The 115,343-nt window shown below is 46.2% G+C and carries 97 protein-coding genes (2 of these 97 running past the window's edge); 78 read left to right on the plus strand and 19 right to left on the minus strand.

Annotated elements, in window-relative coordinates; all coding sequences use genetic code 11:
* From ACDJ59_RS05320 to rpsD, 4 genes are all read right to left on the minus strand, one after another.
* Positions 1 to 2,938, minus strand: partial view of a transglycosylase domain-containing protein gene (locus ACDJ59_RS05320; RefSeq protein ID WP_413407886.1) — the 5' portion only. Its footprint begins 158 nt before the window's first position; only the first 2,938 of its 3,096 coding nucleotides appear in the window; the start codon lies at positions 2,936 to 2,938; the stop codon falls past the left edge of the window.
* 229 nt (positions 2,939 to 3,167) lie between these two features.
* Entirely contained in the window at positions 3,168 to 4,313 is a 1,146-nt protein-coding gene (locus ACDJ59_RS05325) for a methyl-accepting chemotaxis protein (protein ID WP_413407887.1), read from the minus strand.
* 110 nt (positions 4,314 to 4,423) lie between these two features.
* Positions 4,424 to 5,272 (minus strand): cache domain-containing protein, encoded by an 849-nt coding sequence (locus ACDJ59_RS05330; RefSeq protein ID WP_413407888.1) that lies wholly within the window; start codon positions 5,270 to 5,272, stop codon positions 4,424 to 4,426.
* A 188-nt stretch (positions 5,273 to 5,460) separates the two neighbouring features.
* The gene (gene rpsD, locus ACDJ59_RS05335) at positions 5,461 to 6,060 is read right to left on the minus strand and encodes a 30S ribosomal protein S4 (protein ID WP_017687421.1); all 600 of its coding nucleotides are present in this window, start codon (positions 6,058 to 6,060) and stop codon (positions 5,461 to 5,463) included.
* Positions 6,061 to 6,525: 465 nt separating this feature from the next.
* On the opposite strand from rpsD, the gene ACDJ59_RS05340 reads away from it, so the two are divergent.
* From ACDJ59_RS05340 to ACDJ59_RS05360, 5 genes are all read left to right on the plus strand, one after another.
* A complete protein-coding gene (locus ACDJ59_RS05340; protein WP_413407889.1) occupies positions 6,526 to 8,517 on the plus strand; it encodes a diguanylate cyclase in 1,992 nt (663 codons plus the stop codon).
* Between the two features lie 101 nt (positions 8,518 to 8,618).
* Positions 8,619 to 9,509 carry a hypothetical protein gene (locus tag ACDJ59_RS05345; protein WP_076250858.1) on the plus strand — a complete coding sequence of 297 codons (891 nt, stop codon included), beginning with the start codon at positions 8,619 to 8,621 and terminating at the stop codon, positions 9,507 to 9,509.
* 111 nt (positions 9,510 to 9,620) lie between these two features.
* Entirely contained in the window at positions 9,621 to 10,736 is a 1,116-nt protein-coding gene (locus tag ACDJ59_RS05350; RefSeq protein ID WP_076328038.1) for an aminopeptidase, read from the plus strand.
* Between the two features lie 96 nt (positions 10,737 to 10,832).
* Positions 10,833 to 11,078: an HPr family phosphocarrier protein gene (locus ACDJ59_RS05355; protein ID WP_036614658.1), complete on the plus strand. Its 246-nt coding sequence runs from the start codon at positions 10,833 to 10,835 to the stop codon at positions 11,076 to 11,078.
* Positions 11,079 to 11,303: 225 nt separating this feature from the next.
* Positions 11,304 to 11,597, plus strand: a complete 294-nt coding sequence (locus tag ACDJ59_RS05360; protein ID WP_036614657.1) for a YlaN family protein — start codon at positions 11,304 to 11,306, stop codon at positions 11,595 to 11,597.
* 182 nt (positions 11,598 to 11,779) lie between these two features.
* Here the strand turns inward: ACDJ59_RS05360 and cax are convergent, their stop codons facing one another.
* Positions 11,780 to 12,850, minus strand: a complete 1,071-nt coding sequence (gene cax / locus ACDJ59_RS05365; RefSeq protein ID WP_036674882.1) for a calcium/proton exchanger — start codon at positions 12,848 to 12,850, stop codon at positions 11,780 to 11,782.
* 183 nt (positions 12,851 to 13,033) lie between these two features.
* On the opposite strand from cax, the gene ACDJ59_RS05370 reads away from it, so the two are divergent.
* Positions 13,034 to 13,396 (plus strand): Asp23/Gls24 family envelope stress response protein, encoded by a 363-nt coding sequence (locus ACDJ59_RS05370; RefSeq protein WP_017687428.1) that lies wholly within the window; start codon positions 13,034 to 13,036, stop codon positions 13,394 to 13,396.
* 128 nt (positions 13,397 to 13,524) lie between these two features.
* On the opposite strand, the gene ftsW is transcribed toward ACDJ59_RS05370, so the two are convergent.
* Together ftsW and ACDJ59_RS05380 are read right to left on the minus strand one after the other, a co-directional pair.
* Positions 13,525 to 14,805, minus strand: a complete 1,281-nt coding sequence (gene ftsW / locus ACDJ59_RS05375; RefSeq protein WP_413407891.1) for a putative lipid II flippase FtsW — start codon at positions 14,803 to 14,805, stop codon at positions 13,525 to 13,527.
* Positions 14,806 to 14,818: 13 nt separating this feature from the next.
* A complete protein-coding gene (locus tag ACDJ59_RS05380; protein WP_413407892.1) occupies positions 14,819 to 15,166 on the minus strand; it encodes a YugN family protein in 348 nt (115 codons plus the stop codon).
* 210 nt (positions 15,167 to 15,376) lie between these two features.
* Here ACDJ59_RS05380 and ACDJ59_RS05385 point away from each other — a divergent pair, with 210 nt between their 5' ends.
* From ACDJ59_RS05385 to ACDJ59_RS05420, 8 genes are all read left to right on the plus strand, one after another.
* Positions 15,377 to 16,546, plus strand: coding sequence for a M20 family metallopeptidase (locus ACDJ59_RS05385; protein ID WP_076318910.1), 1,170 nt, complete (start codon positions 15,377 to 15,379; stop codon positions 16,544 to 16,546).
* Between the two features lie 189 nt (positions 16,547 to 16,735).
* The gene (locus ACDJ59_RS05390) at positions 16,736 to 18,430 is read left to right on the plus strand and encodes a DNA repair helicase XPB (RefSeq protein WP_413407893.1); all 1,695 of its coding nucleotides are present in this window, start codon (positions 16,736 to 16,738) and stop codon (positions 18,428 to 18,430) included.
* A gap of 36 nt (positions 18,431 to 18,466) precedes the next feature.
* Entirely contained in the window at positions 18,467 to 20,185 is a 1,719-nt protein-coding gene (locus ACDJ59_RS05395; protein ID WP_413407894.1) for a helicase-associated domain-containing protein, read from the plus strand.
* 152 nt (positions 20,186 to 20,337) lie between these two features.
* The gene (locus tag ACDJ59_RS05400) at positions 20,338 to 20,775 is read left to right on the plus strand and encodes a YlbF family regulator (RefSeq protein WP_036614642.1); all 438 of its coding nucleotides are present in this window, start codon (positions 20,338 to 20,340) and stop codon (positions 20,773 to 20,775) included.
* A 30-nt stretch (positions 20,776 to 20,805) separates the two neighbouring features.
* Positions 20,806 to 21,069, plus strand: coding sequence for a YlbG family protein (locus tag ACDJ59_RS05405; RefSeq protein WP_026080981.1), 264 nt, complete (start codon positions 20,806 to 20,808; stop codon positions 21,067 to 21,069).
* Positions 21,070 to 21,234: 165 nt separating this feature from the next.
* A complete protein-coding gene (locus ACDJ59_RS05410; RefSeq protein ID WP_017687436.1) occupies positions 21,235 to 21,672 on the plus strand; it encodes a hypothetical protein in 438 nt (145 codons plus the stop codon).
* 132 nt (positions 21,673 to 21,804) lie between these two features.
* Entirely contained in the window at positions 21,805 to 22,728 is a 924-nt protein-coding gene (locus tag ACDJ59_RS05415; protein ID WP_413407895.1) for a selenium metabolism-associated LysR family transcriptional regulator, read from the plus strand.
* Between the two features lie 67 nt (positions 22,729 to 22,795).
* Positions 22,796 to 23,665, plus strand: coding sequence for a PHP domain-containing protein (locus ACDJ59_RS05420; protein WP_413407896.1), 870 nt, complete (start codon positions 22,796 to 22,798; stop codon positions 23,663 to 23,665).
* Between the two features lie 142 nt (positions 23,666 to 23,807).
* Here ACDJ59_RS05420 and ACDJ59_RS05425 read toward each other — a convergent pair whose 3' ends face one another.
* Together ACDJ59_RS05425 and ACDJ59_RS05430 are read right to left on the minus strand one after the other, a co-directional pair.
* Positions 23,808 to 24,254: an N-acetyltransferase family protein gene (locus tag ACDJ59_RS05425; RefSeq protein WP_413407897.1), complete on the minus strand. Its 447-nt coding sequence runs from the start codon at positions 24,252 to 24,254 to the stop codon at positions 23,808 to 23,810.
* Positions 24,255 to 24,632: 378 nt separating this feature from the next.
* The gene (locus ACDJ59_RS05430) at positions 24,633 to 26,405 is read right to left on the minus strand and encodes an NFACT family protein (RefSeq protein WP_413409727.1); all 1,773 of its coding nucleotides are present in this window, start codon (positions 26,403 to 26,405) and stop codon (positions 24,633 to 24,635) included.
* Positions 26,406 to 26,760: 355 nt separating this feature from the next.
* Between ACDJ59_RS05430 and ACDJ59_RS05435 the strand changes: the two genes are divergently transcribed.
* The 19 genes from ACDJ59_RS05435 to spoVM all read left to right on the plus strand — a co-directional run bounded on the left by ACDJ59_RS05435 (position 26,761) and on the right by spoVM (position 48,324).
* The gene (locus tag ACDJ59_RS05435) at positions 26,761 to 29,619 is read left to right on the plus strand and encodes a calcium-translocating P-type ATPase, SERCA-type (RefSeq protein WP_413407898.1); all 2,859 of its coding nucleotides are present in this window, start codon (positions 26,761 to 26,763) and stop codon (positions 29,617 to 29,619) included.
* Between the two features lie 182 nt (positions 29,620 to 29,801).
* The gene (gene dapF / locus ACDJ59_RS05440; RefSeq protein ID WP_413407899.1) at positions 29,802 to 30,635 is read left to right on the plus strand and encodes a diaminopimelate epimerase; all 834 of its coding nucleotides are present in this window, start codon (positions 29,802 to 29,804) and stop codon (positions 30,633 to 30,635) included.
* 214 nt (positions 30,636 to 30,849) lie between these two features.
* Entirely contained in the window at positions 30,850 to 32,739 is a 1,890-nt protein-coding gene (locus ACDJ59_RS05445; protein WP_413407901.1) for a bifunctional homocysteine S-methyltransferase/methylenetetrahydrofolate reductase, read from the plus strand.
* Positions 32,740 to 32,758: 19 nt separating this feature from the next.
* Positions 32,759 to 33,658 carry a YicC/YloC family endoribonuclease gene (locus ACDJ59_RS05450; protein WP_413407902.1) on the plus strand — a complete coding sequence of 300 codons (900 nt, stop codon included), beginning with the start codon at positions 32,759 to 32,761 and terminating at the stop codon, positions 33,656 to 33,658.
* Between the two features lie 51 nt (positions 33,659 to 33,709).
* Positions 33,710 to 33,970 carry an extracellular matrix/biofilm regulator RemA gene (gene remA, locus ACDJ59_RS05455; protein ID WP_006209218.1) on the plus strand — a complete coding sequence of 87 codons (261 nt, stop codon included), beginning with the start codon at positions 33,710 to 33,712 and terminating at the stop codon, positions 33,968 to 33,970.
* 13 nt (positions 33,971 to 33,983) lie between these two features.
* Entirely contained in the window at positions 33,984 to 34,556 is a 573-nt protein-coding gene (gmk, locus tag ACDJ59_RS05460) for a guanylate kinase (RefSeq protein ID WP_017687445.1), read from the plus strand.
* A 157-nt stretch (positions 34,557 to 34,713) separates the two neighbouring features.
* Positions 34,714 to 34,926, plus strand: a complete 213-nt coding sequence (gene rpoZ, locus ACDJ59_RS05465) for a DNA-directed RNA polymerase subunit omega (RefSeq protein ID WP_091028645.1) — start codon at positions 34,714 to 34,716, stop codon at positions 34,924 to 34,926.
* Between the two features lie 138 nt (positions 34,927 to 35,064).
* Positions 35,065 to 36,300, plus strand: coding sequence for a bifunctional phosphopantothenoylcysteine decarboxylase/phosphopantothenate--cysteine ligase CoaBC (coaBC, locus tag ACDJ59_RS05470; RefSeq protein ID WP_413407903.1), 1,236 nt, complete (start codon positions 35,065 to 35,067; stop codon positions 36,298 to 36,300).
* 3 nt (positions 36,301 to 36,303) lie between these two features.
* Positions 36,304 to 38,853: a primosomal protein N' gene (gene priA / locus ACDJ59_RS05475; RefSeq protein ID WP_105599619.1), complete on the plus strand. Its 2,550-nt coding sequence runs from the start codon at positions 36,304 to 36,306 to the stop codon at positions 38,851 to 38,853.
* Positions 38,854 to 38,969: 116 nt separating this feature from the next.
* Positions 38,970 to 39,458 carry a peptide deformylase gene (def, locus tag ACDJ59_RS05480; RefSeq protein ID WP_413407904.1) on the plus strand — a complete coding sequence of 163 codons (489 nt, stop codon included), beginning with the start codon at positions 38,970 to 38,972 and terminating at the stop codon, positions 39,456 to 39,458.
* A 12-nt stretch (positions 39,459 to 39,470) separates the two neighbouring features.
* On the plus strand, positions 39,471 to 40,424 hold the full coding sequence (gene fmt, locus ACDJ59_RS05485; protein WP_413407905.1) for a methionyl-tRNA formyltransferase: 954 nt from the start codon (positions 39,471 to 39,473) through the stop codon (positions 40,422 to 40,424).
* Positions 40,421 to 41,899 carry a 16S rRNA (cytosine(967)-C(5))-methyltransferase RsmB gene (gene rsmB / locus ACDJ59_RS05490; protein WP_413407906.1) on the plus strand — a complete coding sequence of 493 codons (1,479 nt, stop codon included), beginning with the start codon at positions 40,421 to 40,423 and terminating at the stop codon, positions 41,897 to 41,899. The genes fmt and rsmB overlap by 4 nt, the downstream gene beginning before the upstream one ends.
* Positions 41,900 to 42,152: 253 nt before the next feature.
* On the plus strand, positions 42,153 to 43,193 hold the full coding sequence (rlmN, locus tag ACDJ59_RS05495) for a 23S rRNA (adenine(2503)-C(2))-methyltransferase RlmN (protein ID WP_036614609.1): 1,041 nt from the start codon (positions 42,153 to 42,155) through the stop codon (positions 43,191 to 43,193).
* Between the two features lie 7 nt (positions 43,194 to 43,200).
* Positions 43,201 to 43,977, plus strand: a complete 777-nt coding sequence (locus tag ACDJ59_RS05500) for a Stp1/IreP family PP2C-type Ser/Thr phosphatase (protein ID WP_017687453.1) — start codon at positions 43,201 to 43,203, stop codon at positions 43,975 to 43,977.
* Entirely contained in the window at positions 43,974 to 46,190 is a 2,217-nt protein-coding gene (gene pknB / locus ACDJ59_RS05505; protein ID WP_413407907.1) for a Stk1 family PASTA domain-containing Ser/Thr kinase, read from the plus strand. The genes ACDJ59_RS05500 and pknB overlap by 4 nt, the downstream gene beginning before the upstream one ends.
* A gap of 61 nt (positions 46,191 to 46,251) precedes the next feature.
* The gene (gene rsgA, locus ACDJ59_RS05510) at positions 46,252 to 47,160 is read left to right on the plus strand and encodes a ribosome small subunit-dependent GTPase A (protein WP_076328024.1); all 909 of its coding nucleotides are present in this window, start codon (positions 46,252 to 46,254) and stop codon (positions 47,158 to 47,160) included.
* 1 nt (position 47,161) lies between these two features.
* Positions 47,162 to 47,821, plus strand: coding sequence for a ribulose-phosphate 3-epimerase (gene rpe / locus ACDJ59_RS05515; RefSeq protein WP_017687456.1), 660 nt, complete (start codon positions 47,162 to 47,164; stop codon positions 47,819 to 47,821).
* Positions 47,822 to 47,824: 3 nt separating this feature from the next.
* Complete coding sequence (locus ACDJ59_RS05520) at positions 47,825 to 48,076, plus strand: hypothetical protein (RefSeq protein ID WP_047843680.1); 252 nt, start codon at positions 47,825 to 47,827, stop codon at positions 48,074 to 48,076.
* 167 nt (positions 48,077 to 48,243) lie between these two features.
* Complete coding sequence (gene spoVM, locus ACDJ59_RS05525; protein WP_017687458.1) at positions 48,244 to 48,324, plus strand: stage V sporulation protein SpoVM; 81 nt, start codon at positions 48,244 to 48,246, stop codon at positions 48,322 to 48,324.
* A 194-nt stretch (positions 48,325 to 48,518) separates the two neighbouring features.
* On the opposite strand, the gene rpmB is transcribed toward spoVM, so the two are convergent.
* Positions 48,519 to 48,707 carry a 50S ribosomal protein L28 gene (gene rpmB / locus ACDJ59_RS05530; RefSeq protein WP_017687459.1) on the minus strand — a complete coding sequence of 63 codons (189 nt, stop codon included), beginning with the start codon at positions 48,705 to 48,707 and terminating at the stop codon, positions 48,519 to 48,521.
* 401 nt (positions 48,708 to 49,108) lie between these two features.
* Here rpmB and ACDJ59_RS05535 point away from each other — a divergent pair, with 401 nt between their 5' ends.
* From ACDJ59_RS05535 to ACDJ59_RS05560, 6 genes are all read left to right on the plus strand, one after another.
* On the plus strand, positions 49,109 to 49,282 hold the full coding sequence (locus ACDJ59_RS05535; protein WP_155985128.1) for a hypothetical protein: 174 nt from the start codon (positions 49,109 to 49,111) through the stop codon (positions 49,280 to 49,282).
* Positions 49,283 to 49,344: 62 nt separating this feature from the next.
* Positions 49,345 to 51,156: a DAK2 domain-containing protein gene (locus ACDJ59_RS05540; RefSeq protein WP_413407908.1), complete on the plus strand. Its 1,812-nt coding sequence runs from the start codon at positions 49,345 to 49,347 to the stop codon at positions 51,154 to 51,156.
* A 28-nt stretch (positions 51,157 to 51,184) separates the two neighbouring features.
* Positions 51,185 to 52,048, plus strand: a complete 864-nt coding sequence (locus ACDJ59_RS05545; RefSeq protein ID WP_413407909.1) for a DegV family protein — start codon at positions 51,185 to 51,187, stop codon at positions 52,046 to 52,048.
* A 10-nt stretch (positions 52,049 to 52,058) separates the two neighbouring features.
* Complete coding sequence (recG, locus tag ACDJ59_RS05550) at positions 52,059 to 54,104, plus strand: ATP-dependent DNA helicase RecG (protein ID WP_076250891.1); 2,046 nt, start codon at positions 52,059 to 52,061, stop codon at positions 54,102 to 54,104.
* 115 nt (positions 54,105 to 54,219) lie between these two features.
* Entirely contained in the window at positions 54,220 to 54,507 is a 288-nt protein-coding gene (locus ACDJ59_RS05555) for a stage VI sporulation protein F (protein WP_036614589.1), read from the plus strand.
* A gap of 622 nt (positions 54,508 to 55,129) precedes the next feature.
* Entirely contained in the window at positions 55,130 to 59,587 is a 4,458-nt protein-coding gene (locus tag ACDJ59_RS05560) for a glycoside hydrolase family 3 C-terminal domain-containing protein (protein WP_413407910.1), read from the plus strand.
* A gap of 33 nt (positions 59,588 to 59,620) precedes the next feature.
* Here ACDJ59_RS05560 and ACDJ59_RS05565 read toward each other — a convergent pair whose 3' ends face one another.
* Positions 59,621 to 61,201 carry a response regulator transcription factor gene (locus tag ACDJ59_RS05565; RefSeq protein ID WP_413407911.1) on the minus strand — a complete coding sequence of 527 codons (1,581 nt, stop codon included), beginning with the start codon at positions 61,199 to 61,201 and terminating at the stop codon, positions 59,621 to 59,623.
* A gap of 7 nt (positions 61,202 to 61,208) precedes the next feature.
* The gene (locus ACDJ59_RS05570) at positions 61,209 to 63,017 is read right to left on the minus strand and encodes a sensor histidine kinase (protein ID WP_413407912.1); all 1,809 of its coding nucleotides are present in this window, start codon (positions 63,015 to 63,017) and stop codon (positions 61,209 to 61,211) included.
* 131 nt (positions 63,018 to 63,148) lie between these two features.
* Between ACDJ59_RS05570 and ACDJ59_RS05575 the strand changes: the two genes are divergently transcribed.
* The 9 genes from ACDJ59_RS05575 to glsA all read left to right on the plus strand — a co-directional run bounded on the left by ACDJ59_RS05575 (position 63,149) and on the right by glsA (position 74,292).
* On the plus strand, positions 63,149 to 64,480 hold the full coding sequence (locus ACDJ59_RS05575; RefSeq protein WP_413407913.1) for an ABC transporter substrate-binding protein: 1,332 nt from the start codon (positions 63,149 to 63,151) through the stop codon (positions 64,478 to 64,480).
* 85 nt (positions 64,481 to 64,565) lie between these two features.
* Positions 64,566 to 65,444 (plus strand): carbohydrate ABC transporter permease, encoded by an 879-nt coding sequence (locus ACDJ59_RS05580; RefSeq protein ID WP_413407914.1) that lies wholly within the window; start codon positions 64,566 to 64,568, stop codon positions 65,442 to 65,444.
* Positions 65,441 to 66,277: a carbohydrate ABC transporter permease gene (locus ACDJ59_RS05585; protein WP_413407915.1), complete on the plus strand. Its 837-nt coding sequence runs from the start codon at positions 65,441 to 65,443 to the stop codon at positions 66,275 to 66,277. Before ACDJ59_RS05580 ends, ACDJ59_RS05585 begins: the two co-directional genes overlap by 4 nt.
* A gap of 13 nt (positions 66,278 to 66,290) precedes the next feature.
* Positions 66,291 to 67,844 carry a sugar hydrolase gene (locus ACDJ59_RS05590; protein ID WP_413407916.1) on the plus strand — a complete coding sequence of 518 codons (1,554 nt, stop codon included), beginning with the start codon at positions 66,291 to 66,293 and terminating at the stop codon, positions 67,842 to 67,844.
* Positions 67,845 to 68,591: 747 nt separating this feature from the next.
* Positions 68,592 to 70,244, plus strand: a complete 1,653-nt coding sequence (locus tag ACDJ59_RS05595; protein WP_413409729.1) for a LytS/YhcK type 5TM receptor domain-containing protein — start codon at positions 68,592 to 68,594, stop codon at positions 70,242 to 70,244.
* Between the two features lie 10 nt (positions 70,245 to 70,254).
* Positions 70,255 to 71,055 (plus strand): LytR/AlgR family response regulator transcription factor, encoded by an 801-nt coding sequence (locus ACDJ59_RS05600; protein WP_047843671.1) that lies wholly within the window; start codon positions 70,255 to 70,257, stop codon positions 71,053 to 71,055.
* A 180-nt stretch (positions 71,056 to 71,235) separates the two neighbouring features.
* Entirely contained in the window at positions 71,236 to 72,471 is a 1,236-nt protein-coding gene (locus tag ACDJ59_RS05605) for an OFA family MFS transporter (RefSeq protein ID WP_091018296.1), read from the plus strand.
* Between the two features lie 260 nt (positions 72,472 to 72,731).
* Positions 72,732 to 73,214 carry a GNAT family N-acetyltransferase gene (locus ACDJ59_RS05610; protein ID WP_413407917.1) on the plus strand — a complete coding sequence of 161 codons (483 nt, stop codon included), beginning with the start codon at positions 72,732 to 72,734 and terminating at the stop codon, positions 73,212 to 73,214.
* Positions 73,215 to 73,350: 136 nt separating this feature from the next.
* Positions 73,351 to 74,292 carry a glutaminase A gene (glsA, locus tag ACDJ59_RS05615; RefSeq protein ID WP_413407918.1) on the plus strand — a complete coding sequence of 314 codons (942 nt, stop codon included), beginning with the start codon at positions 73,351 to 73,353 and terminating at the stop codon, positions 74,290 to 74,292.
* Positions 74,293 to 74,506: 214 nt separating this feature from the next.
* On the opposite strand, the gene ACDJ59_RS05620 is transcribed toward glsA, so the two are convergent.
* Together ACDJ59_RS05620 and ACDJ59_RS05625 are read right to left on the minus strand one after the other, a co-directional pair.
* On the minus strand, positions 74,507 to 74,848 hold the full coding sequence (locus ACDJ59_RS05620; protein ID WP_413407919.1) for a YolD-like family protein: 342 nt from the start codon (positions 74,846 to 74,848) through the stop codon (positions 74,507 to 74,509).
* On the minus strand, positions 74,845 to 76,089 hold the full coding sequence (locus tag ACDJ59_RS05625) for a DNA polymerase IV (protein WP_413407920.1): 1,245 nt from the start codon (positions 76,087 to 76,089) through the stop codon (positions 74,845 to 74,847). Before ACDJ59_RS05625 ends, ACDJ59_RS05620 begins: the two co-directional genes overlap by 4 nt.
* Positions 76,090 to 76,946: 857 nt before the next feature.
* Between ACDJ59_RS05625 and ACDJ59_RS05630 the strand changes: the two genes are divergently transcribed.
* The 6 genes from ACDJ59_RS05630 to ACDJ59_RS05655 all read left to right on the plus strand — a co-directional run bounded on the left by ACDJ59_RS05630 (position 76,947) and on the right by ACDJ59_RS05655 (position 85,363).
* Positions 76,947 to 79,172, plus strand: coding sequence for a hypothetical protein (locus ACDJ59_RS05630; protein WP_413407921.1), 2,226 nt, complete (start codon positions 76,947 to 76,949; stop codon positions 79,170 to 79,172).
* A 26-nt stretch (positions 79,173 to 79,198) separates the two neighbouring features.
* The gene (locus ACDJ59_RS05635) at positions 79,199 to 80,407 is read left to right on the plus strand and encodes a HEAT repeat domain-containing protein (protein ID WP_413407922.1); all 1,209 of its coding nucleotides are present in this window, start codon (positions 79,199 to 79,201) and stop codon (positions 80,405 to 80,407) included.
* 22 nt (positions 80,408 to 80,429) lie between these two features.
* Positions 80,430 to 81,830 carry a glycosyltransferase family 2 protein gene (locus ACDJ59_RS05640; protein WP_174806433.1) on the plus strand — a complete coding sequence of 467 codons (1,401 nt, stop codon included), beginning with the start codon at positions 80,430 to 80,432 and terminating at the stop codon, positions 81,828 to 81,830.
* 275 nt (positions 81,831 to 82,105) lie between these two features.
* The gene (locus tag ACDJ59_RS05645; protein ID WP_413407923.1) at positions 82,106 to 82,909 is read left to right on the plus strand and encodes a response regulator transcription factor; all 804 of its coding nucleotides are present in this window, start codon (positions 82,106 to 82,108) and stop codon (positions 82,907 to 82,909) included.
* Positions 82,910 to 83,063: 154 nt separating this feature from the next.
* Positions 83,064 to 84,431, plus strand: a complete 1,368-nt coding sequence (locus ACDJ59_RS05650; RefSeq protein ID WP_036674926.1) for a nucleotide sugar dehydrogenase — start codon at positions 83,064 to 83,066, stop codon at positions 84,429 to 84,431.
* Between the two features lie 8 nt (positions 84,432 to 84,439).
* Complete coding sequence (locus ACDJ59_RS05655; RefSeq protein WP_413407924.1) at positions 84,440 to 85,363, plus strand: hypothetical protein; 924 nt, start codon at positions 84,440 to 84,442, stop codon at positions 85,361 to 85,363.
* Between the two features lie 258 nt (positions 85,364 to 85,621).
* On the opposite strand, the gene ACDJ59_RS05660 is transcribed toward ACDJ59_RS05655, so the two are convergent.
* Complete coding sequence (locus ACDJ59_RS05660) at positions 85,622 to 86,494, minus strand: AraC family transcriptional regulator (RefSeq protein WP_413407925.1); 873 nt, start codon at positions 86,492 to 86,494, stop codon at positions 85,622 to 85,624.
* Between the two features lie 697 nt (positions 86,495 to 87,191).
* Here ACDJ59_RS05660 and ACDJ59_RS05665 point away from each other — a divergent pair.
* The 18 genes from ACDJ59_RS05665 to yaaA all read left to right on the plus strand — a co-directional run bounded on the left by ACDJ59_RS05665 (position 87,192) and on the right by yaaA (position 108,746).
* Positions 87,192 to 88,376: an LLM class flavin-dependent oxidoreductase gene (locus ACDJ59_RS05665; RefSeq protein ID WP_413409730.1), complete on the plus strand. Its 1,185-nt coding sequence runs from the start codon at positions 87,192 to 87,194 to the stop codon at positions 88,374 to 88,376.
* A 214-nt stretch (positions 88,377 to 88,590) separates the two neighbouring features.
* Positions 88,591 to 89,865 carry an ABC transporter substrate-binding protein gene (locus ACDJ59_RS05670; protein ID WP_413407926.1) on the plus strand — a complete coding sequence of 425 codons (1,275 nt, stop codon included), beginning with the start codon at positions 88,591 to 88,593 and terminating at the stop codon, positions 89,863 to 89,865.
* Positions 89,866 to 89,868: 3 nt separating this feature from the next.
* The gene (locus ACDJ59_RS05675) at positions 89,869 to 90,741 is read left to right on the plus strand and encodes a carbohydrate ABC transporter permease (protein ID WP_017687487.1); all 873 of its coding nucleotides are present in this window, start codon (positions 89,869 to 89,871) and stop codon (positions 90,739 to 90,741) included.
* A gap of 49 nt (positions 90,742 to 90,790) precedes the next feature.
* Entirely contained in the window at positions 90,791 to 91,606 is an 816-nt protein-coding gene (locus tag ACDJ59_RS05680; protein WP_036674932.1) for a carbohydrate ABC transporter permease, read from the plus strand.
* A gap of 113 nt (positions 91,607 to 91,719) precedes the next feature.
* Complete coding sequence (locus ACDJ59_RS05685) at positions 91,720 to 92,937, plus strand: MFS transporter (RefSeq protein WP_036614537.1); 1,218 nt, start codon at positions 91,720 to 91,722, stop codon at positions 92,935 to 92,937.
* A 278-nt stretch (positions 92,938 to 93,215) separates the two neighbouring features.
* Complete coding sequence (locus tag ACDJ59_RS05690) at positions 93,216 to 94,103, plus strand: cell wall hydrolase (protein ID WP_413407927.1); 888 nt, start codon at positions 93,216 to 93,218, stop codon at positions 94,101 to 94,103.
* A gap of 593 nt (positions 94,104 to 94,696) precedes the next feature.
* Positions 94,697 to 95,059, plus strand: a complete 363-nt coding sequence (locus ACDJ59_RS05695; RefSeq protein ID WP_413407928.1) for a hypothetical protein — start codon at positions 94,697 to 94,699, stop codon at positions 95,057 to 95,059.
* A 15-nt stretch (positions 95,060 to 95,074) separates the two neighbouring features.
* Positions 95,075 to 95,368, plus strand: coding sequence for a hypothetical protein (locus tag ACDJ59_RS05700; RefSeq protein WP_413407929.1), 294 nt, complete (start codon positions 95,075 to 95,077; stop codon positions 95,366 to 95,368).
* Between the two features lie 120 nt (positions 95,369 to 95,488).
* Complete coding sequence (locus tag ACDJ59_RS05705; protein ID WP_413407931.1) at positions 95,489 to 96,370, plus strand: lipase family protein; 882 nt, start codon at positions 95,489 to 95,491, stop codon at positions 96,368 to 96,370.
* 87 nt (positions 96,371 to 96,457) lie between these two features.
* Positions 96,458 to 97,648 (plus strand): S-layer homology domain-containing protein, encoded by a 1,191-nt coding sequence (locus ACDJ59_RS05710; RefSeq protein ID WP_413407932.1) that lies wholly within the window; start codon positions 96,458 to 96,460, stop codon positions 97,646 to 97,648.
* 523 nt (positions 97,649 to 98,171) lie between these two features.
* Positions 98,172 to 101,072, plus strand: a complete 2,901-nt coding sequence (locus tag ACDJ59_RS05715) for a DUF5704 domain-containing protein (RefSeq protein ID WP_413407933.1) — start codon at positions 98,172 to 98,174, stop codon at positions 101,070 to 101,072.
* Between the two features lie 107 nt (positions 101,073 to 101,179).
* Positions 101,180 to 102,364 (plus strand): WXG100 family type VII secretion target, encoded by a 1,185-nt coding sequence (locus tag ACDJ59_RS05720; protein WP_413407934.1) that lies wholly within the window; start codon positions 101,180 to 101,182, stop codon positions 102,362 to 102,364.
* A gap of 15 nt (positions 102,365 to 102,379) precedes the next feature.
* Positions 102,380 to 102,757 carry a 1,4-dihydroxy-6-naphthoate synthase gene (locus ACDJ59_RS05725; protein ID WP_413407935.1) on the plus strand — a complete coding sequence of 126 codons (378 nt, stop codon included), beginning with the start codon at positions 102,380 to 102,382 and terminating at the stop codon, positions 102,755 to 102,757.
* A gap of 90 nt (positions 102,758 to 102,847) precedes the next feature.
* Positions 102,848 to 103,576 (plus strand): restriction endonuclease, encoded by a 729-nt coding sequence (locus ACDJ59_RS05730; RefSeq protein ID WP_413407936.1) that lies wholly within the window; start codon positions 102,848 to 102,850, stop codon positions 103,574 to 103,576.
* A gap of 503 nt (positions 103,577 to 104,079) precedes the next feature.
* Complete coding sequence (locus ACDJ59_RS05735) at positions 104,080 to 106,062, plus strand: AraC family transcriptional regulator (RefSeq protein WP_413407937.1); 1,983 nt, start codon at positions 104,080 to 104,082, stop codon at positions 106,060 to 106,062.
* A 306-nt stretch (positions 106,063 to 106,368) separates the two neighbouring features.
* A complete protein-coding gene (locus tag ACDJ59_RS05740) occupies positions 106,369 to 106,566 on the plus strand; it encodes a hypothetical protein (RefSeq protein ID WP_413407938.1) in 198 nt (65 codons plus the stop codon).
* 334 nt (positions 106,567 to 106,900) lie between these two features.
* Positions 106,901 to 107,779 carry a prohibitin family protein gene (locus ACDJ59_RS05745; protein WP_081746030.1) on the plus strand — a complete coding sequence of 293 codons (879 nt, stop codon included), beginning with the start codon at positions 106,901 to 106,903 and terminating at the stop codon, positions 107,777 to 107,779.
* A 214-nt stretch (positions 107,780 to 107,993) separates the two neighbouring features.
* Positions 107,994 to 108,746, plus strand: a complete 753-nt coding sequence (gene yaaA, locus ACDJ59_RS05750) for a peroxide stress protein YaaA (RefSeq protein WP_413407939.1) — start codon at positions 107,994 to 107,996, stop codon at positions 108,744 to 108,746.
* A 139-nt stretch (positions 108,747 to 108,885) separates the two neighbouring features.
* On the opposite strand, the gene ACDJ59_RS05755 is transcribed toward yaaA, so the two are convergent.
* The 4 genes from ACDJ59_RS05755 to ACDJ59_RS05770 all read right to left on the minus strand — a co-directional run bounded on the left by ACDJ59_RS05755 (position 108,886) and on the right by ACDJ59_RS05770 (position 112,313).
* Positions 108,886 to 109,410, minus strand: a complete 525-nt coding sequence (locus tag ACDJ59_RS05755) for a hypothetical protein (protein ID WP_413407940.1) — start codon at positions 109,408 to 109,410, stop codon at positions 108,886 to 108,888.
* Positions 109,410 to 110,183: a hypothetical protein gene (locus tag ACDJ59_RS05760; protein WP_413407941.1), complete on the minus strand. Its 774-nt coding sequence runs from the start codon at positions 110,181 to 110,183 to the stop codon at positions 109,410 to 109,412. Before ACDJ59_RS05760 ends, ACDJ59_RS05755 begins: the two co-directional genes overlap by 1 nt.
* Positions 110,183 to 110,848, minus strand: a complete 666-nt coding sequence (locus tag ACDJ59_RS05765) for a hypothetical protein (RefSeq protein ID WP_413407942.1) — start codon at positions 110,846 to 110,848, stop codon at positions 110,183 to 110,185. Before ACDJ59_RS05765 ends, ACDJ59_RS05760 begins: the two co-directional genes overlap by 1 nt.
* Positions 110,849 to 111,749: 901 nt before the next feature.
* Positions 111,750 to 112,313 carry a DUF4879 domain-containing protein gene (locus ACDJ59_RS05770; RefSeq protein ID WP_413407943.1) on the minus strand — a complete coding sequence of 188 codons (564 nt, stop codon included), beginning with the start codon at positions 112,311 to 112,313 and terminating at the stop codon, positions 111,750 to 111,752.
* Positions 112,314 to 112,962: 649 nt separating this feature from the next.
* Between ACDJ59_RS05770 and ACDJ59_RS05775 the strand changes: the two genes are divergently transcribed.
* The 6 genes from ACDJ59_RS05775 to ACDJ59_RS05800 form a co-directional block, all read left to right on the plus strand.
* Positions 112,963 to 113,100: a hypothetical protein gene (locus ACDJ59_RS05775; protein ID WP_413407944.1), complete on the plus strand. Its 138-nt coding sequence runs from the start codon at positions 112,963 to 112,965 to the stop codon at positions 113,098 to 113,100.
* Positions 113,097 to 113,564 carry a hypothetical protein gene (locus tag ACDJ59_RS05780; protein ID WP_413407945.1) on the plus strand — a complete coding sequence of 156 codons (468 nt, stop codon included), beginning with the start codon at positions 113,097 to 113,099 and terminating at the stop codon, positions 113,562 to 113,564. Before ACDJ59_RS05775 ends, ACDJ59_RS05780 begins: the two co-directional genes overlap by 4 nt.
* A 32-nt stretch (positions 113,565 to 113,596) precedes the next feature.
* The gene (locus ACDJ59_RS05785; RefSeq protein WP_413407946.1) at positions 113,597 to 113,983 is read left to right on the plus strand and encodes a hypothetical protein; all 387 of its coding nucleotides are present in this window, start codon (positions 113,597 to 113,599) and stop codon (positions 113,981 to 113,983) included.
* 12 nt (positions 113,984 to 113,995) lie between these two features.
* Positions 113,996 to 114,292: an EndoU domain-containing protein gene (locus ACDJ59_RS05790; RefSeq protein ID WP_413407947.1), complete on the plus strand. Its 297-nt coding sequence runs from the start codon at positions 113,996 to 113,998 to the stop codon at positions 114,290 to 114,292.
* 19 nt (positions 114,293 to 114,311) lie between these two features.
* Complete coding sequence (gene cdiI / locus ACDJ59_RS05795; protein ID WP_413407948.1) at positions 114,312 to 114,689, plus strand: ribonuclease toxin immunity protein CdiI; 378 nt, start codon at positions 114,312 to 114,314, stop codon at positions 114,687 to 114,689.
* 329 nt (positions 114,690 to 115,018) lie between these two features.
* A protein-coding gene (locus ACDJ59_RS05800; protein ID WP_413407949.1) for a hypothetical protein crosses the window boundary here: on the plus strand, positions 115,019 to 115,343 show its 5' portion. The gene runs 164 nt beyond the window's last position; the window shows 325 of its 489 coding nt (coding positions 1–325); its start codon is at positions 115,019 to 115,021; the stop codon falls past the right edge of the window.

The following is a 115,343-nucleotide window of genomic DNA, read 5'->3' on the forward strand; positions in this document are numbered from 1 at the left end:
TGTAATATACAGTATAACTATCTGCGTTTGGACTGGCCGCCCATTGAATACGCAGTCCTTGCGTGAGGGCAGATACGCTGACTTGACCAGGTGTGCCTGGGGCTGTCGTTGTTGTATTATCGGTCTGCGTTTCTCCCGGCGTAACGACTGTACCTGGAACTTCAATCGGTTCATCAATCTCTTCTTCGACAGGGGGAGCTACACCAGCACTATTTACTGTAGCGCTAGGAGCAGATTCTCTGCCTGCAACATCCACTGCCGTTACATAGAAGGCGAAGTTACCGCCTTGCGCTGCATATGCAGAGAATGATCTGGATTCACCAGTCAGGACAACCTGGCCCTGGTTCTGGAATCCTCCACCGTTTACAGAACGGTACAGACGATAACCCACGACATCATTTTCAGGTGTGGCATTAAATGTAATGACAGCTCTCTCACCTGAGGTTGAAATGCGTACGTTGCCTGGTGCATCAGGAGCTTTGCCGTTATCTGTCCTTGGATCAATTTGTGTTGGCATGTCTGCACCAGCATCTTCAGGAAGATAATAAGCAAGTGACTCATGTCGACTCATACGTGAGAATGCATTTTGCAATTCTTTGATGAGATCCGAGATTGGTTTTTTACGCTTGATTACTGTTTTTTCCTTCAACATGTCCGAAGGTGTTCCGTCACGCGGAATATAGTTTACACCATTGTAAGTAATGTATTTGGCTTTGGCTACACCGTCATCGCTATCCTTCGGAACAAACTTGCTGTTGAAAATATCCGTAACAAATTTATCAGTCATGGATGTTGGCAACTTGCCACTATATGCAGACACCGTGCGTGTTTCGATGCCAGACGGTTTTTTGAACGAATCCGTAACGAACAGATCTTTTTGCGTATCGATCACTTCGTTCAGGATTTTCGACCACAGTTGCTGCGCACGTTTTCTCTGTGATTTACTTTCCAGCGTATTCACGGGCTGTTTGTATCCAACCCACACGCCAAGTGTGACATCTGGTGTATAACCTTCAAACCACACATCTGCGTAGTTTTGAGTGGAACCTGTTTTACCTACGATTGGCACACTCTTGGAATACTTGTAATTTTCACGTACTTTATCTGCCGTTCCTTCTGTAATAACCGTCCGCAGCATATCGGTCATCAGGTATGCTGTCTGCTCCGAGAAGGCTTGGACAGGTTCAGTATCATGTTTATAAACGATGTTTCCTTTGGAATCTACAATTTTGCTAATCATGTAAGAATCGTTATATACACCATTATTGGCGATAGCACCATAGGCACTGGTTAATTCTTCAACGGTTACACCGTATTGGAGACCTCCGAGAACACCGGTCTGAGCCTGATAGTCTTCTTTCTGAATGGTAGTAATCCCCAATTTCTTGGCGAAGGTCCAAGCCTTCTCGATCCCTACTTCTTCATTAAACAACTTCAGAGCCGGTATATTAAGAGAATAATTCAGTGCTCTGCGGGCAGTGACCAGTCCCTGATACCGGTTGTTGGCATTCTTGGCAATGTGGTAGCCGCTCGGACCATTCTTGAGAATGATCGGTGAGTCATCAATAATTGAAGCTGGCTGAACAAGACCTTCATCTAGCGCAGGAAGATAAGCGGCTATAGGTTTCATCGTTGAACCTGGCTGGCGTATCATCTGCGTTGCGTAGTTCATCTGTTCATCCTGGAAATCCCGTCCCTCAATCATGCCCAGAATAGCACCGGTTTTGTGATTAATCAGCATCGCAGCAGTTTGTTCTTTTCCTTTGACAGGATCATCTGCTGAGAAATTGCTGTCATCTTCCGCAATGGTACGCATCGTTTTGTAGATACTTTTGTTGATGGTCGTGTATATACGATATCCACCTGTCCGCAGTTGCGTCTGAGCTTCCTCTAATAAAGCACTGCTTTCCTTCTGAGGTGTGTCTGCATCCGTAGCTTTGTCTGTAGATTCAGCTGTGTCGGAATTCAACTGTTTCATCAAAATCTGTGCAGCTTGTCGTTCCGTTTCCATCATAAGATATGGATAAGTGTTGTAAGCCTTGATGGTCTTCGGAGCGAGTGCGCTTTTGATATCAAAAGCAAGAGCTTTGTCATACTCGGACTGATTGATTTTGCCCAGTTCAAGCATACGGCGCAGTACCAGATGCTGACGGTTGATTGCGCGGTCAAAATTCTCCTCTACAAAATCACCTTTACCGTTAAAAGCGGAGTAAGAGGAGGGGAGTTGTGGCAATCCAGCAAGATAGGCCGCTTGAGCGATGTTGATTTTTTCTAGATCGTTAATATTGAACAAACCTTTGGCGGCCGCTTTGATTCCGTAAACGTTGTATCCGCTGGAACCATTACCAAAAGGAACTTTGTTCAGATAGGCTGTCATAATCTCGTCTTTGGTCAGGAAACGTTCGAGTCGGAGTGAGAGCAAAATTTCTTTCACTTTCCGATCTTCCGTGCGATCCAGATTCAAAAACACACGACGCGCCAATTGCTGAGTCAGTGTACTACCGCCGGTTTGTACTGATTCTTTCAGCACTTTCTGTTTCACGGCACGTAGTGTTCCGCTCATGTCTACACCTTTATGTTCGTAAAAATGATTGTCTTCAATCGAAATGACAGCATCAATAACCTTCTGTGGGATTTGGTCCGTAGTGACCGGACGCCTGTCTTCTTCCGTACGTAATTGACCGATCGGACTGCCGTCGGCAAAGTAAGCAAAGCCTGTGATGGAGTTTTCGCTGACTTTTTGTTCAATCAGGGCCCTTGAACGGACAGGCTCGTCTTTCACAATGGAACTGACGTATCCCATCAAAGCACCGCCTACAAATAGTGCCCCCATAAATCCAAGGACAACCATCCATTTGACGAAACTTCCCAGTCTGCGGGCAAAGCTGCGTTTGCGTACAGGCTGTTCATCGGGCTTTTTCTTATTAACATCAACCATTCAGTGTCTTCCTCCTTTTAACAGCACTTATTATAGCATAAAAAGGCGGGTTTGCATGCCTGAGAAATACAAGTAATGGTCGAAATTTGCCATTCTGCCATGCTTTATGCTATATATCATGCGATATTGAAGCACATTTCATGAGTTGTAAGCCAAAATAAGCAGGCCACCTCCATGCTGAGGTGCATAGGGTGACCTGAATGATTAGTCGTATTGGAGGTCTTCTACATTAGGTTTTGAAGCGTTGAATCAGCTCTAATAGTTCCTGGGTAAGATTAGCCAGTGAGGCAGATGCCGCCGTAATCTCTTCCATGGATGCGAGTTGTTCCTCAGAGGCAGAGGCAACACGAGTTGCATGATCTGCTGTCTCATGACCAATGGTTTTGAGTTGCACTAACGTGGCATCAACCTGTTGTGATCCAGCTGACATCTGCTGCGCAATGGCTGAGACATGCTCAATCTGCTCATTAACATCTGAAATCTGTGATGAAATCGAGAGGAATAGTTCACCACTTTCATTAATCACTTCCGCTATATGGCTCACCTCGGCATTCCCATGTTCCATATTTTCAACGAGAGAAAGGACCTCTTGCTGAACGCTATGAATTAACGCTGCAATCTGCGCTGCTGATACTCTGGATTGTTCAGCCAGATTACGAATCTCGGAAGCAACAACACCGAACCCGCGCCCGTTTTCACCTGCTCGCGATGCTTCAATGGAAGCATTAAGTGCAAGTAGGTTGGTTTGACGGCTAACTTCCGTGATCATGCCTGTAATATGGCCAATCTCTTCCGAACGTTGGCGGAAATTCTCCAGTGCGGTCATCGACGTCTGCACAGAAGAAGTGGCACTATCAACCATACGCATGGCGGACTGAATCTTATCGGTTCCAACAGTTGTTCGCTCAGCCACAGCTCGCGATGAATCCGATACATCGGAGGCGGCCTTTGCAATTCTTCCGATCCCTGCAGATATTTCATTCATGGAACGGGAGGACTCTTGCAGCTCCTGCACCTGTTTACCTGCTTTATCTGCAAGTTCGACTCCTGTTAATGCAATCAGTTCGGCTGCTTTACCTGTTTCTTCGGCACCTGCGGTCAACTGTTGAGAGGTGGAGCCGACAGATAAAGCATGTTCGGATATAACCGATATGGTATGACGTAGGGTATCCATCATCTGATTCATATGACCCGCCATGATGCCAAATTCATCTTTGGATCGTACAGGTAACTTTTGTGTCAAATCTCCGCCAGCCAGCTGTCCAGCGACGATATTAACTTGATTCAACTGTCTAACAATGGAGATGATGGTGTAGGTAACCACACTTGCAAGCAGAAGTACTGCCATTGCGGCAATCAGTATGGACCAGTTCAAGCTGTCATAGAAGGGTTGAAGGATATGGCTCTTTGGCAGCGCCGATACAAGGTACCAGTTTGAATCTGTTCCTTGTAACTTGGCAGGCTCGGCAATAAACAGTTCTTCCCCTACTTGAGGGTCTGTAGCGTAAAACTGAGACTCGCCAGACTGTATACGCTGAATGACTGTCTCATTTCAGATGGAATTACGGCACCTTCATTAGCCAGTTCCGGTTTGGAGCCGTGTGCAGCAATCTGTCCTTCACTAGTAATAAGCATGGCATAACCCTGATCCGGATTAAGTGATGCTATATTTTGTTGAAAACGATCAATGGTAAAGTCGGCCCCAACAATGCCTAGAAAATTTTTGTTTTCATCTAATAGAGGGAGGACAATCGAAACGAGCAGTGTTTCTTTTCCGCCAACCGTGTAGGTAACAGGTTCGGACCAATAGATGGATTTGGTTTTCTTTGGCTGCTGATAGTAAGTACTAGTTTCACCGCTTCCCTCATAAGTAGGCATAGGCTCAAAATGCAGGGAGTTGCCATCACGTATAACGTATGGAACGAATCGACCCGTAGCATCATCATATTCTTTTTTGTTGATGTGCTCCGCATCGTTTCCATCAAAGGCATTTGGTTCCCAGCCCGTATAAAAGCCAAAAACTTTCTCGTCCTTCTTCAGATATTGTTCAAGGAGTCTGACGACTTCTTCACGGTTGAGTGATCCGTTCTGAGCGGCATCCAATAACGTGGTACTCATGGTGTCCAACGTGTTTTTCACCTGATTAATGTCAGTCATAAACTCATTTGTAGCCCGGTTTGCTGCCTGTCCAGCAACGGTTTCGCCGTACTGGAGGCTTTTGTCGTAAATGGATTTGGTATTAAATGCAATCAGGGCTCCAATACAACAGAGTAATACGATCCCGAGTAAAAGTCCAAGCTTAACAGCGAGCTTGCGATTGCGAAAAAAATGCATGTTTTAATCCCCCTCGATGTCATTCTTGTGATGTATATATGGATGTGTGCATCTCCTGAAGGGAGTCTATATTTTATATCGTTATTTACGTTCCTATAATGAAGATAATTAAAAAAAAGCATAGAAAAACAGCTGCCGAGAAAATCTCGACAGCTGTCTGGAGTGAAACTTTAATGTGATTGCAACGATTAACGGTTGTAGAACTCGACGATTTGTTTTTCATCGATGTCTTGGGACAATTCAGCACGCTCAGGCAAGCGGATGAATTTACCTTCTACAGCTGCTTCGTTGTATTCAACGTATGCTGGAAGATGCGAACGGCCTTCCAAAGCTTCTTTAATGGAAGAAAGGGCGCGGCTCTTCTCACGCAAGCCGATTACATCGCCAGTGCTTACTTGGTAAGAAGCGATATCGACTTTTTTACCGTTTACAGTTACGTGACCATGTGCTACCAACTGACGCGCTCCAGCGCGGGAGTTAGCAAACCCAAGGCGGTAAACGAGGTTGTCAAGGCGGCACTCAAGCAAGAACATGAAGTTCTCACCGGCAATACCTTGCATTTTTTGAGCTTTAGAGAACAGTGTGCGGAATTGCTTCTCGCCCAAACCGTACATGTGGCGCAATTTTTGTTTTTCTTGCAATTGCATACCGTAGTTGCTGATTTTTCTGCGTTGGTTAGCTCCGTGCTGACCTGGAGGGAAAGGACGTTTCAATTCTTTGCCTGTTCCGCTAAGGGAAATGCCGAGGCGACGGCTCAATTTAAATTTAGGACCAGTGTAACGTGCCATGTTTAAAGTAGCTCCTTTTTAGTTAAAGTTCATATTAGGGCTCTGTTTGCGCTCCAATTTGTTGATGCGGGCTTGGCCACGCATAGAACGATCAGGAAAGTTCAGCCGCTGTCCTGAAAGCAACAAAAAGAATGAGGGTGACACAACCGGTAATGCCCAAATTTAAAGACCCATTAGTAGTCTTCATCAACAATTTATATTACAGTTTAAGAGAAACAAAGTCAAGCGTAGAATAAAAGCAAAAAAACGTCTAAATTTGTCGATAGGTCATTGGGCCTAAAATAATGGGACAATTTTCTGAAATATGGATGCAAAAATGGTTTAAACAGAGTAAAATAGATTGTATCTTAACTTTAAATCATCTTTATGTAACAAGGTTATCGCAACGAATTTGCAGGTTTGCGATAACGTCTGCAGATTAATGCATCCTGGTGGATGCAAAAACGGTGCAAAGGAGCGCCTGACATGTTAGAACATCTAAGAAGTTTACCTGCCAGCTTGAATTCACGAAGTTCGGGCGATTCCGCATCTTTTGCCGCTCCTCATTCTCATGAAGAGCATGTGTTGTGGATGCAAAAAATGGATATCACACCTTTTGATTTTTCATATTTGGGCAGCTTGCTAGAGCAGGCGTACAGTGACTGGAACTCCAGAGTGGGTTCAAGGCTGGCCAGACCATCAACCTTTTACAGCGTGTGGAATACGGAAGGTGATTGCATAGGATACGATAGCGATCATGAAGCTGATCCGGGCGTAAATGCACGCAGGCTGGTATTGGAATGTTTGGATAAGAGACAGGTCCTGTCCCTTAAAGGGACAAGCGAACACGGAGAATATCTTATCATAACACATCCCTTATTCTCCAGAACTAACAAGGATATGTTTGCCGTATTCACTGCTGTGATCTATGAATCCAATGGATATGAAACGTCTGAAGCTGTGGTTCAATCTGAGGCATTGCATTATCGCACCTGCTTTTACCGAAGATTCGAATACATATTTATGACGGACCTGTTACATGCTCATGAACAAACAGCTCGTGAGGAACACCGGAGGTCCATTCTCTTTCAGATTGTTCAGCGAATGCATGACAAAATGGATGTCGATGCCATATTGGATGAGGTATTTGACAGTATGGACTACTTGTACCCGGCGACTTATATCAAATTGTATATGTCTCAGGATCAGAGCAACTCTGATCCACGGATTAAACCGTTGCTTGTCCACGAGCAAGGAGAAGATATTTGTGTGCGTTCATTTATGGAAGGTAAGCTGATCGTTGCTCGCTCACATGATGCAGAGAACCGCATTGTAGATGTAGGGATTCCGCTGAAAGGCAAACAAGGCATATACGGTGTGTTCCATATCGAAATGAATGAAGAGATTATGGAAGAATCGGACTTGCAATTGATTACGATGATGGTAGACACTGCAGGGACGGCCTTTGAGAACGCCAAGTTGCATGAACAATCCAATATGTTAATTCAGGAACTTCGTTTAATTAATGATCTTACACAGCGGTTGAACAAGAGTCTGCATCTTTCGGAGATTTATCAACTATCCGAGCAAGAGTTAAAGGAAATATTCCAGGCTGAAACGTGTTGCATTCTCCAACTCAATGACAGTACCAATGACTTCGAAGTCATGTCATCTAACGTGAAAGATGTTTTTCACCAATCCTTTTCTGTAGATTACGGTATCGCAGGTTTGGTGTATCGAACAGAGGAACCACTTATTATAGCCAATTATGCGCAATTTGATAAAGTGTCCTCCTTTTTCATGGAAGATACGGGATCCATGTCACTGATTGCATCACCGATCCGAGTCAATGGTGAAGTGAAGGGTGCCATTTTGCTGGGACATAGTAGAGAGCACTACTTTTCATATGATAACTATCGGCTCTTGCAGATGTTATCCATTCATATCGGGCTTGCCCTGTCAAATGCCACGCTGCATGCCGAGGTTCGGCGCTTGGCTAATCTGGATATGTTGACAGGCCTGTACGTGAGGCATTATCTGGACAGTGTGATTCACGAGCGACAGGCTCATGAATTCTGTGGCTCCCTCATTGTGGTGGATATTGATCAGTTCAAACAGGTGAATGACACATTCGGACACCAGACGGGGGATCAAGTATTAAAGCAAGTGAGTGAGATCGTCACCAGCTCTGTTCGCTCGGAGGATGTCTGCGCCAGATGGGGTGGAGAAGAACTGGCGATCTATATGCCACAGGTGAGTGTAAGGCAGGCGTTAGATTATGCGGAAGTGATTCGAAAGAGAGTCGCAGAAGAAACCAGACCGCCCGTTACGGTATCCAGTGGCATCGCAGAGTGGAATTGGATGGATGAAAAGGTCAGTGTAGAGTCCTTGTTTTATCGGGCTGATATGGCTTTGTACAGCGCCAAGAATGGTGGTCGGAACAGAATCGTTGTAGAGGAACAGGATGTAACACGTTAAGAGAGAACAATTCCAATTGCGGAGTCGTTCTCTTTTTTTTGTGCATCGCAGATTAAGATGTGTATAGAAGGAAGTATAAGCGTATACGGGCGGGGCAATCTATGGAGAAAGTTCACGGAAGGGTGAAGATAGACATGTTTAACCGCCATTCGGTACGTACATTATGGTTATTTGTGAGCATCGTGATTATTGGTGTTCCGGGTTGTGGATTAATCCAGCGAGATCAAACGCCTGAAGAGGTTTTTTCCTTGGCCTTATCCGGGATAGCGGGAAAAGAAACGTTGAGTTTTGAAGGAGAGGCAGGACTTCGACGGGAGAACAGTGGGCTGTTCGAGAATCAGTTCAAGTTTGAAGGTAAGCTGGAGAATCATGATCGTCTGACCCTTCAGACCCGATTACCTGGAGAAGTAACTGCTGTGGGGACAGGCATTCAAACAACTGCCGTAAAAAATAATGGACAGCCCAGTGGGTTTAGCGCCTCTTTCGAGCGGAAACAAGGGCAATGGATGGCATTGTCAGCGCAGCATGAGCCGCTGCGTGGGTCTCTTTCTCGTTTTAATCCAATTGCCCAATTGGAGAAGATCGATGGGATGCACAAAACCATTCAATCCGAGTATGGTGCTGGTCGTCGAACCAGAACATTACGGATTGAACTTGCACCGGAAGACGCCAAATCATGGGCTGTAACCCAGCTAAACGACGAGATGAACGCCATTCGGGCAGAATATATGCATAAGGCAGCTACGGTGAAAGGGGCGCGTAAGGAGAAGCTTGAGAAGGATCTGGAGAAAGTTTGGAAACAGGGTGAAACCACGATGCAACAGATGATGAAACAAGCGAGCGTGCAGACGGTATATCATCTCACGGTAGATCGGAAGAGCAGTCTGCCTCTTCGCTTATCCTCTGAGAGTCAGATGAGTTACACAGACAACAACCGTAAAAGTAACAAAGAAGCCCTTGTCACCGATGTAAACTTCAAATCATATCAATAAACGAAGTGAGGGACTGCCTGCTGACGGGAGGACTGTTCGCGTGCTACAATAGTATCGTAATTTACCGTTGTTCAATTCAAGTATGGCAGATGACAGGAGGATTTTACCAAGATGAAAGACCCAAGAATTCAAAAGCTTGCAGCAAACCTGGTGGGCTATTCAGTAGATGTACAGCCTGGTGAAAATGTATTGGTTGAGATGATTGGATCGGAACGTGATCTGATTAACGCCATTATTGAAGAGGTGGGCAAAAAAGGTGGTAACGTCTTTGTACAGTTGACCGATAAAACCGTACAGCGTGCGATGCTGAAAAATGCCACAGAAGAAATGATGAAAACATGGGCAGAGATTGATCTGAACCGTATGAAACAGATGGATTGTTATATCGGTATTCGTGCGGGAGAAAATGTGAATGATCTGTCCGATGTGCCGGAAGAAAAAATGAAAATGTACAATTCATTGTACTCCCACCCGGTACATAGTGAACAACGTGTCAAACATACGAAATGGGTTGTACTTCGTTACCCTAACGCAAGTATGGCGCAACTCGCCAATACAAGTACAGAAGCGTTCGAAGATTTCTACTTCGACGTATGTAACCTGGATTACGCCAAAATGGACAAAGCGCAGGACTCGCTTGCTAACCTGATGAAGCGGACGGACAAAGTTCGTATCACCGGACCAGGAACAGAGCTGAGCTTCTCCATTAAAGATATCGGTGCAGAGAAATGTTCTGGCCAAAAAAATATCCCGGATGGCGAAGTGTACAGTGCCCCTGTGCGTAATTCCGTGAACGGAACGATTAGTTATAACTCGCCAACCTTGTACAATGGAGTGACTTTTGAAAATATCAAGTTCACGTTCAAGGATGGCAAAATTGTTGAAGCGACAAGTAACGATACAGAGCGTTTGAATGAAATCTTGAATTCGGATGAGGGTGCTCGTCATATTGGTGAATTCGCGATTGGATTTAACCCGCATATTCTTCATCCGATGAAAGATATCCTGTTCGATGAAAAAATCGCAGGCAGCTTACACTTTACGCCAGGTCAGGCGTATGAAGAAACCGACAATGGCAACCGCTCGTCTATCCACTGGGATCTCGTATTGATCCAGCGTCCGGATTATGGCGGCGGGGAGATTTATTTTGACGATGTGCTGATTCGTAAAGACGGTATCTTTGTCATTCCTGAGCTGGAATGCTTGAATCCGGACCGTTTGAAGTAGGAACAGGATTTTGCTGTTGCTAGGAAAGCGGATTCACGGTATCATGTAGTGGTAATTAATAGATGATACCAATAGTAAAAAGACGGAGGGATTCCTATGTCGAGTAATAACGCGGCTGTAGTAGAAATTGCTCAAACAGCAGGCAAGTTTACTTCTTCAATCGTGCTTCATTCGGAGAACAAGTATATCGATGTGAAAAGTATTCTCGGATTGTTTACAACGCTGATCAGCACGCACAGCTATGAACTACATGTTCATGGTCCAGATGCAGTTGAAGCAAAAGCAGCCATGTCAGAAGTATTTGCCAAGCATGGACTGAATGTAAGCATCGCATCTGAGTAATAGCTCTCAAGAAGCACCTTTGCCTTTTTTGGCAGGGGTGTTTTTTGGCATGGAATGATCTGAATACTCGTTTGGTCGTGGCTGGAACAGGTGGATTAAGCTTCAACAAAAGGCTTAACTTTGCGGGCTTATTTTGGTCAGGTTCTTGTATTAGCTCTTCATTTCGTCTAATATTAGAGGTAGAACGTCTTTACGCGATTTTTGGGACATAGGGGGGAAAAATGCATGACTTCATCTGATCTGCAGGACCAGCTGAGTTTGAAAGCGATCAGTCTTCTTCAAGAAGATGCAGATAAAATACAGAAGCTTATTGAAGTACAGATGGAGAATCTGGCTACCCGCTACTGCCCTCTCTATGAGGAAGTATTGGATACACAGATGTATGGGTTCTCCAAAGAAGTTGATTTTGCTGTTCGTGCAGGGCTCCTTCCAGAAGGTGCAGGTAAGCAGCTGGTTAGCGCGCTTGAGCGGAATTTGGCAATTTTATATGAAGCCTTGAACAAGAAGAATGAGCAATAGCCTGCGAATGTGCGGGTCAGAATAGAAGGCATGCAGGCGTTTATGCATGCTTTTTTTGTGCGTCTGAACGGGATGGGGATACAACCAGCCGGAAGGCGTATACAAACAAAGAGACAGCACCGAATGTAAATTCGGGCTGCCTCTTGTGGCTTGTTTATTTTAATCGCTACGTGAGGGCCTGGTTACACCAGGAAGAAGGAAACACCGAGTATGATATATACCACGAGCAGGAGTAAACCTTCGTACCAATTCGTTGAACCATCTTGGGTAATGGATTTTGCAATAAATACGGATACGCCGATGGCGACCAGTTCAATCGTTGTGAATACGATATCCATGGTTCTGCCTGTGAAGTAGCTGACAAAAATCAGTACAGGAGCAACGAAGAGTGCGATCTGCAAGCTGCTGCCAACCGCAATTTCAACGGCGGCTCCAATTTTATTTTTCATGGCAAGCATGATGGCTGCACTGTGTTCGGCCGCATTACCGATGATGGCCACAAGGAATGCACCGACAAACAGTTCGCTAAGTCCAAATTCTGAAGTGAATACTTCGAGCGTCCCGACCAGCCATTCACTAACGAAGGCAACCATGACTGTTGCGAGCACCAGGTAGAGAATGGATTTTTTCTTGGACCACGCCGGAGCATGCTCATGAGGTAGCTCTTCATCGCGATCCTCAGTGACGTCTGCAAGGTAGTTCTTATGTGTCACCATGGAGAATAGCAACCACGCAATATACGCGAGGATGAGCAATCCGGCCACGATGAGACTAAGTGTATTGGTGTCTTTCTGTGTAATGGAATGTGTATTGAGAAAGACTGCCGGAATAAACAGGGCAATGATGGCAACAATCATCAGGGAACCATTCAGACCTGCAAGTGAAACATTATAATTCTGAATTTTGAACTTGAGTCCTCCGGCAAAAATACTTAACCCGAGCACTAACAACAGATTTCCGATGATAGAACCTGTCAGACTAGCTTTGACCATGTCGAAGAGTCCCTCTTTGACGAGGAAAATGGCGATGATCAATTCCGCAGCATTGCCGAAGGTGGCATTCAAGAATCCACCTAGCCGCTGTCCGGCGTAGTGGGCTACATTTTCGGTGGCTTTGCCTAAAAAACCGGCCACAAAAATAACCGAAATGGCTGATATCACGAACTGTAGAATCGAATCCCATTTCAAGTAGTGGGCGATGGCACTGAGTGCAAAGAACGCAATCAGCAAAATGGATGAAATCCGGTTTCTCACAACAAACACCTCGGTTATAAATTATTTTGTTTTGAATTGCATTGTAAATCGCTTATGAGATTATTTTCATATTTCAATATAACCAAATGGTGGTAGGTTGTAAACGCATCTTTTTGAGTTTAATTTGCTTTTTGGGGTGGAAAGGATTTAAAATACGAGTAACGAAGTGAAGGAGGATGTGGCATGGCAGAACAACTTCAACTGGAGAGCGGAAACATCCGGATTGCCGATGACGTGGTTGCAAAAATTGCCGGAATGGCTGCAATGGAAACACCCGGAATTGCCGCAATGTCTGGAGGATTGTCAGAGGGCTGGGCGAAGCGACTCAGCGGTAAAAACGTACAGAAAGGCGTGAGCGTTGAGGTCGGCCAGCTGGAAGCAGCCATTGACCTGCGCATCATCGTCCTGTACGAAACCCCGATTCATGAAGTTTCCCGTATGCTTCAGCAGAATGTAAGAGAAGCGGTAGAGACCATGACCGGATTACGCGTGGTTGAAGTCAATGTAAAGGTAGAAGGCGTATCTTTCAAAGGCGACGATCTGTAGAAATCGCAATCCGCAATGGAGGACAGAGCGTTATTGACCTGTTCTTCATCTTGATAGACAGAGTTTATTCAGTACACAGAAAAAGGCTGCGCATCCATTGGGTGCACAGCCTTTTTGTGTTGCTTTTTTTATCGAATCCGACGGATGGACTCCCGTGAACGAAGAGCAGGAGAGGTACGAGTCTGTGTCTGTACAGTCACGGACTTCGTTTTCTCTTCCTTGATCACGTCCAGATTGTTAGTACGTGAGATACTGAGCAGAATGCCCATAGCAACCATCATCACAAAGAGTGAGGTACCCCCATAACTGATAAATGGAAGCGTGACCCCCGTCACCGGAATGGTCTGAGTTACACCACCAATGTTGATAAATGCCTGAATCGCGATCAGTCCCATGATACCTATGCCAACCAATGTTCCGAATGGATCGGGACAGCGGAGAGAGACAATAATTCCGCGCCAGATGAAGTACAGGTAAACCAGCAGGAATAATGCACTTCCGATGAATCCGAGTTCTTCCCCAATTACGGAGAAAATAAAGTCATTATACGCGTTTGGCAAATAATGCAGCTTCATCGTACCTTGTCCAATCCCGGAACCTGTCATGCCGCCATCACCAATGGCAACAAGGGAACGGTAAAGGTTAAGACTTCCGCCATTAATATCGGATAATGGATTCAAGAAAGCTTGAATACGTCCGATCTTGTAGTTCTGCTCCGCTGTTGCAGCAGTCGTTGTGTCGGAAGGAGACATGGAAGAAAACAGGGAGTTCGCTCCGAACGCCAGTGCTCCACCGAGTACAACTAAGAGAATCGAACCCAGGATATGTTTCATACTGGCTCCACCGGCATAGATCAAGAGACCACAGGTGGACACCAGAATGAAGGTGGTACCGAAGTCTGGTTGCAGCATAATCAGCCCTGCGATGAATCCAACGATAAACAGGACGGGAACGTACCCTGTCTTGAAAACCCTGAATTTCTCACCTTTTTTGGTAATAAGAGCAGAGAGATAGAGAATGATAGCAATTTTCGCGAACTCTGCAGGCTGAAGACTGAAACCAAAAATGTGAATCCAGCTTCGTGCACCGTTCAATACTGCACCTGAGATCAAAACAATCACCAGCATGACCGTAGTGAGCAGGAAAAAGGGTGCATAGAGCTTTTTGTACTTGTTGAAGCGGATATTCATGGCAAAAAACATGCCAAATAGACCGATAATCGCCCACATAAGTTGTTTTTTCGTGAAGTAAAGGGCATCATTGTTAAATTTATCGCTTGCGATTGCAATGCTGGAACTGGAGCTGAATACCATCACCAGTCCAAAGCCCACCAACAATAAAGTGAGGATTAGCAGTTGAAAATCCGGCGTGCCTCTCTTCGTTTTCGTTTGGGCCGTTTGTTGTTTCATCGTTTGGCCCAGCCTATGCTTCCAGCAGTTCTTTAAGCTGCTGTAATTTTTCGGCTGCCAGCTTCACGACTGGTTGCGGAACGGAAGAGTCATAATCCAGGCCGTGAGGGAAAGTGGCTTTGCCAAGGTATACTGCTTCAACAGCAAGAACGGTATCCGGTTTTTCCAATTTGCCTCCCACAGCGCGGGTATTAATGCGTACAAAGTATTCTGAGTTGGTTTGTTCATCTTCAATTTTGTAGTCATATGTAGCACGGTAATATTCCCATTGCCACCGGACAAATCCGACTTTCTCGGCGCTCTCATCCAGGTATGCCAAGTCGCTCTTCAAGCCATCCAAGCCTGTATTCTCAAAAATCATAAGCGTTTGATCCTCCTCATAAGCTTCCGAGTATAATTTCTCGAGTATTTCTCTAGTTCATGATAGTATGTTTCCCCTTCCCGTGCAAGCTTTCCAAAGGCGTTTCGTATCGGTTTTCTTCCAATTCTGCTACAATATACAGCAATAGGTTTGAAGAGGAAGGTTCGGGCTTGATCCAAGTCCCGTTTAAGATTGAAAGGGTGGAGAGACATGACTAATAATATATGGTGGGAAGATCTGCAGATCCACATGGTGGAATGGCGGCGTCACCTTCATCGCAATCCAGAGGTTTCCTTTCATGAGGAGAAGACATCTTCTTTTGTAGCGGATATGTTGGAGAGTTTTGGCGTTGAAGTGAGGCGTCATGTTGGTGGTCACGGGGTCATCGGTACTATTCGTGGGGACAAGCCGGGTCCTGTCGTCATGCTGCGAGCTGACATGGACGCACTGCCAATTCAGGATGAGAAGAATATCGAGTATGCGTCACAACAAGCAGGAGCGATGCATGCATGCGGCCACGATGGTCATATCTCAATCTTGCTCGGTACGGCGTTGTATTTTAGCCGTCACAAGCAGGAGATCCAAGGCGAGATTCGTTTTTTGTTCCAGCCAGCAGAAGAACTGCTGCCGGGCGGTGCAGTTCAGGTCATTGCGGATGGTGCGCTTGAAGGCGTGGATGTCATATATGGCATTCATCTGTGGACCCCGCTGCCTGTAGGTGTTGTTGCCAGTAAGGCAGGACCGATGATGGCGGCGGCGGACGATTTTTACATTGAGATCAAAGGCAAAGGTGGACATGGCGGGATGCCACAATCGACGATAGATAGTCTTATCGCGGGTTCTGCGCTTGTGATGCAGCTTCAGACCGTTGTCAGTCGTTCGGTTGATCCATTGCAACCCGCGGTGCTGACCATTGGTACAATGCAGGCGGGCTCTGCTCAGAATGTAATTGCAGAGCAATGCAAAATGAGCGGTACGGTAAGAACATTTGATGAAGAGACCCGAAACGGGATGAAAGAGCGCGTGCTTACCATGGTAGCCCAGACAGGGGCAGCCTATGGGGCAGAGACGCAAGTGAAATATATTATGGGATATCCGCCTGTGGTGAATGATGAACAAGAGACAGCACGTTTCTTCAGAGAGGCTACAGAATTATTTGGGGCAGAACGAGTGCAAGCATCCCCGATGCTGATGCCAGCGGAAGATTTCGCGTATTATCTGCAGAAGGTTCCAGGGTGCTTTATGTTTGTTGGAGCAGGCAACCCGGATAAAAATGCGATCTATCCGCATCATCATCCGATGTTTGATTTTGATGAAGACGCGATGCAGACGGCCGTGAGATTATTTATCGCCATGGCCAAGGGTTACACAGCCGAATGACTTTAGATGCAGTGGGGCATCCTGTTCATACAGAGGTATGGGCAGGATGTTTTTTTGTGGATTTTATAGATGTTGTTCAAAAAGTCCACTTTCTGTACTGAAAACCAGACTTTTGAACGTGCACTTAAAGTAGTTCATTTTCGGAAGCTGCCGGAACTGGACTTTTTTGTGATAGGAGGAAGGCTCCACATGGAAGGAACAGAACATATGGTAAGCACAGATGCTTGTATCGTTCAGCGAGATTTTACAGTTTTGCTGGAAGTTGGCCACCCCGGATTCGAAAGAGCAAGAGAGCAGCTTGGGATGTATTCAGAACTGGTTAAGACACCAGCAGCGTTTCATACTTACCGAATCACTCCGTTATCGCTCTGGAATGCGGCTGCGCTGGGATGGAATGCAGATCAGGTCATCGCAAGTCTGGAGCTGGTATCCCGCTGGAACGTGCCTGCTGCACTGATACAGGATGTTCGGAGAATCATGGATCAGTATGGCAAATTAAAGCTGCATTCCGAAGCAGATCACACCAGAATGCGCCTTTACAGTGAGGATGAGCGGTTGCTGGATGAATTAAGTGGATTGAAAACAATAGCTGCCTTTCGCATGGAACGTAAGGATGCTCATGAACTTCTGCTCCCAAGAGAACAGCGAGGGTTATTGAAAAGGGAATTAACACGATTGGGTTACCCCGTACTTGATTACGTGGGATATCGGGAGGGAACCAAGCTTTCATTTGATTGGCGGTCTAACGATCCGGGGGACCACTCTGAGCGATTTGCGCTGCGTTCTTACCAGAGAGAGGCTGTGGATGCATTCGAAGGTAGTGAGGGCATGGGAGGAAGTGGTTTACTGGTACTTCCTTGCGGGGCAGGCAAAACGGTTATTGGCATGGCTGTGCTGGAGCGGCTTCAATGTGAATGCTTGATTTTAACGTCCAATACAACGTCTGTGCGACAGTGGATTCAGGAAATTCAAGACAAAACCACGATTACCAGCGAACAGATTGGTGAGTATTCCGGTCAGAAAAAACAGGTGAAACCTGTGACTGTAGCTACATATCAGATTCTTACACACCGGAAATCAAAGGATGCTGATTTTACCCACATCAAACTGCTCAGTGAGCGGCAATGGGGGCTGATCATATATGATGAAGTACATTTGCTGCCAGCACCAGTGTTTCGTGCAACTGCGGATATTCAAGCTACGCGAAGGCTGGGATTAACGGCCACCTTGGTTCGAGAGGATGGCTGTGAACAGGATGTGTTTTCGTTGATTGGTCCAAAGCTCTATGATATGCCGTGGAAACAACTGGAGCAGCAAGGGTGGATTGCTGATGTACAATGTCAGGAGATACGTATCCCGTTTTCCCCAGAACTAAGATCGAATTATCTGCGAGCCGAGGTTAAGCACCAATTTCGATTGGCTGCCGAGAACCCGGCGAAGGTACGTGTAGTTAAGCGTTTGCTGGAACGGCATCGGGATTTGCCTGCGCTAGTGATTGGACAATATCTGGATCAACTTGAGTTGATTGCCCGGGAAATTGAAGCACCTCTGATCTCGGGTACCATGTCACAGCAAGAGCGAATCAAGTGGTTTGCCGCTTTTCGACGTGGAGAGATTAAAACAATTGTGGTATCCAAGGTTGCCAATTTTGCTGTGGATTTGCCTGATGCTGCTGTTGCGCTTGAGATATCCGGGAGTTTCGGGTCAAGGCAGGAAGAGGCACAGCGTTTGGGGAGAATTCTGAGACCAAAAGCTGGAGAAAACAAAGCCTATTTCTATGCGCTGGTATCAGAGGATAGTAAGGAACAGGAGTTTGCATTAAACCGTCAGATGTTCTTGGTGGAGCAGGGATATGAATATGCCATTGTGCACGAGAACGAATAGTCCATTTATACTCGCGAAAAGAGGAGGGATTGGGATATGTCTTCATTTGAACCAATAGATGAGCCTGTGGTACTGAACCTTGATTCATGGTCAAAGCTTGCTTCGGTGGAACAAAAAGTGCTTGGTGCAATTTTTCACAAATATGCCGGTCAGCCTTTTTCCTCCCTCCTGCCGCGAGAACAGTGGGCCATCGAAGGACTAAGTGTCGCAGAAGCCAATTTTTCATTCGCCAACCTTAGGCAGCAAAGATGGATTGAATCTGTATATAAGAGTTGGGGGGAGCAATTATTCTATATTTCTGCTTCGTTGATGGACACATTGACGATTGCTTACGCACAAAAAGTGGGCATAACCGTTAAACAGATGGCACAGCTTGCTCATGTACTACAGGAGGGAAAGCCGGATATTGCTGCAGAGCTGCTTCATCTGATCGCGTGGATCGAAAGAGAAGGACTTCCTTTGACAGGGAAGGGCACTATACATAAGAAAAGTGTTAAAAAATTAAGTGTGATCACGGTATTATCTTCGACAGACTTTGAAGATCTGGGCATCCGATATGAACATTCGGATTTGTATCCGACCCACGTAGCTATCCTTCTCGATCTACTGCTCAGTCTAAATCTCGTTCAAAAGTCAGATGGCCAAATTCAGATTGTAGATCATCGATTACAAACATGGTTGAAGCTCTCGTGGAGACAGATGCAGCGGGAAATATATCAAGCGTGTATGGAAAGATACGGAGAAGCTGAACCCGCGTTGCAGCATTTCCGTTATCAATTGGCAGTGTTTGCTCCAGAAAGAAACATATGGTGCCATATAGAGAATTCGGAATTGAACCCACGTATCAGGGGCTGGCTCTGCGCACTAGCTGGCTGGGGTTATGGTGAAGTAGGAGGAGATCAGTCGGGAGCGCTGGCATTCCGCTGGCTGATCGAACCGCAGAGCCTGTTATATCAAGAACAAGAGATGGTAAGTGAGACGGAGCCGTGTGGATTTTACATGCAGCCTGATTTCGAAGTGTTGGTACCGCCGGAAGCAGGGCCTGATGTAATCTGGATGCTGGAGCAATACGCAGAACGGGTGACGCGTGATCGAATGTCCATCTACCGTTTGACAAGAGAACGATTCATTTCGGCCATAGCCAGAGGGTATGCATTACATGAAGTGATAGAGTTTCTGGATCAATATGCGCTGACAGGCATACCAGAGAATGTACGGATTGCGTTAGCAGATTGGGGCAAGGAGGCGGATGCTGCACCGTTGACTGTAATTCGGAGTATGAAGGTAATGGAGGCAAGTACAGGCTCCGCAGATGATCCGAAGTTATTAGAAAAGGATATGTTGAGCGGTGTATATTCTTCGTTCTACACTCCCGATAATCTAGGTCTGGTTGATGTTCCTGCTTCTCTGCATGGGTTGGAGCGTGATCATTCTGTCATTGAGAAGAAGTTCTCTCTGTTGGGATTTGAGGAGATACCGGAGACCTGGTATAAGGAGTGGCGTCGATATCATAGTTCAACCGCCCGGCAGATTGCTGCCAAAGCCATTGAGTGGCAGACCAAGCTGGGGATACAACAGGAAAATCGTACGCAATACCTCATTCCACATCAGGTAGAGGGTCATGAACAATGGACTTTAAGCGGTTGGTGCATGTTGGATTCAAGTGAAAATACATCAGAGACGGAATGGCGTACATTCTCCCCGTCAGAGTGGGATACAATGCGTCTTATCCTGCCAGATGATGTCACAACCTGACTATTTCATATGAATATCAGGTTGAAAGGCGAATCTTCGAGTTCCCCCTATTTCTAATTGCAGGAAAAACTCTTCTTAACTATTCATGGATATGCTATGATGAGGTAGTCTACGTTAAGTAGAACTTTATATATAGATAGGATGAATATTTCATGAGCGTAGCGGAAATGAACACGGTCGATATGGCCCAAGTGTTAACGGGCGCATATGAACTGGGCGACATGATTAACCAATCTGCCGAAGTATCGGATTATTTATATTGGAAGCAGCAAGTCGAGACTACCCCTGAGATTCAGATGGGGATTCGGAAGCTGAATGCCAAGAAGGAATTGTTTGAAGAAACACAGCGTTTCGGTCATTTTCACCCGGATTATCATGCAGCAAAAGACCAGGTGAAGGCTCTGGAACAGGAGTTGGAAAATTTCGAGGCGGTAATCCGCTTCAAACAGGCAGAGAAGTCCCTGGATGATATGTTATTCCAGATGTCAGAGACCATTGCATTTGCAGTGTCAACGACCATTAAGGTACCGAGCAATGACCCGAATCCGAAGGGCGGCTGCGGTAGTGGCGGCAAGTGTGGTTGCAGTTAAGTCATCATTATAGAAGGGCGGGGAACGATGATGTTTGCGGAAAGGACAGGATTCATTATTTGGGTCAGTGATTTGAAGGCTGCCCGTAATCTCGAAAAATATGGCACCGTGCATTATATCTCCCGCCGTATGCATTATGTAGTCATGTATGTTAATGCAGAACGGGCAGATGATACGATGAAAAATGTGAAGCGACTTTCCTATGTGCGCAAGATCGAACGCTCGTATCGTAATGAGATCAAAACCGAGTATGCCAGCAAAACGATGGACAAAACGAGCTTTTACGGAATATAGACGAGAAACTGGAGGGACCCTTTGGGGTCGCTCTTTTCTTGAATTATACACAAATTGGCTATTGTGAAAAAAAGTTAAACTTACGCCTTGAGGTTGCGGGACTAATGTTGTAATATATTTGGTAATAAATAGATAGAAAGTCCTATCTGGTGGAGAGTGATTCCCATGCGTGATAAGGTGATGCAACGTTGGAGCACCTACGAGCCGTTTTTCGTGGCTCTTGGAGACAAGAAAGTGGCCGACATCGTCATTACCCATCATGCCAAGATGCGGTATGCAGACCGTATTGAGCCTGCACGTAGTGATGATGACCATATTGCGGCGTGGTTATGGGAGTGTCTGAAGCAGGACCGTATAACACCATACTACCGTAATGAACAGGACGTCTACCTGATTGATGAGGATCTGGTGGTGGTCGCCGAATTTTCCGAACTAGAAGGAGAATATGATATTGCTGGCAACCCGCTGCACAAAATGATTGTAGTTACGTTTCTGGGACGTATGTCGGAGACCATTGAGTTGAGGGACCTGAAGTCATATTATTCATGGTTAAGACATTCAAGAAGAATGACGTTGGTCAAAAATAGCCGTAAGCATAAGTAAGTTGAGTAGATTCAATATGTTGAAATCATAGATTCAAGGATTATCGCATGCAGACAAGCTGCATGCTTTTTTTTGTTGCCAAGCGGGAAATCGGCTACAATGTAGAGAGTGTAATCGAAGAGGGGCGAAGATATGAATTTTCACCAATTGCATATTTTTTATACGGTAGCAGAGAAGGGGAGTTTCTCGGCGGCTGCACAAGCATTACATATGACTCAACCGGCAGTAACGATGCAGATTCAATCATTGGAGGACTATTTTGGCTCCAAGTTATTGCATCGTTCCACCAAAAAAATAGAATTATCCGAGGCTGGCCGAACTTTATTACCTCATGCGAAACGGAGTGTAGAGTTGGTCAGACAGACGGATGAAGCGATGTCGGCGTTTACTCAGATGTTACAGGGCAGACTCCAGCTGGGAGCCAGCTTAACGATCGGGGAATATGTGCTTCCACGCATGCTCGGACCATTTGCACTTCAATATCCGGATATTTCAATTGTCATGAAAGTAATGAATACAACGCAAATTATGGATGATATATTGAAGCACCAGCTTAATTTTGGTCTGATTGAAGCGCCAGTGCACCACCCGGACATGATTGTGGAGCCTGTCATGCAGGATGAGCTGAAACTGATTGTACCTGCCGGGCATGATCTGGCTAAGCGTAGCAAAGTGAATATTGAGGATGTAATGAATTATCCTTTTGTGCTGCGTGAGAAGGGCTCGGGTACTCGTCAGGTGATGGAAGACCAATTGCAAAAGAAAAAAATTGATCCACAGGATATGAATGTTGTGATGGAACTTGGCAGTACAGGAGCGGTAAAATCGGCCGTAGAGGCAGGGGTAGGTATTACGATGTTATCTCCTTCTTCGGTGCAGCATGAACTGGCTCTGGGACTTGTTCATATTGTGGATATCCGCGGACTCGAATTCAAAAGGCAGTTCTATGCCATCCATCTAAAATCGTCCTTGTTGCCCCTGTCAGCAGTCGCTTTCCTGAATTATCTGCGTCAGCAGGAGCAGCCTAAGTCGGTACTTAAGACGGGGAAGGCATAATAGTTGGCGGCATCAATGATAGATAAGATTGAATCATAATCAATTTTACACAAAGGAGCTGTTGATCATGGATCAGCGCCAAGGACGCTGTGATCTTCATACGCATAGTCAGGCTTCCGATGGAATGCAGCCACCTGCTGATAATGTGAAGCTTGCCAAACAAAAAGGGCTATCTGCGGTTGCCCTAACAGACCATGATACAGTAGCTGGTGTAGCGGAAGCACAGCAAGCGGGAAAAGAGTACGATATTAATGTTGTTGCCGGAGTGGAGATCAGCACCCGGGCTGGCGGCAAAGATATTCATGTACTGGGCTATTACGTTAATACGGAGGATGAGATATTCCTGCAACGGTTGGCCGGATTACGAGAAGCGCGAGATGAGCGGAATCATCTGATTATCGCCAAGCTGCAGGAACTCGGGCTTGATATAAGCTGGCAGGAGGTACTGGATGAGCTGGGACGACCGTTAGAGCCGGATGAGAGTATTGGCAGACCTCATATGGCTGATGTGCTGGTGAAAAAAGGCTACGCTGTTGACATGCGGGATGCATTTGATCAGTATCTTGCTGAAGGCAAGCCAGGTTTTGTATCTGTACCCCGCGTTGCACCAGAGGATGCGTGCAAGTGGATCAGAGCCGCAGGTGGAGCCGCTGTGATTGCCCATCCGGGTCTCTATAATGATGATGAATTGGTACGTCGCATCATTGAAGACGCCCTTCCGGATGGCATTGAGGTGTTTCATTCGGACCATGGTCCGGAAGAGGAACGCAGGTATGGTAAGCTGGCCAAGGAATACGACCTCATTGAAACAGGTGGCTCTGATTATCATGGCAAACGGCAAGGTGTTGTTTTCCACGGGGATCTTGGTAGCAAGACCGTAACGGTTGATGTGTTGGAAAGGCTGAAGGCAGCTGCTTCACAGCAAAGGGGAGAGTAAGCGAGACGTTGCAACGCTCTATCTGACTATAATGAATTTTGTATTACTGGATACATTTAAGATCGAAGGAGTAAAGGACATGCAAGCATGATAGGGCTGAACCTTCATGTTTGCATGTCCCTTTTTTTGTTCTCAAAAGAGTCTATGTAATGGAATAGTTTACCCAAGCGCCACGTGTAGCCCCGAGACGTTCGAATAATTGCTGTGCTCGCTCATTGGTCACTGCTGTGATCCAAGACATATATGCACATCCATGGTCACGCGTATATTGCTGACAGTGTGCAAATAATTTGGCTTCTGCTTCGCCTTCTCTGAATGTTTCCGTAACAAATAGGTCATTCATGATGGCGACACGTTCTGCTTTCATCGTGCTGTATGTAAAGAACAGGGTAGAAAATCCGATAAGCTTCCCGTCCTCTTCTGCCACGAATTGAGCACCGATCTGCTGATTAAGCAGGTTGTTTATCAAAAGCTGGATGGATTGATCACCAGGCCAGGGGTTGTTGTAGAATCCCACCACATAGTCATGCATTAATGCCATCAAGGGTTTCAGATCATTAGGTTGAGTTTCTCTGATATCTACGGTCATGGTACACTTCCTTAACAGTAATTTATATTTCTTAGAATTGAATTATTATACATATAAATGAATTAATACTCAATAAAATGATAAATAAGCTGAGCTTCACCTATTACTCAAACATATAATGCAATAACAAAAATCCCCTGAACCGTTAATGGTCAGGGGATTCTGTCTTTGTTACTGTTACATCTATATAATTTGAACTAATCATTTACACGATAACGGAGAGGACAGAAAAAACCTGAAAAAGCGTAGCGTGCGCCTTTATCACCGGATTTTCCCTTGAGAAAAGGGAATCAAAAAATCTGGGGATAACAGCGATTGGAAGGTTGTTCTGTCATCGTAGTGTCAGTGTAAATAATATTTAGTTCAACTTATATAGCCTTATCCATTTTTAATCGTGGATGGCAGACTCTTGATCAATTCATCATTTGGCGTGACAAACAACGTCTTCTGATGATCATAGATCACAAAACCTGGCTTCGCACCACTTGGTTTGCGCACATGACGGATAAACGTGTAATCCACAGGCACACTGCTGGACTCCTTGGCTTGGCTGAAATAGGCAGCAAGCTGTGCTGCTTCTTCCAATGTAGCTTCACCAAAGTCCGTACTGCGAATAACGACATGTGAACCTGGAATGTCTTTGGTATGCAGCCAGGTGTCGTTGGAAGAAGCAAGACGGTTGGTCACGTACTCATTCTGCAGGTTGTTTTTGCCCACAAGAATGTCAATCCCCTCCGAAGAGGTGAACTGGTGTACGGTTGGACGGTCACTTTTCTTCTTCTTTTTACCCTTTTTATTGCGGTCACGAAGGTATCCTTGCTGCACAAGCTCGTCCCGTATTTCCTCAATGTCGTTCATCGATGCAATAGAGAGCTGCTGTAACAGGTTATCGAGATAGTCAATCTCGTCTTTGGTTTTGCCAAGCTGCTCATGAATGACAGCCAGACTGTTCTTGTATTTGTTATACCGCTTGAAATAACGTTGTGCGTTGTCAGATGGTGTAAGCAGCGGATCAAGCTGAATGGTAATGTTGGCTTGGTCTTCATCGTAGAAGTTCACAAGCTCCACGCTCTTGTCCCCTTTGTGGACCTGATGCAGGGAGGCAAACAGCAACTCACCCCATAGTCTGAACTTGTCCGCATCATCCGCTTCCAGAAGGTCCTTGTTCAAGTTGTCCAGCTTTTTGATGTTTTTGCTTCGCTCATTCTGCAGAAAACGGAGTAGATCACTTACTCTTTGTTTTACCGTGTCCCGTTCAGCCTTGTCTCCGTAATAATCTTCCATGCACTTGCTCATCGTGTCATAGGTTTTCTCCACGTCCTGAATGCTCTGAAGATGAACGGCCGAGAAAATCATTTTGCCTTTGGCGTTCATTCCGGTTACAGGCGTGTAGATATGATCTCTGACAGGCCCCATCACGGCTTCAAAAGCGTTCCAGAGTGCACCAGCCTCAACTTGGCTCTCACCCTCCACCACAGCCTGAGTGCTCACTGGGCCTTCAGCAGCAATCCCACGTGCAGCAATCTCTCCCGCAATTAACGGGCTAAGACCGCTAAAGGAGTTCACAAGCCAGCGTGATGCATCTTCCTCAGCGGCATGATAGCTGTCCTCGAATGCTGTACGACTCACTTCGAGCGGATTACTTTTATGTTGCTCGGGTGGGGCAGTATACGCGAATCCAGGCATGATTACCCGGTAACTGCTGATGGACGGAGTCACATGATGAATGCCATCCAGAATCGTTCCTGTAACGGGATCAAGCAAAATAATATTACTGTGACGCCCCATCAATTCAATGATGATCCGTTTAACTGAAACATCCCCCAGTTCGTCGCGCTGGCGCACATTGATGTGGATAATACGCTCCATGCCAATCTGACGGATCTCCTCAATGATGGCACCTTCACAGTGCTTGCGGAGCAACATGCAGAACATGGGTGCTTCCGTAGGGTTAAGGAATGTCTTTTCCGTATAATGCACACGGGGATAGGTTGGGCTTGCCGAAACAAGCAATTTACTATTTCCGCGCTGAGCACGCAGGGTGAGAACTACGTCATGGCCATTCGGCTGATGAATTTTGCTGATACGTCCACCAATGCAGCCTTGCAGTTCATGAACAATGGCCCGTGTTACAATGCCGTCCAATGCCATTTTTTCCACTTCCTCTCTCTATCGAGCATCTGCATTTATCATGCCAAATGCTTCATCTATATAACTGAAACTGCAACCAGGTATGTAAAAAAACAAGGACTGGCTGCAGATTCTTCGTTGCTTGCCTGTTGAACGCTGGAATTGGTACTGCGCAGAACATCGCAGACTTTTATTTTAGCCTATTCTGTCCATCAGGGAAAGGATTCACCTTCCGGGTGCTAATCACAGACCTGTCCGAATACATATAGAGCAGGTAGTTTGTCCGGCATAGTGTACAGCCTGTCGACCAGCGCGCCGGTGAGTCATGTGAGCTTATTTTGCAGATGAAATACAGACTGGGAGGGAAACTTGAAGCATGGAACATACCAAGTGGCATCAACTTAGTGATGAAGAGCTTCGTAACACTCTTGGCGTCAGCCCGCAGGAAGGATTGACGGATGAAGCCGTAGCAGAGAAGAGGAAAGTGGTCGGTTCGAATGAACTGAGCGAGGGGAAACGCATTTCTCCGATTACATTGCTCTTGAATCAGTTCAAGGATTTTATGGTGCTGGTGTTGATGGGAGCAACGTTGGTATCCGGATTACTGGGTGAGTATCTGGATGCGGTAACGATTGTGGCTATTATCGTACTGAATGCAATTCTGGGGTTTGTACAGGAATTCCGGGCTGAACGATCTCTTCGTGCATTGAAACAGTTGTCTGCACCTCTTGCCAAAGTGCTTCGTTCAGGCCAGGAAGTACACCTTGCCGCCAAACAACTTGTCCCCGGGGATATTATCATGGTGGAGAGTGGGGACCGTATACCCGCTGATGTGCGCTGGTTGCAAACGAACAGTCTGGATGTCGAGGAGTCGGCACTTACCGGGGAATCGGTTCCTGTAAGCAAACATTGCCTTCCGATTGCGGACGAGGACGTTCCGCTGGGTGATCAGAAGAATATTGGTTTTATGGGTACCATGGTCACTCGTGGCACAGCCAAAGGTGTGGTTATCCGTACGGGGATGGAGACCGAGATGGGCAAAATTGCCGATCTGATCCAGAATACGGAGGAGCAAGAAACACCGTTACAGCACAGGCTGGAGCAATTGGGCAAAATTCTGATTTTTGTCGCATTGGGATTAACCATTATGGTTGTCGTCGCAGGGATATTGCACGGACAACCAGCCGTTGGCATGTTTCTGGCAGGGGTCAGCCTCGCGGTGGCTGCCATACCGGAGGGTCTGCCGGCAATTGTAACCATTGCACTTGCACTAGGCGTGCAGCGTATGATCAAACGTAAAGCCATTGTACGCAAACTGCCTTCCGTCGAAACTCTTGGTTGTGCATCCGTAATCTGTTCGGATAAGACTGGCACGCTCACCCAGAACAAGATGACGGTAACGGATGTGTGGTTGGAGGGACGTAACATCAAGGTTACCGGGGATGGTTATGCACCTGAAGGGCAGATGCTGGAGAACGGTCGTACGGTGGAACTGAAGAGTGACCAGTCCCTGCGCAGAATGCTTCAGATCAGCGCGCTTTGCAACAATGCGAGTATTGTGGAAAGTGCTGCAAGCGAGGTGGGGAGCAAGAAAAAGGGCAAGGATACCAAAAAGGAAAGCAAGAAAAACACGAAAAAAGGTGACCTCCAAGAAGAAACCGTTCAACGAGACAATGTATTCTGGGAGCTGAAAGGCGATCCGACGGAAGGAGCACTCGTCACACTGGCTTCCAAAATGGGGCTTACTCCTGCCGGACTCAAAGAGTTGTATGCCCGCCAGCAGGAATTCCCGTTTGATTCGGAGCGAAAACGCATGTCGGTCCTGGTTCATCATCAGGGAGGCCGAATGATCTATACCAAAGGTGCCCCGGATGTGTTGATCGGACACTGTAGTTATATTTTGTGGGAAGGCAAGGTCGTACCTTTCACTGGAACACTGCGGCAGAAAGTGATGGCAGCTAACGAGAGCATGGCTGGAGCAGCACTGCGTGTCCTCGGAATGGCCTACCGTGAAGTGCGGCCGGAAGAAAAAGTGGCTGACGAACACGCCGCCGAAAGTCAACTTGTCTTCGTAGGACTTGCGGGTATGATTGATCCACCGCGTCGTGAAGTGCGAGATGCGATTGCGACATGCCGCAAGGCGGGGATACGAACTGTCATGATCACAGGTGATCATGGAACAACGGCAGAAGCCATTGCGCATCAACTCGGGATTCTTCCACGTGGAGGGGCTTCGTTAAGTGGTCAGCAACTGGCAGGCATGACAGACGAGCAACTGGATAAACAGGTAGAGGGCATATATGTTTTCTCAAGAGTGTCTCCTGAACACAAACTTCGCATCGTGAAATCGTTACAGCGCAAAGGGCATGTCGTCGCCATGACGGGTGATGGAGTCAATGATGCTCCAGCTATTAAAGCGGCAGACATCGGGATCGCGATGGGCATTACGGGTACAGATGTCACGAAGGAAGCTTCGGCGCTGATTCTGAGTGATGATAACTTCTCAACCATTGTGGCTGCCATTGAAGAAGGCCGTAATATTTATGAGAACATTCGCAAGTTTATCCGTTATTTGCTGGCATCAAACGTGGGCGAAATATTGACAATGTTCTTTGCGATGATGATGGGGTTACCACTGCCACTCGTACCTATACAGATTCTGTGGGTTAACCTCGTTACGGATGGTTTGCCTGCAATGGCGCTCGGGGTAGATCAGCCGGAAAAAGATTTGATGGAACACAAACCCCGTGGAGCCAAGGAAAACATTTTTGCCCGCAGACTGGGTTGGAAAATCGTCAGCCGGGGTGTGTTGATTGGATTATGCACACTCGGAGCGTTCTGGCTTACCCTACAGGCTGCACCGGATAACCCGGGTCAACTGATCAAGGCACAGTCTGTGGCTTTTGCTACACTCGTTTTGGCGCAGCTTATTCATGTCTTTGACTGCCGTAGTTCGCGGTCGATCTTCCACCGGAATCCTTTACAGAACAAATATCTGGTTCTTGCGGTTATTTCATCGGTTGTACTGATGCTGGTTGTGATGTACGTTGAGCCGTTGCAGCCGATCTTCAAAACGGTACCGCTTGGTTTGCGTGAATGGGCGATCTGTATCGTTGCTGCGGGCATTCCAACGTTCCTTATGGGCGCAGGCAGCGTGTGGGGTGGTCGTCGTAACCGCCGCCGTATGGGTGGTTCTGGCCGCTTCGTACCGAAAAGTACAAAGTTTTCAGCATAAAATCAATACCTTTTCCTTACCTATTTCGGTATGCTATCCTCAAAATGATTCGAAGCGGCAGCTTTGGCATTTTGTAGGATAGCTTTTTTGTGTAAATGTTGAATATGAATTTCTATGGTAATCCTGTAGAAGAGCAAGAATATAGCTTTGGCAGCAGACTGCCAAAAGGAGTGGGCAAGATTATGGAATTTACGAAAATGCATGGACTTGGTAACGATTTTATCGTTGTATTTGGTGAAAAGGAGCTTCCGGCAGATGCAGCAGAATTGGCTGTGAAATGGTGCAACCGTTTCTTTGGCATCGGTGCGGACGGCCTGGTTTATATACTGCCTTCGAAGAAGGCGGACTTTCAGATGCGTATCATGAATTCGGACGGTTCGGAAGCAGAGCAGTGCGGTAATGCCATTCGCTGTGTATCCAAATACGTATACGATCATGGTCACGTGAACCAGGAGCAGATCACCATTGAAACGATTGGTGCAGGGGTACAACCTGTAAGTCTCAACATTCGTGATGGTAAAGTGGAAACGGTTCGTGTGGATATGGGAGAACCAATCCTGAATGGCCTTCAAGTACCTACTACGGTGGATGCCAACCCAGTGGTTGATCACTACATTGAAGCAAATGGACATGCGTTCAAATTCACTGCCGTATCCATGGGTAACCCACATGCGGTTATCTATGTAGATGACGCTGTGAATTTTGACCTCACTACTTGGGGCCCACTTCTTGAAGTGCATCCGATGTTTCCAAAAAAAATCAATGTGGAATTTGCCACAGTTCGTGACCGTGGATATGTGGACATGCGTGTATGGGAACGCGGAGCGGGCCCAACACTAGCTTGTGGAACCGGAGCTTGTGCAACACTGGTATCCTCTGTCCTGAATGGACATACAGATCGTACAGCAGTCATCAGCCTCAAGGGTGGGGATCTCCACATTGAGTGGAATGAAGCTGACAATCATGTGTACATGACTGGACCTGCTGAAGTTGTTTTTAAGGGAATCACTTCATAAAAAGTGGAAGGTTTAACCAAAGAGGCCTGCGGGCCTCTTTTTTTGTCAAAAAGGACAGGTCGTGTCTCCTGTACAGAGACATATTGGGGGCTGTATGGCAAGAAAGTCCATATGAGCTGGATACTCATCAAAAACCTGTGTTTTTCTTCGTTTTTTAGCGTTTTTTGTGTTACATTAGTATGTAAATGATCACAGCTAGGCGGGGGGAAATGGGATGAAGGCGGATTTGCGCAAAGTTATGCAGGAACGGGTTCTCGTTGGAGATGGGGCCATGGGAACATTTCTGTACCAAATGGGGTTCCCGGTAGGGATTTCATATGAAGAATTAAACTTGATTTCACCTGAAGTGGTGGCGGATGTACATCGCCGTTATCGGGATGCAGGTACAGAAATATTTGAAACAAATACGTATTCTGCCAATTACGACAAGTTGTCCAAGTTCGGTCTGGAGTCCAAGGTGGAGGACGTGAACCGTGCCGGCGTACGCATTGCCAAAGAGGTAGCTGGAGATATCGGTTATGTGCTTGGTGCAGTTGGTTCCATTCGAGGTGGCAAGCGGACGAACGTGTCAACGAGTGAACTGAAACGCTTTTATCAACAACAGATCTCTGCACTGCTTGATGAAGGCGTAGATGGCATTTTGCTTGAGACCTTCTATGATATCGAGGAAATGGATATTGCCCTTTTGCAAGCGCGCAAGCTAAGTGATCTGCCCGTGATTGGACAGTTCGCGGTTGAGGATGTAGGACACACACTGGACGGATATACAATGCCTGAAGCCTTCCGGATTATGCGGGAGCAGGGTGCGGATGTAATTGGTTTTAACTGTCGCTCAGGTCCAAACGGGATTATGCGTGCCATGGAAACCGTCTCGGGACGAATTGGTATTCCAATGTCCGTCTACCCGAACGCGGGTGCCGCAGATTATGTGGATGGTCAGTTCCGTTATGGTGCGACTCCGGAGTACTTTGGTCAGACGGCAGTGCAATTTGCTGAACTGGGTGCTCGTATTATCGGTGGTTGCTGTGGTACGACACCTGATCATATTACCGCTATGAAAGAGGCGCTTGCTGACTATGTGCCTTCGCCCATTCTGGAGCCTGATCCGTCAGAATCCAAACCGCGCATCGTGTTGCATGAAAATGTGGATGAGCGTTCCGGACGTGGAGGACAGCCTACAATCGTTGATCTGGTCAAGCAGCGTCACACGGTCATTGTTGAACTTGACCCGCCACGTGACTTGGACATTGCCAAGTTCATGAAAGGTGCCGAGACATTAAAAGCAGCAGGAGCCGATGCCCTGACACTGGCCGATAACTCACTCGCGGTTACACGGATGAGCAACATGGCGCTGGGTCACCTCGTTCAGGATCGCACGGGCCTTCGTCCACTTGTGCACATTGCCTGCCGTGACCGGAACCTAATTGGAACACAGTCCCACATGATGGGTTTTGATGCTCTGGGCATTAATCATGTATTGGCTGTTACAGGAGATCCTGCAAGATTCGGTGATCTGCCGGGTTCAAGCTCGGTATACGATCTGACTTCTTTTGAAATTATACGCATGATCAAACAGTTGAACGATGGAGTGGCTTTCTCAGGTAAACCGCTGAAGCAAAGAGCTGGTTTTGTCATCGGAGCGGCATTTAATCCTAATGTGAAATATTTGGAGAAAGCTGTACAACGTCTGGAGAAGAAAATTGCCTCTGGCGCTGATTACATCATGACACAACCGATCTATGATCCTGAGTTGATTGTAGCAATGCACGAAGCGACCAAACATCTGGATGTGCCCATTTTTGTAGGTGTAATGCCGCTGGCGAGTGGACGGAATGCAGAGTATTTGCACAACGAGGTTCCCGGAATTCAGCTCTCGGATGAAGTGCGTTCCCGTATGGCCGGTCTGGAAGGCGAAGAAGGCCGTGCGATGGGGGTAAAAATTGCCAAGGAATTGCTGGACGTAGCAACAGCACATTTCAAAGGGATCTATCTTATGACACCGTTTATGTTCTACGGCATGACGGCCGAACTGACTCAATACGTATGGGAGAAGTCGGAGCATCAATGTCCTACTTGTTTCAACCCTAATAATCAATTACAATAGTAAAACGGATGTGATGCCGATGTCATTCAGTATGACCGGATACGGTCAATCCGCCTTTCATTTTGGCGGCTATAAGGTACAATTAGAGATCAAATCTGTTAATCATCGTTATTGCGAAGTGATGATGCGTCTGCCAAGAGAGTGGACGTATTATGAAGACTGTTTGAGGAAGATCGTACAGAGTCGTTTGAAACGTGGGCGGATTGATGTTTATGTAATGAAAGAAAAAGAGGAAGACCAGGTTCTTCCCGCTGTTCTGAATGAACAGACGGTCAGGGCCTATCTGCAGGCTGCAGAGCAACTGGAGACCCAATATGGATTGCAGGGCAAACCAAGTATTGTGGATATGCTTGGGCTGCCGGACGTCATGGTTCATTCGGATGGGACAAGTTCCATTCCCGAAGAGCAGAAGGGCGAATGGGAGCGAGTTCTGCAGGAAGGATTGAAAGAGGCTCTGTCCAGCCTTGAACAGATGCGCGCTCGCGAGGGTCTTCATCTGGCCAGTGATCTGGAACGGCGGATTACCCGTCTGGAGTCACTGCATACCGAGATGCTTGATCTTGCACCGACTGTGGTAAGTGATTACCGCAACAAGCTAAGACAAAGGCTTACGGAAATGCAGGAAGAAGGCTCTTTCCCTTTTGATGAGCATAAATTGGGTATGGAAATTGCAATGTTTGCCGATCGTTCTAACATAGAAGAGGAGCTTACGCGTCTACAGAGTCACTTTGGACAGAGCAGGGAACTGCTGAAGAGTGATGAGCCCGTAGGTCGTAAGTTGGACTTTCTAATTCAAGAGATGAATCGGGAAGTCAATACGATTGGATCAAAAGCCAACCATTTGGCTCTGGTGAATCGTGTTGTCGAGATGAAGGCGGAGCTGGAGAAGATTCGTGAGCAAGCTGCGAATATCGAATGAACGGCCACATTTCGGCAAAAGAGTCGCATGTATAGGGGGAAGAACCTGATTATGGCAATCAAACTCATTAACATTGGATTCGGTAACATCGTATCGGCGAACCGGATTATATCCATCGTGAGTCCGGAATCGGCGCCGATCAAGAGAATTATACAAGAGGCAAGAGATCGTCACATGCTGATTGATGCAACGTACGGAAGACGTACTCGTGCCGTAATTATTACGGATAGCGATCATGTCATTTTGTCTGCAGTTCAGCCTGAGACGGTCGCCCATCGTCTTTCTTCGAAAGATGATGATAACGACGAATAAAATGGAGTGTAATATGTCTAAGGGATTACTGGTAGTGTTGTCCGGCCCATCTGGGGTCGGGAAGGGTACTGTATGCAGCGCTTTGCGCAAACGGGTGCCGGAATTGATCTATTCTGTATCGGCGACAACCCGTCAGCCTCGTCTTGGTGAAGAACATGGTGTGAACTATTTCTTCAGAAGTCATGAAGAGTTCCAGAACATGATTGCTGAAGATCAATTGTTGGAACATGCGGAGTATGTTGGTAATTATTACGGAACACCGCGTGATTTTGTGGAGAAAACGATTAACGAAGGCCGCGACATCATTCTGGAGATTGAGGTTCAAGGCGCGTTAAAAGTGAAAGAGAAATTCCCGGAAGGGATCTTTGTTTTCCTGCTTCCTCCTTCATTGGACGAACTGAAAGATCGCATTCAGGGCCGTGGTACCGAAAGCCAAGCGACCATTGATCACCGGATGTCCGTGGCGGTTGATGAGATCAGTCTGCTGGAGCAGTATGATTACGCTGTTGTTAATGATGAAATTGATTTGGCGTGCAAGAGAATAGAAAGCATCATAATCGCCGAACATTGTAAGATCAATAAATAATCCCTTTTGCCGCTGCAGAATGCGATATAAGTGGGGCAGTTGTCATATCATATACTGAAGCACTCCTTCTCGGAATGCCCGGGTGTGAAGACATGCCACATCAGTTCTGTCAGGCGGCAACTTGCGATTATACTAATGCGAAGAGGTGTTTGTTAATATGCTGTATCCTTCTATTGATGAAATGATGAACAAAGTCGACAGCAAGTATTCCCTTGTTGTTGCTGCTTCCCGCCGGGCTAGACAGCTACGTGAAGGTGAAAAATCGGATTTAAGAGGTGCGAGATCCCATAAACAAGTGGGCGTTGCACTGGAAGAAATCTATGGAGACCTGCTCGTTGTCATCAAAGGACAGGACGAAGAAGAAGAGTAAGCCGCCTGCGGCTGCTCTTCAACTGCATACGGCGTAAGCCGGATTAATTGACAACCGCGAGGTTGTTATTTTTTTACGAATAAGCATATTTTAACGGAATCTTCTTTAGACGTCGTATAAATATCGGGGGAAATAAACATGTTGAACGGTAAAAAAATCGTGCTTGGTGTGACTGGCGGCATTGCTGCTTACAAAGCGGCTACATTATGCAGCAGACTGGTGCAAAAGGGAGCGGATGTTCATGTGATTATGACAGCTTCCGCTACACAGTTTATTACCGAATTAACGCTGCAAACGTTGACCCGAAACACCGTATACACCGATACATTTGATGAGCGTGAGCCAGCAGTCGTATCTCATATTCATCTGGCCGATCTGGCTGATCTTGTTCTGGTTGCTCCGGCAACAGCCAATGTGATTGCCAAGATGGCCCATGGCATGGCAGATGATATGCTCTCAACAACCCTTCTTGCCACGACAGCCCCTGTCATGATTGCTCCAGCGATGAATGTACATATGTATGATCATCCAGCTGTAAAGCATAATATGAACCTGCTTGTTGAACGGGGTGCCATGATGATCGAACCGGGTGAAGGTCTGCTTGCGTGTGGATATGTGGGCAAGGGACGTCTGGAAGAACCGGAGAGCATTGTGGATGTGGTGGAACGTTTCTTTGAACAACGCGAGTCTGCAGATATTAGCCGGCAAGGACAAGCTCCATTGTTACAAGGCAAGAAGGTTGTTGTTACGGCTGGAGGTACGATTGAGCGCATTGATCCAGTACGATACATTACGAACGATTCATCTGGCAAAATGGGATTTGCCATAGCCGCAGCTGCGCGTGATCTGGGGGCAGATGTGAAATTGGTTATGGGCAGTACCCAAGCCAAGCCACCGGAGAACGTTGAGTTGATCCCTGTACAGTCTGCACAGGATATGTATGAAGCGGTAACACGCGAGTGGGACGATGCTGATATCGTGGTTAAGGCGGCGGCAGTTGCCGATTATCGTCCAAAGGAAGTTTATACCGAGAAGATCAAGAAGAAAGGCGACACGCTGTCGCTCGAACTTATTAAAAATATAGATATTCTTGAAACGCTGGGCAAACAGAAAACCCATCAGTTTTTGATTGGTTTTGCTGCGGAGACTCAGTCGGTTGAGATGTATGCACGTGAGAAATTGGAACGGAAAAACTGTGATCTGATCGTAGCCAATGATGTAACCCGCACGGGTGCAGGATTTGGAACAGACACCAACGCGGTACATATCTATGACCGGGAAGGTTTGGTGGAGGAGCTTCCAGTGATAGCCAAGGACGATGTGGCTCATCGGTTGCTCCGGATTGCGGCGGAGCGCATTGCCGGGAGGAATTAGGATATGGAGATTGCCAAGGTCATAGTTGATGTTCCCGTGAAGGAAACAGACCGGCCGTTTGATTACCTGGTACCTGAATCGATGAGAGAATGGATCGAGATTGGCAGCCGGGTGGGTGTGCCTTTTGGTCATCGGACGGTGCAGGGATTCGTGATTGATCTTGTGCCGCGTACCGGAGAGGAAACATTCAAGCTTAAGCAGATTCAGGAGTTACTGGACATTGTTCCCCCGTTGTCAAAGGATTTGGTTGAGTTGGCCGAATGGATGAGTGGACGTTATGCCAGTAACCGGATTTTGTCATTGCAGGTCATGGTGCCAACGGCATTGAAAGGGAAAGCAGAGCGATACATCTCGCTGGGAGATGCACTTGATGGACAGATGGCGGGTGCACAACCGGATGATGAGGTATTATTTGTTTGGGGAGAAGAGTCTACGACTGAGAAAGTACAGCAGGATATCATCCGTTTTGTCAAAAGTCGGGGTCAGGTACCGCTGCAACAACTGAGTCGGAAATATCCCAATCATGCTGCACTAATTAAGAAATTATTGCTTGGTGGTGTACTGCTGGAGAGTCAGGCCATCAAGGACAAGTTAAATAAAAAAACGATGAAGTCCGTTGATCTGGCTGTAGATATTGCTGCTGCTCAGGAAGCACTTGCTTCATTCCCGGCGAAAGCACAGCGGCAGAAGGAGATTCTGGCTTTTTTGCTGGAAATGAAAGAACTGCTGCCCATGCCTATGAAAGAAGTGTTATCTACACTACAGGTATCGGCCGCAACGATTAAGGGTCTTGAGGAAAAGGGACTGATCGTCACCGAGGACGTTGAGGTCTTCCGTGACCCTTATCAGGGTAGGACGTTCAAAGCGACTGAACCGCTGGTTCTGACCGATGAGCAAAAACTTGTCTACGACAATATCAATGGCCGATTGCAGGAACAACGCCATGGGGTGTTTTTGTTACATGGTGTTACGGGAAGTGGCAAGACGGAAGTCTATCTTCAAACCATTCAACAATGCATCGAACAAGATCGCCAGGCTATCGTACTGGTGCCCGAGATTGCACTCACACCACAGATGGTAGAACGTTTTAAAGGGCGATTTGGGGACCAAGTTGCTGTTATGCACAGTCGTCTGTCTGGCGGTGAACGTTATGATGAATGGCGCAAGATTCGTGAGGGTCAGGTGAAGGTTGCGATTGGGGCGCGTTCAGCCGTATTTGCTCCATTCAGTCGGCTTGGGTTGATCATTATGGATGAAGAACACGAGACTTCCTACAAACAGGAAGAAACTCCGAAATATCATGCTCGTGATGTAGCGGTAAAAAGAGCACAGCAGCATCAGGCGGTGGTTGTTCTGGGTTCAGCGACACCTTCGCTGGAAAGTTATTACGCGGCACGCTCGCAGAGTAATGATGATTTTGCACCACTCTTACTGGAGATGCCAACACGGGCACTGGGTAACAAGTTGCCTGAAGTGCGGATCGTTGATATGCGTGAAGAGTTGAAAGATGGCAACCGCTCCATGTTCAGCAGGGCTTTGCACAAAGGGTTGGAGGAGCGCTTGGAACGTGGTGAACAGACGGTGCTTCTGCTGAATCGCCGTGGATATTCGACCTTTGTCATGTGCCGAAGTTGTGGATATGTGGCAGGTTGTCCCGAATGTGATATTTCACTGACGTACCATCAGCGCTCGAATAATCTCCGTTGTCATTACTGCGGGTATGCGGAAGCGGCTCCGGAAGTGTGTCCGGACTGTGGAAGTGAGCATATTCGATACTTTGGTACAGGTACACAGCGAGTCGAGGAAGAGCTTGCCAAGCTCTTTCCGGGTATTCGGGTCATTCGGATGGATGTGGATACAACAACGGAAAAAGGGGCGCACGAAAAGCTGCTGAAACAGTTCCGTGAGAAAAAGGCGGATGTATTGCTGGGCACCCAGATGGTTGCGAAGGGACTTGATTTCCCGGATGTAACCCTGGTTGGCGTGATAACAGCGGATTCAGCGTTGAATTTACCTGATTTCCGTGCTGCGGAAAAAACGTTTCAGTTATTAACACAGGTAGCTGGCCGAGCTGGTCGGCACCAATTGCCTGGTGAAGTGTTCGTTCAGTCCTATACGCCGGAACACTACTCCATTGGCCATGCGAGTCAGCATGACTACGTGTCGTTTGTACGTGAGGAATTGCTGCACCGTCGCAATTTGCAATATCCGCCCTACTGTCGCCTGATTCTGGTGACCTTTTCGCATGAGCAGCTTCCGGTTTTGATTCGTCTTGCCGAGAACTACACGCGGATACTGAAAGAGAAGGCTAATGCGGCCGGATGGCTCGGCAGTCTGGATCGATTCAGCAATGATGCCTTTGATGTACTAGGGCCGGTAGCGTCTCCGATTCCTCGGATCAAGAATAGATACAGATTCCAATGTATGATAAAATGGCGGGGGGATGTAGACGCCATAGGACTCGCTCTGGCTACGGCCCGGCGCATGGACGATGATGTTCAGGCGCAAAAATTGCTTATTAGTCTGGATGTAGACCCGCAAATGTTAATGTAAGCATTTTGCAGCAATGCGGATGTAAACAAGCGGTATAAACATAGATTAAAATGAATACCCCCAAAATACAGATATCGTCCTGAAATTATGATGAGGATTAGGAAGGTGCTTACAACATGTCGATTCGCATTATCGTGCAAGAACCAGATGAGGTGCTCCACAAGAAAGCCAAAGAAGTAACCAAAATTACACCAAATGTACAAAAATTGCTGGATGATATGGCTGATACCATGTACGATGCAGAAGGTGTAGGTCTTGCTGCGCCGCAGGTTGGTATTTTGAAACGTCTGATTGTTATCGACGCCGGTGATGAGCAAGGGCTGATCAAGATGATTAACCCGGAGATCATTGCAAGTGAGGGAGAACAATTTGGACCGGAAGGTTGTCTGAGTATCCCTGGAATTAATGGTGATGTTCGCCGTTTCGAGACCGTTACGGTTAAAGGTCTGGATCGTGAAGGCAAAGAGCTGATTATTACGGGTAGTGGCTTGCTGTCCCGTGCATTCCAGCATGAGATTGATCATCTGGATGGCGTACTCTTTACGGATGTCGCCGAGAAAGTGTACGAAATTGCAGCCGACCAAACTGGACCGCGTCGTAATTAAGGAGTGATCGATTTGAATATTGTTTTTATGGGAACACCTGAATTTGCAGTTCCTTCTCTCGATATGCTGATGGCAGAGGGATACAATGTGGTGGGTGTGGTGACTCAGCCTGATAAACCACAAGGACGCAAAAAAGTACTTACGCCAACACCGGTTAAGGCCGCGGCAGAACGCCACGGTCTGCCGGTGTTTCAACCTGTTAAATTGCGTGATCCGGAAGCGGTAGCCCGCTTGGCTGAATGGAAGCCGGATCTGATCGTAACCGCGGCCTTTGGACAGATTCTGCCCAAAGCTGTGCTGGATATGCCTGTTCGCGGCTGTGTGAACGTGCATGGCTCTCTTTTACCGAAATATCGCGGAGGAGCCCCGATTCAACGTTCCATTATTAACGGGGAATCCGTGACAGGAGTCACATTGATGTATATGGCTGAAGGCCTGGACACCGGAGATATGATCTCGCGTGTGGAACTGCCAATTACGGATGAAGATACATCAGGATCGATGTTTGATAAATTAAGTGAGGCTGGTTCCAAACTGCTTCAGACAGAAATGCCACGATTGATTGCAGGCGAAACAACGGCGGTCCCTCAGGATGATGCCGAGGCTTCATATGCTCGCAATCTGACTCGGGATGACGAGAAAATGGACTGGAGTCGTACTTCACGTGAACTGTTCAATCAGATTCGTGGTCTTGTGCCGTTCTCCGGTGCATTTACGATGTGGGATGATCAGGTCTTCAAAGTCTGGGCAACGGCTAACCCCGATCAGGTGGATCTGGCAACTTCTTCGGATGCTGGACAAGCAGAGCCAGGAACGGTGCTGCAATTGAACAAGGCAGGGATTGAAGTCCGCACAGGCAATGGGTCTCTCTGGTTGACTGAAGTGCAGCCTGCAGGCAAAAAGGTGATGCAGGCCGCTGACTTTGCTCGCGGTGGTACACTGAAACCTGGAACGGTGCTGCGATGAGCGGTAACATACCAGGTCGTTCGTCAGGAAAAGGCCAGAAAGCTAATGGAAATTCATCCGGACGTGAAGGAAACCGTCGTCCGAATTCGGGTAAATCGGGTGGTGCATCGCGCTCCCAGCAACCCAAAACATCTGCTCGTACACTGGCAGTCAAGGTTCTGAGTGCCGTTGAGCAAGATGGAGCATACAGTAATCTGGAGTTGAACCGCCGTCTGAAAGAGGCGGATTTAAGCCCCGCAGATGCTGGACTAGCTACCGAATTGGTGTATGGAACAATCGCCAGATTGAATACACTTGATTATTTTCTGGAACGTTACGTCGCCAAAGGAGTATCCAAACTGCAACCATGGGTTCGTAGCCTGCTGCGAATCAGCGTATATCAGATGATATACCTGGATCGTATTCCGGAGCATGCCGTGGTGAGCGAAGCGGTTAATCTGGCGAAGAAACTGGGCCATCAGGGAATCTCGGGTATGGTGAATGGAGTGCTCCGCAATATGATCCGCAATCGGGATGAACTTCGTATTCCAGAACATCTGCCCGTTGCCGAACGTATTTCACTGGAGCATTCCCACCCGTTATGGATGGTTGAACGCTGGATTGCCCAGTACGGCGAAGAGACGGCGGAAGCGATCTGTCGTGCGAATAATGAGCCGCCAGCGGTGAGTGTCCGAGTCAACACAACAATGACCACACGGGAGAAACTGATGCATGAGATGACCAGTACAGGTGCAGTCGTTGAAGCTTCTCAGCTGAGTTCCGATGGAATTCTTGTACGTAGTGGCGGAAATATGGCTCTAACGTCCTGGTATCGGGACGGGTTGTTCTCTGTACAGGACGAAAGTTCCATGCTTGTCGCTGAAGCAGTTGCGCCAGAAGTAGACCAACTTGTATTGGATTGTTGCGCAGCTCCAGGTGGTAAAACAGCTCACATGGCTGAGAAAATGCAGGATCGCGGTCGTATTGTCGCGAATGATGTACATGCTCACAAGCGCCATCTGATCCTGGATCAGGCGGAGCGTCTCGGTCTGACTTGCATCGATGCTGTAACTGGAGATGCGCTAGACCTGAATGAACGGTACCCGGAAGCGTCGTTTGACCGCATTTTGCTGGATGCACCATGTTCAGGTCTGGGTGTTATTCGCCGCAAGCCTGATGTGAAATGGACCAAAACCGTAAAAGATATCGAAGATATCGCAGGCTTGCAGCGTGAATTGCTTGATCATGTTGCGCCGTTGTTAAAACCAGGTGGTATTCTGGTGTATAGCACGTGTACGATTGAGCCTGCTGAGAATGAGGATATGGTTGCAGACTTCTTGAATCGACATCCGGAATACAGCCCAGCAGAAGCATCCGTCTGGTCTGAATCGGAGACAGCGAACTTGAAGGTTGTGAACGGTGGTATTCAGATTTTGCCACAATACGCTCACAGTGACGGATTTTTCATCGCACGGTTGACAAAAACAGTGGAATAACAGTTTAATAGAGCACGGAAGTATGACCGCCGAGGGGAACTTCGGCGGATTTCTTTGTGATGGGACTTCGATATAATTGTCAGAGAAAAGTGATGACAGGGTGCGATGGTGGCATTGAGGTGTTATAATGCATGAAGTACAGATATCAAGGGTATACATGGATGTAACGTGGTCTTTGTGATAGAATAGGACGAATGGAACGAAAAGAAGGAAGCCAACGAAAAGAAAAGAAGGAATAGGTGTTGACAACAAAATGAAACCTTTTATATATGATTATTCTCTGGAACAACTGCAGCAATGGGCTGTTGAGAATGGGGAGCCGGCGTTTCGCGGTGGCCAAATCTTTGACTGGATTTATGTAAAACGCGTGAATGATTTCAGTGAAATGACCAATCTGTCCAAGCCATTGCGTGAAAAACTGACAGAGCAATTTGAATTCGTAACGCTTAAGGAAATTACCAAGTTTGAATCCAAGGATGGAACGGTTAAATTCCTCTTTGGCCTTCATGATGATCATGCCATTGAGACGGTAATCATGAAGCATAACTACGGGAACAGCATCTGTGTAACCACACAGGTTGGTTGTCGTATTGGTTGTACGTTCTGTGCATCCACTTTGGGTGGACTCAAGCGTAACCTTACGGCTGGGGAGATTGTTGCCCAGGTTGTTCAGGCTCAGAAAATTTTGGATGAACGCGGCGAGCGTGTCAGCAGCATTGTAATCATGGGTTCAGGTGAACCTTTCGAAAACTATGAAGCTACGATGACTTTCCTGCGCATTATGATTCATGAAAAAGGGCTGAACATCGGTCAGCGTCACATCACGGTATCCACGAGTGGAATCGTTCCAAACATCTACAAGTTTGCGGATGAAGATACACAGATTAACCTCGCGATTTCGATCCATGCACCAAATGATGCACTTCGTTCGAAATTGATGCCGGTTAACCGTCGTTTTCCTTTTGAAGACGTGATGGAGTCCCTTCGTTATTATCTGGCCAAAACAGGTCGGAGAATTACGTTCGAGTATGCACTTATTGGTGGGGTAAACGATCAGCCAGAGCATGCAGCTGAACTGGCAAGTGTGCTTAAGAACATGTTGTGCCACGTGAATTTGATTCCGGTTAACCATGTACCTGAACGCAAATACGTAAGAACATCGAGAAGTGACATTTTCAATTTTCAGAAGATACTCTCGGAACAGGGTGTTAATGTAACCATTCGTCGTGAACAGGGACATGATATTGCTGCCGCTTGCGGTCAGCTTCGTGCAAAGCATATGGAGTTGAGGTGAGAACGTTTTGATCAAAACAGTTCATGTGAGCCATATCGGACGAGTGCGTTCGGTGAATGAAGATTCAGCCTGGATTCGTAATCTCGATACAGGATATATTCTGGGTATTGTTGCCGATGGCATGGGTGGACATCTTGCAGGGGATACGGCAAGCCGCTTGGCAGTAGAGACGTTGGTGAAAGATCTGGGAACACTGGAACCAGGTCTGTCACATGCGTCTCTGTCTGCGGCTCTCAGCGATGCTATTTTGCATGCCAACGAAGTTATCTTCCGCACGGCATCCACAGATGACAAGTATCACAACATGGGAACAACGGTGGTTGCGGCTTTATTGAACGATACGGAGGGTGTTATTGGACACATCGGTGATAGCAGAGCCTACAAAATTGCGAACAAAGCTGTGATCCAGCTAACTGAGGACCATACACTGGTGAATGAATTGTTCAAGAATGGTCAGATTAGCAAAGAGGATGTGTCCCATCATCCACGTCGCAACGTACTAACTCGTGCGCTTGGAACAGATGCCGAGGTGAAGGTAGATCTGGATACCGTCAAGCTGGAGGAAGGCGAAGTTCTTCTCCTGTGCAGTGATGGTCTCAGTAACCTGGTCAGCAATGAGCAGATTATTCAGGTTGCCGGCAATCTGGAACTGGCATTGGAAGATCGTGCAGACCGACTGCTTCAGTTGGCTTTACTTGCTGGGGGAGACGACAACATCACGCTTGCTTTGTTCGAGTTGCAGAGGGAAGGTTCCGTGGATACGGAAACGGGGTGTGAGTCATGATTGGGCACCAGCTAGGCGGACGCTATGAAGTGATTGAGCGTGTCGGCGGTGGCGGCATGGCTCTTGTGTACAAAGCCCAGGATCTTCTGTTGAACCGGAATGTAGCGATCAAAGTCCTTAGACAACAGTTTGTGCATGACGAAGAGTTTATTCGCCGTTTCCGCAGGGAAGCACAGTCGGCAGCATCGCTGTCTCATCCGAATGTAGTCAGCATTTATGACGTGGGGCAGGAAGATGACGTTCATTATATTGTCATGGAGTACGTGGAAGGCAAAAACTTGAATGAAATTATTAAAGAACGCGCCCCTCTGCAGGTGGACGAATCGGTGCGAATCGCTTCCCAGATTGCAGATGCTCTTGATCATGCACATCATAATCAAATCATTCATCGGGATATCAAACCCCACAATATATTAATTGGCCGGAATGGCCGCGTGAAAGTCACGGATTTCGGGATTGCCCGTGCCGTTACATCTACAACGATTACGCAGACGGGTTCCGTAGTTGGTTCTGTACATTATTTCTCACCGGAGCATGCCAAAGGCATCGTTACTGGTGAAAAATCGGACTTATATTCTCTTGGGATCGTACTTTACCAAATGCTTACCGGGCAACTTCCGTTTCTGGGTGAAAGTCCAATCAGTGTGGCATTGAAGCATTTGCAGGAAGAGTTCGATGAACCACGCAAATTCAATCCATTGATTCCGCAAAGTGTGGAAAATGTCATCTTAAAATCCATGCGTAAAAATCCGCAGGAACGTTATCAGTCGGCCAAAGAAATGCAGACCGATCTGGAAACTTGCCTGATGCCGGAGAGACGTAATGAAACGAAGATTGATTTTCCGGATGAGGATGATATAGACCAGACTCGAGTTATGCCAGCCATCAAGCCTGAACCGCGCGGAGTTACATCGACGGGTGCGGTGCCAGTGATGGAGTCTGACGAAGAAACTGGCAAGGGTAAGGCAAAATCCAAGAGCTGGAAGAAGCCAGCACTACTCATTTCATTAACCGTTCTTATTCTAATCGCCATGGTGGGCGTTGTATGGTATGTCAAGGGTATGCTGGTTGTACCTGAAGTAACCGTGCCTAACGTGATTACTCAAACGGAAGAAAAAGCTCGGGAAATGCTTGAGGAGAAAGGGCTAGTCGTCAGTGATGAGGTCATCCGTCTGTACCAGGAAGGTGTCGAACCCGGTATCGTCTATGACCAGAGCAGAAAAGAAGGCGATGTTGTCAAAGAAGGATCCGAGGTCCAGATCAGTGTTGGTGCAGAAAAAGAACTTTTGAAGATGATTGATGTCAAACAAGTAACTTATGACGAGGCTGTCAAGAAGCTGACTGCGCTTGGCATTAAGGAAGATCAGATTCAGCGGAAAGACGAGTTCTCCAATGATGTGGCTTCAGGTTCTGTTATTTCCCAGACACCGGGTGTGAATGAGGAATTTGATCCTGCTATAGTTCAGATTGAGTTAATCGTAAGTAAAGGTACTGAAACGGTCAAAATGCCTGATCTGAAAAATCTTACCCGCAGTGAAGCTGAAAAAAAACTTAAATCTGCTGGACTGGAACTTGCTCAGGTGCAGGAAGAACCAAGCTATACGATAGAAAAGGGCAAAGTGACGCAGCAATGGCCTGTGGAAGCGGGCACAGAGGTGAGTCCTGGTGATAAGATTACGATCTTTATCAGTACAGGGTATCCGCCTGAAGCGCTGCAATATCCTTTTAATATCAATGTGTCACCCAAAGAAGAGGGCAAAAACAGTAAAATTCGTATCACATATGAAGACGCACGCGGCAAGAATCAGGAATGGGGAACACGCACCGTGAACTCAACCCAGACCTTGACCATTCCACTTGTGCTCGCTCCAAATGAAAATGGGGCTGTGTCCGTATATCGTGATGGACAGTTTCTGGATACGTATCTTGTCTCCTACAGTGACGCCAAAAACGGAACAGTAAATGTACCTTCCATTGACCCTGAACAAAGCACTGAGACGCCGCCAGAAAATGAGCCTGATCCAGGTGAAGGTAGCGTTGATGAGGGAAGTGAAAGTGTTGATCCCAATCAAGAAGGTGAACCTGAGTCCACACCGGCAGACGGTGAGGGTGACAGTGTAGATGAGGACACTTCTGCCATGAATAATGGTAAGGGGCACGGCAAGGAAAAAGAGAAGAAAAAGGAAGTCATTAACGCATCAAGCCGTCCATAAGGGCGGCTTATGCTGGCGTCTGGAGTAAATGTACCACCATCTAAAGGAGGGCGTCGGAGCTATGCCAGAAGGTATCATCGTTAAAGCGCTAAGCGGTTACTATTATGTCATGCCAGTGGAAGACAACGGGGTTCCTTCGGTTGAAGGTTCCGCCGTTCAATGTCGAGCCAGAGGTATCTTCAGAAAGCGGGGAACATCACCGCTTGTAGGTGACCGCGTCAGCTACATGTTGACTGAGAACGGAGAAGGAACGGTTGATGAAATTCGGAAGCGTGAGACGGAACTTATCCGTCCTCCTGTAGCCAATGTAAGTCTGGCTGTTCTCGTGTTTTCTGTGAAGGAACCGGATATGAACCTGAACCTGTTGGACAAGTTCCTTGTTCATATCGAGCAGGCGGGGCTGGATGCACTCATTGTGTTGACCAAACTGGATTTGGCTGATCCAGCCAAAGACACTGTTGCTGAAGTGAAAGCATTGTATGAGCAGGTTGGTTATGAAGTGATCTCCACAAGTTCACGTACCGGTGAAGGCAGTGAATTGCTCAGAGACCGACTGGCTGGTAAGATCAGCGTATTCTCCGGACAATCCGGTGTAGGCAAGTCTTCGATGTTAAATGCATTGATGCCGGGCCTGACGCTGGAGACAAATGCGATCAGCATGCGTCTAGGACGAGGGAAACACACCACCAGGCACGTGGAGCTTATTCCGTTGGATAATGGTGGGTTTGTTGCAGATACGCCAGGATTCAGCCAACTGGACTTTCTGGAGATCGGTGTGGAGGAACTCTCCACTTGTTTCCGCGAATTCGCCCAGTTTGCAGATCAGTGCAAATTCCGAGGTTGTACCCATACACATGAACCAGGCTGTCGTGTGCTTGCGGCCAAGGAGGAAGGTCTGATCTCCGAAAGCCGATATCAGCACTATGTGCTGTTCCTGAACGAAATGAAAGATAAGAAGCGGAGGTATTAACATGATTAAAATTGCCCCATCGATATTATCAGCTGACTTTGCCCGCCTTGGTGCGGAAGTTGCAGAAGCCCAAGCTGCAGGAGGAGACTGGATTCATGTTGACGTTATGGACGGTCATTTCGTCCCTAATATTACGCTTGGACCTGCGATTGTGAAAGCAATCGCTCCACATACAAGCTTGCCGCTCGATGTGCATTTGATGATTGAGAATCCAGAGCGTTATGTTGAGGAATTTGCCAAAGCGGGTGCAGCGGTAATTACCGTTCATGCTGAGGCTTGTGTGCATTTGCACCGCGTTATTCATTTAATTAAGGAGCAAGGAGTGAAAGCAGGAGTTGCCCTTAATCCAGGAACGCCAGCGTCTGCCATTCTCGAAGTTCTGGATGATGTGGATATGGTTCTTGTTATGACGGTCAATCCTGGATTTGGCGGACAGGCATTTATCTCGGGTACCATGAACAAAATCAAGCAGATTCGTACCTGGTTGAACGAAAAGGGACGCCATGATGTACATATTGAAGTAGATGGCGGAATTGCTGCCGATACAGCCCCGCTTGTGGTGGAAGCTGGAGCAGATGTGCTCGTTGCTGGGAGTGCCGTATTTGGACGTGAGGATCGTGCTGCCGCGATTACTGAAATTCGTCGTAGTTACGGAGGCTGATCTATGACCCTCAAGGAGACACTGTGGACGATGGCTGCGAGTCTCGTGACGGGACTTGTGCTTGCTTTGTTTGCGGTTATTCAATCCCCGTTTAATGCTATTACGTCATTAATCGGGGTAGGCGTTGTTATTATGTATTTCCGCAAATTTGATCGTACGGGACATCGGGTTACTTTTGTCATATTCGGCATACTGTATTATTTACTGAGTGTTTTCATGATCGCTGCCTATCAATATATTCCTGCCCAAACGTAAATGACCTGATCTTCGGGCTTGTCATTGTGGAATAGGGATCGAAGGTTCCGCATAAATATGGTTACATGAGCAGGTTTCTCATGTAGCCTTTTTTGTCGTGTTTGAGGTAAAGAAGGCCTGAAGCATAGGATACGGCGGACGCATGAGCATGATGGGGAGGGTGAATTATGAAATTTTACACATTCAAACTGCCGAAGTTTTTGGGAGGGTTTGTAAAGGCGATTCTTAATACGTTTCAAAAGCACTGATCCGATTGATAAGGTAACAGGGAATACCGCCGCTTTGGCTCAGGCTTATCTGGAATTCGTACCTGCGAAGCGCCATGCGGCGGCCATTCACATGTTAATGAGCGTATTCAAGAATCCCTTTTTTGAATACCAAAAAAGCACCTGCAAGGAACAAGGTGCTTTTTGCTTACCCGATTTATAGTAGCTTTGCGTGATTATACGCGAGTCACTTTACCGGCTTTCAGTGCACGGGTGCTTACGTATACACGTTTTGGTTTGCCGTCAACGAGAATGCGGACCTTCTGAACGTTTACGCCCCAAGTACGACGGTTACGGTTGTTAGCGTGGGATACGTGGTTACCGGTGCCCGGTTTCTTACCTGTCACATAACATTTGCGAGACATAGATTACACCTCCTATCCTAAAATAACCAGTTGCCTTCAGAAACGAAAAGTCATTCCATAAGGACTAAATTGTTCTTCCTGATCATAAAGATCAGGTTTCAGTAGCTAATGGCGTTGTTTAAGCCGGCATGAACCGGATCATTTCCATTACTTAACCTGCATAAAACAATACTTGAATATAATATCATAATTAAAAAAGCTTCGTCAACTGATCCAAAAACTTTATTTATTTCTCCTGTCTAATATAGTACAATGTTGAGTAGTCCATAATACAGTGGTGAACAGGCTGTTGCCGCGAGGAAGTCGGAGAATAAACCGTACTTAGAGGTCGGTGGTCTGCTTTTTGGCAACGCTGTGAGCTGCGGCATTCCATCATTGGCACCAGTCTCCATGCGGCATTCATGCCGGCTCTTGATACCGGTGCATATCCGTATGCCCCGAAGTTAGGGGTGCAGAGAGTGCAGGATATTGGTAGCCCGGCCGCCCAGACCGTTAATCCGGCTGACATGTTGTATTGTATGCCTGTGCCGGACAAGGTATGGACGAAGAATAACGCAGTCCGCGTTAGCGCATGAACAGACCAGACACATCTTGGTGCAAGGTGTTCGTGTATCAAGCTAGGAAGGGGAATTCTCACTTGAGTATACGTTCTTTAAATGGAACAGATTTCACCGCAATGGTACTTGCCGGAGCGGAACAACTTGGACAGCATGCAGAGCACGTCAATTCCCTGAATGTTTTCCCTGTGCCGGATGGTGACACGGGAACGAACATGAATTTGACAATGAGTGCAGGAGTTGCAGAGATTAAAAGAAAAAGCTCTGCCTCCATCGGCGAAGCTGCCGGTATTCTATCGAAAGGCCTGCTTATGGGCGCACGGGGGAATTCAGGAGTTATTCTGTCGCAATTGTTCCGTGGTTTTAGTCGTTCAGCTGCTCCCTATGAGGAACTGAATACGCTCCAATTTGCAGCAGCCCTGCAGAACGGTGTTGACGCAGCTTACAAAGCAGTCGTAAAGCCCGTTGAAGGGACCATTCTTACCGTAGCCAAGGAAGCGGCGAAACATGCCAACTACTACGCAAGACGGACGAATGATATTACTGAATTAATGAATGAAGTTTTGTTAAAAGCAAAAGAAGCACTGGCAATGACTCCGGAATTACTGCCTGTACTTAAACAGGTTGGTGTTGTGGATTCAGGTGGTCAGGGGCTTGTATATATCTACGAGGGCTTTATGGAAGTATTGCTGCAAAGTGACGGAGGGAGTCGTACTTCGCTGAACAAAGAAGTAACCCCATCCGTGGCCGCATCTGCTTTGAAACCGGCTGCACCGACAGAAGTGGATATCAAGAAGCCTTCACAGCAGCAGGTGATTGCACCGGAGATGCCATTGTCTGCTCAGGCGAGACTGGTAACGGAAGATATTGAATTCCTGTATGATATGGAATTCTTCATTAATCGTGAGCTTGGAGAGAACGCAGGAGTGGCATTTGATGATGAAGCATTCCGGAAAGCGTTGTCAGTTAATGGGGATTCGATCATTATCATTGCCGATGATGAAGTCATCAAAGTTCATGTCCATTCCAAGACACCAGGCGATGTATTAAACCTGGCGCTGCATTATGGTGAGATTACACAGATTCATATTCTCAATATGCGTGAACAGCATCGGGATCTCCTCACAGCAGGCATGGACATTGCTCCATCACCTGAATTGTTTGCAGAGATTCCACCTGAGGCAGCGCGCAGTATGGAAGAGGCTGTGCTTCCTGCAGATGAGATGGCACCGTATGGTTTTATTGCGGTATCCTCCGGTGACGGTATTGCAGAGATTTTCCAAAGTCTTGGCGTTGATGTTGTTCTGTCCGGTGGACAGACGATGAATCCGAGTACTGAGGATTTTGTAAAAGCCGTTCGTTCCATTGCTGCGGAGCAGGTATTTATACTCCCGAATAACTCGAATATTGTACTGGCTGCGGAGCAGGCTCGTGAATTGCTTGAAGATGAGCGCCGGATTACGGTTATTCCAAGCAAGACCATTCCACAGGGAATGGCTGCTGCCTTTGCTTTCCAGGAAGATGAGTCTGCGGAAACAAACCGTGACCAGATGTTGGAGGCCATCAGCCGGGTGCAGTCCGGTCAAGTGACTCATGCGGTTCGTGATACGCAATATGATGAATTAGATATTAAGGCGGGGCACTATATCGGTATTCATAACTCCAAAATTGTAGCGACGGATGAAACCATGCTTCAAGCATGTGAAGGTCTGCTCAAACAGATGATGGAGAGTGGAGATGAAGTGGTGACGATCCTTGAAGGGGACGAAGCTGACCCTGAGGTTACTGCTGCCCTCGCTGCATGGCTTGAAGAACAGTATCCTGATGCCGAGGTAGAGGTACATCTTGGAGGACAGCCTGTGTATTATTATTTGTTCTCCGTAGAGTCCTAATAGCACTTTAGCGAAGAGGAGGAGAGTCATGAGCCACAAGGTTGCGATTGTAACAGACAGTACGGCGGATATTCCCGAAGAACTCATTCGCAAATACGGGATTCACATTGTTCCGCTGCGCCTTCTGTTCGGTGAAGAGACCTATGCAGATGGCGTTGATCTGACTTCGGAACAGTTCTACGAAAAGTTGAAGAAGGTATCTGTGTTGCCTACAACTTCACAGCCATCACCAACTGATTTCATGAATGTGTACCAATCACTTCTTGATGAGAACCCGGAACGCCCGATTGTATCGATCCACCTGTCATCCGGCATGAGTGGTACCTATCAATCGGCCATGCTTGGCAAGTCTTTGCTGGAGCGTGAGGGTGACATCACCGTGCTGGATTCGAAGTCAGCATCGTATGGATACGGTCTAATGGTGGTACAGGCTGCTGAACTTGCCGAACAGGGCAAGTCAGCAGTTGAAATCGCTGCGGCTATTGAAGGGATGCAACAATCTCGCAAGTTGTTCTTTCTTGTAGATACTTTGGAGTATCTGCAAAAGGGCGGTCGGATTGGCAAAGCTTCAGCCATCTTGGGAACGTTGCTTAACATTAAGCCGATCCTGTCTATTGATGAAGAAGGCGTTATCTACGCAGTTGAGAAAGTCAGAGGTCATAAAAAAGCAATGGCACGCATTATTGAGCTGTTCCAGAAGGATCTTGCAGGTAAACGGGTGAACCTGGCGGTAGGTCATACCGCTGACCCGGGATCAGCGATCGCTTGTGCAGAGCAGCTGCGTGGTCATTTTACACTGAATGAAGTGGTCTATACCAATATTGGAGCCGTTGTAGGCAGCCATGTTGGACCTGGTGTCATTGCAATCTTTATGTGGCCTGTTCCGGAATGAGGGATTAGACATGAAATTGGAAGAAATATCAGTTAAGCAAATTAACGGCGTGAGTGCTCTCAAAGAGGGAGAGCTTCACGCCTTTGGCATCTCTACTGTTAAAGACCTGCTTGAGTACTATCCGTTCCGTTACGAGGATTATCGTCTGCGTTCACTTAGTGAAGTGAAGGATGGGGACAAGATTACGGTCCAGGGACAGGTGATGGGTATTCCTGTATTACAACGATACGGTAAAAAGTCCCGTCTTACCTGTAAGATCATGACGGAAGAGTGGATGATTACAGCCACCTGGTTCAATCGCCATTTCCTCAAAGAACAACTAACCCCCAATCGGGAGATTGTGATTACGGGAAAATGGGAACAAAAACGTATGCAGATGACCGTGACTGACTCGGAGTTCCCCGATAAAGGCGATGGGCGTTCAGGTACACTGCAACCTGTATATTCGGTAACCGGCAAACTGACGCAACAATGGATGCGGAAAACGATCAATCAGGGATTAATCCAATTCGGAGATATGATTCCTGAGATTCTGCCTCAGTCCTTGATGAAGAAATACAGTTTGATGCCTCGTAAACAAGCGATTGCTGGAATTCATCGTCCACAGGACAACCGAGAAGGTCAGCAGGCCAGACAGCGGATGGTGTATGAAGAGCTGTTTCTGTTCCAGTTGAAAATGCAGGCGTATCGCGCGCTCAACCGAAATCGCATGGATGGTGTAGTGCATACCACGGACAATACGACGATTCGTGAGTTTGTACGCAGTTTACCCTTTGAACTGACAGATGCTCAGAAAAAGGTGGAGCTTGAAATTCTGCATGATATGCGTTCGCCCTATGCAATGAATCGGTTATTGCAGGGTGATGTAGGGTCGGGTAAAACGGTTATTGCGGCAATTGCACTATACACGACTGTTCGATCTGGGTTCCAAGGGGCTCTGATGGTGCCTACAGAGATTCTGGCGGAGCAGCATATGCGCTCACTGCAAAAGCTGTTTGAACCGTTTGGGGTAACCGTAGGGCTGTTAACGGGCAGTGTAAATGGACGCAAACGAAAAGATCTGATCGCCTCATTGCAAATGGGCATGATTGATATCGTGGTGGGTACACACGCCCTGATTCAGGAAGATGTTTTCTTCCGTGATCTGGGTCTTGTGGTGACGGACGAGCAGCATCGCTTCGGGGTGAATCAGCGCAGCGTTTTACGACGCAAAGGATATAACCCGGATGTGTTAACGATGACGGCAACACCAATTCCACGGACACTTGCGATTACTGCTTTTGGGGATATTGAAGTATCCACGATCTCGGAGCGTCCGAAAGGACGGATTCCCATCTCTACGTATTGGGTTAAGCACGATATGATGGAGCGGGTGCTCGGTTTTATCTCCAGAGAAGTGGATCAGGGCCGTCAGGCCTATCTGATCTGTCCACTCATTGAAGAGTCGGAGAAACTGGATGTGCAGAATGCCATTGATTTACATGTCCAGATGCAGCAGAACTTTCCGAAATATCGTGTAGGTCTGTTGCATGGACGGATGACGGCTGCGGAGAAAGAAGAGATGATGCGGGACTTCTACAGCAATGATATCCAGTTGCTTGTCTCCACCACCGTTGTCGAGGTCGGGGTCGATGTGCCAAATGCAACGTTGATGGTCATTATGGACGCGGACCGCTTCGGTCTCTCCCAGCTGCATCAGCTTCGTGGTCGGGTCGGTCGTGGTGCGCATGCTTCCTATTGTGTACTCATTGCTGATCCGAAGACGGAGGTTGGACAGGAACGCATGAAGGTCATGACGGAAACGGAGGATGGATTCGAGGTATCCCGGCGTGACCTGGATCTCCGGGGTCCAGGTGATTTCTTTGGTACCAAACAGAGCGGATTACCCGAGTTCCGTCTTGCCGATATGGTTGCCGATTTTGCTGTGCTGGAACAGGCCAGAGATGACGTGACCCACTTAATTGAGGATGCGACCTTCTGGACCTCTATGGACTATGCACCTCTGCGTGATTTCCTACAGCAACAGCAAGTATTCAAGGGTGATCTGATTGACTAAAGCTTGCCATGATAGCTGGTTTTTCGTATTACCTTTGTAAAAAAAGACAAGTGTACAAGCCCTCCTGACATATGAATAAGAAGTGAGTTCATTCTTTTGGGAGGTGCTATACGTTTTGGGTTATCAACAATATGGAATTAGTCCGCAACTGGTGGAGCGGATCAAATTAAAGATGAAAAATCCCGCTGTCAAAGAGCGTATCAAAAAGTTGATTGATGGCGTGACCAAGTCTGATCTGCAAGATAAGGCCAAGGTCAGAAGGTTGGTCAAGTCTTCAGCAGTCATTATGAATGAGAATTTCTCTCCGGCGCAGGAGGAGCAGTTTGTTGCTTTTGTGCTCGCGCAGAAGATTGATCCAAACAATACGTTTCATTTGATTAAGCTGTGGGGGATGTTTAGGTAGGGATTCGATGTCATGTTGGGTGGGGTAAAGAGCGTTGTTTACACGGGGGCACTGCGATGACAGAATAACCTTCCGAGCGCTGTTATCCCCGGATTTTTTTTGAATCCCTTTTCTAAAGGGTAAAATACGGGGATAAAGGCGCACGCTTCGCTTCTTTAGGTTATTTCTGTCCTCTCCGTTGTTGTGTAAACGAAAGTACTTTATAAAAAACCAAATTACATCGAATGTTTATGAAGTAATTTTAGTGGGTGGGGCGTTCCATAAGTCAGGAAGATGACTTATGGAACGCCCTTTTGATTGTTATAACTAGAGACAAGCCTTGTGGTATTACTTGGTTGAATATTCGTTGTAGTTATCGAAATGACCCATGACCTGGTTGTGTTACCGTAAAAACAAAAGTTTTCATTGAGTATGTTTGGTTGGTTAAATCGAGCATCTTAGTACAGTGATTGGTGGAGTATGAGGCTTATATTTAATATGAATCCAAATTTATCCTTTGACGATACATAACCGTAATATCTAAAAATACTGTACCTCAACCCATAAACAAAATGTACCATTCCTCCAACTATAATGAGTAAGTATCAAACTGTAAGCGATTACAAAAAGAGGAGGGTTAACATTGACTTTGACTAGAGGTTTCAAGCAGAAGATCGGCGGAAAAGTGATTGCCGTCATCACCGTGGTCAGTCTGACATGGGGGTCCTGGGGAGCCATGCCACTATCAGCATCTACGACAAATACGTTAAAGTTCCAAACTCAGCAGGGAGGTATTTTTGACGGGATGCCATTATTTGATGGCGTGCCAGCGCATCTGGATGCATACGTAGACACCTATTTCGAATACACTGGCCTCGAAGGTCCAGCCGTTTATGTGACGGGTTCGCGAAACCATTACACATTGAAGCAGGGAAAACATGTGGGCAAGGTCATTCCCGGTGCGTTATCTGCTGCAGATAATGTTCAGGGTGTCTCGACCGATTTCCCTGCTCTGATCGGCATGGGACAGAGCTGGAACAAAGAGCTTTTGTCCGATATCGGTGAAGTGATGGGGAACGAGAAAATCAGCAAAATAAAGGTCAAGCAGGGCGAATCCAACATTCATGGGGGCAACGATCCTTCCCTCAGCGTGGCGTTCAGTGTGGTCAGTGATATGCGTATCAATCCGCTTAGCGGTCGCTTCGATGAAGGGTTCTCTGAAGATCCCAATATGGCAGGAGTCTTGATCGACAAGATGGCTTCGGGTCTTAGCGGAATTGATCAGTCCACCAGCGAAGATGGATTCTGGATGAGGGCCGCGGTGGGGACAAAGCATTACTCCGTATATAACGCGCAGTGGTTCAGGCAGACAGCGAATAACAGTGCAAGCGCGCGTTCATTGTTTGAGTACCAAACCAGAGCCGCGCTCCCTGGATTTGAATCAGGTGCGCTAGCGGGCACAATGACATCTTATGGCCGGACTAACGGCATTCCAAACATCCTTTCCCCGCTACAATTATTAGCCAATTTGGACGCCAAATATGGCGTATACAGCTCGCCCGATTTCAATGGAGATGCAATTGTATCCAACGCGAACCAACTCGGAAATGGATATGACGACCGCTATGCCGTGGACCGCGGTCATGCAACCGTTCTTATGGCGCTTGCTCAGGCGAATGCGGGTCGGCCGTCAGGGACGACACCTGCGGATGTGACCGATCTGGTGGCGCTCGTAGAGCAAGGGGAATATGGAATTACCGAGGAAGAACTTATAGAAGCAGCCAGACCACATGTAAACCAGCTGGTACGTTTGGGGATTTTTAATGAAACTGATGAGCAGGGCATACCGAAAAACTATCCTTTTGCCCAGGAAGCAAGGGATGTCAGGACGTCTCCGCCTTCCGATTATAACCAAGTTAACCATCAGGAAATAGCACTTCAAGCGGCACAGGAGAGCGTTGTTTTGTTGAAAAATGACGGCACACTTCCGCTGGAAAAAGGAAATGACGCTGCTGTTTCTGGGGTGTATGCCGACGCACGCTTCAAGACGACGTATTCAGTTGGCGCGACACCTACGCTGGAAAACTCCGGTGAATCTCCACTGCTCTCAATCATTAAAATGAATGGCAGCAGTAACGTAAACTATGCCCCAGGAAATGAAGTCATTGCACTAACCTCTAAAGCGAATCAACAAACCGTCACAGCGGACGTGTATAGTCCAAATGCAGGCACGGAGGGAGCGCAGCTCACCACAACTTCGGATGCCCCAGATGAGGCCAGTTTCTCCCACTTGTTCCGAGTGTACGATTGGGGTCAGGCGGGTTCAAGTTTATTGTCGCTGTATAACCAGCGTTGGGTGACTTCCCCTGCGACAAATGATGCAGCGGTTGGCAATACGGATCGTACCAGCCTCAATCTGACGAACAATGATTGGAACCTTCCTGAGATGATGGGTGATACGAGTGCCATCCCCCCAACATTACGAATGGAAACGAACGAGGATGGCTCAATGTCTATTGTTACCAATGGGTACCGTACAGGATTCTCTGGTGACTTTACCAACTGGTATTATGCTAACGGACGCTTTATCAAGGTAGATGATGCTGGTAAACTCGTGACAACATCATCTCCACTGGGAAGCAAGGATAACGCTGCGAATCGCCCGGACGAGGTGAAGTTTGAGAAGGCCGTGGTGAAGAACGTGGGGGAAGAGGCAGTAGCAAGAGCCACGGATGACGATTATGCCATCGTCTTTGTCGGCGCAATTCCACGACATAGCGCAGGAGAAGGTAACGACCGGTCTACCCTCGATATGGGCGAGGCTGATTATGAACTGGTCGACAAAGTATCTGCTGCCTTTGCAACCCAGGGTAAGAAAACCGTTGTCGTGGTTAAATCGAGCTTCCCTGTAAACATGGAGCGAATTCAGAACAACCCTAACGTCTCAGCGATCGTTTACCAGCCATATGGCGGTCAATACGATTCGTATGCTCTGGCCCAGGTCTTGTTCGGAGATTACGCACCGACAGGTCGCCTGACGTCCACATGGTATGCGGGGATGGATGCATTCCCTTCCATTAGTCCATATGTTATACCAGAAGGTAACATTACTGGCCTTGACGACATCGACCCCCGATTTACGGTTGATATGACGAATGCAGACCCCATTGAATCTGAGTTGACTTATATGTATACAGATGCCACGGTGACCTATCCGTTTGGTTACGGGTTATCATATGCTGATTTTACGTACGATTCCCTGACCGTACCGTCTTCTGTAAGGGGAGATGAACCATTCACGGTGTCGGTCCGCGTAACCAATACAGGAGACGTAGCAACTTCCGAGGTTGTGCAGCTGTACACCCGTAACAGCAACTCTGCATACGGCGCACATGCGCCTAAAAAGAAGCTGGTTTCATTTGAGAAGATTCATCTCACTCCGGGTGAAACAAAAGAAGTCCTGTTGCAAGTTGATCCACAAACGCTGGCATTATGGGATGTGAATCGGAGTGAATGGATCGTTGAACAGGGCAGTTATGAATTCATGATTGGGACCTCGGCAGCGGATGCAGACGTGCAAGTATCGAAGGCATTAAGCATTGGTGGGAAGTCGATTGCGACCTTACCTCTTACCCAACCCATAAATGTATTTGATCATGCGTTTGCTTCAAATGAAGTCGTTTACCACGAAGTGTCCAAGGAACGCACGGCAGCTCAATTAAAAGCCAAAGCGATTGTTGGAGGTTATTACGCAGTTCGGTCCAAACAAAATGGATCGTGGATCGCGTTGCCTAAGGCTGACCTGACAGGTGCGCAGAAGGTTAAGGCAACTGTCGCATCTAATGTACAAGGTGGCACGATCTCGTTGCATGCGGATGCGCTCGATACCGCACCGCTTGCTGTATGGAACGTACCGGTGACAGAACCTGTCTCCTACAAGATTAGCAATGCTAACGTAACGGTCAAGGAATTAGGGTACGTTGACGTAGATGCGGATATTTCTGCTGCCGTGAGCGGCGTACATGATCTGTATCTGGTGTTTCATGAATCGGATCTTCGGATTGACAGTTTGTCATTTACGTTGAAAGAACCGGGAACAAATCCAGGAAGTCCAGGCACAAATCCAGGTACAAATCCTGATTCGCCAAGCACGCCTGGATCAGGTAGTGTTGGAACTCCTGTTAAGCCACCAGCATCCGGGTCCGAGACTGAAGGCGAAACGGATTCGGAGGGTAATGTTTCTACTGTCGTGACCGTGCAAACGGGGGATGTTGCTGATCAAGCTAAGGCAGCAAGTATCCGCTCATCTGGCATCCGGGTCATCGGTGATCCATGGAACGTATCCATCAAAGATAAGCAGAACACGTATGTCATTGCAGCGCTGCCTGTTAACGATGTCGTCGCTGCCAACTCCACAGCAATCGCATATGTTGGAGCAGGAGGCCAACTTACGCCGGTGCCTGGCGTGTTGACCAAAGACACAAACGGAAACAAGGTATGGAAAGTACTGCTAAACCAAGGAGGCACGTACGTTGCGATTCACTCGCTCCGCGAATTTGTTGATGTTAAGCCTTCAGCTTGGTATGCCAAAGATATTGCCAAAGCCAACAGCTTGCTGTTGATCAATGGCGTATCGGAACGCCGCATGCAACCCCAAGGAACGACAACATCGGCCCAAACGTTGATGGCTGCCTTGAATGCGTTAGGAATTGAACCGATGGGAGCGGCAGCAAACGAGAAATGGTTTGATCCGATTTTACGAGCCTCCAAGGAATATGGCCTGATGGAAGAAGGGCAGTACCTGCCAAATGTCCCAATGTCACGTGAGGACATGGCAATGGTGCTCGTTCGTGCGCTGAACTTGTCTGGGGTGGATATGAAACTGCAGGAAGCAGAGATTGAATCACGGCTGGGGGACTTTAAGGATCAGGACCAGCTGAAACCAAATAACCGAGCAGCTATGGCAACGGCCATTCAGCTTGGTATATTCCAAGGTACGCCGGATAAACTGCTACAACCACAGAGCACCCTTACACGGGCACAACTTGCAACTGTCATTGTTCGTGTGCATGACCGGATAATAGAACGGCTGGATCGATAAAAGCCACAACAACGAAAACAAGGAACTGGGCCATCATGCATGGCCTGGTTCCTTGTTGTTTGCGGTGAAGGATTTGTGTTGCTTTCGGTACTCCTCTGGAGTCCAACCGGTCAATTTTTTAAACACCCGAAAAAAATATTTTGGATTGTCGTAACCCAGCTGTTTGGCAACCCGGTAGATTTTATCATCTGTGCTCGTTAAGAGCTGCTTGGCTTGCCTAATCCGTAGTCGGTTTACATAATCAGTGAAGTTCTCGGATGTCTTTTCTTTAAATAAATGACTGAGGTAACTCGGGTTCAGGTAGAACAGGGACGATACCCATTCCAGTGTTAAATCCTTGGTATAGTGATTATCGATATATGTCCTGACGTTGTCGATCACTTGATCTGATGCGTAGGGGTTGTCTTCCTTAAGCAGAAGAGCTGTTCCCGTCAGCACCTTTACCATGTAATGCCTAATGCACTCCATATCGAACGAGACGTTCAGGACGGCCTCCAAGCTGGAAGAGGCGCTACTGCTACCTCCGTTCTGGATATAGTTACTCAGCAGCCGTTTGGTTTCCGTGATAATGTCTCGGCACTGCTCTTTCAGGTGGGCAAGCAAAGCGTCAGGCTGGCGTATGTAGAAAGCAAAGAAATCGGTGATGAGTTCTTCCGCCTTCGGCACATTCCCGCACTCTATAAAAAATAACAGTTCATACGTTCGAGCCCACTTCAGTTGATGTAAAGGAATTTGCTCTCGTGAGAATACGTAACATTTGCCAAAATCGGTAATGGCTCGTTCGTCCAACGCAAGGATCGTTTGATGATGAGCTTCTCGGACCCCACCAATGCCTGTATGAGGCAAGCTGATCCCCACACAACATTCCGTAGTTTCGGATTTGGTCAAAATGATACTCGCAGTTTGTTCCGCCATTTTCTGCAAATCAAGCTGGCCTGAGCAATCCAGATCATGCATCAGGAAAAACAGTACTTGATCCGTTTGTGGATGAGGAATGTACAGGCCATTCGAAAAGGTAGGTAGTTGCTGTGCTGTAAGCGGTTGAGGACCATAAATCGTCAATAAAATGAACTGGTCAGATGCCATGATGGCGGCAAATTCCGCAGAGCGGAACACAGGTGTTTTGATGGATGAATGGGGAGCCAGCACATAATTCAGGAAGGCTTGCATGTCTGCATCCCTTTTCATCTGCTCCGTTTCTACTTCTCTTAGAACGACTTCCCGCTGAAGAGAGCGCTCCTGTTCGATGGCTTGGATGGCTTGGTGAAGCGTACCGTGGATCTCATCCCGGCTAAAAGGCTTCAGCAGGTAATTTACAACTTTCGCAGAGATGGCCTCCTGCATATAATCAAAATCGGTATGCCCGCTAATGACAATTAACTTGATGCGCGGATATTGCTGGCATACTGTCCTGATCAGCAGCTTGCCGTCTACCTCGGGCATGCGCATGTCCGTAAAGATAATGTCCGGCTTGAACGATTCAATCAAAGCCAAGGCATCTGCCCCGTTATCTGCTTCGCCTAAGAGTTCAAGCGAGTGCTCAAAAGTCCCGATTTTTTTCAACAAACCTTTGCGGATCAAGGGTTCATCGTCCACAACGATATACGTGTACATCTCTTGGTCACCTCTTTTCCCAATTGGCCGGAATTTCGAGTGTAAATCGAGTTCCTGTATTCAAATCGGTATGAAACGAAAGGCCGTAACCCTCTCCGTAATACAAAGCAATTCGTGAATGCACGTTTTTGATGCCGATGCTTTGTTTATGCCTTTGACCAACGGCGATGAATTCAGGTGGCTGCTGGAGCAATTGTCGAAGTTCCTCCGCTTGTGTTGAGGACATGCCCACGCCGTCATCCCAGATCTCGAACACGATGCTGTCCCCCTGAAACAACCCGGTAATGGTAACGGAACCCTTCCCACGTTTGTTCTCCAACCCGTGATAGATGGCATTTTCCACGAGTGGTTGCAACAGAAGTTTCAGCATGCGACGACTCCGAATTTCCGGGTCCACATTCAGGTTGAACGCGAACTTGTCACCATACCGAATCTGCTGGATGGCCATGTAGTTTTCTACATGCTGAAGTTCTTCGCTGACCGCGACCAGCTCGCTGTCCGTTTTGATGCTGTAGCGGAACATGTCCCCGAGTGACTTGGTCATCACCACAATACTCTCAACTTCTTCGATCTCGGCAATGCTATTAATCGACTCCAGCGTATTGTAGAGGAAATGGGAGTTGATCTGTGCTTCCAATGCCTTCATCTGGGAGTCCAGCATGAGGATTTTATTCTGGTAACTTTCTCGAATATGCGTATCGATGTCTTTCATCATTTTGTTGAACTCATGGTAAAGGATTCCAATTTCGTCGACTTGCCTTGTTACTTGAGGCTTGATGGTCACAAAACGATGAGATTTGGTTTTGCGCATCAGTTTGGTCAATTCGATGATAGGTTTGGTGATAAGGTTGGACAAGAAAAAGGAAAGTAGAAGGAAAATGACGGCACAACTTACGGCCACGTAGAACAGCAACTTTTGTGAGATGTTGTACTCCTCATACAGCCGATCCATAGAGATGTTGGCAATCACGTTCCAATTGCGACCGGGAACTTTCTGGATTACCGTCATCATGTTATCTTGGATTGATTTGTACTGTGAACTGTTGCCGACTTGATGCGTTGCCGCAGCCAGAGTATCGGAGAGAGGAGTGCCAACTCTACTTCCGTCGCTGGAGTACAGGATCTCGCCAGCGTCGTTCGCCAGATATAGATTGGACAAGCTTGGTGCCGGATTACGTTTTAGACCGTCAAAAATGTTCATACTGCAATCCAGCATAAACACCCCTAGGAACTCATTGTTGTTGGGATCGTAGAGAGCTCTGGAGAAGCCAATGGATTCCTTGGCGTTAATGATGTAAGGTTTGACGCCTACTTCACCAATATACAAATCGCCTTTACGCTGGATCGTATCCAGATACCACTCATCGCGAAGTGCGACATAATCGAGGCGTAGGTCTGTGCCGCTACTGCCATAGCTTATCCATTTGCCATCAGGTGTGAAAAGGTACAAACCATTGATGTAATTGTAACCAAGCAGAATGTTTTCAAAGATCAATTTCAATTTGCTGCGGATCATGAAGATTTCATATTGATCGTTGGTACCGTTCAACTTGATTAGTTCATCACTCACAGTGCTGTAAGCGGTTGCATTGGAAGACTGCTGAAGGAGTGTGACGGAGATCCGGTCGATGTTCTGCAAAATTTCCTCCATGCTCTTGACCGAATTGCCTATAGTTGTCGACGTCACGAGAGAGGTCTGCTCATTCACCAGCTTCGTGTAACTGCGATAGGAACTGACAGAAACGACGATAATTGGCACGATTGATACGAGGACGAGGACCAGAAAAAGTTTAGTTTTGATGTTGATCAGAATCATACGTGCTCCTCCCGCCATTTGTCAATTCTAAAAATAGTGCACCATACGAGCCAAAGCAAATGCACTTTTGCCCACCGTATGATGAGAATGTGCACAAAGCAAGAATAAACATGAATTGGGGGAATGACAAGATGAAAAAAAGAAAACGACTGTGGTTCCTAACTTTGGTACTGCTCATGATGTTTCTGAGCGCATGTAGCTCCAGTAGCCAGGAGGGGAGCGGTACGGATACCAACAACGGAAGTACAGATGAGTCAGAAAAGCCAATTACGTTGACGATGATGCTTTCGGGAAACAAGGCATCCGAGGGAGAGGATTTTGAGCTGGAGACCTTGCCGCGTCTAGTCAAAGAGAAGTTCCCGAACATTAACTTGGAAGTACAAAAGTTGCCTGATGATCAATACAATACATCTGTTCGAACCAAGCTTGCGGCTGGACAGGGACCGGACATTTTCTGGATTTTCCCGAAAAATGCGGCTGGCGGTGTCATTGATTTTGCAAAGGCAGGCTTCGCTGCGGATCTGTCAGATCTGAAGTTCTGGGACAACATCAGCCAAGGAGCGAAGGAAGATATGTCCTATGAGGGTAAACCTTACGGCGTGGCCGAAGGACTGGACTTCCTCGGCGTTTACTACAACAAGGAGTTGTTACAGCAGGCAGGATATTCCGAGTTTCCGAAGGATTGGCCTTCGTTTCTGGATTTGTGTCAAAAGTTGCAGGCAGCGGGCGTAACACCAATTGCGATGGGAGACAAGGACCCTTGGATGATCCAATTCGGTATGTATCCGATTGCAGCCAATGTCGTGTATCCGAATGAGCTGGATTTTGATGTCAAACTGCAGAACGGCGAAAAATCGCTGACTGATCCAAAGTGGGTTCAAACGATATCGAAATACAAAGAGCTCTATGATAACAACTACGTCGTTAAAAACTCGCTTGGTATTGGCAGTGCCCAATCTGCGCAGTTGTTTATCGACGGGAAAGCAGCCATGACCTTTACGGGAACATGGGATTATGCCTCCATGACGTCCAAAGGTGCTACCGAATTTACTCGCGGATTCGCTTCATTGCCAGGTAACGAGCCGGAACAGCCGGTGTTTGTATCTGCTGCAACATCCGCCGGATACGCTTTGAATGCCAAATCGGCAAACCTGGATGCAGCCAAGGAAGTACTGAACTACCTGTTCGATGGTGAATCCGATCTGTTCAAAGCATTTGTGGAAGCCAACAGTTCCATCAGCGTGTATAAGGACGTAAAACTTGAAAATCAATTGTTTAAGGAAGTGAATGACAACTATCAACAAACTGGAAATTCCGTCTACTTCAGCAACCAGATGTGGCCAGCCGGAGTATCGGACGTCATGCAGGCAAAGTTTGCCGAAATTATTGCTGGACAGAAAACAACACCAGAAGATGTGGCAAACGCCATGGAAACCAAGTTCAGAGAGCTGTGGAAAAACTAGAACAAAACGATGCTGTCTGCTGTAAAGGGGAGAATGATTGTCCTTCTTCCCTTGCCGCAGGCCCTCTTGGAAAGGATGGAGCAGGATGAGCTCTACTGTAATGAAAAAGTCCATGTACTGGTTTGCTTTGCCGGCATTGATCTTCTACCTGACCTTCTGGATCTTCCCGATCCTGCGGTTGTTCCAGTACAGTATAACGGACTATAACGGGTACGCCCAAGCCTATAACTATATCGGTTTCGACAACTATAAGGAATTGTTCCGGAGCGACATCCTAGGCATTTCTTTAAAAAATACACTGATCTATACGTTTGTCACCGTCATAGCTGGCAATATCATCGGTTTGGCAATGGCATTGCTGTTAAACATGAAAATAAGAGGAACCGGGATTTACCGTTCCCTAGCGTATATTCCCACTTTGTTCAGTGCGATTGTCGTCGGATTTTTGTGGAGCTACGTCTATATGCCGGATTACGGGCTGATTTCTTCCTTTCTCGATAAACTGGGTATCGCAAATGAACTGAATTTCCTGGGTGATTACTCGACCGCGCTGTATTCTATTATCTTCGTGGAAATCTGGAAGACGATCGGAACGACAATGATTATCTTCCTTGCAGGACTACAGACTGTTCCGAGCGACCTGTTGGAAGCCGGACGGATTGATGGCTGCGGCTCCTGGAGATTGCTGCGACATGTGAAGATTCCATTACTGGCAACAGCGATTACAATCAACGTGACGTTAAGTTTGATCAATGGACTCAAAGCGTTTGACTTCCCGTTTATCATGACGAATGGCGGTCCCGGCACGGCTACCAACACGCTGATTTATACCATCTACAAGATGGCATTTACGGAACAACTCTTTGGTAAAGCTTCGGCTCTTGGTGTCATTTCCTTTGCCGTGATTATCGTCATTACCGCTTTTTTTGTCCTGAAAATGAACAAACGGGAGGTGTCGGCATGACGCTTCGTAAAGTTTTGGGGAAAGGGTCCGTTCAGGTCGTTGTGCTGTTGGTGATGGCGTTAAACCTGATTCCGTTAATTATTGCCTTTTCGACATCACTCCGAGATCCAAGCAACAACACCAATCCGCTGGTCCTGTTCCAGGAGATGTCCTTTGGAAGTTACAAGGCTGCCTTCGACCGCATGCACTTTCCGGAAGCGCTATGGAACAGCGTGGTGTTAACCGGGGTATCGGTCGTGTTCGTTGTCGTGTTTGCGGCGATGGCGTCCTACCCGATGGCCCGTTTGAAAACAAAGCTAAGTAAGTTTATGTATTTGTTTTTTTTGTCCGGACTCGTGGTACCTGCGCAAATGGTATTGATACCGATTGTGCAAATGATTAATGCGCTGCATATTCCAACGAATCAATATACGCCTATTTTCATGTTCATTACGTGCAGTCTACCGTTTTCAACTTTCCTGTACACGGGTTTCATTCGAAGCGGTGTGCCTGAGGAGGTAGAAGAAGCGGCGCACATCGACGGGGCGGGATTATTCCAACGGTTCTGGACCGTCGTGTTCCCCTTACTCATTCCGGTAACGGTTTCGGTCATTATTACGCAAGGTGTCTGGATCTGGAACGATTATTTCTTCAATATGATCTTTATTTCCAGCGCAGGAGATTCACCGTTACCGCTGGCCATGATCGGATTTTTGGGCGATCAGCAAAATCCCACGCAGTGGAATGTCCTGTTTGCAGCGTGCTTTCTGTGCGCGCTACCGATGCTGCTGGCGTTTCTGTTCCTGCAAAAATATTTTATCGGTGGTATGACCGTTGGGGCGGTCAAAGGATAAGGAGGACACTGCAATGAGTGAAAAAGTGATAAACACAGCCTGGCTGGAAAAAGCGCAGGGTCTGATGCCGGAGCTTCGCCAGCAAAAAGTTTATCCGGAACATGTCGTGAGCGCAGTTCCGGATGCGGCGGCTTTTCAGGGATGGCGTATCGAGTCGCTTGGCCCAGCGGAGCAATTGTCCGATCAAGTACTGTGCAAGGGAGACAGTATTACGCTGGATTTCGGGGAGCATCTCGTCGGTTATCTGACCTTGTCGCTGCTTAACGAACGCAGTAATGCAGATGCACCTCTCAGGTTGAAGCTCACATTTGGAGAAATGCCCTGTGAGGTCGGTGAGAATTTTGCAGAATATTCGGGTTGGCTTAGCCGTTCATGGCTTCAGGACGAGATCGTGAATGTGGACGTGTTACCTGGCACGCTAACACTGGATCGTCGCTATGCCTTTCGGTATCTGAAAATCGAGGTGGTAGAAACGTCGATCCGTTACGATATTCGAATTAACGATATATATTGCATGACGGTGACTTCAGCAGACATAGGGGCAGTACCTCAATTGCCTGAAGGTATCGACACGGAGCTGCTGGAAATAGATCGCTTGTCCGTGAAGACACTCCGGGATTGCATGCAGACGGTATTCGAAGATGGACCGAAGCGCGATCGACGTTTATGGATCGGAGATCTTCGCCTTCAGGCCCTCGTCAATTATGAAACATTCGGCTGTAATGATCTCGTCAAGCGCTGTCTCTATCTCTTTGCCGGAACGAGATTAGAGGGAGGCCAGGTAGGCGCCTGTTTGTACGAACAACCGGAACCGTACGTGGACGACATTTACCTATATGACTATGCGTTGTTCTTTATTGCGACATTATGGGACTATTTTGAAGCTACCAAGGACAGGGAAACGTTGGAAGAACTTTGGCCGGTGGCTAGAGAACAGATTGAGATTGGGCTTAAACGACTTGATGAGCGGGGCATCGTAAGGGATGACGATACATGGTATTGTTTTCTGGACTGGCATGAAGAATTAAATAAACAGGCCGGTGCTCAGGCAGTTCTCATCTATAGTATGAAAAGGGGAAGGTCGATTGCCAAAGAACTAGGGCTGCCGGAGTATGAGGAATGGATTAACGCACACATCAAAGACGCTGAGCAAGCAGCCCTCGCACATCTGTGGGATGGTGAACAGGGCTTTTTCATCAGTGGTGAGAAAAGACAGATATCCTGGGCATCGCAAGTGTGGATGGTTCTGGCTGAGATCATGGATGCTCCTGCGGCTCGGCAATTACTAGATCGATTAACAAGTAGCGGAGAAGCTATTGGCATGACCACGCCGTACATGGTTCATCATTATGTTGATGCATTAATTATGTGCGGGGAAGAGGAGAAGGCACTGGAGCAGATCCGAAGGTATTGGGGCGGCATGCTAAAAGATGGGGCGGACACCTTCTGGGAGTTGTATGACCCGGAAGACAAAACGTATTCTCCTTATGGCAGCAATTTGGTCAACAGTTATTGCCATGCTTGGAGCTGCACACCAAGTTATTTTATCAGGCGAAATTTTTCGTGATTTTGGACTTGAGGTCAACCAGGTACGTCTGGTTGACCTTTTTGGATTAGTTTCAGATAGTATAGAGCCTGCCATGGCCTATTGTTTATTTTTATCTGTTTTTGTTCGTAACGTTAAAAGAACGAGTGGCTATTAATGAAGCGATAAATACGAATATTAAAATAAAGTTATATGGGTTTCCTTTAAGGTTGTAGACTTGAACGATGAGTGCCAGAGTTGAGATGCTTAAGATTATTCGCAGGACAATCGCCGATGAGCGATCGGGATGTTGGCTTCGTTGGGAGATAAAGTATAGGGTGTACCATAAAAGACTAAAAGCAGAAGTGCACCCAGGAGTAGAATGGCAAGCATGCAGGAACACCTTTCTATAATTAATTTCACTGAATAATTGGAATAACATGACAACTAATTATAACATAGGTTTTTCTGGAGTCGGACATTTTCATAGAAGTTAAAGGATGAACTATCATATGCATGCATGGTGCTGTCTTGTTGATGTTTTTTCACAGGATGGACTTTGCTTTCCTCCGGGGGGAGCGGTAAACTGTTGCATACGAGCATACGAGCATACGAGCATACGAGCATACGAGCATACGAGCATACGAGCATACGAGCATACGAGCATACGAGCATACGAGCATACGAGCAGTAGGGATCGATGTCATGGATGTTTCGTCAAGAGTGTAGCGTGTCGGTATGTATTTATATTAGACAGATGTGGAGGAAGTACGATTGGAAATGTTTACGATGCTGCTGGGTTTATTTGAACGGGCGGCGCTGTTGATTATATTTTTATTCTTTCTGTCGAGGGTGCCGAGGTTTAGGCAGATTCTGCAAAAGGGGAAATTAAGGTGGCAGGAGTATATTGCGGTTACCTTGTTATTCTGTGCTTTTGCCATCTTCGGGACGTATACGGGCATTAATGTGGAAGGTTCACTCGTGAATGTGCGGATCATCGCCGTGTTATCGGGTGGTATTTTGTTCGGAGCGCCTGTAGGTATTATTACGGGGATTGTCTCCGGGGTGCATCGGTATTTGATCGATATGGATGGAGTCACAGCCATCCCGTGTCTGATCACGAGTATCCTGGCAGGTCTGGTCTCCGGATATATACATAAGTACACGCCTAAGCCTAAGCGATGGATTATCGGTATTGGTGCCGGAATGATCTGTGAAGCGCTCACGATGTTATTGATCCTGCTGTTTTCCTATCCCGATCCACTGGGTGCCGATATTGTTTCGAAGATTGCGCTGCCTATGATTCTGGGTGAAGTCAACATTGGGCTAATTGTGCTCTTGGTGCAGAGCGTTGAAGGGGAAAAGGAAATGATTGCAGCCCGTCAGGCGAAGCTGGCACTGGAGATTGCAAACAAAACCTTGCCGTATTTCCGTTCGATTGATGAGGATTCTCTGCGCAAAATCTGCCGGATTATCCAGGAGGATATTCAGGCTGATGCGGTTGCAATTACGGATACCCGGAATGTACTGGCTTATGTAGGATTTGGCGAGGAACGATATCATATTGGTAATGAAATTATAAGTGAGATGACCAAGAAGACGATATCCAGCGGGGAGATTACGATCAGTAATGATGTGATTGATGAAAAAACACCCGATATCCACTCGCTCTTAATCATTCCGCTCAAAGAACGAGGAGACATTACAGGTGCGCTCAAAATCTATTATCGCAAAGCGTACAAAATTACGTATCCATTACAAACGATGGCTGTAGGTTTATCGCAGATCATATCGACCCAGATGGAGGTATCGCGGGTAGAAGAGATCAAGGCTGCTGCCAACAAAGCAGAGCTGCGTGCATTACAGACAACCATTCATCCTCATTTTCTGTTTAATGCGCTAAATGCGATTGCATCGTCTATCCGAACCAAACCGGATCGTGCCCGGGAGCTGATTGTGAATCTATCCGGGTACATGCGCTACAATCTGGAGCTGTCGGATGAGTTAATTGATATTCATAAGGAACTGGAGCAGGTCCGGAATTATGTAGAAATTGAGAAAGCTCGCTTTGGCAGCCGACTTAACGTGATCTATGAGATTGATGAGGTCGCGGTGCATATTCCGAGCCTTGTCATCCAGCCGCTCGTGGAAAATGCAATTATTCATGGCATTCTCAAGGTCAAAGGACCCGGGACTGTTCGAATTCGGGTACAGGATTATCCGGAGTTTGTGCGAATCAGTGTCAGTGATACAGGGGCAGGCATCAGTGCAGATATTATTGAACGGGTCTACCACGACCGTATGCCTGGTAACCAGATCGGGCTATATAATGTGCATCGCCGGGTCAAACTTATTTATGGACAAGGTGTAACCATTACAAGGCTGGAACAAGGAACCGATATTTTATTTGATGTGCCCAAAGGAGATGTCGTAACAAGGTGATGATGGATCAATGAGAGCTCTTATTGTGGAAGACGAGATTCTGGCAAGTGAAGAATTGAATTATTTAATCCAAGAACATAGTCAGATTGAGGTGGTTGATCGCCTTGAAGACGGACTGGATGTACTGAAGTTTTTGCAGGAACAAGAAGTAGATGTTATTTTTCTCGATATCAATATTCCCTCGCTGGACGGTATGATGCTGGCCCATCATATTGGGAAGTTTGCAACGAAACCCTACATTGTATTTACTACGGCGTATAAGGAACATGCAGCGGAAGCCTTTGAGTTGGAGGCGTTTGATTATATTCTGAAGCCGTATGACGAGAAACGAATTGCTGCAATGCTCCATAAGCTGGAGCTCGCATTCAAACGTGATCATGCGCCGGTGGAGCAACATGTTGAGGATGGACCAGCCCCTACGGCGGACGGATCTGCTGCGCATGGTGAACTGGTACGAGAACGAGATACGAATTCCCATACAGACAGAAGAATTAATCTGCTGCGGAATGACAATATTATTGTTACGGATACGGCAGATATCTACTATGCGGAAGCACAAGAGAAAGTGACGAAGGTATATACCAAAAATGGGGAGTTCACCATGCCAGTGAGCATATCGGATTTTCACAGCCGACTGCCACAGGATACGTTCTTTCGCTGCCACCGTTCGTACGTCGTAAATCTGTCGCAAATCCGTGAAATTGTACCTTGGTTTAACAATACGTATCTGCTTCGTCTGCGCGATCTGGAGGCTGAAGTACCTGTAAGTCGCGGTAAGGTCAAAGAATTCAGGCAACTCATGCGCATCTAGAAGCATTTCATTCCGCATCTGATGCAACTCATGCTCAAAACGGTGTAATGAATCCCCTTTCATGTATGATTAGCTTGTGAACGCATTCATGTATATGACATCGGCAAAGGGGAGATCACGATGAAAGCAACCATTTCATCCGTTTCATCAACACCTGAATCAACATCTGCACCTACAAAAATGAACCGCTGGCTTATTGTTTTGGGGACCATCATTGTACAAATGGGTCTTGGAACCATCTATACTTGGAGTTTATTTAATCAACCGTTGTCTGATCGTTTCGGATGGGACGTCAGCTCGGTCGCGATAACTTTTTCAATTACCAGTTTTGCTTTGGCATTTGCCACATTGTTTGCAGGCCGGTTGCAGGAACGTTGGGGTCTTCAGCGCCTGATCCGTGTAGCCGGGGTTGTGCTTGGGCTGGGTCTTATTCTGAGTTCCCAAGTCACCTCGTTAACCCTGCTGTACATTTTGGCTGGATTTGTCGTTGGTTTTGCAGATGGTACGGCGTACATCACGTCGTTGTCTAATCTGATCAAATGGTTCCCGGAGCGTAAAGGTCTGATCTCGGGTATCTCGGTCGGCGCATTCGGTACCGGTAGTTTATTGTTCAAATATGTGAACACGGCATTGATTGGTGCCGTTGGTCCTGCTCAGGCATTTATGTACTGGGGCATTATCGTTCTTGTTCTGGTCGTTGCGGGATCATTCCTGATCCGTGAAGCGGTTGTTCGTGAACAGGCTCCGGCAAGCAAGGAAGGATCCAAACAAGTCGTGGCACGTCATGACTATACGGTGAAAGAGATGCTGCGTACAAAAGAAGCGTACATGCTGTTTGTTATTTTCTTCACGGCGTGTATGAGCGGTTTGTATCTGATCGGTATTGTCAAAGATATCGGTGTACAGCTTGCAGGTCTTGATGTAGCTACCGCTGCGAACGCAGTGGCCATGGTTGCGATCTTTAACACGGCAGGACGTATTATTCTTGGTGCGCTGTCGGATAAAGTAGGACGAATGAAGGTCATCGCTGGTGCGCTGCTGGTTACAGCCGTAGCTGTCATGACACTTAGTCTGGTTCCACTGACCTTCGGGATCTTCTTCGCCTGTGTGGCGGCCGTTGCATTCTGCTTTGGCGGTAACATTACGGTATTCCCGGCGATTGTGGCCGATTACTTCGGACTGAAAAATCAGAGCAAAAACTATGGTGTGATCTATCAGGGATTTGGATTTGGTGCTTTGGCTGGATCATTCATCAGCGCCCTGCTGGGCGGATTCCATTTAACCTTTATCGTAATTGCTGTACTCTGCGCTGTCTCGCTGTTGCTCGCACTGATCATTACACCTCCGGGTCAAGGTCGTCGTGCACGTCAACGTGAAAAACAGATGAACCTTAACCCTTCATCACGGGCAAGCTAACAACATGCACTGGAAGTACGGAACAGAGAATATTTCTTCATCTTAAAAAGCAAATTAAAAAACAAAGTAACAAAGCGGTCTCCAGTTGAGGCCGCTTTTTGGTATCTACAGTGGTCAGATTGCTGACTTGTTGACCTATCGGACCATCTGGCTGCCTGCAAGCGTGGTGCCTTGTGTGCATTGTATCATTCGCATCTGTTATACTCTAGGTGAATTCATCAAGACTAAGACCAAGTTATGTACCCCAGAGGAGGCATATCATGAAGTTTATTAAATACACACAACCTGATTTTGATGATTATTATGCATTGGTTTCCAATATGGAAGTAATGAAACAGATTACAGAACGTGCAATACCTGAGCAAGAGGCGAGAACACAATTCGAGTCCATGCTGGATTTTAATGAGCGTTCCACTTGCGGACATTACCGGGTATTTAGTGAAGATGGTGCTGGTGTTGCGTATGCCAAATTGATTCCGGATCAGGAGGACCCGACCAAGGCTGAGATAGGTTACATGATCCTGCCTGAACATTGGCGCAAAGGTCAAGGCACATCCATAGCGTCACGGTTGATTATTCAGGCACAAGCCGCAGGGATTGGATCACTCTATGCAGTTATCGATCCGGGTAACGCTGCTTCCCGCCGGATCTTGACCAGGCAGAACTTTGTATCCACCTGGACAGGTGATTACGATGGTCTTCCCGGTGAGATTTTGGAGTTAAATCTTCAAATGAAGCGGTAAAGGAACTGTTCTGAGGGTAATCAGAGAATATAGGGCATCTTGCATGAGATGGCTGGAACTCATTATCATCATGGTGCATGGGTTCAACATTTCATGCAAGATGCTTGCTTATATAGAGATGTGGAGGAGATGACATATGAGCAATTCAACCATGGAACGTCTGAATGCATTGCTACCGGAGTGGCTGGAGACCAGTCGTTTGCACACCGGGCAGGGTAAGGTGGCTTCTTATATCCCGGAGCTTATCAAAGCCTCTCAGGATGAGCTTGGTATACATATCATGGACGCCGAAGGGAACTATGTGTCGGCAGGGGATTGCGGTGTCCCATTTACGATGCAAAGTATCTCCAAAGTATTTACCCTTATTCTGGCCTTAATGGACCATGGTGAAGAAGCAGTCTTCTTTAATGTAGGAAAAGAACCCACAGGCGACGATTACGATTCGATGATCAAGCTTGAACTAGTCGAACCCGGTATTCCGTTTAATCCATTAATCAATGCGGGTGCGATTACGGTGTCATCGCTTGTTGGAGGAGACTGTAAGGAAGAAAAATCACGCCGCATTCTGGAGTTTTTCCGCAAACTGGCGAATAATGATCAGCTGGGCTATAACGAAGAGGTGTTCCAGTCCGAATCGGAGAGCGGTCATATGAATCGTTCACTTGGCTACTTTTTGAAGCACAACGGGGTCATTAAGGATGACGTTGAAGACGTGCTTGCCGTGTATTTCCGTCATTGCTCCATTGAAGTGACGTGTGCAGATCTGTCTCGAATGTCACTCGTTCTGGCCTATAATGGAACAGATCCAATTACGGGAGAAGAACTCATCCCTCGTCGCTATGTTCAGATTGCCAAAACCTTCATGACCACCTGTGGTATGTATAATGCATCAGGCGAATTTGCCATCGAGGTTGGATTGCCCGCCAAAAGTGGAGTATCCGGAGGGATATTGACCCTTGTACCGGGACAATTCGGCATAGGTCTTGTTGGCCCGGCTCTGAATCGCAAAGGCAACAGTATTGCCGGCGTGCATCTGCTGGAGCGTCTGTCCAAGGAATTCGACTGGAGCTTTTTCTAAGAAGTTTTTCAGAAAAAAAGCTTTACCCTTATATGTAGCCGATGAATCACATATCTGATATTTTGCTTCTTTAGAACGAAGTGAATGGTCAGGATATGTCTCGTCGGCTGCTTTTGGTATTCACCTGGAAGTGTAGGAAGACAGTCCTGCATGGCAACGGCTATGCTGCATCTATCATGGAATATCCACAACATCGGGGTGGGTATATCTCCCTTCAGTCATCGGCTAGGGCCACATCTGTAATGAGGTTCATCTGAATATCCCGGGACCCATCTTTCATCAGTAGTCTGAGGGTCCGGGCAGGACGGTCCAGCCGAAGCACCTGCCCGGTGTAACGGATATCGTCATGTTCGTGAAACAACGTAATAGTGACCCTATCTCCAAGCATCATCGAGTTGCTGAGCAAACGGGACATTTCTTCTGCGGCCTGGGCATCCAGGGATGGGCGGGTACGAGGAGCAAGTTGTTCCTGATGAAGAATGTAGGCTTCCCGGTGTTCGGGGAGCATCATGCGTGAGGACTCGAAGATACCGTTTTGCTGCAATTTTTTACTCATTTATAATGACCTCCAATTTTATAAGAACGTTCATGGGCTTGAGCGGACGAGTAGAGGGAAGATGCCCGCATAATGGCGGTATCTCCGTACCTGCGCTTGATATCATCCGTGGCACGCTCCAGTTCTCTTTTGCGTTCACGGTCATCGAACCAGGACAGCTGCACTTCAGAATCGGGTACAAGTCCGGTCAGTGACACGCTGATGCGACGGATGGGTAATCCGTCCCAATGGCGCAGGAACAGAGCTGCTGCCGCATCGTATACTTCATCCGTAATGTTGGTGGGTTCATTCACCTTCATCTGGCGGGAGAAACCGGTTGGCCGATCATAATCCTGTCCGCGACAACCAACCGAGACCACATGGCCCATGAGTGATTTGTCCCGGGAACGTCGACTGACAAGTTCCGCCAGTTCAAGCAGTACCACTTTGATATCCTCCCAGGAGTCATAGTCCTGGGGCAGCGTCATCTGATGTCCAATTCCCTGCTGCTGATGAGCATACGTCCCGGGTTTGACCGGGGAATCGTCAATACCGCGGGCGATACGCCACAGTACCTCGCCATTCACACCCCAACGTTCTCTCAGTCGGGACAGTGGGGTCTGGGCCAGATCACCGATGGTGTGAACCCCCATCTTGTAGAGATGCTGCGCCATGCGGGAACCAACCATGAACATGTCTCGCACAGGTTTTTCCCAGATAGTCGAAGGCAGATCTTTGCGAACTAGCGTACAGATGCCTCCCGGGACTTTCTTGGCATACAGATCACAGGCCATCTTGCTAAAGACCTTGGTATCACTGATGCCGATTCGAATGTACACACCCGTCTCATCCATCACTCTGGATTGAATGCTGCGCGCAATCGTCTCGGGACTGCCGAACAGATCCAGGCTTCCGGTGACATCGAGGAACTGTTCATCAATACTATAGGGTTCCACCAGATCGGTGTAAGACTGAAGGATACGCGTAATATGAAGGGACACCCGAATGTATTCGGACATCCGGGGGCGAACAACAACAACATCTGGACATTTGGCGAGCGCTTCGCCCAGTCGTTCAGCTGTCGTAATTCCATAGGACTTGGCGAGTGGACAGGCCGCAAGAATAATACCCGAACGGCGCGCCGGATCTCCCGCGACAACGAGAGGGCGGTCCTTGTATTCCGGATGTGCAGACTTCTCCACACTGGCATAGAATGACTGGCAGTCTGCCAGCATGATGACACGTCTGTCTTGGCGAGGCATAAGACTTCTCTCCTTATCCGTGATGCTAAGCTCATCTGTTAAGCATCAATTATCTTTATTTGAACATCGATAATTAACAGTTTATTTACAGTATGGAACAAGTGTTCTTGTTTTATAAGCATATCCGACAATTCGAGATGCGGCAACCGGAATTATTTTGCAAATTGGACACAATTATGGGTTAGCTATATTAGAGGCAGAAATTAGGAAATAAGATGTGCTTTTTTACATTTAATGTGAGAGATCCGTGACTTCCGGGTGATGACCGGGCGTTCATTTGGTTTTTTGTAAAAGGGCTATAAATGGGCACAGTCCTATAGAGGGGGACTGACGTCCTTTTTTGATTTTCTGCATTTTTCAGAAAACCTTGATGTGACGCGGAATATCGCTGATGCGTTATCGGACTATAGTATCAATTTTGTAATCTTTATGGTTAATACTGTAAAAAGGTCCGCAACTTTAAATTATAACTCGCGTTTAATGGGGTATGTGTTCAAACGGCAAACGTTGCCTGTACCCGCGTTGCACATAACAATAAAGGTTCCAGAAGTGCAAGATCAGCAGGGTATCTAATCCATGCGATTCCAGCAAATATTAGCGTTTGGGAATCAGACGTATCCTGGAGGCTTTCGGGTGCTAGTTGATGGCGCTTTTTACGAATTATGGGCAGAATGTTCCATTTCATGTTTGCTTCCATCAGCCTAGTTACAAATGCAGAGTCTTAGCGCTATAGTGAGAACTACACCGCTGACATCTCTACCAAGCGGACATCCGAAGCGGAATGATTCGTAAACTTCATGTTGGACCATTCGATGTTGAAGCAGGATGCATATTAGAGAGGTGAGCAATCTAAAGACATGAGCAGACAAAGACGAAGACGCTGGCTATTAACGGTGTTGACAGGAGCAGTGGTGGTGACCGGTGGGATATTTGCCGGATGGCACTATATGCAACCCAAGCTCGTTACGTACACAGCGGAGAACGGCACGGAGATGAAATTCAAGACCGATGGAGACCGGTTCATGGAATACGGGCCAGATGGAACGTGGAGGGAGATGTTCGTCAAAGGTGTCAACCTGGGCGCAACTTCACCGGGGCATTACCCGGGAGAATTCCCGCTGACCAAAGAGGATTACTTGCGGTGGTTCCAGCAGATCGAGGATCTGGGAGCCAATGTAATCCGGGTATACACAGTTCACGAACCAATTTTCTACTCCGCATTGGTCGAATATAACCGCGGCCGGGAGCAACCGTTATATTTTATACAGGGCATATGGTCACCTGAAGAAGAGCTGATTGAGAAACAGGATGCCTACGCGGCCCATATTGAGCAGACGTTCAAGCAGGAGATTGAAAAGGCCGTATCTGCTGTCTATGGCGATGCGGACATTCCTGCCAAGCAGGGAGAGTCCAGCGGCAAATACAAAACGAATGCAGGAAAATACCTGATGGCCTGGCATGTGGGGACGGAATGGGACCCGGCGATGGTAGACAACACAAACGCAAAACATGCGGATGTGCCGCAGTACAAGGGAGTTCATTTCTCGGCGAGTCCAGAAGCGTCACCGTTCGAGAACTGGCTCGCAGAGCTGCTGGATCATACGGCGGTCCTGGAGAAGAAGTATGGATGGGAACATCCGATGACCTTCACCAACTGGGTAACGACCGATGTGCTGGATCATCCCGGCGAGCCGCTGTATGAAGAGGATCTCGTCAGTGTGGATGCCCGACATATTCAGCCGGAGGCATGGCAGGGAGGTTATTTTGCAGCCTACCATGTGTACCCGTATTACCCGGATCTGTTCCATATCGATAAAACGCTCCAAACCATCAAGGATGAGAACGGTGAGTACAACACGTACAAAAGTTATCTGCGCAAGCTGAAAGCCGAGTTTTCCGATATGCCTGTAATGATTACAGAGTATGGCGTACCCTCTTCTCTTGGTATTTCCCATCTGGGTATGGGAGGACGGAATCAGGGTGGACATAACGAAGTAGAGCAGGGAGATATTGACGCGTCACTGACGCAGGATATCTATGATGAAGGGTATTCGGGAGCAATTGTGTTCATGTGGCAGGATGAATGGTTCAAAAAAACATGGAACACGATGCCACTGGAAATCCCGGCTGATCGCCGTGCATATTGGCTGAACGTGCTGACAAACGAGAAGATGTTTGGTCTGCTTGCCATGGACCCCGGTAAACAGGAACAGTTGACTATCGACGGATCACTGGATGACTGGGATGATCTGAAGGATGAAGAGGTCACGACCTGGCAGGGTCAAGTGGACGGCATTCAGGAAATGAAGATGACCCATGACGAAGCCTATCTGTATATTGGGCTGACCTTGGATCAACCTTTTGACCCGGAGAAGACGGTGCTGCGAATTGGCACAGATACACTTGCCGGAGGCAGTCAGCCTGACAAGATACTCCCGGGCCGGACGCTCAGTGATGGTCTTGAGACGGTGATTACACTGGGACAGGATGAAGAATCACAGGTGGAGATTGCCAAGGATTATGACTTTAATCAGCGCCTGTACGGCAAAGAAGGATACGACATGCTGCCAGATCAGCAGTCAGACTCGGCAGATCCGTTCCACCCATGGAATCTGGCAGTCAGCCTGAGGATGACACCGCCGGATACCCGATCTGCTCAACCGTTCATGAATGAAAAGGTCGGAACATTGAAGCGGGGAACGACGGCTCCCGGTCAGCCCGATACGGATTCATTAACGGCATGGCAGTATAACGGCAATCAAGTGGAGATGCGAATTCCCTGGATGCTGCTTGGGTTCGGTGATCCGAGTTCGCTGCAAGCGATCGACTATGGACCGCTCAAGAATGGACGTGAGTTCTCCACAGTTGCTGTGGAAGGCGTTACCCTCATTCCGTGGTTAACGGACCGCGCCACGAAGAAAGTATCTTGGCCTGGGGGTGAACAGACGACCCTGAACTTGAATACTTTGCCGGTATATAGCTGGCAGCCTTGGGAGCAGGTGCAGTATAGTGAACGGCTGAAGCTAAGCTACGAAAAAATGAAGAAGAGTTATGAAAAAATTCCTAGTTTTCAGATCGAATAAATGAGTATAAAGGAGGACCTTTTCACATGTTTCCAAGTTTGGCTTTGGCCTATCTGTTTTTGTACATCTGTATCGCACTTGTTGTTGTAGGCGTCATCGTATTGTTTGCCATGAAAATGTCCCACAATGGCAAACGACGCAAGACGGCGTTTTATGAATTGAAACAGCGTGACTACTTCACCTATCTGCAAACAGCCTTGACCGAGAATAGTCCGCTCAAACTGCCACCAGGCAAGCTGGCTCCGCTGGAACGCAGAGTCATTCAGGACAGATTAATTGAATGGATCGACCAGTTCAAGGGTGAGTATCGCGACAAATTAATTGCACTGTGTCGTGAAGCAGGATTCGTAGAGCATGATCTGAAGGAACTGGGCCGTCTGCGTTATGGTCGCCAGATTGATGCAGCTTATCGCTTGGGTGGCATGCGTTGTCCCGAAGCCGTTCCGGGTTTGATGGAATTGCTGAAGGATGAGAAACCAGGCCCGATGGCCATTATGATTGGTCGGTCCATCTCCAGATGTACGACTCAGCAAGGTGAACTGAAAGACATGCTCGCTTTGCTGTTAACCAAAGGTAAGTCCATTCACCATCTGGCAGCAGATATACTGCTCGAAACGAGTCTGGATACGAGCAGAATTCTAATTGAATTGCTGGAGGATCGGAATCCTGATTTTGTCAAAGTCGGACTGGTTGCCATGTGGGGACAGGCTGTGCCTGAAGTGATGCCTGCACTCGACAGACTGGTAGGCGCAGAACATCAGGATGTACGTGCCGAAGCAGTGAAGCTGTATCTTAGCGCAAGTCCGGCACTCCGGGATGAGACAATTCTGAAGCTGATTCAGGACCCCGATCCGGAAGTTCGCGCCGAAGTGGTACAAGCGCTTGGTTCGAAACATGCATCTGGCAGTATTCCATTACTGCGCAAAGCGCTGCGGGATGAAGACTGGAGAGTTCGTTATAACAGTGCGGAGAGTCTGAGCAAGCTCGGTGAACCGGGATTCGAAGCGCTGTGTCAGGCTGCGGTGCAAGGTACAGTTGCTGAACGCGAGATTGCGATGCAGCAGATTGAGAGCACCATGCAGCATACGAGAACCGATGACAGAGCTGTAGAGCAGATGATTGCACATAACAAAAAAAGACTGCTGTACGATCGCTATTTCGGCCCTGTCCGAGAGAATAGAACCAGCAAGAAACGCACAGGTGTCGCTACGGTAGGAGGGGATTACACTGCTTAGGGATCTACTATTAATCTACGGCATGGTCGCAATCTACTATGTTGTTTTTGTAAATACGCTCTACTTTTCCATTCTGGCTTTATCGTTCCGTAACATCTGGACGATCTTCCGGCGGTCGCATTATTCCAAATACAATACATTGTCAGGCTCGGAACTGGTGCCTTCCGTTTCTCTGCTGGTACCGGCATACAACGAGGAACTGACGATTATTGAAAATGTGAACTGCCTGATGACGCTGAATTATCCAACGTATGAAGTCATTGTTGTGAATGATGGCTCCAGTGATGCCACGCTAAATATCCTGTTGGAGGAATATCGGCTGAAGCCAGTACCCAATACGAAGATTCGGGGCAAGATCGCCTGTCAGAAAATTCGTGGGATCTACCATAACCCGGAGTTCCCGGATCTGTATGTCATTGATAAGGAAAACGGCGGTAAGGCCGATTCCCTCAATGCCGGGATCAACCTGTCCCATTATCCGTTGATCTCTTCCATCGATGCCGATTCTTTGCTGGAGAAGGATGCCCTGATCCGCATGGCACGCATGTATATGGAGAATCCGGAAGAGACGGTAGCCATCGGTGGAGATGTACGGATCGCTAATGGCTGCAAAATTGAAAACGGGGCAGTACAAGATGTATCGCTGCCACGCAAGATCTGGCCCATGTTCCAGTCGATCGAATATCTCAAAGCCTTCCTGGGCGGACGGATTGGTTGGAGTCACATGAACGGTCTGATCATTGTCTCTGGTGCCTTCGGTATGTTCCGTAAGGACGCTGTAATCGCCGTGGGTGGATACCGGGATGGTTATCCTGGGGAAGACATGAACATCATCATCAAACTTCACCGTTACATGCTGGAAAACAAATTGAAGTACCGCATTGCCTTCTGTCCTGAGGCCGTATGTTGGACGCAGGCACCGGATTCCTACCGGATCTTGTCCAGTCAGCGTAAGCGCTGGGGCCGCGGGAATCTGAAGAACATGATCGAGAATCGTGGCATGTTGTTCAATCCAAAATATAAGGTTATGGGTATGGTGACCATGCCATATAACGTCCTTTTTGAAGCGCTCAACCCGTATTTCCGGATTACCGGACTTCTGGCTCTCGCTGGATATGTCCTTCTGGATATGACGCAATGGCCGATTCTGGTTCTGTTCGGACTGCTGAACTTTGTGAGTGGTTATCTGCTGAGTGTAGGCGCACTTGTCCTGGAGGAGATTGCTTTCAAACGTTACAACAAACTCTCCGATCTGGTCAAAATGCTCGTCTACTCCGCGCTGAAATTCGTGGGTTACCACCAGCTCGGCGTACTGTGGAGATTGCAGGGACATGTGCAGTTCATGCAAAACAACAACTCATGGGGTACCATGACACGTCAAAGCTGGTCCGAGGATGAGAAGAAAACAAGCGAAGCCGCTTGATTAAAGAATAATCAAAGCAATTATATGTCCAACTAGACATTTACACGATAACGGAGAGGGCAGAAAAAGCCTGAAGAAGCGAAGCGTGCACCTAAAAGCTTTCTGAAAGAAAGCTGCATCGAAAGCATACCTTTATCCCCGGATTTCCCCTTGTATAAAGGAATCAAAAAATCTGGGGATAACAGTGATCGAAAGGCTGTTCTGTCATCGGAGTGTCAGTGTAAATAATATTTTTTTGGACTTATAGATAATCGAGGAGAAGGGTGGAAAAGAACATGCCAAATACGGCGACATTGCAGCGTGAGGCTGCCGTTAATGTGTACCGAAGTGTAGAACAGGGATTGAAGGAAACGGGTGCCGAAACATGCGGCTTAATGTTCATCCATTGTGCAGGAAACTCTCAACCTGAGCAGCAGGTCAGGACACATCTGGAACAAACGAGTGAGTCTGCCTTCCAGGTGTGGAAGGATGGGGCTACCCAAGCGATTGCCGTCCTGCTGCCAGGTTTGACACTGGATGAAGTTCATTATGAAGGACTTCGGATCAAACATGAGTTGCAAGAGACTGTACCCGGTGCCGATCCACAGATTACACTGGCCAGTTTCCCGGAAGGGGAGCGCCCTTCGAAGGCAACTATTCAGCATATGGCTGAGTCCTCGAAGCTCGTTGATTCGTCGGAGATTCATATCTACACGCTGGACAATACGGCGGACGAGCCGGAACGAATTTTGATTGTGGACAACGATCCGACGGTACGCGAATTCCTGCAATTGCGGTTGAAGATGCAGGGATACGAAACCTATGAAGCCGTAGATGGACTGGCTGCACTGGAGTTAATCGAGAAGGTTACACCAGACTTAGTGCTCACGGAGCTGAATCTGTATGGCATCGACGGTCTGCCGTTCATCCATCATATTCAGAACCTGGAGATGGAGCATCCGCCCAAAATTGTCGTGTTGACCGAGCAACGTGTCGAGCAGACGATCAGCCAATGCTTCCGCAGCGGCGTGGATGATTACATGACCAAACCGTTCTCACCTGTAGAGCTGGATGCCCGAATCAGACGCTGCCTGCATTAGAAGACAGCTTGGAACAACTGATTGTGTGAAGTGCAAAGTAAGAGCTTTTTTTACACTATGAATCAGATAGATTAGAGCAACATTTAGAGCACAGACACTCATCTATTTATATGGATTTTAAGCACCACCAAATACACTGCCCGGAGGGAATATCATGGAGAATCAACAATTCCACACATTACTGAATGCGATTGAAAATAAAGAAGCTGTACTCGGCGTTGTCGGGCTCGGTTACGTAGGACTTCCACTTGCCGTGGAAATGGTCAATCAAGGTTTCACGGTAATCGGAATTGATCTGGATGCGTCCAAAGTAGAAAGTATCTATCAAGGAGATTCCTATATTCACGATATTTCGTCTGATGAGTTGAAAAAAGTAATGCAAAGCGGTCGTTTCCAGCCAACGACAGATTACAGCATGCTGCGCGTGATCGACGCCCTCAGTATCTGCGTACCGACACCGCTTAGTGAGAATCAGGACCCGGATACGTCTTACATCGAGACTGTTGTGGATCAGATCAAACTGCATATGAAACCAGGCATGCTGATTACGCTGGAAAGTACCACTTATCCAGGTACAACCGAAGAACTGATCCAGCAGCAGCTGGACAAGATCGGACAAGAAGCAGGTAAAGACTATTTCCTCTGCTTCTCGCCTGAACGTGTGGACCCGTCGAACGGACGTTTCACAACATTTAATACGCCGAAAGTAATCGGGGGCACAACTGAAGCTTGCTTGAAGCTCGGAACAGCGCTATATGGAAAATATGTAGAAACCGTAGTACCGGTATCTTCACCAAAAGTGGCTGAGATGTCCAAACTGCTGGAGAACACATTCCGCAGTGTGAACATTGCCTTTGTAAATGAAATGGCGATGATGTGTGACCGCATGGGAATCGATATCTGGGAAGTTATTGACGCGGCGGCGACGAAACCATTTGGTTTCATGCCATTCTATCCAGGCCCAGGCATCGGTGGACACTGCATTCCACTTGATCCGATGTACCTGTCATGGAAGGCCAAAGGCTTCCGTTTCTATAGCAAATTCATTGAGCTGGCGCAATCCACCAATGACAACATGCCATATTATGTGCTAAACAAAACGTCAACGATTCTGAACGAATACGCTAAATCCGTACGTAAATCCAATATTCTGCTCCTCGGTATGTCGTATAAACCAAATATTGCCGACCTGCGTGAATCACCAGGACTGGAAGTATATGAACTGTTCAAGGAAAGTGGAGCTAACGTTAGCTACTACGATCCACATGCGGATTCCTTCCAGGACAAACATGGCGAGACCGTACACAGCGAAGCGTTCAATCTGGAGCAGTTCAAGAAGTACGATTGCATCGTGCTGATCACCAACCACAGCGATTTGCCTTACTTTGATATTGCCGAGATGGGTGTGCCGATTCTGGATACACGTAATGCGTTCCGTTCGTACACACATCCGCATATCTACAAAATTGGTCACTCGGTACAGCATCCTGTGCTTGAACCAAGTGAAGCGTTGCTCGTCTGAGGAAATATATGAGGCAACGGGGCAAGCTGGTGGGTATGGCGAAATGGGCTATTCTGGCTGTGGTGTTGTGCCTGTTGCTTCTGTCCTGGATGTTCAAATGGTTCTCGGCAGAGGAACATAAAGCGACCTGGCTGTGGGACGCGTCCATTATTGCAGAGCAGACACCTGAGATTATTGCTTTCTCCAAAGAACAGGGCGTGGATTCCATCTTCCTGCAAATCCAGGATGAGGTGCCTGACGCAACATACCGCAAATTCATTGCGGCTGCCCGGCAGGCTGAGATTGAAGTGCATGGACTTAACGGTCATGCAGACTGGGCCTATGAGGAGAAGCGGGATGAAGGACTTGCTTTTATCGAGCGAGTAAGAGCATACAATGCAGCTTCGGCCAAGAATGAACGCTTCGAAGGCATTCAACTGGATGTGGAGCCGTATCAGTTGAAGCGCTGGGAGAACGAGGAGAGCAGCGTCATTGCAGAGTGGCAGAACAACATGAAAGCCTGGACAAAAGCCGGCGAGGATGCCGGACTGTACATGAGCGCTGCCATTCCGTTCTGGCTTGATGCCCGTCAGTCGGCTGAAGGTGAGGGTACATTCAGTCGGTGGGTGATCTCACATTTCGATGCGGTGGCCATTATGGCTTACCGGGACAGTGGGCAGCAGATGTATGATCTGTCCAAGGAAGAACTGGACGAAGCGGATGATCTCGGCAAGAAAGTCTGGATCGGAGCGGAACTCGCGGATACACACGAGGGGGATCACCTGACCTTTTTCCGTAAACCGGTTAGCAATATGAATGAAGAGATGGCAAAGGTGTTTGATCTGGGTACCTCTCATTCTTCTTTTGCAGGTGTAGCTGTGCATCATTATGAAGCATGGTATGCGAAGGAGAACGGTATTCCGCTTGCGCGCAAGAATGAGGAGAAGGAATAGTGTTAGGTCAGCGTTAACAAGTTGCTGGTTCCTGGTACATGCGTCAAGACTATTGTATAGAAAGAAGGCAAGTCCCGAGTAGATGGGGCTTGCCTTTTTTAGTGGTAGATTTCGTAATGGGTTTTGCAACACTATGCTGTGCAGGATATGAAACCCAGGAGTCCATAGCAATTTGGTAAAGCGACATCTTGCACAACCGTACACAAGGCGTGGTGCATGAGGCATGGAGTATAGGCTGGGGAGCGAAAGGTCGCTCCCTCACTCTTTCGTGCTCTCCGCTGTGCGATAGCGATTGGGCGGCAGACCGACTTGCTTTTTGAACGCTTTGGAGAAGGAGAACAAGTCCGGGTAACCTACGGAATGAGCCACTTCGGTTAAGCTTAGCGGCGTCTGCACGAGCAGACGTTTAGCCTGATTCATTTTCAATTGTTGGATATATTGCACAGGGGACAGACCATAGGCTTTGCGGAACTGTTTGGCAAAATGGGTTCGATCCACACCCGCATGAGCGGAAACACCTTCCACGGAGATGCCACCTGCAAAATGAATGTCCATGTATTCCTTGCCTTTCTGGAGCCAAGGCGTGGCTGAATCCGGTTGCAATCCTTTGGTTGCGGGGGACCGGGCAATTCGGTCGAATAGAGTTAGAAACCGGGTGAGTCGTCCCAGATCGCTCGCTCCATCCTGAGGTTTGCGAACATCCTCCATGAATGAGCGCATGGCGCTTGCAGTCTCGGGGGTCAGTACACCTGAACGGTACGGTGAGTCGGGTGTAAGTCCAATTCGGGAAAGCAGTTCGGCTGCATGTGCACCATCAAATGCAATAAATATTTTCTGCAACGTGTCTTCCGGGTCCGTCCAGTACTCATGGGTAACATGTGGAAATAGACAGAACGCATCCCTGGCACGAAGGGCATGACGCTGTCCGTTCTGTATGAATGTACCTTCCCCCTCCAGTACAAACAGCAAATAATAATAAGGTGTCGTACGAGGTCCAATATGATAGTTGGTCTTGGCTATATTTCGTCCGATGCGAATCGGCCAGGCGCCACCAGCTTTCTCGAATTCAGATGGAGTGAAGAAAATAATATCCAAAAACTCATGGTGGTCCTCCTTCATGCTTTCGGTCATCAGGAACACCTCTTTATTGTATAAGTATCGTTTGTACATTCTAAAAGTTTCGCTTACAGATGTAGTTCAAAAAGTCCGCTTTTGATTACGAATCATGCCTAGTGGCATCATCAGCATCGAATATGGCATTCAGCCGAAATGTCCGTTGCTCACGTAGCTCTATCTACGCTCCGCTACTCCATTTCTAACTTCATTCCATCTTCTCGGTACTGAAAACCGGATTTTTTGAACACGTATTTAAACCTATTATACAGGTGGGTTTTATATATATTCAAGATCAGGAAGACCTAAATCTGAGAAAAGACCACAAAATGACAAAATAAAATTGCCGCGAAATGACATTGATCACAGACAAATCAATTGATATGATGTCCATACCTATTAAACCAAGTTAATTAATCGGCATTTGGAGCTTTCATACGAATAGAATGATCAGAAATTAGGCGCACTTTAAAAATAAGTTTCAAGAGGTGCCAACGTAGTGGAGGGGACGAAATCGATTCTGAAGAAGCGAAGCGGTCACCTTTATCCTAGAATTTTTACCTTTAAAAAAGGAGAATCAAAAAAATTCAAGGATAACAGTGATCGGAAGAACGATTCGTACCCGGAACGTCAAGGAGGCGTAACAGTAACTTTTTTTAACATGAGACTTTATTATTCATAGAAGGGATTGACTTTTGTGAGCGAACAGGAAGATATGAAGTTTGGATGGTTTTTGCCTACAGCAGGGGATGGTAAGTATGTAGGGGTTGCTCCGGAGCGGGAGCCGAGTCTAGATTATCTGATTGATGTGGCACAGACGGCGGAAAAGGCAGGATTCGAATTTGTACTGATTCCTACAGGGGGAGCCTGTCTGGACGCGTGGGTGGTCGGTTCAGCAGTGATGAGTCACACGAAGACATTGCGTCCCCTTGTCGCCATTCGCCCGGGATTGGTTACACCCGTGCTCGCTGCACGAATGGGAGCCGCACTGGATCAGCTCTCTGGTGGTCGCGCCATGATCAATGTGGTGACAGGCAGTTCTGTTCGCGATCTGGAGGAACTCGGCGATCCACTGGCACATGCGCATGATGAACGGTATGTCCGTGCGAGCGAGTATATGGAAGTCATGAAGCGTTCATGGACCCAATCGACGGGACTGAATCTGACGGAGTTTGCTGGAAGTGGTTCAAAATCTGGAGCAGATGCACCAAGTGATCCCAATCCTGAATTTAACGGCCAGTATTACAATTTCAAAGGACCGGTAGGCATGCCGGAGACGGTGCAAAACCCGCATCCACCATTTTACCTGGGAGGAAGTTCTCCGATTGCCAAGAAGGTCGCTGTTGAACATGCAGATACGTTCCTGATGTGGGGCGAGCCCCATGACTGGATTCAGGAGCAGATTGAAGAGATTGAGGTCATCCGTCAGCAGGTGAAAGAGGAAACGGGACAAGATCGTCAGCTCCGTTACGGCATGCGTGCTCAGGTACTCATTCGGGATACCGAAGAAGCAGCATGGGCAGCGGCTTGGGAGATTATTAGCAAAGTACCACCAGAAGCGATTGAGAAAGCCAAAGCCGCTTTTGCCGAGACGGATGCAACCAACCAACGCAGACAGAACGAGTTACGGGAACTGTCCGAGAAGCAGCAGTTTGTCGTAGGTCCTAACCTGTGGACAGGCTTGTCCGTTGTGCGTTCCGGCGGTGCGATCCTTATTGTAGGTACAGCCGAACAGGTCGCAGAGCGTTTGATGGAATATGGAGATCTGGGTGTGACAACCTTCATTCTGTCCGGTTACCCGCATCTGGAAGAGGCAGAAATCTTCGGACGGACCGTGATGCCGATCATTCGCGAGAAATGGAAAACAAGACAGAAGCAGCATCAAGTTACTACTAACTAAGTAAGTTTAACTAATTTTTTTATACGAAAACGGAGAGGACAGAAATAACGTGAAGAAGCGAAGCGTTCGCCTTTATCCCCGGATTTTTCCTTTTATAAAAAGGAATCAAATAAATCTGGGGATAACAGCGATCGGAAGGTTATTCTGTCATCGGAGTGGTCAGTATAAACATTCTTTAGTTAAAATATCAAGCATCCTCAGGAGGTCATCTTTCATGAAAAAAAATAAAAAATTAATCCTGCCGCTTGTCAGTATGCTGGTGATGTCCATCCTGCTGTCAGCTTGCGGCGGTGGGGATAACGCGTCATCTGGAGAGAACGGCTCCTCGGGTTCAGGTAAAGTTACGATCAGCTTCATGCACTGGCGTGGAGAAGATTCCGAAGCACTCAACAAGACTATTGACGCATTTGAAAAAGAAAACCCGAACATCAACGTGGAGATGCAGACACTGCCCTCCGATCAATACCAGTCCACCGTACAATCCAAAATCAGTGACGGTTCGGTAGGAGATGTATTTGCTTCCTTCCCGGGTGCACAGTTCGAAGCTTTCACCAAAGCGGGCTTGTTCACGGATCTGACCGGATCATCATTCCTGTCGGCCTACAATTCGAAGTTGATTGAATCAGGACAGCATGATGGCAAGCAATATGCGATCCCGTATCAACTCGTATATAACGATCCAATCTATAACGTAAAACTGTTTGAACAATACGGCTTGACGCCACCAACCGATTGGGAAGGCTTTCTGGCCCTTTGCCAGAAGCTGAAAGACAATGGCATCATTCCGATTGCTTTTGCCGGAGCTGACATTGGCCCAGGGCAATTCATGAATACGATGGTGATGAACAATGCACCGAGTGACGACATTTTTACCAAAGTAGAAGCGGGCGAAGCCAAACTGACAGATGAGTTTTGGGTGAAAACGTTGACTCAAATCAAGGAACTGAACGATAAAGGTTACTTCCAACAGGATGCACTGGGTACCAAAGACCCTGCGGCTGGCGCACTGTTTATTCAAGAGAAAGCAGCGATGCTGGCAAGTGGATCGTATCAATTGGCTCAGAACAAGCAGCAGAATCCTAATCTGGAGCAAAAACTGCTTGCACCAATTACGGTAAGTGCAGATCAAGCGAAGTATGAAGGGGTGCATACGACCACATTCATGCTCGCCGTGAACAGCAAATCGAAACATCCGGAAGAAGCGAAGAAGTTCCTCGAATTCCTGAGCAATCCGGAAGTGGCGAGTGACTATGCCAACCAAACGGGACAAAATGTAACGGTGAATGATGTGAAGTACGATACGCCTGAGCTTCAGGTAGCCGGAGAATGGGCAACCAAAAAGACCGTGTTCCAGCCACGGTTCACCATCCTGAACGGAGATAATCAAAAAGCAGTAACCAACTCCATTCAGGCTGTACTGAGCGGCACTTCTCCAGAAGAAGCAGCACAGCAGGCACAAGCGATCATTGATCAGCATATCGGGAAATAAACGATGAAAAACCGTCTTCAGCTATCCCTGTTTCTGATCCCCGGGTTGCTGCTGTACGTTGGATTGTTCGTATTTCCTACATTGACGGGGCTGTTCTACTCCTTTACGGATTGGGACGGGGTATCCCCGTCGTATGCATTTGTAGGGCTGGATAATTACAAGGACAGTCTCAGCAGCATCGTATTCCGCAAAGCCTTTGGTAACAACGTGGAGTTCATGTTAACGGTTGTTATTGCACAAACCTTTATTTCACTTGTCCTGGCCTTGCTCCTGGTACGCAATACCAAGACACGCATTGTGCTTCGGGCGTTGTATTTCCTGCCTGCGATTCTGTCCTCCGTATCGGTCGGACTGATCTGGGCATTTATGTATGATCCATCTATCGGACTAATCAACTATGGACTGAATGAAGCGGGGATGAGCAGCATCGCTCGTAACTGGATTGGTGATCCCAAGATCGCCATCTATTCCATCGCTGCTGTACAGGTATGGGCACATGCCGGACAGATGATGATTGTATTCATCGCGGGTCTGCAAGGCATTCCGGCAGAACTGTATGAAGCGGCTCGTATGGACGGCGGCAGCAAATGGCAGGTATTTCGTACCGTGACCTGGCCGCTGCTGGCACCTTCGGCAACGATTGTTGTGGCCTATACGACCATTCAGTCGTTCAAGGCATTTGACCTCATTTTTACAATGACGGACGGAGGCCCGAACTACGCAACTGAAATTTTGACAACATATATCTATCATACCGCCTTTGGCAGCTATTCATTTGGTCTGGCTTCTGCCGGTTCCATGATCTTCCTGGTGTTGCTCGCGCTCTTGACGCTGTTGCAGTTCAAGGCACTGCGTGCCGACCGGGTAAGCTATTAAGGTTGATGTTGGAGCATTCATCCTGCAACCGAGGCAGAAGGGAGTTCACATGTTTTTAAAATGGTTCAATCGCCTGATCTTATTGGTGTACGCGCTGCTGATTCTGGTGCCGCTGTACTTTGTATTTGTATCCTCGTTCAAAACAAGCAGCAACTTTTTCACCAGTCCGTTCAGCTGGCCGGACCCGTTTACGTGGGATAACATCACCGGCATGTTCCGCAATCAGCCGATGTGGCAATATTTCGGAAACAGTCTGGTCGTGACGCTCGGTACGGTTGCCATTGAGTTATTGCTGAGCAGCATGATTGCTTACGCTATTGTCCGCTGGGGCGGCAGTGTAGGCAAAATTGTGTTTGCTCTGTTCGTAGCAGGTCTGATCGTTCCATCCCAAGTGAGTATGCTGCCGATCTATTCCCTCACGCGTACACTCGGGTGGTCGGACAGTCTCACGGGATTGATTGTTGTATCCGCGGCTATGCTGATGCCTGTCTCAGTATTTATGCTGACAGGTTTCATGCGCATGCTCAATTCGGAGATTCTGGAAGCGGGCAGTATGGATGGAGCAAGTGAATGGAGGCTCTATACCCGGATTGCACTGCCACTGGCTGCACCTTCGCTGGCGGCAACAGCTACGTTCCTGCTCGTCATGGTATGGAATGACTTGCTTATTCCGATGCTGATGCTCAGCAGTAAGTCCAAGCTCACTTTACCGCTCGCGCTTATGCAGTTCCGCGGGGAATACGTGACGAACTATCCGATGATGCTTACGGGTGTGCTGGTAACTGCCATTCCGATGATTGCGTTGTTCCTTCTACTCCAGCGTTACTTTGTAGCAGGTCTGACAGCGGGTTCACTCAAGGGGTGAGGTATCGCAGAAATCGGAAGGAAAAGCTTATTTTGCATTGATTTCTGGAGCATTCTGCATAATAATGATTTAGTGTCAGAATGACTACATAGAGATCAAGGGAGCTATAAGTGATGAGCAAACTGGAAGTATTGCGGAATCCCAAGCAGCGCAAGCTGCTGTTCAGTGCCGGCATGAGCTGGCTGTTTGATGCGATGGAAGTTGGTATGATCTCCTTTATCGTGGCTGCACTTGCCAAGGAATGGAGTCTCAGTCCCGGACAAGTCGGCGTGCTTACGAGTATTAACTCGATCGGTATGGCGCTCGGTGCTTTGCTTGCAGGTGCACTTGCGGACCGTTTTGGACGAAAGGCCATTCTGATGTGGACCTTGCTAATCTTTACGATTGCAAGCGGTCTGTCTGCATTGGCGACTGGATTCGCCGTATTGTGTGCACTGCGTCTGGTTGCTGGTATTGGACTTGGCGGCGAGTTGCCCGTGGCATCCACACTGGTATCGGAGTCGATGCCTACAGCGGAACGGGGACGTGCCGTTGTATTATTGGAAAGTTTCTGGGCAGGGGGCTGGATTGTATCCGCGCTCATTGCCAACTTTGTCATCCCGGAGTACGGATGGAGAATTGCCTTTGCCATTGGTGCGCTTCCGGCGTTCTATGCACTGTATCTGCGTCGTGCCATTCAGGACCCGCCGCGGTACAAGAATCATACCAAGCTTCATAAAATCACGTTCCGCGAGAAAGTGGCTACCGTCTGGTCAGCACCACATCGCCGTACAACGTTGATGCTCTGGATTTTGTGGTTTACCGTCATTTTCTCTTATTATGGAATGTTCCTGTGGCTACCTTCGGTTGTGATGGCAAAAGGATTCACGTTGGTTAAAAGCTTCCAATACGTGCTGATCATGACGATCGCACAGTTGCCAGGTTACTTCACCGCGGCGTACTTCATTGAACGTTACGGGCGCAAGTTCGTACTTGTTGTGTACCTTACCTTGACTGCATTCAGTGCGATTGCGTTTGGACTGGCGACAACGGAAGCGACGATCCTGACCGCAGGAATCTGTCTTTCCTTCTTCAATCTGGGAGCCTGGGGTGGTCTGTACGCCTACAGCCCGGAATTGTATCCGACTTCCGTTCGTTCGACAGGTGTTGGACTTGCCACATCGGTTGGCCGAATCGGTGGGGTGCTTGCTCCATTAATGGTCGGTATGCTGGTTCAGCGTGAAGTGGCAATCAGCCTGATTTTCACGATTTTCTTCGTGACAATCCTCATTGGCGCAGCGGCTGTACTGTTCTGGGGCCGGGAAACGAAGGGTCAGGAACTGGCCGAGTAATTGTCAATAAATACAACGCAACTTTTGTACGGGTCTGCCTGCCTACGGAAATAACGGGTTGGACAAGCGGTATAAGGTTGATACAAGAAGGGGCATGACCATGGTGTGACCATGGGCTCATGCCTCTTTTTGTTATGTTCAGCGTCGTTTTTTCACTGCGTCATCGGTCCGATAGACTTCATTTTTTCTATATCCTATAATGACACTCGGGATGTCCAACCGTGAGGATTCAGGGGAGAGAAGTGGGATCTGGATTCAGAAAAGTGGAGGTTAATGGAATGATGAAGAATAATATTGGAATGGATCAACCGAATGAACTGAATGAAATGAATATGATAAGTGAATTAGATAGCGTGAGTGAGATAAAAGAGATGAAGGTGGTTAGCCATATGAACAGTAACGAACGGACTACAGTTGATAGCACGAATGAGGGGCTGGATCTATTAACGTTTGCTGACAACATGGAGCCTATCACTGTCAGTCGGAAAGTCACTCATGGGAAGGGGAACACGGCTGGCAAAAGAGCAGGGCGGGTCAGCATGCTTCTCGGTGCCTGCGCATTGACTCTGGGATTAACCGTGGCAGCTCCTTCTGCGGGAGCACAGAAGTTGGAACAGGGCGTTCGCAGCGAGCATGTGCTGCAATTGCAGGAGCAATTAAGCGATCTGGGCTACTTCGACGCCGGAATGACTGGATATTACGGTACGATTACCAAAAGCGCTGTCCGCAAGTTCCAGCAGGCGCAGGGACTGAGTGCAGACGGCGTTGCAGGTCCAGCGACGCTGAATAGGCTGAACAAAAAGGCCAAAGCCGAAGGCGAGACGTTACGCCAGTTGGCGAAGCTGATCCATGGTGAAGCGCGCGGAGAATCTTTTGAAGGGCAAGTCGCTGTAGGAGCGGTTGTGTTGAATCGGGTACATTCGAGTGAATTCCCGTCATCTATTTCGAAGGTTATTTTCCAGAAAGGGCAATTCACGGCTATAGATGATGGGCAGTTTAATACCAAGCCAACCCAGACCTCTTACAGGGCTGCTCGCAAGGCTTTGAATGGCGCTGATCCGACGAACGGAGCGCTCTATTATTACAATCCGAAGATTGCCACGTCGGTGTGGAGTAAGAGCAGGCCGACGCTGCTGACCATCGGGCAGCATGATTTTACGAGATGAGATAAGTTGGTGGAGAATTATTCGTAGACAGTAATTGGATACCATAGTATAACCCCGGTGGGTACTGCGAGGTGCAGGCTTCATCGGGGTTAATTTAAATTTGTATAACTTATAAGACTATAACTAGAGTTTTACCCTGAATCGAAAGTTAATGATGGTGCTAATAAGTCTAGATCTGTTGTTGTAGCCAAATCCCATGCTTGATCGGAAGGATTCAGCAATCATACCTTATACCTACCTTTTTTGAGAGTTTAGTGGTAAAATATTCTTACTATTTCCAAATATGATTGTTTTCTTTGAACCTATTAGACTAGATGAAATGGCTCTTGTATTGAATAGTAACGTACATAATTAGGAATAAAAGTGATTATTTGAATGAAGAAATTGTTATTAATTCTATTAGCAGGAGTATCTATTGTAGGTTCCAAGTATGTAACGTGTCCGAGGTGGTAGTCTACAGCAGAGACCATAAAGTAATATACAGTCTAGAATTAGTCCGACGCACTGGAGGGAACTACATTCAAATTAGAATTTCTAGTAATATTCATGTTTCACCTAGGAAAGCAGGAGCGAATTGAAAGTGAGGGAAGATTATGTACCGAATGGTGATGATCATCTTGGCTGCTATGTTGGTACTAATATTAGGGGGCTGTGCAGGTGTGAATGAGAAAAAAATAAAGGATCAAGAAATTATAAATCGGTCAGAAGCAATGGCAATTGAATATCTGAAGAATACCTATAACTTGGAAGTAACTATTACGGATAAAGAGATAATGCCTAAAATGGCCATGAGTTGGGTAACTGTGTACGGCCATGTAAAAGAGCACAAAGAGCAAACGTTTAGTGTTTCTATTAATTATGAGACAAATAAGCAAGAATCATTTATTTATAGCCAACAACTAAAGAGTGCTTTGCAAGAAGAAGGATATATTTTAAATAAAAATGCAACACAGTAGAGGGGTTAGTTACACATGGAAGCTACTGTAAGACAAGACATTACAGATCTGAATTATAGAACTATGTCCCAGATAGCCTACTTAAAAGTAGAAGAAGGTCAAGAAATTGATGTACCGGGTTGGCAAGTGCTAGATCAGAAACATAATGTATCTGGTATGGATGCTGTTACATTCTACAATCCCGAGACGAAGCAAGCAGTAATTGCATTTCGAGGAACAGAAGGGGACGCAATTCCGGCAAGATCTGTTCCAGATTTTAGAACGGATGCTTTACATATTGGTTTCCCCGAAATCGGTGCAACCATATAACGTGCAATAGATTGGAAACCGAAGTTCTGGAAAGATTTCTCACGTGGGGTTGAAGATGGGTTAGGCATTACAAAATTAAATGATTGGGTTGGCGATGTCAAAAAGACGGTAGATAAAAATGTGGGGAGCTTTAATCAACTCTATGAGGCAGAAAGCTATGTCAAGAGCATGACAGACCAACATAAAGACTTACAGTTTTCCCTAACGGGTCATTCTTTGGGAGGTGCTAATGCTCAATATGCAGCGGTATACACTGGATTAAATGCCGTTACTTTTAGCGCTCCTACAGTCGTAGCATCGCTTACTCCCGAGATGAGAAGGAAAGCAGAGGAGGGGGTATTTGATGGACAAGTGACTAACTTTATACATCCTGGAGATGGCATTGCAAGTGGTTTTTTTGGTGGTTATGAGCGGCATGTGGGGGCCACGTTTCTTATTGATTCTAACTATGCAGATGGAAATGAAAACTATGGCATTAACGTTTGGGCCAAGGTAGTGGATACGTTTTTTGAGGATGGTCCTAAATATCACGATATGAAGCACTATAGCTTCGATCAAGATGGATATATTGATAATCCTCTTTATGATGAAGTTACTGGAGAACGAGTAAATTTCTCTCCGCGAAAGCCTTCGGAGCATAATATACTTGATCACGCGCGCGAAGCATGGGACACATTGACCAAAGGATTCAAATCGGTGGCCAACGTGGTTGGTGGATACTCCGCAGGGACCATAGAGCTAACTCCTGAGGAATTGCAAGAGACTGCGGACAAATGGAGACGACAAGCTCAGGATATGAGTTGTACCTTTGAACGGATTCAACGGAACTTTTTTGAGTATACCGAGAGCAGTCATAGTCAGCGACTTGTACCCATCGTGTGGGATCTTCAAATGAGTATTAAGCAGCTGGATGAATGGCACCTGGAGCATACGTCGGAACTGGTGGACTACATTAATCAGAAGGCAGAAGATTTTATACAAGCAGATTCCGGAGCACAGTGAAAATTTACATAGTAGCAAAAGAGCCTAACCAAACTAAATCTAACTAATCGGAGAGTGGAAAAGTTGAAAAAAATAATGTTACCCATAATGAGCGCTGTAGTAGTCGTATCGACATTGATTTCTTCCCAGGCTTCTGCCGCAACAACAACCTTCAAAGATGTACAGGCTAATCACTGGGCAAAGTCTGCTATTGAATCTGCGGTTTCCAAGGGATACTTCAAAGGATACGGTAATGGATTGTTCAAGCCCAATGCTTCGGTAACAAGAGCAGAATTTGCATCCCTAATTTCACGAGTAGCCAAAGACATGACACTTCCGGAAGATGCCCAGACTGATTCATTTAAGGATCTGAAGGGACACTGGAGTAAAGCTGAGGTGGATCGGGCAGTTACTTTGGGGTTCATTAATACCAAAGACTATCCAAACGGATTTAAACCAAGTACTCCGATTACTCGCGAGGAAATGGCTAAATGGTTGAGTTCCGGATTGGTTGCTTCCAGTGCTGAGTATAAAACAGCATTTGCTGAAACGAAAGGAACGTTACTTCCAGTCAAAGAGTCGTTTAAACCAGGAATTGCTCAAGATAAAATTCCTTATCTCGCTGTTGCAATGGGAACCAACCTGATGAACGGCTTTCCAGACGGATCGTTTGGAATGGACAAAACAACAACACGAGCGGAATCTTCTGCTATTTTGCTAAGACTCGAAAATGTGCTAAAAAAAGAAGCTGTGACATTTGATGATCTAAATGAATTAAGAATGATGGGTACGAAAAAAACGAATCTTGAATTGGTATCTAGCCTGACTACAGGGAAAACTTCTATCGCTGATATTTCAGGGAAACGGAAAACGTTCCGTAACGGATCTGGTAGTCTGGTGTTCCATCGCTTAATTGGTATAAACACGTCAGAGCCTAAGAAGAAAGATAGCATCTATACATCTTTGTTCATGACTGAATTTGGGATGAATAAATACAAGAATAGTGGCTTACTTCCTGTATTCACAGAGATCACGATTTATCCTAAAAAGAATGGATTTGCCATAGGCGATTTAGTTAGTGGAGTGATTGATATGAATGGTCGAGGTATGACAATAACGAATAAGTTGGATGAGAAGTATGGCTACGTCACAGTACCAAATATTGAAACAGCGAAGTTTTTTGCTAAATACAAGAATGGTGTAAAGGTGTGGATGGTAGATTATCTTGAAATTAAAGACTTCTACGGACAATTCAATATGGACGATGGTTCATATGCAGTTATTTCAAATAACAACTAGGCAGGAATTATAAATGAAAAAGAAATGGACTGTTCTATCATTACTCGTGATAATCCTTATTTACTCCTTCGGAGTTATGTCTATTAAAACCTATGCTAACTTTAAGAACGGCTATCCAGATAAAGACATAGAAGTAAAACCAAGCGGATTAGCGAGAGGTAAGCAAACGATAAAAGTCAAAGTAAAGGGAAAAGCCGAACCTAACCCTAAGACTATCTGGACTCAGGGTGATTTTAAAATATGGCAAGCTACAAGTGAAAAATACGGTAGGGTAGAAACATACACTTATTCTTCTAAAGAATCTGCTCTTCCCTTGAAGCTTCCGGAAGATAAATTTGTTAAAGATGAGATTAACACTAAAAACTACGTACCTGAATCATTACAAGATACTGAAACAAATAATAAATTCAAGAGAGATTACGTCACGGATTTAGAAATTGATGATATTAAATACAACACTAAATCTGGAAGTTATGCAATTAAGCTGGGTTCTAAACCGAATTACAAGAAGGGCAGCTTGCTAGTGACGATAGAGACGCGGACTGGTACTGATAAAGTGGATGCAGATAATAACTCAGATTTCAAGTATAAAGACAAATGGGATTACGGTATAAGACAGGATGGGGATAAAAAATATCAAGTCGAATATCTCACACCACTAGAGATCGATTACAGTGGTTACGTTACGGAAACCAAAGAGATCCGGGTTAGAGAGGACATGCAGCTTCAATTAAATGATGTGAAATCATTGGTTGCAGAGATCCGTACGAAAGCATACGACCAAGAGGAATTCGGTAACTGGATAAACGTTTCCAAACGCGCCGACCAAATCGAATGGAGTTCTAACAAACAAAACGTAGTTTACGTAGAACCTAAGACTGGTCAAATTGTTGCAAAAAATATTGGTACAGCGGTCATCACTGCAAAATGGAAGAATTCCGAAAAAGGCCCATATTACATTTATGAAAATGTAACGATTACGGTTGGCGATACGCCACCACCCGAAATTCCGGAAACGCCAGATGCGGCATGTGCAGAGTCGCCTGTCGGAGAAATGACAGGGGAGAGAATGGACCCTAATGCAAGCGCAGTTATTAAGGCCGATCAACGTGGGAGTGAGCCATTTGACGTACTGCGAGGTATCCCTACCTCTGAAAGTTTGTATGGCAATGTATTTGGTCTAAGTTACCTATTCCAAAATAAGTTTGTGAATATGCAAGGCACTTGTACATATACCGTAGTTGTTGAAAAAACGTATAACAAAACGTGGACAGACGAAAGGAAGGTTTCGGATGGTAAAGGTGGTACGACGACGGTATCAACTCCAAGATCTAGAGATGTAAAAGTACCCTACACCTATACTGTGAAACGGGATTTCGAGTATTGGAAAATTGACACTTTGCTCGTTTATGAGATAACCGATGCGATCCTAAAAAACTATGCTCTACCACAGATTGAACTATATCCTGCTGATTATCGTAGTCCCATCTATGCGGCGGCTACGAACGGTACCTTTTACGCACCCAATACACCGGCTGTGTTAACAGCGCCTTCACAGCCAGTGCCGGGAGGGACCAGCGAACCTCCAACACCAACAGATGATCTCTCATCAATTGCGGAAGATGCTGTGCCAAAGGTCCAAGTTAAGAATGACTATTTGAAGTTTAATGGGGCTGTTGTCATGGACAACGCAAAAGTAGAAGAAACGGGGCCAACGCCAGGTCAGATCGCAGAACCCCAAATGATTGGCAAAGATGTTTTGTACAGTCCTGACAATGAAATATCCAAAACCTTGTTAAATAAGAAGGATACGCCTAGCACAGGCGAAATCCGTTATGAATTAATGAGTGGAAATGTTAATGATGGAAATGAGGAAGAAACCTTTGAAATTCCGGGGATTAACACAGTCACTGTTCATACGCCAGTCGTGAACTATTCCCTTGTTTCAGACGATCAACCTCATAATCAGAAAACGATACCGAATATGGAGCGATCTGCCCTTATTTTGGAGCGGCCGTTCACAGTCCGTATCCCCACGAGCGGACAGCATTTGGATGTCAACTCGTATCCGGGATATGGGGATCGGGATTATGCCAAATATTATCGAATCAAACAGGTGCGGTTTCCGTTTGACGTGTACAGTGCCGACCAGACACAGTTTTACCCGCGGAGTACGTGGATTGATATTCCGGTGTACGTGCTCGATACCACCTTTTATCTGCCTGTATGGGTAGACGAAGGAGATTACCAGGTGGAGTTCCGCAATATTGCAGAGAATGCACCTGCCGACTTTGAATCGATGTCCAGGAGCAATGCTCAACCCGATGCCAACACAGATCTAACCTACCATCTAGCCAGCGACGAAGTATCCGTGGAGGTCATTGGAAGGTTATACGATTTTGAAATCACGGATATTGCAGACTACAACTGGGAGCTTGTTTTCCGGCGGTTTAAAGGTAGCATTGCCCCAACCTGGATCAGCTACTGGACAGGAACGCAGGGAATTGATGGAGACAAACGAGGGAACAAACCGCAGTTTACCGTACCGATTCGCCCAGGCAGTCATCCGCTGCAAGGGTATCAGAATGTGGCTGTGAAGACAGGATATCACTTTAAGTTTGATTTCAAAACCAAGGGCAATATGTTCGGGCCTAGAGACGGTATTCGCCTGACTCCAACCTTTGATTTTGTTAGCAAAGACGGGAAAACACACGTGCCGGTAGATCTGTATTACTCGACAAACCAGCGAAGCTTTATTCGTATTGGCTCAGCAGAGGATCAAGTCAAGCGGTTTGTCATTCTCAATGATCGGTTACGTCAAGTACCTTCGGAACAGCTACGAGATACGGCGACCTACAAATATAATCGCTATGGCGAAATTCATCCAGGGATGATGAGTGAACGTACGTATCAGGAGTACTACCGGGATAAATTTACGAAGATGAAAACCCCTGTAGGCGGATACAGTCTGCTTCTGATGCCGGAGCAATTACGTACGTTTATCGGACCCAAAACGAATATTCCGACGAACGCAAGTGCGGATGTACTTCGTACAAATGCGGCCATTCAGCAGTGGTATGGAGAGTATAGTCTACCCGCGGAGCCTTACGTGGTTCAAGCAGGAACCAATCTGGCCGAGTATGGGCGCACCCATGGTGGTTTGGATGCAAAGTCACCCATCTTCTTAAAGAACGGCTATATCGTGGTGAACTTTAACTTGGAGTCGATCCAGGAAGGGAATCTGGGGGCTCCGCATCTGCAATATATCCATGCACCGCTGATGAACCAATGGTTGCTGGAAGGGTTTCAGCGTCAAGTCGAAGATAGCTATGGCAACTCGTTCACTTTAAGGGACGGAGATGTGGTGTTCTACCATGCTGATCGTTCCAGCCGAGATGATTTCAGTGCACAGGTGCCACATTAAGCGAGAACGTACAGCTAAAACAAGCACGAAATATGCCGAACGTTTAGAACACAATAGGTTGAGATAAGCAAGAAATAGAGTCCAGCAATGGACAGATGGAGAACGCGATGAGTAGAATACAAGTAACCCCGGAGCGTTTGTTTGAAGCCTCACGAGAGGTTGAACGGACTCGCGCGCGAATGAGTGATACACGCGAGGAACTGGTTCGATTGATCCGCTGGATGGAATCGATGTGGTCCGGGATGGTGCGAGAACGGTTTTTAGAACGATTTGAAGAAACCCAGCCCCGCATGATCGAAACGCTGGAGCATTTGACCCACATCGCGAAGGAACTCCGAGACATTGGTGTCCGTTTTCAGCAGGCAGATGAGATGAGCGGGGCGGCAGTGGCAGGTACCGTAGCTACGATGTCTATCGGGCTGAAAGCAGCGAATAGTTATAGTGATAAAGGATACCGGATGGCGTACAATTCGCAGTGGCATATGTGGCTACCAGTTAATGAGAAGGGCGTGACAGATCAGGCAGCCCTTCAGGCGTATGAGAAGGACAAGGGTAAACTGGATAATAGCAGCTTGAGTCAGGGGATGGGAGCTGTCGAGCCTCCGAATCAGGATCTAATCCAGTTACAGATTGAAGCATTAGAACTGAGAGTGAATCCTTTTACGGGAGAGCCCGTCACTGACGATTACGCCAAGATGATGATATCATCCCTGAAATGGAGTCAAATTGTAGCCGGAATCGGGCTGGTCACCGGAGGTCTATCTGGAGGAAAAGGTCCATACAAAGGACGTGGGACCAATCCGGCCATTGCCAAAGTGAAACAGACCATTAAAGATGCAAAGGCGAAGAGAGAGAAGTCGAGCAATGACGCTAACGGAACGAGTAAAGGTCTTAAAATACCACAAGGATTAACGCAAAAACAATTTGAAAAAGTTTCAGCGATGATTCGGAAAAAAGTTGGACATTTGAGTGATGATATTGTTGTTCAAGGCAGTAGAGCAAAAGGAACAGCTAAGGCTACCTCAGATATTGATTTTGCGATACGTGTCTCACCAGAGAAATTCAATGAACTAATTAAGGATTCATTTAGTAAAATAAAAGCTCCAAATCCAGGTTCTGCTAAAGAAAAAACAATGTTACATGCTATTGAAACAGGTAAAATTCAATCTGGTGAAGCAAAGCTGAGTAAATTTAGGGAACTACTGCAACAGGAGTTAGGTATAGATGTGGATATTTCTATAATTAAAATAGGTGGACGGTTTGATAATCCTCCATTTACCCCAATTAAATGATGAGAGGTGCTTTTAGTGGAATATCAATATGATTTGTTTACAAAAATATTTTTAGATACTGATTTGGAGAAAACATCAGTTGTAGAAACAGTATCAATAATGGTTAAGGGCTCTGCTGCAGGTTCTAGCATTGTGACTGAACAAGCTGAAATATTAATATTTAATAATGGGGATTTTGATGAAGAAAGAAGAAATAGGGGGAGTGATGAGTTTCTATATTATAAATATTATCTTGATATAGAGCCAATTGAGGGTGTAGAAGAAACGCTCTATATCACAGAAATCTCAAAAATTCTGACAAAATTATGGGATTCAGGATATAAAGCAGTTGCCTCATGTGACTTTGAAGAGGAGCTCCCAAGAAAAGGCGGTTATAATTTTGAAGAACGTTAAGATGCAAAGTTGTTCCCTGAATAGGAATATCTAAATATGTGATCCTGTATTAATTTCTTAAGGAATACTGGTTTTAATGGAGGAAGAAATATGGTAAGAAAGAAAAGTGGAGTAAGGAAAGAAGAGGAATTATTTAAAGGGTTAGCTGGTATAGCCATGCTGGGAGGTAGTGCGGGCACATACTTGTTAACAAGCTCTTGGAAAGCTTCGTTTGTCATTGGATTGCTTGGAGTTGTTGGTGTTGTTGTGTTAATGATTAATATTCAAAGTAAAAGAATTAAGCGCTTAAAAAAGTCGGGAATAGCAGAGATTGATCAAATGGATGGAATAAAATTTGAACATTACCTTGCTTATCTTTTTCGTTCTCAAGGCTATAAGGTCCAGGTTACGAAAGCAGTTGGTGATTTCGGAGCTGATTTAATCTTATCAAAAGACGGAAAGCGAATTTCTGTTCAAGCTAAGCGTTACAGTAAAAATGTAGGAATTAAGGCAGTACAAGAAGCACAGTCTTCAGTTGCGCATTATGGAACCGCTGAAGCTTGGGTTGTATCCAATAGTGATTATACTTCAGCTGCCTATGAACTCGCAAAGTCAAATAAAGTGAAGTTGTTTAATCGTGAAGCTTTAATTGAAATGATCCTAGCTGTGAATCCTCAGGGAACTGCTACTCCTCAAGTTGATGTCGCTGAAATAGATCGAGACGAGAACATTTGTCCAAAATGCGGGAATGATCTTATTAAACAATCTGGTCCAAGAGGACCTTTCTATGGATGTAGTAGTTTCCCTAAATGCCGTCACACCAAATCACCTAATCCATGATAGTGAAAGTGAGTATTAAATAGTAACCATTGCAACTGATTTTATATAAATATTAATTTTCTTTTGTCTCTAGCCCATACAAAAGAGGACTTGTTCTCCTTCCTATAGTTATTAAGTTACATATGTACTAGATCTGTGAATGTGAATTTCATGTTTGAAACTTTTTTTCAAGAAAAGGATGTGTTTAGACCCACATCAAGTATCAGAATATTCCATACTAATCCCAATAGGTTAATCATAATGATTCACCTGTTTTTTCACCTTTTTTTTGGAAACAAGCATAACTTAAAAACATAATCGTTATGGTGAGATTCATCTGGGGATGATGAATGACAATTAGGCGCATGGTAGCTGAGAATGAGACCAGACGAAAGCGTGTCAGAAGGAGTATGCCCTCTTTTCAATTGACAATGATTATCGTTATCGAATATCATCAAAGGATTACAAATGAATTTATTACTGAATAATAGGTTCAGTATGGGGTCTATCGGGGGAGAAAAATAGTGAACTGGGAAGAGTATATTCAAATGTGGGACAATTCATCGATTCAGCTGGTGGATATTCGCCAACTTGTAATAAGTAGTGGGGGGAAGCAGCAATACCTTCTTCCAGTCAGTGGTTTTATATATATCGTGCAAGGACAAGGCACCATTTCACTGGATGAAGATATACATATATTTAAACGGTTTTATCTACTACATGCAGGAAAAGGAAGCAGGATCAGGATCGAGGCCGGGCAAGATGAGGTCACGTACTATTACATTTTATATAGAGGTAGTATGTCTCCCAAAGCTAGTAAAGAGATTCAGCATAACTATGACATGAACAACCCTTTTCAACTACCGTATGCCTACCAGCCTCTCGCTCCGCTTAATCTATATCGCCATGTGGATTCCATGTATGAGGAATGGAGTCGTAGACAGGTGTTTGAACGTTTTCATGTGAAAATCGGCTTTTACCAGTTCGTATATACACTTGTTCAGCAACTTAAGCTTCAAGGGGTTACCTCAAAAGAAACGGATATGGTAGAAGAGATTATCCAGTACATTCACGAACATTACAATGAATCGATTTCGCTTGAGTCATTGGCCGAACTATGGAATTACAGCATTCAATATTTATCGAAGCAATTCAAACTCCGTACGGGGAGAAGCCCTATTGAATATGTGATTCAGGCGCGGATGGCTAAAGCGAAGGAATTAATGATTCGCACAGATGCTACGGCACAGGAGATTGCTTCAAGTGTAGGGTATAGTGACGTTTTTTATTTCACACGTCTGTTCAAGAAGCAGGTCGGGATGACACCGGGTCAATATAAAAAGAAAATGAAAGATAGCTTGGTCGATTCAGATAGTCCATGGGAAGGGTTCGTATCCTCTATGGGCAAACATTCTTCTTCTTGTTATGTTATTAATGATAATCATTATCAATATAAAACAGAAGGAGATTGGCAGATGTTTAAAGGAACAAGATCAAAGATGGTATTAACACTCATGTTATGTTTTACGATTATACTTTCAGCTTGCACAAGTGGGAACTCCAGTCGAACGAATAATCAGGGAGCAGCAGGTGGAAATTCAAATCAGAGTGCAGAGTCTACTCAAAATGTGACTTCCAACGAGGCCAAAGAAGATACAAGCACGCGCAAATTATCAACGGTCATGGGAGAAGTGAGTGTTCCTGTACATCCCAAACGGGTTGTTGTGGACTGGGACTTGGGGCCGGTCTTAGCTGTAGGGGTAACGCCAGTTGGCGCTTCCAGTACACAAATGAACTTTGCAAAGTTTCTAAAACCTTATTTGCCTGACACCGTTGAAGATATTGGGTTGGAGGGAAGTATTTCTTTGGAGAAGGTGTTGGACTTGTCTCCAGATGTAATTATTACTTGGAATCCGGCAGCCTACGAAAGTTACTCTAAAATTGCACCCACCGTTGTATTCGAGACAAGCAAGTACTCCACCATTCAGGAAGAAATTACGGCAATGGGCGATATCCTGGGTCGACGAGAAGAAGCTGAGAAGTGGAATGCTGATTTTGTAAAACGTACCGAAGCTGCCCGCAATAAAATCAAAAATGTCATTCCAAAAGATGCAACGATCTCGATTGTGGATTACGTTACGGTAGACAAATTCTTGATGGTAATCGGCAATGCAGGCGAGCGTGGGGGCAGAGCTACATACGATATCTTGGGTCTGAATCCAACGCCTAAAGTAAAAAGTGATATCATTGACAAAAATGAGGATCGTATTGAAGTGTCATGGGAGACTGTAAACGATTATGTGGGTGATTACGTCATCGTGCTCAAAGTTGAAGGTCAAGAGCCAACCAATCTTCCAGCGACGTGGACATCCTTAGATGCAGTCAAAAATAATCATGTGATCGAGATTGAAATGGAGAAATATTTCGCGGCGGATTCATTCTCATCCCTGTTACAAGCAGAAGATATTGCCGATAAGATCACAAAAATGGCTGCGACTGCTAAATGATTAACTGAAACAAAGTATACTGCTTAGTTAGAGGGTATCATCAAAGTCGCCTACATGGCGGCTTTTTTGGCATCATATTCAATTTATAATAGTAGAGATTCTGTCCAAATGGATGTAAGGGGAAGATTCTGACTAGCTTATAACAACATTTTTGGTAGTTCTGTTTCGGATCAAATTTGGACTCTTGTGTTTTAGAAATTACTTAAATGGTGGTGAATAGAATTGAAGTTTCTAAAGGAATCATTGATTGTAATCACATTAATAGTCATAGCTTCAGTCACATGGTATGGCTCCTATAAGAATGATATGAAGGAGCTTGAAGATGGTTTAAGAACGTATTTAATCGTTGAAAAGGGTATGGATGAACATGATATCATTAGCATCACTGCTCGTCGCAGTAAAATGCCACAGTATCCTGTAGTCGTCAAATTAAAGGACAATCCACAGGAAGTTGTATACACCCAGAGAGAAGAGCAATGGGTGCAACTATGGCCTGATCCATAATTGTCAGATGAATTGATGGTCACTTTCTTGATAGGAATAACCGGGTAAAGGATGTCACTGACTCACCATTTTCTTCAGTTCAAGCGCTGAAGATCCTTGAAACCTAATACGAATTTACAAAGTATATATAAAGGAGGATATAATTAGTTACCATTTATAAATTTGTACTCGGTTACATCCATAGAGGGGAGGACGAATATGCCATTTATTGGGGGAATCATTTTAATTTTTATCCTAGCATTTATTCTATAGTCATTAATGTTCCCGCTATTCAATAAAATAGGTAGTAGAATTTTGAAGAAATACAATAAATTCAAACAAGAGGAGAATGGTGATGAAAAATTCAAAGACGTTTAGGGTAGGGGCAATTGCGGTTGCATTAGTTATTATAGTGGGAGTGCTAATGGTGACCTTCTTTTTAACACGAATTCCTAATGGATATGTTGGGGTCGTTTATTCACCAAATGGAGGCGTAAAAGATAGCACACTGAGTCAAGGGTGGAAACTCGTTGGAGCGTTTGACAAAGTGACGAAATATCCTATCCGAATTCAAACGGTGGAATACAGAGATATTCAGATTGCTACTTCTGACGGGAAAAACATCACAATCGATTTTGCTTACAACTACCAAGTAGAACCAAGTAAAGTATCTTCTATCTTTAATACATTTGGGCCAATTAGCATTCAAGAAATTGAGGATACATATCTCAAGACACGTTTCCGTGACGCAGCTCGTAAAGGTATTTCCAAGTTTACAGTCATTGATGTGTATGGTGAAAAGTCATCCGAAGCAGGGGTAGACGTGCAACAACGTTTTTCTGATGACGTTAAAGAGTTAGGCTTTATTGTATCCAACGTTACTGTAGGTGTTCCTCAACCTGACGCCAAGACTCAGGAAGCAATCGATAAGCGTGTCGAAGCTTCTCAAGAACTGGAACGTAAAACGACTGAACTTGAGATCGCCAAGAAAGAAGCAGATCGCAAGCGCGTGGAAGCGCAAGGTAATGCAGACAAACTATTGATCGAAGCAGAAGGTCAAGCTAAAGCAAATAAAGAGCTTCAACAATCATTATCGAGTCAACTCGTTGAATATGAGACCATCAAGAAATGGGATGGAGCACTTCCATATGTAAGTGGGTCAAATACGCCAATGATTCAATTGCCAACTACAAAAACAGAGCAAAATAGCGGCGCGGGGAGCGTATCTCCCTAATAGCGGTTTGAGTTGCACGCCTTGCTTTCTCACCAATTTAATGTGTTGAATTCTAATGAACAAGCCGGTCCAATCGAGGGCTGACTTGTTCATTTTGAGTCTTTTCAAAGGTACCATGAGGGATTTAGTTAAGCCATGGCATTGGATTCACCTGTCCAATCCTGTACAATGGATAACGACAAAAACAACGGTAGATTAAGGATGGATTAGCACGATGAGAATTATCATATCACCAGCTAAAAAGATGAAGATTGATACCGATCTTATGGCTATCGCGCAGATGCCGCGGTTTATAAACGAGTCAGAACAGCTATTGAGTCTGCTTCAAGAGTTATCCTATGACGAACTCAAAGCGATGTGGAAGTGTAACGATGCAATCGCCGAACAGAACGTGGAGCGGATTCAGAATATGAATATTAAAGCAAATCTGACACCAGCAATATATGCCTATGAGGGTATTCAGTATCAATATATGGCTCCGGGTGTTTTTCAAAATGAGGAATTAGCGTATCTTCAGCAGCATTTACGTATTTTATCCGGTTTTTATGGCATGTTGCGGCCTTTGGATGGGGTTACACCATATCGGTTGGAGATGCAGGGCAAGCTGCAAGGTCCGGGCTTCAAATCGCTCTATCAATTCTGGGGTAGCAAACTCGCAGATCAGCTTCAATCTGAAAGCAATTACATCCTAAATCTGGCTTCCAAAGAGTATAGCAAAAATATTCTGCCTTTTCTGAGTGAGGAAACCCGGTTCATTACTTGTGTATTCGGACAAATGGTCAATGGGAAGCTTGTTGAAAAGGCAACCTGGGCCAAGATGGCCAGAGGTGAAATGGTACGTTATATGGCAGAACATAAGATTACAGATGTGAAGGACGTAAGAAACTTTGATCGGTTGAATTTCGCTTTTTCAGAAGAACGATCCGACGAGAGTACGTATGTATTCATACAAGCAGAGGGACAGTAGCCTGCAGTACAACGGTGGGTATGGATTATGAACTTGATATTGAGATGATCGTGCCCTTGAGTGGGGATGTAAGATGAGGTTTTGGATGAAGGGGGATCATTAAAAGCAGAAAAAGAGCCGCAACCGCGGCTCAAATAAATTAGAAGTTAAGATGTAGTAAAGGTTTAATATGCTCAGAAGCTTTACTAAACTGATCCGAAAATTCCTTCGAATTCTCGTATTCGTTTGGCAAGTCAGTCAAGAATAATTTGACCTGTTTGACCACTTTCATGAGAACTTCAGAATCTGCACGACTACCTTTTAATTGATCTCTTACAAGATAACCGTATTCACCCCTGAATATTAAAAAGTCATTGATAAGAACATTTAGTTCGGGAAAAGTTTTAGTATTTTCTTTTAAGAGAGTTAATTGGTCATTCACTAAAATAATGGAAGTATACACTTCAAACATTTGCTCAACTTCATTATTAGTCTCTATCTCACTGGTTTGAGAAAGTGTATCATCCAATTTCTGTACTCTCGCAACAAAACCAGTATAATACTTCGAATTAATCTCAATTTCTTTCTTACTGATTGAGTTTTCAATTAAAACAAAAGTTGAAGCAGCAATAATCAAAAGAACGACAACAACTATGATGATCTTAGATTGTTTTTTCATCATCATTAATTCAACGTATGGTTCACGTACGCATAGTTTGACCACAATTTAATAGGAATTATGGTGTTGGTTGTATATAATCCATATTGTACCCGAGCTTGAGGTGCAACGTTAATTTGATTACCATTTGCCACAGTGAAGTGGAATTCTGCTGCTGCCCCAGAATTCTTTTTGGAGCCTATAACCTGGTTAGCATCTTTCCAACTAATATTGTTAGACAAACTAGCATTAGTTGGATTTAAGAACGTTAAAGTACCGTTTTTGGGATTGGATAAGTTTTGTTCCGTACCTGAAGTGAAACCATTTGCATAGTTCTCCGCTAACTTACCCACCAAACTTACTCCGGGAATTCTATAATCAATCAAGTCGAAAATAAATGAATCCACGGAATGTTTCTTCACATTATGACCAGGATTGGTTTGGATTAAATAAAAGTCTCTATCACTACTTGTTGTAGTTGTTTTCATCTTAGTCTCAATGGCGACAACTGTTGGTGCATAGTAAGGGCTGTATTGAGCGTTAAGAGTATCCAGTCTTGCCCAAGCTTGAATCGATGTGTACCCGAGACTGCCTTGACTAGCCATTCTTGATGAAGTAGCCATAACGACCGTACTCCAGCCATTAATTGCTTGATTTCCACTGTCGTAGTAGCTGCTATACGCATTTCCTTTGTGGTAGTATTCCCCCATATTTTGAGCGTGTGCAGGTGCGGAGGAGATTGCAGTGAAAATGATCAAAGCTATAACAATTGCGATACTGGATTTGTTCATATTTTTCATTAGAGAGCATCCTCCTCAAAGTTGGCTTGCGCTCTGATGATGTCACGAATTTCTTGCGTCGCAAAACTATCATCACCAAACATTAGTACAACGGGTCCATCTTCAATGGTACCCATAGTTACGCTGTAAATTCCTTCCCCGGTTTCGACAATACTTGTGAAACTAACTGTGGATGGAACGAGAGTACCATCATCTTGTTTGATCTCAGTTTCAAAACTTCCAGTCAACAGATGAGTGCCATTTTTTAATTCAAAATGAGAGACCAAAGAACTTAAAATGGATAAGTTATGTTTCTGACCATCCATGTTAAGATCAATACTACCTCCGCTACCAACAAGGTATTCTCCATCACTTGTAAGTTCTTGATTTACCGTTATAGAATCTTTATTGAAAGCTGCCCGCAATTTTTTACTGAAGGTGGTAGCTTCGCTTTGCGCTGATTTTACATCAATGCCTAATTTTTTGCCGGTTTCAATATTTTCTTTCTTGTCAAAACCAGGTGGAATTTTTTTGGCATTAAAGTCTTCCTGCGTGTTAAATGTAATCGGAGTTGAAGTATCAAATGTAACTGGTTTAGAAGCAGCACCCACCCCTGCAAATAAACTTAAGCTAGTGACGAAGAGAAATAGTCCTCCGAGTGATATTAAAACTTTCTTTTTCCGCAATTAAGTAAACCCCCATAATGTTTTTGTTATGTACACAACATTAGCGATGGTAACACAAAAAAAGGGAATAGATCCATCTGTACAATTTACCGAATATATGGGATTTAATTACAATATTCAATCAAGTTACTGTAACAGGCATAGGTGCGAAGCACAATATGGACAACTCTAACTTACCGAATTCCAATGGTGATGCAGATCTTGCTCTTTTTTGGAGTACCAAGTGTTATCTACGACCATATTGTATAATCTTGGTGGGCATACGGATATTTTGCAAAAAGCTCAAAGTTATATGAAGCCGCATACTAAAAAACTCTCTCAAGAAATAGAAGATTTGCATTCAGGAAAATATTTTTCGTGAAATAATCACATGGAGAAGACTCCCCAAAGGCGGGCTGTAACCCCCGGCTTGTCATGTCAAGATATTCTGCAATGCCCCTGCAATGTTGCTCTGCTACTTCTCTAAGGGTAATGTCACAATGAGAAAAGACGCAGGGGATGTATATCCCTGCGCCTGATCAAGAATCAAATCCGTGTCCATCAATCCAGATAGGATAGAAAGGACTCTAAAAAATGCTTTTCTAACGCAAGCTGGGCAGAGCCTTTAGCACTTGTTAACGGAAGCTGCAAGTTTACCATCAGCATCAGTTAAGGGATTGAAGCCACTGTTTCTTTCCTATGCTTTGTTCCACGCATCCTGGACCTTCTTGAGACGCATTCTTCAAGGCCGCCTGAGAAAATGTACTAACATAATTGTTAGCAGAAGAGTGAGCTGTCACATCCAATTTAGGTGCGATTGAATTCGTATCCAAAGCTGATGAGCTTTTGGGCGTACTTCCCGTATTCCTCAGGATAGAACCAGGATAGCAATTCCTCCAATATTCATATTACACCCTTCATGTTAACGAATATTAATCCAAGCGGTCCACTGTGTTGGAATATTAATGGAATAGACTGTACCTACAAATTGTCCCCCTGTAGTAGGCGCTTCATAAACCCAAGAATAGGCCCAAGCATCTACGACACGGTCACCGTCCAGATCAATAGCTTCAGACCAGTTGTTTGTCATTGTATTGCCGGCGAGTGTGCCGTAGTGACTGCTGTCATAACCGATCTGGAAAGTAATACACTGAATCCAAGCCCCACCATGATCATTGGTTGTGGACAGTGGGTTGTTATTGAAGCCGTAAATTTCTTGGCCGCCATTAGGAGATACGACACCATATACATTAATGTGAGATACTTTCGGAGCAGGTGCAAACAGAACTGGACCACCCGCATTATCAGCCTTCTGGGATTCAAATTCAGCCTTAGCTGCTTTCACAGCTTCACGGAATTCTTTGGAATTAATAATTTCTTCTTTTGTCATAGGTTTGGCTTGAGTCACATCACCGTCTGCATAGGCAGCTACATTAAATGAAAGCACTAGAACAAGAATAAGAGCTAAACTAATCAATTTTCTCATAGCAATAAATTCCACCTTTCTTGTTATGGGTATTCTTTTACTAGAACATGCGGTTACGACAAATAGACCTGCTTGCAGCTTAAAGTCTCTTGCCCTCCTTTCTTTTAAAGAGATGGTTCTTCCCCTTTTTTCTTTACTGAAAAAGAAATTAAGGAGGTAGAACTCTACAGGCTAGAAAACTCTATGAAGTAGGAATGTATATGTAAAATGAATGCCTGCCAATGATTATGTGTTGCAGACAAAATGTAAAACTCATTTATACGCATTGATATCTTATTTATGGTAAGACCTGATACCCATCTTGAAAATATAAGATTCCAAAATAAATATTTAAATTGTAATATATTCCATTTATACAAACATATAGTACACCTAATCATCCGCACGAGTCAAGTTTCTTCATTAATACTATGATTTGTTAAAGTTTTCGGCTTGTCGTAGTAAAATGCCACAGTATCCTGTAGTCGTAAAAGGAAAATTCTCTGGAACATGTATACACCTACATAGAGATCGTATGGGGCTGAGGGACGGATATAAATCATTCTGAGCATGGATTCATGCAGTGAAATCAGGAGGTTAGCCGGATGTAATTGCCATTAAACTTCTGCTAACATAGTCCTATCATATCTTAGCTGAGCGGTGAAAATGGATGAATACCATTAAAGTTACCCCTGAACAGTTACATCACCTATCGAATCAAGTGGATCAGGCGAGACAACAATTGGAGCATATACGGGAGGATCTCACAAGACAGATCATGTTCCTTCAGCAGATGGGCTGGGTGTGACGCAGGAGCGTTTTTATGATGAGTTTGCGCGGTCACGTCCTGTATTGCAGAAGGCGCTGGAAAGTATGGTAAACACCTCTATGGAACTGAAGGATATCGCCACGCGATTTGAGAATGTCGATGCTGAAAAAGTGAGTCTTGGCAGTGCTGTTAGTGCTCTAGGTGCGGGAGTAATGATGAAGACCTCAAGATATTATGCCGGTTCAGATGATAAAGGCTACCGGATGGCGCAAGTCAATGTGTATGGGAAGCTGATGTGGATGCCTGTGAACGAGAATGGTGTTACGGATCAGGCAGCCCTTCAGGCATATAAGAAGGATCAGGGGCATTTGGATATCAATCGGATGCAAGCTACGGATGCTGAAGCGCCGGGGAAGATATTTATGCGATGCAGATCAAAGCTTTTGAAAATAGAATTCATCCCTTCACAGGCGAGCCTGTATCCGATAAGTATGCTCAGATGATGTTGACTTCTCTGAAGTTCAGCCAGCTATTTATGGCATTTCAGATGGTTCGTGGGAGTATGCCAGGTGGCAAAGGGCCTTTTCGGTTGCCTTCTTCTCATCCAGCTGTGGCGAAGATTAAAAAGAATTTGGAAGCAGCTGAGGCGAGGAAAGCGAATGGGCAAAAGAGGGGTTCTGAGGTTACGGGGCAAGTATCTAAGAGTGTAATAAGTGGACATGTAAGTGATGCAGAGAAATTGCATAGACCATATGATCATTTAGTAAACGTTGATGGATTTAAGAGAGGTAGCAGGCCTGGAGTATCTGGTGGTCATAATATGAACAAATTTAACGAAACCTTACAAGAAGACGCAGATAAGTATGGATTGAATATTAAAAAGGATTATATTATAGGGGAACCCAATAAGCACAACATTTAGGGAATATACGAGGTGGAATATCAAATTCCGTCCTTGAAGCGAAGTGAATCAGATAAAAGTATCTTTGAACCGATAACGGACACAAATGGAAATGTGGTTGGGAAGAGAGTGAATGATCCCAAAACAGTATACGATCCCAATATTATCTCTAACGAAAAAATGTATAATTGGGGAAAAGCAGCTCTGGAGCCACAAATACAGGCTGGAAACGTGAAAAACGGAATAGTTAAAGGAGAACTAAATGGGTTGAAATTTGTGGGGTTCGTAGATGACAAAGGGAACATAAAGAACTTTTATCCTGCTTTTTAATTAATATCGGAGGAGAGATATGATGTACAAAATTTTGACAACAAAAGCTGAAATAGATAGATCAGTCGAATCTTATTTCTGGATTATTGATTTTCCGAGAGCTTTAACATACTTCGGAGATCATGAGAGACATGGTTATGGTTCAGGTCCTCTGGAGGTACAATTTTCATCCTATCATATGCCAGAAGAGGAAGAGTATATTGGTAATCAGAAAGTGTGTTTTATTGGAGAGCCTCCAGCATACGATGAAGATGTAATGGCAGTGATGGAGCATGATGAATTTTATAACTATTTGATGATTTACAGTGAGAAGTACGTGGAGGAGCACCCAGAAGCTAAACAGGAGATTTATAATTTATTAGATATGGTAAAAAAAAGATTGGGTTTACATTCTTAACTCACTGATTGTGAATCATAAATCATTTGGAGGAACAACGAAAGTTCGTTTATCTTATATGTCCATAGTATTCATAGTCCAAGTATTGGGTGTACCGTTGGGAAGATATGAAAGCACTAAAAACGTTGCCGTATGACCCCGATTGATGTTATAAAAATCCGAAAGCTCTTCCCACCTGAACGTTGTGAGGAATGAGCTTTTTTGTATGCAGAAAATAACCAAAGAAGGTGACAGGACAGCAAATAGAGGTGCTGAATAAATTATTGTGGGCTATATTGATATGATTACATCCGCCTGTCCATTGTAATAAAAAGATTGGAGATACAAACATGATTAAATACAGGTATACCATTGAATATAAAGAAGATTTCAACGAAGTTATCGTGGACTTAGGCATTGATTCATCGTTAAAGAATGGTTATCTGATTAGTAATTCTTTGGGATCGGATATATTTGGAGACTTCGCCACGATCCAGGAAGAGATCGGAAACTTAATCGAATTACTGAAAGGGGAAATAACGTTATACGAAGGTGGAGGGAATGTGAACTTAATAAGATCTGACCAGTCTTTTACAACTTATGAAGATATCTTTGCAGAAGAAGATGAAGAGGACAGTACATGTGAAATTGAGACGTTAGAATATGTAAAGATAC

The organism is Paenibacillus amylolyticus, assembly GCF_047302515.1.
Lineage (GTDB): Bacteria > Bacillota > Bacilli > Paenibacillales > Paenibacillaceae > Paenibacillus > Paenibacillus amylolyticus_G.

What these genes read in the sequence shown, in the direction of transcription:
- ACDJ59_RS05330 (WP_413407888.1), bottom strand. Translation starts at nt 5,272, where the DNA reads ATGCATTTTTTTCGCAATCGCAAGCTCGCTGTTAAGCTTGGACTTTTA.
- rpsD (WP_017687421.1), bottom strand. Translation starts at nt 6,060, where the DNA reads ATGGCACGTTACACTGGTCCTAAATTTAAATTGAGCCGTCGCCTCGGC.
- ACDJ59_RS05340 (WP_413407889.1), top strand. Translation starts at nt 6,526, where the DNA reads ATGTTAGAACATCTAAGAAGTTTACCTGCCAGCTTGAATTCACGAAGT.
- ACDJ59_RS05345 (WP_076250858.1), top strand. Translation starts at nt 8,619, where the DNA reads ATGGAGAAAGTTCACGGAAGGGTGAAGATAGACATGTTTAACCGCCAT.
- ACDJ59_RS05350 (WP_076328038.1), top strand. Translation starts at nt 9,621, where the DNA reads ATGAAAGACCCAAGAATTCAAAAGCTTGCAGCAAACCTGGTGGGCTAT.
- ACDJ59_RS05355 (WP_036614658.1), top strand. Translation starts at nt 10,833, where the DNA reads ATGTCGAGTAATAACGCGGCTGTAGTAGAAATTGCTCAAACAGCAGGC.
- ACDJ59_RS05360 (WP_036614657.1), top strand. Translation starts at nt 11,304, where the DNA reads ATGACTTCATCTGATCTGCAGGACCAGCTGAGTTTGAAAGCGATCAGT.
- ACDJ59_RS05370 (WP_017687428.1), top strand. Translation starts at nt 13,034, where the DNA reads ATGGCAGAACAACTTCAACTGGAGAGCGGAAACATCCGGATTGCCGAT.
- ftsW (WP_413407891.1), bottom strand. Translation starts at nt 14,805, where the DNA reads ATGAAACAACAAACGGCCCAAACGAAAACGAAGAGAGGCACGCCGGAT.
- ACDJ59_RS05380 (WP_413407892.1), bottom strand. Translation starts at nt 15,166, where the DNA reads ATGATTTTTGAGAATACAGGCTTGGATGGCTTGAAGAGCGACTTGGCA.
- ACDJ59_RS05385 (WP_076318910.1), top strand. Translation starts at nt 15,377, where the DNA reads ATGACTAATAATATATGGTGGGAAGATCTGCAGATCCACATGGTGGAA.
- ACDJ59_RS05390 (WP_413407893.1), top strand. Translation starts at nt 16,736, where the DNA reads ATGGAAGGAACAGAACATATGGTAAGCACAGATGCTTGTATCGTTCAG.
- ACDJ59_RS05395 (WP_413407894.1), top strand. Translation starts at nt 18,467, where the DNA reads ATGTCTTCATTTGAACCAATAGATGAGCCTGTGGTACTGAACCTTGAT.
- ACDJ59_RS05400 (WP_036614642.1), top strand. Translation starts at nt 20,338, where the DNA reads ATGAGCGTAGCGGAAATGAACACGGTCGATATGGCCCAAGTGTTAACG.
- ACDJ59_RS05405 (WP_026080981.1), top strand. Translation starts at nt 20,806, where the DNA reads ATGTTTGCGGAAAGGACAGGATTCATTATTTGGGTCAGTGATTTGAAG.
- ACDJ59_RS05410 (WP_017687436.1), top strand. Translation starts at nt 21,235, where the DNA reads ATGCGTGATAAGGTGATGCAACGTTGGAGCACCTACGAGCCGTTTTTC.
- ACDJ59_RS05415 (WP_413407895.1), top strand. Translation starts at nt 21,805, where the DNA reads ATGAATTTTCACCAATTGCATATTTTTTATACGGTAGCAGAGAAGGGG.
- ACDJ59_RS05420 (WP_413407896.1), top strand. Translation starts at nt 22,796, where the DNA reads ATGGATCAGCGCCAAGGACGCTGTGATCTTCATACGCATAGTCAGGCT.
- ACDJ59_RS05425 (WP_413407897.1), bottom strand. Translation starts at nt 24,254, where the DNA reads ATGACCGTAGATATCAGAGAAACTCAACCTAATGATCTGAAACCCTTG.
- ACDJ59_RS05430 (WP_413409727.1), bottom strand. Translation starts at nt 26,405, where the DNA reads ATGGCATTGGACGGCATTGTAACACGGGCCATTGTTCATGAACTGCAA.
- ACDJ59_RS05435 (WP_413407898.1), top strand. Translation starts at nt 26,761, where the DNA reads ATGGAACATACCAAGTGGCATCAACTTAGTGATGAAGAGCTTCGTAAC.
- dapF (WP_413407899.1), top strand. Translation starts at nt 29,802, where the DNA reads ATGGAATTTACGAAAATGCATGGACTTGGTAACGATTTTATCGTTGTA.
- ACDJ59_RS05445 (WP_413407901.1), top strand. Translation starts at nt 30,850, where the DNA reads ATGAAGGCGGATTTGCGCAAAGTTATGCAGGAACGGGTTCTCGTTGGA.
- ACDJ59_RS05450 (WP_413407902.1), top strand. Translation starts at nt 32,759, where the DNA reads ATGTCATTCAGTATGACCGGATACGGTCAATCCGCCTTTCATTTTGGC.
- remA (WP_006209218.1), top strand. Translation starts at nt 33,710, where the DNA reads ATGGCAATCAAACTCATTAACATTGGATTCGGTAACATCGTATCGGCG.
- gmk (WP_017687445.1), top strand. Translation starts at nt 33,984, where the DNA reads ATGTCTAAGGGATTACTGGTAGTGTTGTCCGGCCCATCTGGGGTCGGG.
- rpoZ (WP_091028645.1), top strand. Translation starts at nt 34,714, where the DNA reads ATGCTGTATCCTTCTATTGATGAAATGATGAACAAAGTCGACAGCAAG.
- coaBC (WP_413407903.1), top strand. Translation starts at nt 35,065, where the DNA reads ATGTTGAACGGTAAAAAAATCGTGCTTGGTGTGACTGGCGGCATTGCT.
- priA (WP_105599619.1), top strand. Translation starts at nt 36,304, where the DNA reads ATGGAGATTGCCAAGGTCATAGTTGATGTTCCCGTGAAGGAAACAGAC.
- def (WP_413407904.1), top strand. Translation starts at nt 38,970, where the DNA reads ATGTCGATTCGCATTATCGTGCAAGAACCAGATGAGGTGCTCCACAAG.
- rsmB (WP_413407906.1), top strand. Translation starts at nt 40,421, where the DNA reads ATGAGCGGTAACATACCAGGTCGTTCGTCAGGAAAAGGCCAGAAAGCT.
- rlmN (WP_036614609.1), top strand. Translation starts at nt 42,153, where the DNA reads ATGAAACCTTTTATATATGATTATTCTCTGGAACAACTGCAGCAATGG.
- pknB (WP_413407907.1), top strand. Translation starts at nt 43,974, where the DNA reads ATGATTGGGCACCAGCTAGGCGGACGCTATGAAGTGATTGAGCGTGTC.
- rsgA (WP_076328024.1), top strand. Translation starts at nt 46,252, where the DNA reads ATGCCAGAAGGTATCATCGTTAAAGCGCTAAGCGGTTACTATTATGTC.
- rpe (WP_017687456.1), top strand. Translation starts at nt 47,162, where the DNA reads ATGATTAAAATTGCCCCATCGATATTATCAGCTGACTTTGCCCGCCTT.
- ACDJ59_RS05520 (WP_047843680.1), top strand. Translation starts at nt 47,825, where the DNA reads ATGACCCTCAAGGAGACACTGTGGACGATGGCTGCGAGTCTCGTGACG.
- spoVM (WP_017687458.1), top strand. Translation starts at nt 48,244, where the DNA reads ATGAAATTTTACACATTCAAACTGCCGAAGTTTTTGGGAGGGTTTGTA.
- rpmB (WP_017687459.1), bottom strand. Translation starts at nt 48,707, where the DNA reads ATGTCTCGCAAATGTTATGTGACAGGTAAGAAACCGGGCACCGGTAAC.
- ACDJ59_RS05535 (WP_155985128.1), top strand. Translation starts at nt 49,109, where the DNA reads ATGCCGGCTCTTGATACCGGTGCATATCCGTATGCCCCGAAGTTAGGG.
- ACDJ59_RS05545 (WP_413407909.1), top strand. Translation starts at nt 51,185, where the DNA reads ATGAGCCACAAGGTTGCGATTGTAACAGACAGTACGGCGGATATTCCC.
- recG (WP_076250891.1), top strand. Translation starts at nt 52,059, where the DNA reads ATGAAATTGGAAGAAATATCAGTTAAGCAAATTAACGGCGTGAGTGCT.
- ACDJ59_RS05565 (WP_413407911.1), bottom strand. Translation starts at nt 61,201, where the DNA reads ATGTACACGTATATCGTTGTGGACGATGAACCCTTGATCCGCAAAGGT.
- ACDJ59_RS05570 (WP_413407912.1), bottom strand. Translation starts at nt 63,017, where the DNA reads ATGATTCTGATCAACATCAAAACTAAACTTTTTCTGGTCCTCGTCCTC.
- ACDJ59_RS05575 (WP_413407913.1), top strand. Translation starts at nt 63,149, where the DNA reads ATGAAAAAAAGAAAACGACTGTGGTTCCTAACTTTGGTACTGCTCATG.
- ACDJ59_RS05580 (WP_413407914.1), top strand. Translation starts at nt 64,566, where the DNA reads ATGAGCTCTACTGTAATGAAAAAGTCCATGTACTGGTTTGCTTTGCCG.
- ACDJ59_RS05585 (WP_413407915.1), top strand. Translation starts at nt 65,441, where the DNA reads ATGACGCTTCGTAAAGTTTTGGGGAAAGGGTCCGTTCAGGTCGTTGTG.
- ACDJ59_RS05590 (WP_413407916.1), top strand. Translation starts at nt 66,291, where the DNA reads ATGAGTGAAAAAGTGATAAACACAGCCTGGCTGGAAAAAGCGCAGGGT.
- ACDJ59_RS05595 (WP_413409729.1), top strand. Translation starts at nt 68,592, where the DNA reads ATGCTGCTGGGTTTATTTGAACGGGCGGCGCTGTTGATTATATTTTTA.
- ACDJ59_RS05600 (WP_047843671.1), top strand. Translation starts at nt 70,255, where the DNA reads ATGAGAGCTCTTATTGTGGAAGACGAGATTCTGGCAAGTGAAGAATTG.
- ACDJ59_RS05605 (WP_091018296.1), top strand. Translation starts at nt 71,236, where the DNA reads ATGAACCGCTGGCTTATTGTTTTGGGGACCATCATTGTACAAATGGGT.
- ACDJ59_RS05610 (WP_413407917.1), top strand. Translation starts at nt 72,732, where the DNA reads ATGAAGTTTATTAAATACACACAACCTGATTTTGATGATTATTATGCA.
- glsA (WP_413407918.1), top strand. Translation starts at nt 73,351, where the DNA reads ATGAGCAATTCAACCATGGAACGTCTGAATGCATTGCTACCGGAGTGG.
- ACDJ59_RS05620 (WP_413407919.1), bottom strand. Translation starts at nt 74,848, where the DNA reads ATGAGTAAAAAATTGCAGCAAAACGGTATCTTCGAGTCCTCACGCATG.
- ACDJ59_RS05625 (WP_413407920.1), bottom strand. Translation starts at nt 76,089, where the DNA reads ATGCCTCGCCAAGACAGACGTGTCATCATGCTGGCAGACTGCCAGTCA.
- ACDJ59_RS05630 (WP_413407921.1), top strand. Translation starts at nt 76,947, where the DNA reads ATGAGCAGACAAAGACGAAGACGCTGGCTATTAACGGTGTTGACAGGA.
- ACDJ59_RS05635 (WP_413407922.1), top strand. Translation starts at nt 79,199, where the DNA reads ATGTTTCCAAGTTTGGCTTTGGCCTATCTGTTTTTGTACATCTGTATC.
- ACDJ59_RS05640 (WP_174806433.1), top strand. Translation starts at nt 80,430, where the DNA reads ATGGTCGCAATCTACTATGTTGTTTTTGTAAATACGCTCTACTTTTCC.
- ACDJ59_RS05645 (WP_413407923.1), top strand. Translation starts at nt 82,106, where the DNA reads ATGCCAAATACGGCGACATTGCAGCGTGAGGCTGCCGTTAATGTGTAC.
- ACDJ59_RS05650 (WP_036674926.1), top strand. Translation starts at nt 83,064, where the DNA reads ATGGAGAATCAACAATTCCACACATTACTGAATGCGATTGAAAATAAA.
- ACDJ59_RS05655 (WP_413407924.1), top strand. Translation starts at nt 84,440, where the DNA reads ATGAGGCAACGGGGCAAGCTGGTGGGTATGGCGAAATGGGCTATTCTG.
- ACDJ59_RS05660 (WP_413407925.1), bottom strand. Translation starts at nt 86,494, where the DNA reads ATGACCGAAAGCATGAAGGAGGACCACCATGAGTTTTTGGATATTATT.
- ACDJ59_RS05665 (WP_413409730.1), top strand. Translation starts at nt 87,192, where the DNA reads ATGAAGTTTGGATGGTTTTTGCCTACAGCAGGGGATGGTAAGTATGTA.
- ACDJ59_RS05670 (WP_413407926.1), top strand. Translation starts at nt 88,591, where the DNA reads ATGAAAAAAAATAAAAAATTAATCCTGCCGCTTGTCAGTATGCTGGTG.
- ACDJ59_RS05675 (WP_017687487.1), top strand. Translation starts at nt 89,869, where the DNA reads ATGAAAAACCGTCTTCAGCTATCCCTGTTTCTGATCCCCGGGTTGCTG.
- ACDJ59_RS05680 (WP_036674932.1), top strand. Translation starts at nt 90,791, where the DNA reads ATGTTTTTAAAATGGTTCAATCGCCTGATCTTATTGGTGTACGCGCTG.
- ACDJ59_RS05685 (WP_036614537.1), top strand. Translation starts at nt 91,720, where the DNA reads ATGAGCAAACTGGAAGTATTGCGGAATCCCAAGCAGCGCAAGCTGCTG.
- ACDJ59_RS05690 (WP_413407927.1), top strand. Translation starts at nt 93,216, where the DNA reads ATGATGAAGAATAATATTGGAATGGATCAACCGAATGAACTGAATGAA.
- ACDJ59_RS05695 (WP_413407928.1), top strand. Translation starts at nt 94,697, where the DNA reads ATGTACCGAATGGTGATGATCATCTTGGCTGCTATGTTGGTACTAATA.
- ACDJ59_RS05700 (WP_413407929.1), top strand. Translation starts at nt 95,075, where the DNA reads ATGGAAGCTACTGTAAGACAAGACATTACAGATCTGAATTATAGAACT.
- ACDJ59_RS05710 (WP_413407932.1), top strand. Translation starts at nt 96,458, where the DNA reads ATGAGCGCTGTAGTAGTCGTATCGACATTGATTTCTTCCCAGGCTTCT.
- ACDJ59_RS05720 (WP_413407934.1), top strand. Translation starts at nt 101,180, where the DNA reads ATGAGTAGAATACAAGTAACCCCGGAGCGTTTGTTTGAAGCCTCACGA.
- ACDJ59_RS05730 (WP_413407936.1), top strand. Translation starts at nt 102,848, where the DNA reads ATGGTAAGAAAGAAAAGTGGAGTAAGGAAAGAAGAGGAATTATTTAAA.
- ACDJ59_RS05740 (WP_413407938.1), top strand. Translation starts at nt 106,369, where the DNA reads ATGAAGGAGCTTGAAGATGGTTTAAGAACGTATTTAATCGTTGAAAAG.
- ACDJ59_RS05745 (WP_081746030.1), top strand. Translation starts at nt 106,901, where the DNA reads ATGAAAAATTCAAAGACGTTTAGGGTAGGGGCAATTGCGGTTGCATTA.
- yaaA (WP_413407939.1), top strand. Translation starts at nt 107,994, where the DNA reads ATGAGAATTATCATATCACCAGCTAAAAAGATGAAGATTGATACCGAT.
- ACDJ59_RS05755 (WP_413407940.1), bottom strand. Translation starts at nt 109,410, where the DNA reads ATGATGATGAAAAAACAATCTAAGATCATCATAGTTGTTGTCGTTCTT.
- ACDJ59_RS05760 (WP_413407941.1), bottom strand. Translation starts at nt 110,183, where the DNA reads ATGAAAAATATGAACAAATCCAGTATCGCAATTGTTATAGCTTTGATC.
- ACDJ59_RS05770 (WP_413407943.1), bottom strand. Translation starts at nt 112,313, where the DNA reads ATGAGAAAATTGATTAGTTTAGCTCTTATTCTTGTTCTAGTGCTTTCA.
- ACDJ59_RS05775 (WP_413407944.1), top strand. Translation starts at nt 112,963, where the DNA reads ATGAATACCATTAAAGTTACCCCTGAACAGTTACATCACCTATCGAAT.
- ACDJ59_RS05785 (WP_413407946.1), top strand. Translation starts at nt 113,597, where the DNA reads ATGGCATTTCAGATGGTTCGTGGGAGTATGCCAGGTGGCAAAGGGCCT.
- cdiI (WP_413407948.1), top strand. Translation starts at nt 114,312, where the DNA reads ATGATGTACAAAATTTTGACAACAAAAGCTGAAATAGATAGATCAGTC.